Genomic DNA, 101,356 nt, shown 5'->3' with positions numbered 1-101,356 from the left:
CGGGCGTCGCTGCCGGCCCGGCTGTCGGCGCGCCAAGCGTCGCGCGCGGCGCCTGGCGCGCGGCGGTGGCGACCGCCCCCGGCCGCGCCGTTGCGTCGTCGATCCGGAACACCGAAACCGTCTGACGTAGACGCGCGGCCTGTGCGTCGAGCGATTGCGCCGCCGCAGCAGCCTCCTCGACGAGCGCCGCGTTCTGCTGCGTCACCTCGTCCATCTGCGCGACCGCACGCGCGACCTGGTCGATGCCGCCGCTCTGCTCGTCCGACGCCGCCGCGATCTCGCCCATGATGTCCGTCACACGCTGCACTGCACCGATCACGTCGCTCATCGTGCGCCCCGCTTCGTCGACCAGTGTCGAACCGGTACGGATGCGCTCCACCGATGCATCGATCAGCGCCTTGATCTCCTTGGCCGCGCTCGACGAGCGCTGCGCGAGGCTGCGCACCTCGCCGGCGACCACCGCGAAGCCGCGCCCTTCCTCGCCGGCGCGTGCGGCTTCGACGGCCGCGTTCAACGCAAGAATGTTGGTCTGGAATGCGATCCCCTCGATGATCGCGATGATGTCCGCGATCTTCGCCGAACTGTCGTTGATGTCGCCCATCGTGCCGACCACCTGACCCACGACCGTATTACCCTTGTTTGCAATTTCGGATGCGTTGGCGGCCAGCAAGCTTGCCCGCCGTGCATTGTCCGCGTTCTGCTTCACGGTGCCGGTCAGCTGCTCCATGCTCGACGCGGTTTCCTGCAGCGCCGCCGCCTGCTCTTCCGTGCGCGACGACAGGTCGATGTTGCCGGCGGCGATCTGCCGCGCCGCGGTCGCGATCGACTCGCTGCCGCCACGCACGGCGTGCACCGTGTCGACCAACCCGCGCTGCATCCGCGCAAGACCTTCGAGGAGCTGGCCCATCTCGTCGCGCCGGTTCACGACGACCGCGCGGCGCAGGTCGCCTGCGGCAATCGCGTCGAAATGGGCGAGCGCGTCGCCCAGCGGACGGCCGATCGCGCGGCTCAGCGTCAGCCACGACACCAGCGCGGCGACCAGGCCGGCCGCCAGCACGACGATCGCCAGCAGCCGCAACGTGCCGTACACGGATTCCGCGCGGTCGAAGCTCGCCTGCGCGTCGGCGAACTGGGAGTGGCGGAGCGCTTCGTTCGCGGTCGCGAGGTCGTTGTACAGCACCTGGAGCTGCTTCGCGCCCGCGCCGATCCGGTCGTGGTCGCCCGCGGCGACCGCGCTTCCGAACGCGTCACAACTGCGCTGCAGCGCCAGACGCTTCGCGGCGACGTCCTGCGCGTGCCGGTCTTCGTCCGGCCCGCGCGGCAGCGCAAGGTATTTTTGCCACCACGCGTCGGATTGCGCGCGCATCGAGCGGCTGCGCTCCACCGCGGCGGCGGAGTCCGGCGTGCCGGCCAGCAGCGCGGCGCGATCGAGCGCCAGGCGCTCGCGCGCCGCGTACATTTCCGCGACGGACACGTCGACCGCGCCCGGCATCTGGTTCATGAAAACCTCGCGCGTCGAGTCGTTCGAGCGCGCCATGCCGTATACGCCCAGCACGCCGACAACGCCAAGCAGCACGGCGAGAAACGCCATCGTCAAACCGATGCGCGCACGAATCGTCAGGTTTGTGAACACCATCATCCTTCCTGTTTTGCGTCGTCATGAACGGGCCGGGCCCGTTTTCGAAACGGTGTTTCGCCCGATGCATTTACGGCCGCGCGCAGCCTGACTTGACGGTATCGACTACTCTTTTTTCATCAATCGATCCGTTCATTACAGATGAATGAATAATAGGGGCGATTCACTACCGGTGCGCAGAGCAAGAACGCGATGTCGACGCCGCTTGCGCGACGCCCAAAAAGGAAACGGCCGGCCGCCTGCTGCTGCAGGCGCCGGCCGCGGTCGGGCGGCAATCGGGTGCTATTCGCCCAGTTCGGCGAGGGTGGGAATCGACGGCTGCGCGCCCGCGCGCGTCACCGACAGCGCCGCCGCGCGCTGCGCGAAGCGAATCGCGGTGTCGATGTCGTTGCCGGCCGCGAGCTGCGCGGCCAAACCGCCGATGAAGGTATCGCCGGCTGCCGTCGTGTCGACGGCCTGCACGACCGGCGCCGGATAGTGCCGCGCGGTGCCGTCGGCCGTCAGCGCGAGCACGCCGCGCGCGCCGAGCGTGATCAGCACGTTGCGCGCGCCGCCGGCCTGGAGCGCACGCGCCGCGGCCTGCGCGTCGTCCGGATCGCGCACCGGCAGGCCGGTCAACGCGGCGGCCTCGACTTCGTTCGGGATCAGGTAATCGACGAGCGGCAGCCAGCCGCCTGGCAGCGGCGCGACGGCCGGGGCCGGGTTGAGCACCACCGTGCGGCCGAGCCGCCGCCCGGCCGACAGCGCCGCGAATACGGCGTCCGGCGGTGTTTCGAGCTGGCAGATCAGCACGTCGGTCGCGGCCAATGCAGCTTCGTGCCGCGCGACCGTAGCAGGCGTGACTTCGCCGTTGCCGCCCGCGACGATCACGATCGTATTCTGGCTCGCATCGTCGACGACGATCAGCGCGACGCCGGTCGATGCCGCCGCGCTCGTCGCAAGCCCGGTACAGGCGATGCCCTCTGCCTCGAGGCCCGCCCGCAACGCCGTGCCGTGCGCATCCGCGCCGACGCAGCCGATCATCGCGACCTGCGCACCGAGCCGCGCGGCCGCGACGGCCTGGTTGCCGCCCTTGCCGCCCGCCGCCTGCGCATACGCATGGCCGGCGAGCGTTTCACCCGGCAGCGGCAGCCGCGGCGAGCGCACGACGAGATCCATGTTCAGGCTGCCGACCACCGTCACGCGGCCGGCCGCCGCTGCGCGCGCCGTCATGCGTGCGTGCCGGGGGCGGCCGGCTCACGGTAAACCGACGTGGATTCGCGCAGCACGAGGCGCGGCGACACGACGCGACGGCGGCTCGGCGCGGCCGTCGAGCCGCCGCCGATCCGCTCGATCAGCGTCTGCGCGGCCATTTCGCCGAGCGCGCGCACCGACTGGCCGACCGTCGACAGCGCCGGATACGTGTAGCGGGAGAACTCGATGTCGTCGAAGCCGATGATCGAGCAGTCGTCCGGCACGCGAATGCCGCGCTCGGCCGCCGCGCGCAGCGCGCCGACGCCCATCAGGTCGTTGCCCGCGAAAATCGCGCTCGGATGCACCGACTCGAACAGCCGCGACGCCGCGTGATAGCCGCCGAGGCACGAGAAATCGCTTTCCGCGATCGCGCCCGGCACGATGTCGATCCCGCGCTCGGCCATCGCGCGGATGAAGCCGTGCACGCGCATCGCGCTGACGGCCGTGTCCGTCGGCCCCGTGATGCAGCCGATCTTCGCGTGCCCGAGTTCGAGCAGGTGCCGCGTCGCCAGGTAGGCGCCGCGTTCGTGGTCGATCTGCACGAGATCGGCGGCGAGACCCTCGATGTTGCGATCGACCACGACGAGCGGCGCATGCGCGTCCGCGAGCGTCTGCGCCAGCACTGCGTCCTCGCCCGCCGACGCGACGATCAGCCCGTCGATGCGCTTTTCCTGCAGCACGCGCAGGTAGTTACGCTGCTTGACGGGATCGTCGTCCGAATTGCAGAAGAACACGCAATAGCCGTTGGCCGCGCACTGATCCTCGATGCCGCGCGCAAGCTCCGCGAAATACGGATTCGTGCTGTTCGGCACGACGAGGCCGATGGTCGCCGTCGAACGCGCCTTCAGCGAGCGCGCCACGGCCGACGGCACGTAGTTCAGTTCGCGGATTGCGCCCTCGACCTTTGCGCGCACATCCGCGGACACCGGCCGCGAATTGTTCACCACGTGCGAGACGGTCGTAAACGACACGCCCGCCATGGCCGCCACATCCTTGATCGTCGCCATTTCCCGTTTCTCTCTGGTCTGCCTTCTGTGTAGTTCTACCGCGCGCGCGCGCGTCGGCTGCGATACGTGTCGAGCACCACCGCCACCACGATCACCGCCCCGGTGATGATTCGTTTGGTCGGCTCGTTCGCGCCGATCTGCGCAAGCCCGGCGGCCAGCACGGAGATGATCAACACGCCGAAGAACGTGCTGATCACCGAGCCGCGCCCGCCCATCAGGCTCGTGCCGCCAATCACGACGGCCGCGATCACCTGCAGCTCGAGGCCGACGCCCGCATTCGGGTCGGCGGCCTCGAGCCGCGAAATCTGGAACAGCGACGCGAGGCCCGCGAGCGCGCCCATCAATGCGAACACGAGGATTTTATACGGCCGCGGGTTAACCCCGGCAAGTCTTACCGCTTCCTCGTTCGTGCCGATCCCGACCAGGTACCGCCCGAACACCGTACGCGTCAGCACGAACTGTGCCGCGATCATCACCGCGACCGCGATCAGGAACGCCGGCGAGATGCCGAGCGCGATCGGGTTCGACAGGAAGTCGAACGCGTCGCCGATGTACGCGGTGCGCGAATTCGTCAACTGGTACGCGACGCCGCGCGCGGCCTCCAGCACGCCGAGCGACACGATGAACGACGGAATCCGCCAGCCGACCGTGATCGCACCCGTCAGCGAGCCGGTGACGGTCGCGACCGCGATCCCGATCAACGCCGCCGGCAGCGGCCCCCACTGCCATTTCAATGCGGCCACGCTGACCATCGACGCGGCCAGCGCGAGCACCGAGCCGACCGACAGGTCGATCCCGGCGATGATCAGCACGAAGGTCATCCCGACCGACATCACGACGAGATCGGGAATCTGGTTCGCGATCGTACTGAACGTATCGTAGGTCAGGAAATGCGAGCTCAGCGCCGAGAACAGCGCGATCATCGCGACGAGCGCGCCGGCGAGCCCGAGATAGTTCGACAAACCGAGGCGTGTGCCGGACAGTGCGCGGGCACGACGGCCCGTCACGGTCTGCTGGGCGCCTGCATCGGTCGGGGATACGGGAGGCTGGGTCATTGCTGTCGTCCTGTCGTCGAAGTGCCGCTCGGTGTGTCGGCAGCCGCGCGCGGCGCGGCCTGCGCATCCGGCGGCCGCGCGCCGTCCGGCAGCGCTTCGCGGCCGAAGCCGGCGAACGCCGCGGCCAGCAGCGCATCCTGGGTCCAGTTGCCGCGCTCGAACACGGCGGTCATGCGGCCGGCCGACATCACGCCGATCCGGTCGCAGATCAGCATCAGTTCGCGCAGGTCGCTCGACACGACCACCAGCGCGCGGCCCTCGCGCGCGAGCGCGCCCATCAGCGTATAGATCTCGAATTTGGCGCCGACGTCGATGCCGCGCGTCGGTTCGTCGAACAGCAGCACGCCCATGTCGCGCGCGAGCCAGCGCCCGATCACGACTTTCTGCTGGTTGCCGCCCGACAGCTCGCCGACCATCTGCGCGGCGCCGTGCGTGCGAATCCGCAGCGCGTCGATCTGCTGCTCGGCGAGCGCCGTCTCGCGCGCGGTATCGACGATGCCGCCGCGCGCGAGCCGGTCGAGCTGCCCCAGCGACACGTTCGACGTCACCGACTGCGACAGCAGCAGCCCTTCGCCCTTGCGATCCTCGGTGATCAGCGCGATGCCGTGCCTTACCGCGTCGACCGGCGAGCCGATGCGCGCCGGCTTCAGCGGATCGCCGACCGCGATCATCCCGGCGTCCGGCGTATCCGCGCCGTAGATCAGCCGCAGCAATTCGGTGCGCCCCGCGCCGATCAGCCCGGAGATCCCGAAGATTTCACCGGAGCGCACCTCCAGCGACACGTCCTGCACGGCCGTGCCGCGCGTCATGCCCGACACGACGAGTCGCGGCGCGCCGATACGGCGTGCGCCGAGATCGATGTGTTCGCCGACCTCGCGCCCGACCATCAGCGTGACGAGGCCGTCGGACGTCGTCGCGGCCATGTCGCCGACGTGCACGAGCCGACCATCGCGCAACACCGCGACACGCTCGGCCACGCGCGCAAGCTCCTCGAGACGATGCGAGATGTAGACGATCGCCACGCCGCGCGCCTTGAGCCGGTCGATCTGCTCGAACAGCAGTTCGACCTCGCGCGCGGTCAGCATCGCGGTCGGCTCGTCGAGGATCAGCACGCGGCAGTCGCCGATCAGGTTGCGCGCGATCTCGACCATCTGCTGGTGACCGATGCCGAGCGCGCCGACCGGCGTATCGGGGTCGATCGCGTCGAGGCCGACCTGCGCCATCGCGGCGCGCGCGTCGTCGCGCAGCCGCGCGCGATCGATGATGCCGAAGCGGCGCGGCAGACGATTCAGGAACAGGTTTTCGGCGACGGTCAGCGTCGGCAGCAGGTTCAGCTCCTGCATCACCATGCGCACGCCGAGCGCCTCGGCCTGCGTGCGGCTCGCCGGCGCATAGGGCTGGCCGCCCAGCTGCATCGTGCCGGCGGTCGGATCGACGAGCCCGCCGATGATCTTCGACAGCGTGCTCTTGCCGGCGCCGTTCTCGCCCGTCAGCGCAAGCGCTTCGCCCGGCGCGAGCGTCAGCGTGACGTCGGCGAGCACGGGTTCGGCGTAGGTTTTGCCCACACCGGAGACGGACAGCACGGGAACGGCTGAACGGGAAGGTTGGAAGGTCGGTTCCATCGCGATCCTGGTTGCGGCCGCGCGCACGCGGCGCGCGGGTATGACGCTCACAAGTGCATGTGCATGCAGTGGCCGTGATCGCGCTCACTCCGGATAACGGCCGCGTGCCCGGATTCTTGAGGGCGGCGGCCGCGACCGGCAGCGGCGTTACTTCGTCACGAGATCCACCGGCGTCTCGACCACGCCGGACAGGTCGGCCTGCTTGCGATGCTCGGCGATCGCCTTGAGCGCCGTATCGATGCCGAACACCGCCTGCTTCGCCGCGTACTGGTCGGCGGTCGCGAGCACGCGGCCGTCCTTCAGCATCGGCTTGATCGCGTTGATGTTGTCGTAGCCGACCACGAACACCTTGCCCTGCTTGCCCGCCGCGCGCACGGCCGACACGGCGCCGATCGCCATGTTGTCGTTGCCGCACAGCAGCGCACGCAGGTTCGGATATTCGTTGAGCATCGCGGCGGCGACCGCATTGCCCTTGTCGATTTCCCATTCGCCCGACTGCACCGACACGACCTTCATCCCGCCCGCCTTCATCGCGTCCTCGAAGCCGGCGGTGCGCTGCTGCGCGTTGGTCGTCGTCGACACGCCTTCGATGATGCCGACCTGGTCGCCCGCCTTCAGCCGCTTCGCGAGGTAGTCGCCGATCTTGCGCGCGCCCTTGCGGTTGTCCGGGCCGACGAACGGCACGTTCAGGTTCTTCGACTTCAGCACGTCCGGGTCGAGCCGGTTGTCGATGTTCACGACCACGATGCCCGCGTCGACCGCCTTCTTCACGACCGGCACGAGCGCCTTCGAATCGGCCGGCGCCAGCACGATCGCATCGACCTTCGACACGATCATCTGCTCGACGATGCGGATCTGGTTCGCGGTGTCGGTCTCGTCCTTGATGCCGTTCGTGATCAGGTCGAACTGGCCGGCGTTGTGCTTCTGGTATTCCTTCGCGCCGTTTTCCATCGTGAGGAAGAACTCGTTGGCGAGCGACTTCATCACGAGCGCGACCTTCGGCTTGGCCGCCGATTGCGCGTGAACGGCCGGCGCGGCAGCGACCGCGACGGCGGCAAGCGCGGCGGTCAGGAAGCGACGGCGAAAGAGGACATTCATACTCATCTCCTGGCGACTGGCCCGATGGCGGGCCGGATTGTTGTTTGACTGTTGTTTTAATGTGAGCAAACGTTTGCGCCACACTTCCCGAGCATAGGCCATCGATGCTGCTTGTCGGTACCACGGAATGGAAGCAAGGCAGACGGCCGACTGCCTGACGCGTGCTGTCGTTGACGCGCCACCGACGGCGGGACGCCGGCGGAGTGACGGCTATGCTGTACCGTTTCGGTTCGGCGCGCAACCCGTCTGATCAATATTTAGGGTTTATTCGGAGCGCGCCCCGGGGGTGGGTCGCATGTCGCCGGTACGGCGTCCGCCAGTTGGCGTGCGTCGCGCCGTGCCTGGCGGCGCCGCTTCGTCGCGCGCGTCCGACGCCGGCTCGCCGAAGCGGTTCGCGTGCGGCGTGCCGGCGATGCAACCGTTCATCGCGAACGGCGCGATCCCGCCGATGAGCGGCGCGGGCGGCGCAGGCCGCGCCGCCGAAGCATCATCCGCGCGATCAGACCGCTTCGCGCAGCAGGCCCGCGATTTCCGCTTCGTTCAGATGCGGCGCGAACATCTCGATCAGCCGGTACGCATACGCGCGCAGGAACGCGCCCTTGCGCAGCCCGACGCGCGTCGTGCTCGCCTCGAACAGATGCTGCGTGTCGAGCGCGACGAGGCCCGTGTCGCGCTGCGGATCGAAGGCCATTGCCGCGACGACGCCGATCCCCATCCCGAGCTCGACGTAGGTCTTGATCACGTCCGCGTCGATCGCGGTCAGCACCACATCCGGCACCGCGCCGGCCTGCGTGAACGCCTGGTCGATGTGCGAGCGGCCCGTGAAGTCCTGGTCGTACGTGATGATCGGGTATTCGGCGATTTCCTCGAGCGTCAGGTTCTCGCGGCCGACGAGCGGATGCCCCTTCGGCACGACGACCGTGTGGTGCCACGAATAGCACGGGAACGTGACGATGTCCGGATAGCGGTCGAGCGCCTCGGTCGAGATGCCGAGATCGGCCTCGCCGTTCAGGATCATCTGCGCGATCTGCTGCGGGCTGCCCTGGCGCAGCGCGAGATGCACTTTCGGGAACACGTCGGTGAACTGCCGGATCACCTTCGGCAATGCGTAGCGTGCCTGCGTGTGCGTCGTCGCGACGACGAGGTGGCCGCTGTCCTGGTCGGCGAACTGACGCGCGACGCGGCGCAGGTTCTCGGCGTCGAGCAGCATCCGCTCGATCAGCTGGTGCACGGCCTTGCCCGGTTCCGTGAGCCCGGTGAGGCGCTTGCCGCGCCGAATGAAGATGTCGACGCCCAGTTCGTCCTCGAGATCCTTGATCTGCTTCGACACGCCCGACTGCGACGTGTACAGCACGTTCGCGACTTCCGTCAGGTTCATGTTCTGCCGCACGGCTTCGCGCACGAAACGCAATTGCTGAAAATTCATGGGTATGCCTCTTAGGCTGTCGTTGTTCGAATGTCGTTTCGGAGCGGTGTCCGCTCTCTTCTCTTTACCGGATTCGGGCGTCAGTGCGCGGGAAATACGCGCACCGCGCGCGGCACCGCCGTTGCGCCGTCGCCGACCTGCAACGCGAGCGCACGCCACGCATCGCGGTCGAGCTCGGCTTCGAGCGCGCCGCCTGCGCGCGCCTTGAGTTCGACCCGGACCGAGCCGCCGAGCGGGATCACGCGGCGCACGTCCACCGCGATGCCGTCGCGATGCCCTTCACCCGCCGGCCACAGCTGCAGGTCGTGCGGCCGCACGTATGCGTGCGCGGGGCCCGCGAAATCCGCGTCGACCGCGATCGGCGCAGCCGCCCCTTCGGCGACGAAGCCGCGCCCGGCGACCGTGCCCGGCAGCCGGTTCGCCGCGCCGAGAAACTCGTAGACGAACGCGCTTTGCGGATGATCATAGACGTCCTGCGGGCTGCCGACCTGCTCGACGTGACCGCGGTTCAGCACGACGATCCGGTCGGCCACTTCCAGTGCCTCTTCCTGGTCGTGCGTGACGAAGATCGTCGAGATATGCAGGTCGTCGTGCAGGCGGCGCAGCCAGCCGCGCAGTTCCTTGCGCACCTTCGCGTCGAGCGCGCCGAACGGCTCGTCGAGCAGCAGCACCTTCGGTTCGACCGCGAGCGCACGGGCCAGCGCGATCCGCTGGCGCTGGCCGCCCGACAGCTCGGACGGATAGCGCTGCGCGAGCCAGTCGAGCTGCACGAGCTTCAGCAGCTCGTGCACCTTGTCGCGGATCACGGCTTCCGACGGCCGCTCGCGGCGCGGCTTCACGCGCAGCCCGAACGCGACGTTCTCGAACACCGTCATGTGGCGGAACAGCGCGTAGTGCTGGAACACGAAGCCGACCTGGCGCTCGCGTGCGCCGACCGACGCGACGTCGAGCCCCTGCAGCACGACCTGGCCGGCGTCCGCGTGCTCGAGGCCCGCGATCACGCGCAGCAGCGTGGTCTTGCCGCAGCCGGACGGCCCGAGCAGTGCGACGAGCTCGCCCGGCGGGAAGTCGAGCGACACGTTGTCGAGCGCGGTGAAATCGCCGAAGCGCTTTTGAAGGTTACGGACGGTGATACCCATTCTGGTTGCCTCTTTACGATTTCGACGAAATGGCGGCGGCGGGGCCGGCATGAGCGGGAACGTCATCGCGTGCGCCGGCCAGTTCGGCGGCGAGGTGACGTTCGGCGAGCAGCTTCAGCGCGAGCGTGACGAGTGCGAGCAGCGCCAGCACCGACGCCACCGCGAACGCCGCCGCGAAGTTGTATTCGTTGTACAGAATCTCGACGTGCAGCGGCATCGTGTCGGTCACGCCGCGGATATGGCCCGACACGACCGACACCGCACCGAACTCGCCCATCGCGCGCGCATTGCACAGGATCACGCCGTACAACAGGCCCCACTTCACGTTCGGCAGCGTCACGCGGCGGAAGATCTGCCAGCCCGACGCGCCGAGCACGCGTGCGGCCTCTTCCTCGTCGGTGCCCTGCGCCTGCATCAGCGGAATCAGCTCGCGCGCGACGAACGGGAACGTGACGAAGATCGTCGCGAGCACGATGCCCGGCACCGCGAAGATGATCTGCACGTCGTGATTCTGCAGCCAGGGCCCAAGCCAGCCCTGCGCACCGAACAGCAGCACGTACACGAGGCCCGAGATCACCGGCGACACCGAGAACGGCAGGTCGATCAGCGTGGTGAGCAGCGCCTTGCCGCGGAATTCGAATTTCGCGATCGCCCACGACGCGCACACGCCGAACACGAGGTTCAGCGGCACCGCGATCACGGCGACGGTCAGCGTCAGCTTGATCGCCGACCACGCATCCGGATCGGCGAGCGATTCGAAATAGAAGCCGACGCCCTTGCGCAGCGCCTCGAAGAACACCGCGGCGAGCGGCACGACGAGGAAGAACGCGAGGAATGCCAGCGCGACGCCGATCAGCAGCCAGCGCACGGCGCGCGACTCGCTGACGGGGTCGAGCCGTTTCACGGCGCGCGCACGCGCGGCGGACGGATCGTTCAGCACGGCGGTGGACTTGTGGCTCATTGCTGGCCTCCTGCTGCGGCAACGGTGACGGTCGCCGGCGCGGGGCCGCTCGCGCCCTTGCTCGTGCGTCGCTGCAGATACCACTGCAGCGTGTTGATCAGCAACAGCATCAGGAACGACACGACCAGCATCACGACCGCCAGCGCGGTCGCGCCCGCATAGTCGTACTGCTCGAGCTTCGTGATGATCAGCAGCGACGTGATTTCGGATTTCATCGGCACGTTGCCGGCGATGAAGATCACCGATCCGTATTCGCCGAGCGCACGCGCGAACGCGAGCGCGAAACCGGTGAGCAGCGCCGGCAGCACCGCCGGCAGCACCACGCGGCGGAACGTCAGCCAGCGCGACGCGCCGAGGCACGCGGCGGCTTCTTCCTGCTCGCGCTCGAAATCCTCGAGCACCGGCTGCACGGTGCGCACGACGAACGGCAGCCCGATGAAGGTCAGCGCGACCAGCACGCCGGCCGGCGTGAACGCGATCTTGATGCCGAGCGGCGCGAGATACTGGCCGACCCAGCCGTTGCTCGCGTAGACGGCCGCGAGCGAGATGCCGGCCACCGATGTCGGCAGCGCGAACGGCAGGTCGACGATCGCATCGACGAGGCGCTTGAACGGGAACGTGTAGCGCACCAGCACCCACGCGACGAGGAAGCCGAACACGGCGTTGATCACGGCGCCGCCGAGGGCGGACGCGAACGTCAGCCGGTACGACGCGAGCACGCGCGGCGACGTGACGGCGGTGACGAACTGGTCCCACGACAGCGTCGCGGTCTTCAGGAACGTGGCGGCGAGCGGGATCAGCACCACGAGGCTCAAATAGGCCACCGTGATGCCGAGTGTCACGCCGAAACCGGGCAGCGCGCTCGGCTTGCGAAAGGTGTACGTCGTCATCGGATGCTCTTGCTGGGTCGATGCTGCTCACGGGCCCGACGCAAACGCCGGCGCAGTGAATCGCGCCGGCGGCCCGTCGGGGATGCGGCGCGCTATCGTGGCGCGCCGCTGTCGTTATGGTTTGCTGCGTGGCGTTACTGCGGCTTGTAGATCGAATCGAATACGCCGCCATCCGCGAAATGCGTCTTCTGCGCATTCGTCCAGCCGCCGAACGTGTCGTCGACCGTGTACAGCTTCAGCTTCGGGAACTGCTTGGTCAGCTCGGCCGGCACATTCTTCGAGCGCGGACGGTAGTAGTTGCGTGCCGCGATCTCCTGGCCCTGCGGGCTGTACAGGAAGTTCAGGTACGCGTCGGCCAGCTTGCGCGTGCCCTTCTTGTCGACCACCTTGTCCACCACCGCGACGGGCGGCTCGGCCAGGATGCTCACCGACGGCACGACGATCTCGAACTTGTCGGTGCCGAATTCCTTCACCGACAGGAACGCCTCGTTCTCCCACGCGATCAGCACGTCGCCGATCCCGCGCTGCACGAAGCTCGTCGTCGCGCCGCGCGCGCCCGAATCGAGCACGCCGGCGTTCTTGTAGAGCTTCGTCACGAATTCCTTCGCCGTCTGCTCGTTGCCGCCCGGCTTGTGCACGGCATACGCCCATGCGGCCAGGTAGTTCCAGCGGGCGCCGCCCGACGTCTTCGGGTTCGGCGTGACGATCGAGATGCCCGGCTTGGTCAGGTCGTCCCAGTCCTTGATCCCCTTCGGGTTGCCCTTGCGTACCAGGAACACGATCGTCGACGTGTACGGCGATGCGTTGTCGGGCAGGCGCTTCTGCCAGTCCTTGTTGATGAGCCCCTTGTTCGCGATCGCGTCGATGTCGTACGCGAGCGCCAGCGTGACGACGTCGGCCTGCAGGCCGTCGAGCACCGAGCGCGCCTGCGCGCCCGAGCCGCCGTGCGACTGCTTGAAGTTGACCGTCTCGCCCGTCTTCGCCTTCCATTCCTTGCCGAACGCCTGGTTGAAGTCCTGATACAGCTCGCGCGTCGGGTCGTACGACACGTTCAGGAACGTCGTATCGGCCTGCGCATGCGTCGCGACGCCCAGCGCCGCCGCCGCGCCCAGCGCGAGTGTTGCGATCAGGCGGCCTGCTCCGCCCACCAGCCCCGTATTGCGCTTCGCCATCCTTGGTTCTCCAGTGTTGTCGGTATTGCGATGTCGGGCCAGTCTAGCGAACGGGTTACATGATTAAAAATAATCGTTCCTCATTTTTTAATACTCAAAAGTGCTAACGCATACTGGACGGACGGTTGCGGCAGACGAACCGGCGTCCGGACGTCGCAACACGACGTCGGAATCGGCGTGATCGCGTCGAACCTCAAGTAACACTTGAAATTCGCGAAGTACTGTATAAAAATACAGCTCACTGTCTATCCATACAGTTCAGCCATGACCAAACTCACTGCCCGTCAGCAGCAAGTGTTCGACTTGATCCGCCGCGCGATCGAGCGCTCCGGATTCCCGCCCACGCGCGCCGAGATCGCGGCCGAACTGGGTTTCAGCTCGCCGAATGCGGCCGAGGAACACCTGCGTGCGCTGGCGCGCAAGGGCGTGATCGAGCTGGCCGCCGGCGCATCGCGCGGCATCCGCCTGCTCGGCCTCGACGACGCCCCGCACCAGTTCACGCTGCCGCATGCCGGCCTGATGCAACTGTCGCTGCCGCTCGTCGGCCGCGTCGCGGCCGGCAGCCCGATCCTCGCGCAGGAACATATCTCGCAGCATTACGCGTGCGATCCCGCGCTGTTCACCAGCAAGCCGGACTACCTGCTGAAGGTGCGCGGCCTGTCGATGCGCGACGCCGGCATTCTCGATGGCGATTTGCTCGCGGTGCAGAAGCGCACCGAAGCGAAGGACGGCCAGATCATCGTTGCGCGTCTGGGCGACGACGTCACGGTCAAGCGCCTGATGCGCCGGCCCGGCGGCCTCGAGCTGATCGCGGAGAACCCGGATTACGAAAACATCTTCGTCAAGGCCGGCAGCGCGGAGTTTGCGCTGGAAGGCATCGCCGTCGGGCTGATCCGCTCGGGCGAACTCTGACAATCGGTCTCGCTGAGGAGAACATCATGGAACGCCTTGCCCGTCTGCTGCCTTTCCGTCAATTCGGTCGCCTGCGTCACCTGCGCGGCCGCACGCCCTGTGCGCCGCTGTCCGCTGCAGCGCCCGTGGTGAGCCAAGAAGTCGCAGTCGAACGGCAGGCGTCGCTGCTGCCGTCAGCGCTGCCCGCGTTCGCGCGGGTCTCGCTGAACGCCGGCCTGAATCACGCCGAGCCGGCGCGCCGCGCACCCGTGCGCGTGTATCACGGCCGGTCGCGCCTGATCATGGTCGGCACGATCGACGCCGTGTGCCGGATGATCGATCGCTGCATCGCGGAGGAACGATCGGCCCAGCAAGGCGGTCTCTGATTGCGGAACTGTCCGCACCGGAGGCATCGTGACTGAATCACCGGGCCGCACGTCGCGGCTCAAACCCCTGCTGATCGTTGCGCTGGCCGTCGTCGTGATTGCGGCGATCGGCTACGCGTACGCATCGCCATACGTCGCGCTCGGTCGCCTGAAGTCGGCAATCGATGCGCGCGATGCGCAGGCGGTCAGCGGATATGTCGATTTCCCGTCGCTGCGCATCAGCCTGAAGCAGCAGGTCACGGAGGAGTTGATGCGCCGGATCGACTCGGTCAAGAAGAACAATCCGTTCGCGGTGATCGGCGCATTGATCGGGTCCGCATTGACCGGCCCACTGGTCGATGCGTATGCGACACCCGAGGGCGTGGCCGCGTTGATGAGCGGCATACCGCCGCGCGGCAATCCGGGCGAACGCCCGCCTGACTGGTCTGGCACGCAGCCCGGCACGACTGCCGGCAATGAACCGGCCGCGCCGGCGCGCGCTCCCGCACCCGGCAGCAACGCCGCTCCGCCGGATGCGTCGGCCGCAGCGCCGTCGCCCGCACCGGCCAGCGCGAGCGCTGCGGGCCATCCGCAGCAAACGAGCGCCGGCTACCGGAATATCGATGAATTCGTCGTGACCTACCAGCGCAGCGGCGACGGCACGCGCTATGCGGCGATCTTTCACCGCTTCGGTCTGTTCTCGTGGAAGCTGTCCGCGATCGACCTGCACGCGTAATCGACCGCAATCGATGTGCATGCCGCCGATACGGCACGGCGCGCGACCGACGCGAATCGCAGGTCGAGTCAGCCGGTCACGCCGTCACTGCGTCACGTGCCGTTCGTAGTCGCCGCTTCGCGCTCGCGCGCGATTTCGGCCTTTTGCTCTTCGGCAGACGAACACGCAACCAGAATGCTGCAGTTCACGCGATCGAGCAGTTGCGTATTGCCCGACCCCATCCACCATCTCGACAACCCGCTGCGGCACCGATGGCCGACAACGACGAGATCCGCCTGCAATTCCGTCGCGAGATTCGCGATTTCGTCGATCGGATACCCGAACGCGAAATGGCCTTCGGCCTGAACGCCGCGCTCGCGCAGCCAGTTCACGCCTTCCTGCAGGATCTCGCGTGCCGTTTCCTCGAAACGCCCGCATGCGACGTCGGTCAGCAGCCCCGCGCTCTGCGCGATGCTCGAGCGCATGTCGACGACCGACAGCAAATGCGTTTCCGCCTTCAGGTCCAGTGCCAGATTGGCGCCGCACCGCAATGCCTTGCGCCCTTCGAGCGAACCGTCGTAGCACAGCAGAATCTTGTTGTAGCTAGCCATGAAGCCTCCCTATCGCGAATACGTACCGATGCATTCATCATGGTGCGCCGCAATTCCGGACGCAAGGGATGGAAAACGCTGATTCGTGCCCGCGTGGCGGGTCGCCGATGATGCAGTGCACGATCGGTGCATGCAATCGCGGTGCCGTGCGCGCATGCCCTGAAGCAACGCAGCCGATGCACTAGAATGGCCCCTTCATGCCGCCGGCGCGCGCTCGCTTCGGTCATGCTCCTGTGACACGCATTCGCGCGATCCGTTCGCATGTCGGCACGCGCGCCGGCCGCAGCGACATGCACCGCGCCCGCTTACAACGACACATTGCCCATGTCCGTTGCACCGATCGATTTCCGGAACGTCGAAAAACGCTATGGCGACAAGCTCGTCGTCGACGGTCTGTCCTTTCACGTCGAGGCTGGCGAATGCTATGGCCTGCTCGGGCCGAACGGCGCCGGCAAGACCACGACGCTGAAGATGCTGCTCGGCCTCGCCTATCCCGATGCCGGCGCCATTTCGCTGTGCGGCGAACCGGTTCCGTCGCGTGCGCGGCATGCACGCCACCGCGTTGGTGTGGTTCCGCAGTTCGACAATCTCGACCCCGACTTCACGGTTCGCGAAAACCTGCTCGTGTTCAGCCGCTATTTCGGGATGTCCGCGCAGGCCGCGCGCGCACTCGTTCCGCCGCTGCTCGAATTCGCGAAGCTGGAAAACAAGGCCGATGCGAAAGTCGGCGAACTGTCGGGCGGGATGAAACGCCGCCTGACGCTCGCCCGCGCGCTCGTCAACGACCCCGACGTGCTCGTGCTCGACGAGCCGACCACCGGCCTCGATCCGCAGGCGCGGCACCTGATGTGGGAGCGGTTGCGCTCGCTGCTTGCGCGCGGCAAGACGATCCTGATCACCACGCACTTCATGGAGGAGGCCGAACGCCTGTGCGACCGGCTGTGCGTGATCGAGGAAGGCCGCAAGATCGCCGAAGGCGCGCCGCACGCGCTGATCGAGTCGGAAATCGGCTGCGACGTGATCGAGATCTACGGGCCGGATCCGGTCGCGCTACGCGACGAGCTGGCGTCGTTCGCGAAGCGCACCGAGATCAGCGGCGAAACGCTGTTCTGCTACGTGACCGACCCGGAACCGCTCAGTGCGCGGCTCAAGGGTCGCCCGGGGTTGCGCTATCTGCATCGTCCCGCCAATCTGGAAGACGTGTTCCTGCGGCTCACGGGCCGCGAAATGCAGGACTGATCGATCATGGACGTACGCAACTATTCCACCGCCGCGCCGTCCGCACCGCCGCGCGAGTCGCGCTTCGCGATCGCGCTGCCCGCGAACGCGACCAACTGGATCGCCGTGTGGCGGCGCAACTATCTCGTGTGGCGCAAGCTCGCGCTCGCATCGATGTTCGGCAATCTTGCCGATCCGATGATCTACCTGTTCGGGCTGGGGTTCGGGCTCGGCCTGATGCTCGGCCACGTCGACGGCGTGTCGTATATCGCGTTCCTCGCGGCCGGCACGGTCGGGTCGAGCGTGATGATGTCGGCGAGCTTCGAGTCGATGTATTCGGGCTTCTCGCGGATGCACGTGCAGCGCACGTGGGAAGCGATCATGCACACGCCGCTTGCGCTGGGCGACATCGTGCTCGGTGAAATCGTCTGGGGCGCGAGCAAGGCGATGTTGTCGGGCGTCGCGATCATGATCGTCGCGGGGCTGCTCGGCTATGCGCAGTTTCCGTCGATGCTCGCGGCGCTGCCCGTGATCGCGCTCGCCGGCCTCGCTTTCGCGAGCACCGCGATGATCGTCACGGCGCTCGCGCCGTCCTACGATTTCTTCATGTTCTATCAGACGCTCGTGCTGACGCCGATGCTGCTGCTGTCGGGTGTGTTCTTCCCGATCACGCAGTTGCCGCCGGTCGCGCAGTTCGCAGCGCATGCATTGCCGCTCGCGAACGCGGTCGAATTGATCCGGCCCGCGATGCTCGGCCGGCCGGCGACCGACATCGCCCTGCACGGCGCCGTGCTCGCCGCTTACGCGGTCGGCGGATTCGTGGTCTGCGCGTGGCTGTTCCGGCGGCGGATGATGCGCTGACGGCCGGCGCGCATGGCGCCGGCGCGATACGGCGTCGCGACGACCTTACTCGTCGTCGTCGCTCCACGGAATTTCGACGTCGGTCAGGAATGCGACGGTCGCGAGCGGGCCGCCTTCGTGGCGCCCGAGCTTGCCGTCGGCCCGATGCCATTCGACGCGAAACTGCGTGCCCGGATCGTCGGCAACCAGATAAACCGCGCGCAGTTCTTCCGCGTCGGCTTCGGCGACCGGGCCGTCGAACGACACCAGCATCTTCTGCGGCCACAGGCCGTTGACCGGGTCATAAATGCGATCGCCCTGCGGAATGTCGATGCTCGCCTCGACGCCGATCGTCGCAGAGGCTTCGATGATCATCATGCCGAGCGCGTTCAGCACGGCAGTCGCCCGCGCGGAATTGGCCTGGCGGATCGCGAGATCGCCGCGCGTCAGCGCCTTTTCGAGTCGAGGATGAATCTTCGGTTGGGTCATGCGTTTTCCTGTTTGCTTCTTGTAAAGGGCGCCGCACGCATGAAGCGGCGACGCCGGATGAATACGACTCGCGCGTGGCAGGAGCGGCCTGCGCGTACGGCGGTGCGCCATCGCGCACACTGTTCGACACCGTCAGCCGGCATCTCGCCCCCCGCTTGCCGACCGCCCGCGCGACGCAGGCTCGCCGGGCTACCGCCGCGCCCGCGCGCCCGTCAGAACCCGAACGCGATCGCGAGCAGCCCGCTCGCGATCCCGAACACGATGACGAGGCCCGTGACGATCGCCAGCATGTAGGGCTTGAACGAACGCGCGAGCATCGCGAGCGACGGCACGCTGATCGGCGGCAGCGTCATCAGCAGCGCGGCGGCCGGGCCGACGCCCATGCCGAGCGACAGCATCGCCTGGATGATCGGCACCTCGCCGGCCGTCGGGATCACGAACAACGTGCCCGCCACCGCGAACGCGATGATCCAGCCGAGATGGTTGCCGATGTCCGGGCCGATATGCGGGAACAGCCACGCGCGCGCCGCGCCGAGCAGCAGCACGAGCACGATGTATTCGGGGATGAGCCGCACGGCCATGCGCGTGAGCAGCTTCACCCAGCGCACGAACGGATTGCCCGCCGCAGCCTGCTCGGCCGCCAGCGCGGCCAACTGCGCGTCGTCGATGCTGCGGTCTTCCGGATGCGCGAGCCGGTTCAGCAGATAGCCGATCCCGAACACCATCGCGACGCCGAGCACGAGCCGCAGCGCGCTCCAGTGCCAGCCGAGCACGAAGCCCATGAACACCAGCGCGGCCGGGTTCAGCACCGTGTTGCCGAGCCAGAACGCGACCGCGCCGCCCGGCGACGCGTGCCGCGCGCGCAGGCCCGCGACGACGGGCGCCGCGCAGCACGTGCACATCATGCCGGGCAGCGATAGCAGGCCACCCGCCGCGACGCTGCCGAAGCCGGTGCGGCCGAGCACGCGCGCGACCCAGTGCGCGGGCAGCAGCGCCTGCACGGCCGAGCCGAGCAGCAGGCCGAGCACCATCGCCTGCCAGATCGCCTTGCCGTACGCCCATGCGTAGTCGAGCGCCGCCTTCAGCGACGGCTCGGGCGCCGTCGCCGACGTGCCCATCAGGATCGACTGGCCGATCGAATGATGCTCGGCGGCGACGAATGCCTTGTTGTAGTACGGAAACCATTTCACGTAGAACAGCCCTGCGACCGCGATCAGCAGGAAGGTCATCGCGCCGAGCGCCGGACTGGGTTGGGTGCGTGTGGTCGTCATCGTGTGGTGGTCGATTGGTCTTGATCGGTTGAGGATTGCCCGCCTGCCGTCAGCGCGGCCGACGCAGGCAGCCCCGCTTGCGCGAGCCGGGCCAGCAGCGTGCGCGCCTGATCGCGCACGTCGACCGCGTTCGGATGGAACGTGAACGTCAGCGCCCGGTTCGGCTTGTCGTAGGTTGCCCGGTAGGTGCGCGCATAGGCGGGATCGTAATGCTTGTCGATCAGTTCGGTGAACAGCTCGGCCCGCGCGTCGGCATCGATCAGCGCATCCCAGTGCGCCACCTGCGTGCGGCTGTGCAGGCCGATCAGCCGCTGGAGCTGCGCCTTGAACACGGCGGGCGCGTCGAACAGATGCGCGTAGTCTTCAAGGAGGAACGCGATGCGCTCGTCGTGCGGCGCGTCGACCTGCACCCACGGCCCGGCGTGAAATGCGTCGATCAGTGCGATCGGCAGATGCACGAGCCCGATCCTGCGGCTTTCCGATTCGACGAACACCGGCCATTCGGGGTCGAACCGCGCGAGTGCGTCGACGAGCCGGGAATCGAACCCCTTCTGCGACGGCTGCGGTTTGCCTGGCAGCGCGCCGAGCAGGGAGCCGCGGTGGCACGCGAGCGCCTCGAGATCGAGCGTCTGCGCGCCCTCGTCGCCTAGCGCGTTCAGCAGCCGCGTCTTGCCGCAGCCGGTATGACCGACGAGCGCGATGTAGCGGAATCGCGTAGGCAGCGTGTCGAGCGTCGCGCACACCGACTGGCGGTACGCCTTGTAGCCGCCGTCGAGCTGACGCGCCTGCCAGCCGATCAGGTTGAACCAGTTCGTCATCGAGCCCGAGCGCTTGCCGCCGCGCCAGCAGTAGATCAGCGGCCGCCAGTTGCGCGGACGGTCGGCGAACGTGGTGTCGAGATGGCGCGCGATGTTGCGCGCGACCATCGCCGCGCCCACGCGCGTCGCTTCGTACGGCGATACCTGCCGGTACATCGTACCGACGATCACGCGCTCCTCGTTGCTGAGGACGGGCGCGTTCAACGCGCCGGGAATATGGTCCTCGGCGAACTCGAGCGGCGTACGCACGTCGATGATCTCGTCGAACTCGCCGGCGCGATCGAGGGTGACAATCAGGTTCTTCAATTTGGCGTCAGACAGGGGCGATGCGGCTCGGCGAGCCGCACGGGCACGGAAGGCGGATTCGCGATTATCTCACGCCCGGGCGTCCCGGGCCGCGCTCCGCGACGGGCGGCGCGGATGCGGCGCTCATCACGTCGACCAGGTGATCGCGAAACGCGCGCACGGATGCGGGCAGATCGCGCCCCGCCATGGTCTGCACCTGGATGCTGCGCTCGCGCAATTGCGGGTTCGTCACGGGCACGATCACGAAGCCGTCCGCGTCGAAACGGTCCCGCACCGACAGCAGGCCCGTGAACATCACGGCCCCGGTGCGCTGCACATAGCGATACATCACCGCGGTGTTGTTGCTGGTCAGCTCGGGCGCGAGCATCAGCCCGTCGAGCACGCACGCGATGTCGATCAGCTGGCGCACCGTCGTGCCGGCCTCGGGCAGCACATGCGGGTGCTGCGCGACATCGGCGAGCGACACCGATTCGCGCGTCGCGAGCGGATGATCGTGCCGCACGAGCGCGAAGATCGGCGCGCGCTCAGTATGTTCGACCCGCACGCCCTGCTCCGGCGCGAGACTGAACGTCAACCCGATATCGGCATCGCCGTCGCGCACGCGCCGCGTTGCGTCGGCCGGCGACCCGACCCATACCGAGAAATCCACACCCGGATGGCGCGCCTTGAAGCTCGCGAGCGCGCCCGGCAGGAAATCGATCGCGAACCCTTCCGAGCACGCGATCTTCAGCAGGCTGCCGTGCAGCGCGTCGAGGCCGCCGATTTCCTTCATCACGTGCTCGGCCTCGAGCATGCTGCGTTGCGCGAAGCCCAGCAGCCGTTCGCCGGCTTCGGACAGCACCATCCCGCGCGGCCGGCGCTCGAACAGCGGCGCGCCGAGTTCGCTCTCGAGCTTCGCGATCTGGCGGCTGATCGCCGACACGGCCACGTGCAGCCGCGCGGACGCATCGCTGATCGACCCGGTGCGCGCCACTTCGACGAAGTACCGCAGCGCAAGACCATGCAGGAAAGCCGCCATCGTTCTGTACCCCAGGCCGCTCCGGGTCGTCGAGCTTTGCCTTTTCGGCAAAGAAATGTTCGAAATTTGATCATTGTGACAAAAAAAGCGGCTTTCTAGAATCGATCGCACGCCCGGTTGCGCGCGCCGCGCACGCCGGAAACATGACAGAGGAGACACGTCTTGAGCCGTACCGCCGCCATCCAGCACGCGCTGAACCAGTTCGAATCGGGCGCGTTCTTCGCGACCCTCGGCCGCCGCGTCGGCCTGCGCACCGAAAGCCAGGAAAGCGGGACGGACGCCGCGCTGCGCGCGTACCTGACCGACGAGATCGCGCCCGAGGCCGCCCGCCTCGGCTTCACGTCGCGGATCGTCGACAACGCCGTCGACGGCGGCGGCCCGTTCCTGCTCGCATCGCGCCACGAGGACGACACCCTGCCGACCGTGCTGATCTACGGCCACGGCGACGTCGTGCGCGGCTACGACGCGCAATGGCGTGCGCCGCTGTCGCCATGGACGCTGACCGCCGAAGGCGATCGCTGGTACGGCCGCGGCAGCGCCGACAACAAGGGCCAGCACACGATCAATCTCGCCGCGCTGGCGAGCGTGCTCGACGCGCGCGGCGGCCGGCTCGGCTTCAACGCGAAGTTGCTGATCGAGATGGGCGAGGAAACGGGCTCGCCGGGCCTCGACGCACTGTGCCGCCACGCGCGCGACGCGCTCGCGGCCGACGTACTGATCGCGTCCGACGGGCCGCGCATCGCCGCCGAACGGCCGACCGTGTTCCTCGGCTCGCGCGGCGCGGTCAATTTCAAACTGAGCCTGCGCGCGCGCGACGGCGGCCATCATTCCGGCAACTGGGGCGGGCTGCTGCGCAATCCGGCGACCGTGCTCGCCAACGCGCTCGCGAGCCTCGTCGACGCGCGCGGCGCGATCCGCGTCGCGGGGCTGCGCCCGCCGCCGATTCCGGCGGCCGTTCGCACGGCGCTCGCCGACCTGTCGGTGGGCGGCGGCCCGGGCGATCCCGCGCTCGATGCCGACTGGGGCGAGCCCGGCCTGTCCGCCGCCGAGCGCGTGTTCGGCTGGAACACGTTCGAGATCCTCGCGTTCAAGGCCGGCAACCCCGAACATCCGGTCAATGCGATTCCGCCCGTCGCGTATGCGCACTGCCAGCTGCGTTTCGTGGTCGGCACCGACTGGGAAGCGCTGCACACGCATCTGCGCACGCATCTCGATGCGCATGGCTTCGCCGACATCGAGATCGACGTCGAGCGCGGTGCACCCGCGACGCGCCTGTCGCCGGACGATCCGTGGGTGCGCTGGGCCGTCGCGTCGCTCGCACGCACGACCGGCAAGAAGCCCGCGATCCTGCCCAATCTCGGCGGCACGCTGCCGAACGAAGTGTTCGCCGACACGCTCGGGCTGCCGACGCTGTGGGTGCCGCATTCGTATCCGGCGTGTTCGCAGCATGCGCCCGACGAGCATCTGCTCGCGAGCGTCGTGCGCGAGGGGCTGCAGATGATGGCCGGCCTCTTCTGGGATCTCGGCGATGCCGCGCCGCCCGTTCGCCGCGCGGCACCCGTCGCAGCCGGCGCCGCCCTGTAACGCGTTTCGCCCTTTCTCGGGACATGCTCACACGATGAATACGACCACCCTGACCTCGCAGGACGCCGCCAGCCCCAGCGCCGCGAAGATCCGGCGCATCATCTTCGCCGCGTCGATCGGCAACGCACTCGAATGGTTCGACCTGATCGTCTACGGCTTTTTCGCGGTGACGATCGCCAAGCTGTTCTTCCCCGCAACGAGCGAGGCGACGTCGCTGCTGCTCACGCTCGGCACGTTCGGGCTGTCGTACCTGATTCGGCCGATCGGCGGTTTCGTGCTCGGCGCCTATGCGGACCGCGCGGGCCGCAAGGCGTCGCTGCTGCTGTCGATCGGGATGATGATGGTCGGCACGCTGCTGATCGCGCTGATGCCAACCTACGCATCGATCGGCATCCTCGCGCCGCTCGGGATCATGCTGTCGCGGCTGATGCAGGGCTTTTCCGCCGGCGGCGAATTCGCGAGCTCGACCGCGTTCCTCGTCGAACACGCGCCGCAGCGGCGCGGCTTCATGTCGAGCTGGCAGTTCGCGAGCCAGGGGCTCGCGACGCTGCTCGCGTCGGGCTTCGGTGCGCTGCTGACGTCGACGCTGAGTACCGCGCAACTCGAAAGCTGGGGTTGGCGCATCCCGTTCCTCTTCGGCCTCGCAATCGGTCCGGTCGGGCTCTACATTCGCCGCTACGTCGACGAAGGCGTCGAGTTCAAGACCCAGGCGCGCTCCGAAGCGCCGGTGCGCGAACTGTTCGCTGGCCAGAAGATGCGCGTGCTGCTGTCGATCGGCGTGCTCGTGATCTCGACCGCGATCAACTACATGGTGCTGTACATGCCGACGTATGCGATCAAGCAGCTCGGGCTGCCGGCGTCGACCGGCTTCGCGGCGACGCTCGCGACCGGCTTCGTGCTGACGCTCGTTACGCCGCTCGTCGGTCACCTGTCCGATCGCACCGGGCGCATTCGCGTGATGGCGGCCGCCGCCGTGCTGATGCTCGTCACCGTGTGGCCGACCTTCGTATGGCTCACGCATCATGCGTCGTTCGCGACGATGCTTGCCGCGCTGATCTGGATCGGCCTGCTGAAGGCGACGTATTGCGGCGCGCTGCCGGCGCTGATGGCCGAGCTGTTCCCGTCGCAGACCCGTGCGACCGGTCTCGCGGTCAGCTACAACACGGGCGTCACGCTGTTCGGCGGCTTCGCGCCGTTCATGATCACGTGGCTGATCAGCGCGACCGGCAACCGGTTGTCGCCGGCGCTGTATCTGATGGGTTGCGCAGTGTTGAGTCTCGTCGCGCTGCTGGTCGCGCGCACCCGGCTCGGGATGCGCTGACGACGCTCACGACACCGCCACGCGCGTCGAACGGGGCCCGTCGCGGCATCGGTGCCGCGCCGGGTCGCGCGCCGTTTACGGCGCCGGGTTCGGTTGGCGTTCGTGCAGCGCGTCGATCTCGGCAAGGATCTCGTCGGACAACGTGACGTCGATGCTGCCGATGTTTTCCTTCAGCTGCTCGAGCGACGTCGCGCCGACCAGGTTGCTGCGCACGAACGGCCGGCTGTTGACGAACGCCAGCGCGAGCTGCGCGGGCGACAGCCCGTGGCGTTTCGCGAGCTCGACGTAGCGCGACGTCGCCTCGACCGCCTGCGGCTTGCTGTAGCGCTGGAAGCGCTCGAACAGCGTGATGCGTGCACCGGCCGGGCGTGCGCCGTTCTCGTACTTGCCGGACAGCCAGCCGAACGCGAGCGGCGAATAGGCGAGCAGGCCGACCCCGTCGCGATGCGTGAATTCCGACAGGCCGTTTTCGAACGTGCGGTTCAGCAGGCTGTACGGGTTCTGGATGCTCGCGATGCGCGGCAGCCCGAGCTTGTCGGCCGCACGCAGGAATTGCGCGACGCCCCACGGCGTTTCGTTCGACACGCCGATCGCGCGGACCTTGCCGGCCTTCACGAATTCCGCGAGCACGCCCAGCGTTTCCTCGATCGGCACCGTGTACGCGTCGTCGACCCACGGATACGCGGGACGGCCGAAGGTCGTCGTGCTGCGATCGGGCCAGTGCAACTGGTAGAGGTCGACATAGTCGGTCTGCAGGCGCTTGAGGCTGCCGTCCAGCGCTTCGGTCAGGTTCTTGCGGTCGAACTGGTTGCCTTCACCGCGAATATGACGCGGATTGTGCGGCTGCCGCGCCGGGCCCGCGATCTTCGTCGCGAGCACGATCCGGTCGCGCTGCGCGCGATGCTGCGCGAGCCAGGTGCCGATGAATTGCTCCGTGCGGCCCTGGGTATCGGGCTTCGGCGGCACCGGGTACATTTCAGCGGCGTCGATCAGCGTGACGCCCTGCGCGAGCGCGTAATCGATCTGCTCGTGTGCGTCGCGCTCCGAATTCTGCTCGCCCCACGTCATCGTGCCGAGACCGATCAGACTGACTTCGATGCCTGAATCGCCGAGTGTGCGGTATTCCATGCTGTTCCTGTCGCGTCGGTGGAAAGCAGGAACGCTACCACATCGAAGCAAACGCTTCAGATGGCCGATGCGCACGCTTACAGGCTCCCTTCCGTACGCCGCACATGCAGCGTCGCAGCGACGGCCTGCGCGCGCCGCGTTCGCGTTGCGCTGGCCCCCGGAGCCGGGCCGCGGCCGCCTGCCTCGTCATTGCGGCCGCTGGATGAAGCACGTCGCCGACGCGTGCGCAACGATCTTGTCGTCCGGCGTCTTCAGCGTGCCTTCCGCGACGCCGAGCGAACGCGACAGGTGAATCACGCGCCCTTCCGCGATCAGCTCGACGTCGCGCGGCACCGGCCGCAGCATCTTCACGTGCAGATCGACCGTGCCGTAGCCGACGCCCGCGTCGAGCATCGAATGCACCGCGCAGCCGGTGACCGAATCGAGGACCGTCGCGGCGAACCCGCCGTGCACCCCGCCGAGCGGATTCAGGTGCCGGCCGTCCGCGCGCGCGGACATCTTCACGTAGCCGAGTTCGACGCCCAGCGGCCGCATCGGGATCGTCTCCGAGATCGATGCGAGCGGCACGTCGCCCGACACTGCCGCGCGCAGCAGTTCGATACCGGACAGGGAAAGCGGATTCATCGGGTGGTCTCCTGATTGCAAGCGCGTCGCCGCGCCAGTAAGTTCTAAATTGGAACTCATTATTGACAAGCGCGTCGGGCTTGTCAACGCAACGGGCGCCCGTCGCAACCGAAGACGGGTTCTATAATCGGTCCCGCTCCTTTGCTGAACCGCCGCACGAGACTCGATCATGAAATGGGATGACATCGGTACGCTGAACTGTTCGGTCGCGCGCACGCTCGCCGTGCTCGGCGACCGCTGGACCATGCTGATCCTGCGCAACGCGTTTCTCGGCTGCCGCCGCTTCGACGCATTCCAGACGCAGTTGGGCGTCACGCGCCACGTGCTGGCCGAACGGCTCGCACGCCTCGTCGACGAAGGCGTGCTGGACAAGCGCGCGTATCAGGAACGCCCGCCGCGGTTCGAATACCGGTTGACGGAAAAGGGTCTCGACCTCTACCCGGCCCTGCTCGCGCTGATGACGTGGGGCGACCGCTGGAAGGACGACGGCCAGGGGCCGCCGGTGCAGTTGCGCCATCGAAACTGTGGCCAGCTGATGCATGCGGTCGCGGTGTGTTCGGCGTGCGGCGAACCGCTCGATGTGCACGACGTGCAACCGGAACCCGGGCCCGGGTGGATCGCGCGCAAAGACGCGGGGCCGCTCGATGCGTGACGTCGCGCGCACGGCGCCTGCTGCGCGCGCATCGCAACGGATCCGTCGCGTATAGCGCATACGTCGGCAGCGTCGCGTCTCGCATGACGGGCATTCGCGTTGCTGCGCCCTTCTGTTCCATTCACACACCGCGCCGAATCTGCCGATTGCATTCGCGCATGTCCACATTTCGTCACGCCGGGATCGTGCGCGATCCTCGTGCGTACGCACGCGTTCTTCACCGCCATCAATCGATCGGCGCGATCATCGACTCCGTATAGGGATCGCTCGACGTCACGAACATCGTTGCGTCGGCGCGCGGCGCGCGGCACGCGGCACGCCACGACGCGGCGCAACGCAACGCGACGCGGCTATTCGCGTTCGGGCGTGACCGCGCCGCCACGTCTGCGTTACACTCACGGCCCGCTGTCTCGAAATTATTCGCTGTCCAAGATGTTGTCGCGCAATCGCCTCGCCGCCGCCTGCCTCGCTGCCTCCCTGCTCGCCACACCGTTCGCCGCGTTCGGCAAGACGCACAGCGAATCGCTGTTGCAGCAGGCGTTCGACTACATCGCGCAACTGCTGCCGGCCCCGACACATGAAGCGCCGGCCACGCAAGCCGTCGAATCGGCGTTCTCCCCCGATGACGGTGCGGAAGCGCTCGTGCTGAAGGCAATCGGTGCCGCGCGCAGCTCGATTCGCGTGGCCGCCTACTCGTTCACGTCGCCGCCCGTCACGCGCGCGCTGCTCGCCGCCAAGAAACGCGGCGTGAATGTCGCGGTCGTCGTGGACGACAAGGGCAATCGTGCGAAGAGCAGCAAGCAGGCGCTGAACCTGCTCGTCAACGCGGGCATTCCGACGCGCACGATCGATGCCTACGCGATTCACCACGACAAGTACCTCGTGATCGACGCCGAACACGTCGAGACCGGTTCGTTCAACTACAGCGCTTCGGCGGCAAGCCGAAACTCCGAGAACGTCATCGTCGTGTGGAACAATCCGCAGCTCGCATCGCGCTACCTCACGCACTGGCAAAGCCGCTTCGACCAGGGCACGCCGTACCGCTCCTCCTACTGACGCATCGCACGCACACGAATCGCAAGCGCCGTTCGCGTGCGGCGCGGCGACTGCCGGCGTCATGCGGAATCCGCTCGCGATGACGTCAATGATCGGCGTGCGTCGCGTGCCGATCAACCTGGCCGAATGGCCGGCACACCGGAGCTCGAGTCGTGGCGATCCGCGAAGTCAATGGATGTCGGGCGATCGCGCCGCAGGTCGTGCATCGGCGGCGCACCGGCTGACCTGAGTCGACGCATCGCTCGCCGTACGTGGCGACATGTCGCGTTCGCCGCCCGGCAGTGCGCTCAGCACGCACTCCATGCTGAGGTTCAACGTGTTGTGGATCATCGGGTAAAGCAAGCACAGCGCACATGCGAGATACCCCGCGTACAGAATTCGAGTCATGGTGCGATAGATGAATCATTGATCTCGCTCTGTTTTACGGCATCGCACCGCATAGCTTGAGGCGCCGACCACCGGTCACACAGTCCGACGCAGCGTCGCGACGCATCCAGACCGCTGGTGTTCGTCGATCAACGATCGCTTCGGCCACGCCGAAGGCGACCGCGCGCTCGAGGCGTTCGCCGAAACGCTGACGCGCGCGCTGCGCGACAGCGACGTGATCGCCCGGCTCGGCGGCGACGAGTTCGTCGTGTTGCTGAGCGCCACCGATCCGGCCGACGTCGGCGAGCCGATCGAGCGCGTCACGCAGGCGCTCGCGCTGCGCAACGCGGCCGATGCCCGCGGCTATGCGATCCGCTTCAGCGTCGGCCACGTCACATCCGATCCCGCGCGGCATCGCACGGTGGGCGACCTGCTCGAGTCGGCCGATCGCCGGATGTACGAGAACAAGCAGCGCCGCAAGGCCGCCGGCGACTGAACACCAACGAACCGCCCGCCGGCTTGTACCGCCGCGCCGGCTTTCCATTCAGCGCGATTTGTCCGGTTCGATCAGCCCCCGCACGGCGGCGCACTCGCCATCGCGTCCGCGATCTGTTCGGGCGTCAGATCGCGCTGGTGCGTGGCGATCGACCAGCGATGGCCGAACGGATCCTCGACCTGCCCATAGCGATCGCCCCAGAACATGTCGGCGGCCGGCATCTTGACCGTCGCGCCGGCCGCAACAGCCTGTGCGATCGCCGCGTCGACGTCCGGCACGAACAGGTGCAGGCACACCGGCGTGCCTTTCAGCGTCTTCGGCCCCAGCGCGCCGTGCTCGGGCATTTCATCCACCAGCATCAGTGTCGAATCGCCGATGGCGAGGCATGCGTGCGCGAGGCGGCCGTCGGGCGCCGGCAGGCGGAACCGCTCGGTCGCGTTGAACGCACGTTTGTAGAAGTCGATTGCTGCTGCGGCGCCGGCGCAGATCAGATGCGGCGTCAGCGTACGCATCCCTTCGGGGATCGGGTTGACGGACGTGGCCATGGGTGTCGCTCCTTCAGTCGGTTTGCGGACGCACGCACGATGCGCACGCCTCCGAACCTACGACGGCCGAGCCCGACGGAAATCGACATGCGTGACGACATTTTTTTGCCCCACCCGCCGAAGGGGCGACCGGATCGTCTACGCCCCGGAATCAGTCCACTTGACGGGCGTAATCTTCCGGCCTCCCGAACTGCCGACGGCACGCCTCCAGCAACGCGGCAACCGCGTCGAGCGGAAAATCGGCAAACCGGTTGATCGGCAGCATCACGCCGCCCGGCACCCTGGCGCGCGGCGAATGCGCGAGTGTTCGCGTGCGTCGGCACCGCATGCGCCGGCAATTGCAACGATCCGCCGTTTCGCCGTTCAGATTTGCGGAAGATCCCGCAGCGTACGCGACTCGTTCGTCACATCGACGTCGAGCTCGATACCTTCAGACGCGTCTCGATACAGCACGCGCTTCAGTTTCGGTCCCACCGCCGTTCCGTCGACTTCGTCGAACACTGCGTGAACGTCGTTGCCGGACGCGAGCGCGTGCGCCACCTCCGCCACCGCTGCTTCGCTCGGCGTCGCGGCCCATGACCGGTCGGCCGGATTGACGGCCGCCCAGCGCACGTGCGTCACCCGCGCGCTGCGCGGATCGATTCGGACACCATTCACCGCAAACATCGACATCGCAGTCTCCTTCGAAATTGTTGCGGCCCGCCGCGCACCGCGCGTCGAGTTGCGTGCGTCGGACTCGCATGTATTGCCTGCCCGATCAGCCACGAGAAATCGTCACCGCACCGTCTCGTAGTCCGGTCGTTCTGGATACTGGCGCGATGCGATCAGGCCGCTCGGCCGTCTTGCGCAACGTGCGCGAGCGCCGAACCATGAAACGCGATGGCCATGCGCGACCGCTCGGACTCGATTGGGTCGGGATCCCGGGGCTCACGATCATGCGCGCATCGTCGGCCAACGCGATTTTCGATGATACATTGGGACGCTTTGCAACCGTCAACAGACAATCGTGCACGGGAGAAACACATGACCGACGCCTGGGGAACCTTCCCTGCCAGAATGGGCGACCATCAGGCCTTCATCAGCTTCAATCACAGCTACGCGGAAATCGCCGAAAGCGATCCGCGCACGGCGCTGCTCAGCGTGCGCGTCACGCTCGCGCATCCGACGCCCGACGGCCTGCCGAGCGGCGACGAGTTCGCCGATCTCACCAGGATCGAGGACCTGCTCGATGCCGCCGTGCTTGCGAGAGACGGGGTACAGGTTGGCCGCATCACCGTCGACGGCAATCAGGATTTCATGTTCTACGTACCGTTCGACGAGGCAGCCGCGACCGAGATCGTCGACTCGCTGGCCGACCAGACGACCTACGCGCTTCAGTACGCGTACCAGGACGATCCGGACAAGGAGACGTACTGGCGCACGCTCTACCCGACCGATGACGACTGGCAGTTGATGCGCGACATGCGCGTGCTCGAAGCGCTGCGGCAGCAAGGCGACGTGAGCGACGTGAGCCGGCGCGTGGTGCACTGGGCATACTTCCCGGAGCCGAGCGACGCGCATCAGTTCGCCGACTGGGCCGAGGCGAAAGGCTATCTGGTCGAATCGGTCGCACCGACGGAGGACGGCAAATCGGCCGTGCGGTTTGCACACGAAGGCGCGACGACGCTGGCCGACATCACGCACCATACGCTCGCGATCAATCGCGAAGTGCGCTCGCTCGGCGGCGAATACGACGGGTGGGAAACCAGCGTCGAGCAGGCTGGCTGAGCCGGCGGCAATACGCGTTGCACGTAGTTGGATCCAGACAGGCTCGGGACAAAAAGCATCCCGGCAGCGCCGTGATGCGCCGCCGGGATCAAGGCATCACCGGCCCAGACCGGTGATGGGCCCAAGCGGCCGCTTGGACACGAGGAAAGCGATTCATGTGGAGCAGGCGAACGGATGCCGGGGCGCGAAACGCGGCCTGCCGAACGCCTGTCCGGTTCCGCCGACGCGGCGTGCATGCGTCGGGCGGCCAAAAAGCCCCGCTCCTGCGCGAGCGAGCGGGGAAACGGTTGACCGGGCCGGGGTAGATCGGTCAACCGGTCAGATTGTGAATCGCCGTCCGTGCAATCGTCTGTGCGGCAACTCACCCTTTCAACCGGAAAGGCCGTGTGCTGCCCGAATTGCGTTACGGGCGCAAATGCAACAGCGGCGGCCGGTGCGAACGCGGCGCCGAGATGCGTGGGCGAGTAGAAGATGTCGTGATATTTCTCGCGTCCCAGCTGACGCGCGGCCCATCGCTTGTCCGCTTTCACGCGCTGCGTGAATCTTGTGTGACTTTCGTAGCGCGCTCCATTCCAATCGGCAGTATCGCGATATTCTCGCAAGCTGCCGATGTCGACTGAATACGCATGATCGGACCGTTCAAGCAGTTGCTTCGTGACCGGTTCGTTGTGCCGTTCGGTCACACACGATTCGCCGCTCGTATTCCGGGTATCCGTCTGCTACGCGGCCGTGGTCGTGATTGCGCTGCTACACTCGAACCGTAAAAAACGGCATGCGCCATCAGAGGAAATAATGACAGTCGCTCGGGCACAACAGGACGGCGTGGAGGTCTGGATCATCCAGCTTCCCGGGCACGCCGCCTATGCCTATACGCATCTGAAGCGGGTGTTCGCATCCGACGATTCGCGACATCGTGTCGTGACGGTCGACCTGCGGAAACTGCTGGCCTGCGCCGACCGCGACACGACCGACTATGTGCTGCCGTCGGTGCAGTACTGGGCGCCCGGCAAGGCTGCCGGCATCCGCGAATTCCTCGACCCGGACGAGGCGAGGATTCCGGACATGCCGTTCATCACGTTTCGCGAGATAAGAACGCGAACGCTGCTCGGCATCCCGGGCCTGTCGAAAATCGGCGTCGCGTCGTTCCGCAACGGTCAGCATCGTGCGCGCTATCTCGCGTACGCCGGGGCGACGAGCTTGCCCGTCGAAGTGCATGAAACCGAGGCCGATTTGCTCGTGCGTTATTGCGGCGAGTAACCGAAGGCGGGCGGCGGCTTTTCCGGGAAGGACATATAGCGTGCAGCGGTTCGATGCCCGGTCGCGCTGTCGGGCAGTCTCCCGCTTTACGCCTCGATCACATAGACCCGGTCGGTAACCTCGGTCCGGCCGATGTGGCTCGTTTCGACAGTGAGCAATTGCCAGCCGTTGTGTTCGTAGAAACCAATCGCGCGGACATTGTCGTCGAGCACGGACAGATGAACCCTGCTCGAGCCGATATTTCGGGCCCACGCGCGAACGGCTTCGATCATGCGTTTTCCCGTACCGCTCCCGTGATGGTCCGGATGGACGTGAAGGCAATCGAGCAGAACGCCGCGCGCCGAATCGACCGGCCTTTCAGCACTTACGAAACCCACCAGGACGCCATCCGATTCCGCGACCAGCACAAGGCCCCACTCCGCTTCGTCGCGATCGAAATAATGTCGCCAGCGGGTCGCGTGTTCGGTCGGCGCGTCGTCGGACAGATAGGCCGCCGGAAGAATATGGCTATACGCGCGCTGCCAGCTCAGCGTGTGCAAGCGTGCAATGGGTTCAGCATCGTGTGGTGTCGCGCTGCGCAGGCTGACGGTTCGGTTTTCCGGCATGCGGGGTGATTCCCGTTGAGTGATCGTGGTCGGGAAAGTGTAGCAATCGCGATATTTCAACGCCGGGTTGAATCACGAATCGCGCGATACGGCGCAGCAAAAAAATGTCCCGACGCCTTCCGGGTGGTCGGGACTGAACGGCCCTGCAAAGCTGCGGGCACGAGGAAGTCGATAGATTACACGAATGTAAGCTTGTAAAGCGTTGGCGGTTTGCGCCACATCGCGGTTCTATTCCGCCAATTTGCGTGTCGATGATCGTTTTATGGCCACCGCTTTGCATTGCGGATCACGAACGAATGCAGGTTCGACGAATCGCGAATACTTCTGGGCTATGCATCCCCACCCGTCATAATGCAGTCCGTACAGCAAGCTGATGCACGCCATGAAACCAGCGACCGACAAGACGTTGTGTTGTTGAATCGGCATGTTTATCAGACCAATACCCGATGCTCGTCTCCCGATTGATCGACCGTGGCTCGTCCGTATTGATAGTCGTCAATGAAGCCCGCGACGATGGAAGCCTTCTCGGCTGAAGGCCCTCGCATCAAAAACTCGACGTCACGGGGAATACCAAAATCGTCACCGTTGGCATCCAGTGTTCGCAGCAACTCAACATCGACGATGGCGGTGTTCATCAGATTGGCGATAGTCGACACGAGCGTTCCCTTTTTGTATCGAACGGGATCGATCGTATCACTCCGGTCAACACGCCGGCCGCCTCCTTCACCTTCACGACGAAACTGCGCCAGTCAGATTGATGGCGTGGCTTTCCTACGGAAATGGTGAGGCGCGCCGCCTTTGCTCTATACCCGGGCGCGGTACGGGGAACCACGAAAAAAGGCGTGGCGCAGCAATCGCGACCCGGAGGTGCGGCGCCTGATCCGCGAGATTGTCACGCTCAGGATGTCGCTGGAGAAAATCATGGGCTGGAAGACTCCGGCCGACGCCGGTACTGATCGCGGCGTCTTTGGGGGCGCACTCGGTCATTTCCACAGGTTTTATCACCTGTTGCATGAAGAGATGCGCCGCGCTGGGAACTTGTGCACCCAGACGGCATCTAGTGGCTTTCCCTACCCGAATTGAGCGCAGTTCGCTTTTCCCCTATAACCCAATGATCAACGGGGAATCACTACCATTCGGGCGGGGACCGCATGAAAAAAACAATTGCGAGTCTTGAGGGACTGCGCGGGTGTGCGGCGCTCCTCGTCGTAATCTTCCATATCCAGTTTGCTTTCCCCGGCGCGCATTGGTTTGAAGGCGGCTATCTGGCGGTCGATCTGTTTTTCGTGCTTTCCGGCTTCGTAATTGCGACAGCATATGGCGACCGCATCTCGGATGGTGCTTCGTGGCGCACCTTCATGATTCGTCGCTTCGGGCGTCTCTATCCTGCGCAGCTTGTTGCCAGTGTTGCGATGTATGCCGTCCTGAACGGTTGCATACGGTCATTTGGATACCTCGTCACCGCGAATCCTCCGTCCGCTACTCCAGCCGATATCTTCGCTGTGGTAACAATGACTCAGGGTATGCCGATTTACTATCGCGTAGTAGGACTGCCCGTCACATGGTCGACTAGCTGTGAGTTTTTCGTCTATATGCTGTTCGCCGCATTATGCGTAACAGTGCATGGCCGTATTCGCGTCGCTATATTTAGCGCATTGGCTATTGTCGGATATGTCGCCGCGATAGTCGCCTCAATCGTTAAGACATCGTGCATCTCTGATGGCGGCTGCTTTGACCTGTTCGTTGGCTACGGATGGGCTCGATGCTTCGCTGGCTTCTTTCTCGGATCGATAATGGCATATTATCGGGACAAACCGTTCCTATCCTCGTTGGAACGCCCTTTAACGCAATGGCTCGCGCTTGCCATTGCAGTCGCCATAATGTTGCTATGCGCCAGAGCATATAGGGGCGTGAGTCTTTCGGTCGCTGCGTTTGGCGCTCCGTGCGCCTTTGCCATCCTCGTTGCCTCACTATCCCATGACAGTGGCCCTGTAGCACGATTATTTTCACTGCGTCCATTTCAGTGGCTTGGCGAGGTATCGTATTCGGTGTATTTAACGCATGGCATCTTTCGCGTGCCGCTCAATTATCTAGCGCTCCATACGACTCACCCCGCTCTTCTTGGCAGCACATTCATTCTCGTATCCTACTTCGCGGCTCAGGCGATGCATATGCTCATCGAGAAGCCATGCCGGGAACGGATCTATTCGTGGTCGAATTCGATTCGAGACAAGTCGCCAGCCACTACGTTCGATTGAATGCGCGCTCGGTCCTTGAGCGCTGACGTGGTGAAGCAACACCCGTCGTTGTAGAGACGCTTAGCGTCGCGACAGCGATGTGGCGATCAAACGAGCTGGCGTAGCTGGTCGGCACGCGCACGATGATCGCGCCACTGACCGTGTCGAGCGAGACCAGCGAATCCTCATAGGCGAGCATGATGTCGATCATCCGAGGTGCCAGCGCACCGATTCCGTATGTGCCCGACGAAAGTAGCACGTCGTCGCACTCGAGATAGATCCCGATGCGCGGAAGGCCATCGACCGTCAGGTCGCTGACTGGGATGTTGTCACACATCCCGCCGTCGACCATAAGGACACACACAGAATCACGCTCCCTGCGAGCGGCCTCGATTCGGGTGCTGGTGCCGCATGCGAATCCGGCGACGACTGCGCGCGCGTACGATCGCACGAGAATCGTAAAGCACGCGGCATGTAATTCCCGATTCGGGAATCCCAAAACAAAAACGGCACTGTCTTTTCGAACAGTGCCGTTTCTAACTACTTGATACCGCTTGGAATTCTTTGGGGTGGCTGATGGGACTCGAACCCACGACGACAGGAATCACAATCCTGGACTCTACCAACTGAGCTACAGCCACCACTGATACTGCTTTGTTTCTTCGCTGTTTCGTTTCGTGTTCAGCAGCGAAGAACAAGATTATACGAAGACTTTTCCGTCTTGCAAAGCATTTTTTTTAAAATTTTCGAGGGCGTCGTTCAGATGCGTGCGCGCCTCGTCGAAGACGGCCAGATCGCCACGCGCGAGCTTCTTGTTGTCGGACAGCACACGACGCCAGCCGCGTGCCCCGGCGACGCCACGGTACAACCCCAGCGCATGCCGGACGATCGCGCCGAGATACGTGCCGCGCTTCAGCTCCGCCGCGCAGTATTCGATCAGTTGCGCTTCGGCCTCTTCACGCGTCGGTACCGCCGCGGTCGACCCGTAGAAGCGCGCATCGACTTCCGCGAGCACATACGGGTTGTGATACGCCTCACGCCCGAGCATCACGCCGTCGACGTGCGCGAGATGCAGCGCGACTTCGTCGAGCGTCTTGATCCCGCCGTTGATCACGATTTCCAGCGACGGGAAATCGCGCTTCAGTTGATACGCATAGTCGTACTTGAGCGGCGGGATCTCGCGGTTCTCCTTCGGCGACAGCCCCTTGAGGATCGCATTGCGCGCGTGTACGACGAACGTCTCGCAGCCCGCTTGCGCAACCGTGCCCACGAAGTCACGCACGAACGCATAGTCTTCTACCGCGTCGACGCCGATCCGGTGCTTGACCGTCACCGGCACCGACACCGCATCGCGCATCGCCTTCACGCAGTCGGCCACCAGTTGCGGCTCGTTCATCAGGCACGCGCCGAACGCACCACGCTGCACACGCTCGGACGGGCATCCGCAATTCAGGTTGATCTCGTCATAACCCCACTGCTCGCCGAGCTTCGCCGCGCGCGCGAGATCGTCCCGCTCGCTGCCGCCGAGCTGCAGCGCGACCGGCGATTCGTTCGGCGTGAACGCGAGATGCCGCTGGGCGTCACCGAACAGCAGCGCGCCCGTCGTGATCATTTCCGTATACAGCCACGTGTCGCGCGTCAGCGTGCGATGGAACGAGCGGCAATGACGGTCGGTCCAGTCGAGCATGGGCGCCACGGAAACGCGGCGGGGAGGAAGCGAGGACGGTGCGGACATGGAATTCGGGGCAGCAAGCGGCGCGGGAAACAACCCGGCATTTTACCGCAACGCGACCGAGCCGGCCCGACTAAGCCTGACCGCCCTCGCCCAGCTCCGCATCGACGGCCCGCCGCGCCTCTTCGAGCACGCGTTCGATCACGCGCCGTTCGGTCAGCAGCACACCGTCGACCTTCACGAGCCGCCAGTCGATCCGCACGGCACTGCCTTGCAGCACGCGGTAGTGCGCATGCTCGCCGTCCCAGACCTGCTCGGTCTTCACCTCGATCTCGAAGCCGCGGTACGGCTCGCTGAAATCGCCGAGATCGCTGCCTCTCGGTTCCATCGCTCGCTCCGTGGCGACGCAGCGCCGGGCCGCCCTGCGGCCCGCGCCGTGCGCTCAATCGTATTCGTTGGACAAAACGGATTTGCCGTCGGCGGTGAGGTCGACGCGGTCGGCAGCCGCCTGATAGATCAGCCCTTCGTTCAGCAACGCATAAACGACGTCGTCGAACGCCGCGGGAACCGGCCGGCTGTCGCCGAACTGGTCGATCCACTTCAGCGCCTCGATGGCTTCAGGAGAAAGGATGGGGGTCATGCGTTGGCCTCCGGCATCGGTGTCGTCTCATCGTAGCACTTCATATCGACATCGAATACCGCGGCAAACGCGCGATGGAACGGCCAGGTGCCGCGGCCACGCGGGCGGACGAACGGTCGGCCCGTCCGCGCCGCACGGCGGCGGCACGCAGTCAGAGGCGCGCGATCGAGACTTCGGTCGACTTCACGAGCGCGACGACTTCCGCGCCGACCTTCAGTTCGAGTTCGTCGACCGAACGGGTGGTGATCACCGACGTGACGATGCCGAACGGCGTCTCGACGTCGACCTCGGACACCACGGGCCCGCGAATGATCTCCTTCACCTTGCCTTTGAACTGGTTACGCACGTTGATTGCAGTGATGCTCATCGGGTTGATCGCTCCGAATAAAAAGTCTGAGAACGAGCGGCGGGTGCCGCCCGGATTTAAACGGCCCAGCGGATCTGCCCGACCGGTCGTACGTTATCGACGTCGAGCGCCGCATGTTGATCGGCCGCCCCGGGCCCGCCGGCGAGCACGCGTTGCAGCACATGATCTTCCAGCGCCGCAAACGCGGCCGACGCGCGCGCGCGCGGCCGCTCGAGCGGCACGGGCTGATCGAGCGCGACACGGCCCTGCTCGATGAGCAGGATCCGGTCGCCGAGCGCGACGGCTTCCTGCACGTCGTGCGTGACGAGCAGCGCGGTAAACCGATGCTCGCGCCACAACCGCTCGATCAGCGCATGCATCTCGATGCGGGTCAGCGCGTCGAGCGCGCCGAGCGGCTCGTCGAGCAGCAGCAACTGCGGCCGGTGCACGAGCGCACGCGCCAGCGCAACCCGCTGCCGCTGGCCGCCCGACAACTGAGCCGGCCAGTCGTTCGCGCGCTCGAGCAGGCCGACTTCGTCGAGCACCGCGCGCGCCTGATCGCGCGCGCCGCGCCCGAGGCCCAGCATCACGTTCTGCAGCACGGTCTTCCACGGCAAGAGCCGCGCGTCCTGGTACATGATCCGCGTGTCGAGCGCGCCGCCGCCCTCGCCGCGCGTCACGAGCGCTCCGCTGCTCGGTTGCTCCAGCCCCGCGACGAGACGCAGCAGCGTGGACTTGCCGCAGCCGCTGCGCCCGACGATCGCGACGAAACTGCCGCGCGCGATGCCGAGTTCGACGTCGTGGAGCACCGTGCGCTCGCCGAAGCGCTTGCTGACGCCGGACAGCGTCACCGCATCGTCCGGTGCGGGGCTGCCGGTGCGCCGCCGCGCGAGCGGCACGACGGATGCGCTGCCGTCCCGGTCGACGATCGCCGCGTCTCGCGCGTCGCCATCGGTCACGCGCGCCTGCGCCAGTTCGGCCTCGAGGTCTGCGCCGGCGAGCGGGCCATAGACGGCCGCGGAAGTCGTCGCATTCATGCCTTTGCTCCTGATTGATAAGCGGGGTGCCAGCGCAGCGTCACGCGCTCGATCCACTTCGCCAGCACGTCGGCCAGCTTGCCGAGCACCGCGTACAGCAGGATGCCGACCACCACCACGTCGGTTTGCAGGAATTCACGTGCGTTCATCGTCATGTAGCCGATGCCCGACTGCGCGGAAATCGTTTCCGCGACGATCAGCATCACCCACATCAACCCGAGCGCGAAACGCACGCCGACGAGAATCGACGGCAACGCACCGGGCAGGATCACGTCGCGGTACAGCGCGAAGCCGCGCACGCCGTAGCTCTTCGCCATCTCGATCAGGTTCGCGTCGACCGAGCGGATCCCGTGATACGTGTTGATGTACACCGGGAAGAACACGCCGAGCGCGACGAGGAACAGCTTCGCCTTCTCGTCGATGCCGAACCACAGGATCACGAGCGGAATCATCGCGAGCGCCGGAATGTTGCGGATCATCTGGATCGTCGAATCGAGCGCGACCTCCGCCGCTTTCGACAGACCGGTCGCGAGCCCCAGCGCGAGGCCGACGCCGCCACCGATCGCAAAGCCGAACAGCGCTCGCCACGTGCTGACCTTCACGTTCGCCCACATTTCGCCGGACGTCACGAGCGACCATGCGGCACGCACGACCGCGACGGGCTCGGGCAACACGCGGGTCGACAGCCAGCCGGTGCGCGCACCGACTTCCCACACCACCAGCAACGCGAGCGGCACGAGCCACGGCGCGACGCCGCGCCATGCGCGGGCGGCCACGGCGGCGCCCGTCGTCGACGTCTTCGTTGTCATCGCAGGCCTCCGTCGCTCAGCTCTGGGCCGTCTTCGGCAGATAGTTGTTGCCGACGATCTCGCCGAACGGCCCCGACAGCGGGCCGGCCGCCTTCTCGACGCCCTTGCCCTTGATCAGCGGGAACACGAGTTCGGCAAACCGGTACGACTCCTCGAGGTGCGGATAGCCGGACAGGATGAACGTCTCGATGCCGAGATCCGCGTATTCGCGCATGCGTTCCGCGACCTGCTCGGGATTGCCGACGAGCGCGGTGCCCGCACCGCCGCGCACGAGACCGACGCCGGCCCACAGGTTCGGATACACCTCGAGCGCATCGCGGCCGCCGCGCTTGCCGCCGTGCAGCGCAGCCATGCGGCGCTGGCCTTCGGAATCCATGTTCGCGAACGCCTTCTGCGCACGCGCGATCGTTTCGTCGTCGAGACGGCTGATCAGGCGCTCGGCATCGCGCCATGCTTCGTCCTCGGTTTCGCGCACGATCACGTGCATGCGAATGCCGAACTTGATCTGGCGGCCGCGCGCTTGCGCACGTGCGCGGATGTCCGCGATCTTCTTCGCGACGGCCTCGGGCGGCTCGCCCCAGGTCAGATAGGTGTCGATGTGATCCGCGGCGATCGTGTGCGCAGCCGGCGACGACCCGCCGAACCACAGCGGCGGATGCGGACGCTGCACGGGCGGATAAAGCGCCTTGCCGCCTTTCGACTGAAGGTGCTTGCCGATGTAGTCGAAGCCGCCGTTCTCGTGCGACGCGGACAGCAGCCCGCGCCAGATGTGCAGGAAATCGTCGGTGATCTCATAGCGCGTGTCGTGATCGGCGAACAGGCCGTCGCCTTCGAGTTCGGCCGCATCGCCGCCCGTGACGACGTTGATCAGCAGGCGGCCGCCCGACAGCCGGTCGAACGTCGCGGCCATCCGCGCCGCCAGCCCGGGCGATGCGATACCGGGACGCACGGCGACCAGGAACTTCAGGCGCTGGGTCGCCGGAATCAGGCTCGACGCGACGACCCACGCATCCTCGCAGGAACGGCCGGTCGGCAGCAGCACGCCGTCATAGCCGAGCGTATCGGCCGCGACGGCGACTTGCTTGAAATAGTCGTAATCCGCGGCGCGCGCGCCTTCGGCGGTGCCGAGGTAACGGCTGTCGCCGTGCGTGGGGATAAACCAGAAAACATTCATCTGCTGCTCCTGCTTGACTGTCCTTGCCGGAATTTGGATAAAACGAGGTCCTGCTCGCGTCGCGGATGAGCGACGCATGCATGGTGTGCGTTCGAGTCGGGATGGCTCGCCGGTCAGGCCGTGCAGCGGGCGAGTACGCGATTGCACGGCTGTTTCTGGGAAATCAGTCTAGGGATCGGTGCAGGGCTTTGGAACGATTTTTTTGAGCTTAGGTTTTCCGCTTTCGTGATTAGCACGACGCTCCAGCGAATATCGCGGCAGCCGGGCCCTATAATGGCGCACCAATCCGAATAACTCCGCGCGGACGGCTCCGGCCAGCCGCGCCTGCAATGCACTCATCGATGCAGAAAGTCATCCTGCCGTTCCTGTCCGGCTTCCTGGCCGCCCTCTTCTTTCGCGAAGCCACCCTCGCGCTGCTGCACACGGCCGATCTGATCGCCGCGGCCGGCTTCTCCACGCAACCGTTCGCGCCGCTCGGCATTCCTGAATTTGTCGCGAACGCGTTGATCAGCGCGTGTTGCGCGGTTCCGATGGCGTGGCTGCTGCGCGTGTCGCCGGAACGCGAAGCGCCGTGGATCGGCGCGCTGGTGTTCGGCGGCATCGTGCTGACGGCCGCGCGCGTGTTCGCGATCGATCCGCTGCGCGGGATCTGGCCGTCGGGCAACATGATGCCGGTGCTCGCGGCCGGTTTCGCGACGAACGCGGTCTGGGGCTTCGGTGCGCTCGTGTTCATGCGTGCCTTCATGTCGGACGACGCCGGCGACGAGTAAGACGCACGGCTTCGGCTCGGCTCCTTCCCGCCGCCGCCGAATCGAATCAGCATCCGCAAGTGAAAAGGCCGCCTGCATCTGCAGCCGGCCTTTTCACTTCGTGGCCGGATCCCGCGCCGCGTCAGTCCTTCAGGTTGCGCAGCGGATGCGTGTCGGGCGTCCACGGGCTGTCGAACATCGCGAGCATGTCGGCCCGGTCGACGTCGGCCGTCGTCTTGAAACGCCAGGCCGGCTGGTGATCCTTATCGACGATCAGCGCGCGCACGCCTTCGATCACGTCGCCCTGCGCGAACGTCGAACGCGTGAGGTCGAGATCGCGCCGCAGGCAATCGGCCATCGTCGCACCACGGGCCCGCTCGACGACTTCGAGCGACACGGCCATCGACAGCGGCGACAACTGGCTGCGCATCGCGTGCGTCGCCTTCTCGACCCATCCGTCCACCGCCGCGCAATCCTGCTCGGCGTCGAGCGACGCGAGGATCGCACCGATCTCCGGTTGCGCGAAATGCCGATCGATCCCCGCGTGCGGATCGGCCAGCGCCGACGTGCCGGGCGTCGGCACGACCTTGTGCGCGGCGGCCGCATCGGCCACGCACGCGACGGCCTGCGCACCGCTGTCGATGCGCGCGCTGCGCAGCGTGTCGAGCAGCGCCGGCAGCACGGCGTCCGGGAGATAAACGTCGGCGAGCTGCGCATACAGTGCGCCGGCCGCGTCGAGCGTCGCGCCGGTCACCGCGAGATAGCGGCCGAGCGCGCCCGGCGTGCGCGCGAGGAACCAGCTCATCCCGACGTCCGGGAACAGGCCGATGCGCGTTTCGGGCATCGCCATCTTCGTCGAATCGGTGACGACACGCAGGCCGCCGGTATGCCGCGCCGCCTGCGAAATGCCCATGCCGCCGCCCATCACGACGCCGTGCATCAGTGCGATGTACGGCTTCGGATACGCGAAGATCGTATGGTTGAGCGTGTATTCGTCGATGAAGAACGTGTCGACCGCATCGCGATCGCCGCGTTGCCACGCGTCGTGGAAGAAACGCACGTCGCCGCCCGCGCAGAACGCGCGCGGGTGCGGGCTGTGCACGACGACTGCGACCACCTCGGGATCGTCGCGCCATGCGTCGAGCGCCTGCTGCATCAGGCGGATCATCCCGACCGACAGCGCATTCAACGCTTTCGGCCGGTTCAGTTCGAGAAACCCGATACGGTTCGCGACATACGTGCGCACGTCGGGCTGGGCGGATTCAGCGGAAGAGGAATCGGTCATGTGAGCCATCCGGCGTATCGCGGGCGCACGCTCAGTGCGCCTGCATCTTCGAGAACAGGTTCAGCACCACGACGCCCGCAATGATCAGCCCGAGGCCGATTACCGCCGGCACGTCCGGCACCTGGCGATAGAGCAGCATCGCGACGAGCGTGATCAGCACGATCCCGGCGCCCGACCACACTGCATAGATGATGCCGACCGGCATCGTGCGCAGCGTGAGCGACAGACAGTAGAACGCGATGCCGTAACCGGCCACGACGAGCGCCGAAGGCCAGAAGCGCGTGAAGCCGTCGGCCGCGCGCAGCGCCGACGTGCCGATCACTTCCGCGACGATCGCGATCGCGAGCCAAGCGTAACCCGGCAGTTGCATCGTTCAGCTCCTTGCGAGCGCCAGCACGGCGTAGTCCTGCCCGAGCTCGGCGCAGAGCGCTTCGACGACGAACTCGTGATCCGCGCGCTGCGGCAGCCCCGATGCGGTGATCGAGCCGATCACGCCCGCGCCCGCCACGGTCAGCGGAAACGAGCCGCCGTGCGGCGAGTATTCGGAGAGCGGCAGCCCGTGCTTGTCGGCGAGCGTGGCGCCGGCCTGCTGCATGCGCAGGCCGATCGCATACGAGCTGCGGCGGAAATGCGCGACGACATTGCGCTTGCGGCGCACCCAGTCGGCGTTGTCGGGCGTCGCACCCGCGAGCGCCGCATAGAACAGCGGCTGCCCGAACGTGACGATGTCGATCGCGATCGCGTGGCCGCGCGACGTCGCGAGCGCATGCATGCGGTTGCCGAGCGCCCACGCACGTGCCGGGTCGAAATGGGGAAACACGAGCGCCTGTTCCTGCGCGCCGATCGATTGCAGATCGTAAGCGATGTCCATGAATCCGTCGATGCAGTAGTGAGGTCGCAACGGGCCCGACGCAATCGCGCGCGGCGCCGCTGCGGGAATGACGACACAAGCAAACCGCTCGATTCTAGCGCACGCGCGTGCCGTACCGGCCCCACAAGCGAAGTACAAGGGATTGCAACGCGATTGTCAGAAAGTGCTTGCACGCACCAGGGTAAGCCCATATAATTCAATTCTTCGACGGACGCGGGGTGGAGCAGTCTGGCAGCTCGTCGGGCTCATAACCCGAAGGTCGTAGGTTCAAATCCTACCCCCGCAACCAACGTCCCGATTCGATCAAAAAGCCCGGCTCAATGCCGGGCTTTTTGTTTTCCGCGCACGATCCCGTACACTGCCCGTTGCGCTTCGCCCAGCATGCGGCACGCATGCGCGGCCGTTCGAGAATGCCCCGCCCCGGTGATACACTCGCATCACCTTGTCCCTTCCACTCGACATGAAATTCTGCTCCGTCTGCGGTCACGAAGTCATCGCGCGCATTCCTCCAGGCGACAACCGCGAGCGCTTCGTTTGCGATCACTGCGGCACGATCCATTACCAGAATCCGCGTAACGTGGTCGGCACGGTGCCGGTCTGGGGCGATCAGGTGCTGCTGTGCCGCCGCGCGATCGAACCGCGCTACGGATTCTGGACGCTGCCGGCAGGCTTCATGGAAATGGGCGAGACGACGGCCGAAGCCGCCGCGCGCGAAACGCTCGAGGAAGCCGGTGCGCGCGTCGAGGTGCAGAACCTCTTCACGCTGCTCAACGTACCGCACGTGCACCAGGTCCACCTGTTCTACCTGGCACGGCTCGTCGATCCGGCCTACGAGGCCGGCGAGGAAAGCCTCGAAGTCAAGCTGTTCGACGAAGCCGACATTCCGTGGGACGAGATCGCGTTCCCGACCGTCAGCCAGACCCTGCGCTTCTTCTTCGCCGATCGCGCCGCCGGCGACTACGGCGTGCATACCGGCGATATCTTCCGCTCGCTGCGCAACGGCTGAGCCCGCGACCCATGGTCCCCTGGCTCGGTCCGGACGATCCGTTCCCGCCCATCGAGCGCGCGCTCGGCCCCGACACCGGCGCGCCGGGGCTGCTCGCCGCGAGCGCCGACCTGCTGCCTTCACGCCTCATCGACGCGTACCTGCGCGGCATTTTCCCGTGGTATTCGGACGGCCAGCCCGTGCTGTGGTGGAGCCCCGACCCGCGGATGATCCTTGCGCCGGCCGAATTCAAGGTGTCGCCGTCGCTGCGCAAGACGCTCAGGCGCGTGCTGCGCGAGCCGGCGTGGGAAGTGCGCGTCGATCACGATTTTCCGGGCGTGATGCGCGCGTGCGCGCAGGCGCCGAGGCGCGGACAGCGCGGCACATGGATCACGGCCGAAATCATCGACGCGTATACGTCGCTCTATCGCTCCGGCAATGCGCACAGCATCGAGGCATGGCACGACGGACGCCGCGTCGGCGGCCTGTACGGCGTCGCGTTCGGGCGGATGTTTTTCGGCGAGTCGATGTATGCGGATGCCACCGACGCGTCGAAGATCGCGCTGGCCGCGCTCGTCGCCCACCTTCGCGACCACGGGCTGGAGATGATAGACTGCCAGCAGAATACGTCGCATCTAGCGTCGCTCGGTGGCCGCGAGATCGCACGCAAGGCCTTTGTCGCTCACGTGCGTCGCGCGGTAACCGAACCGCCGATTCCGTGGCAGTTCGACAAGCGCGTGCTCGCCGCGCTGACGGGCCCCGACGAACCGGCGGCGCCCTCCGGGATCGAGCGCTAGCGCGGCACTCCTTCCCCGCATCGAGAGCTGCCCATGACTCACCCGACTGAGCTGCCGCTTTCACCGCTTTCGGCGTTGCAATTCTATGCAACGGCGCCCTATCCGTGCAGCTATCTGGACGGCCGCATCGCACGCTCGCAAGTCGCGACGCCGAGCCATCTGATCAACTCCGACATCTATACCGAGCTCGTGAAGGCCGGCTTCCGCCGCTCGGGTGTCGCCTGATCCGACACCGTTATTGTCACCAATATTGTAGCCACTTCAAACGAAAATGGCCGCGACAAGCGCGGCCATTAATACAGCACAATTGGGGTGGGATTTACCCTAAGTCACCAGCTTCCCTCGCGGGGATCGACCAATTCCTCGTATTCCACCGTCTCCCAACATTCCTCGTTCTCGTCTTGGTTGTCTGGGTTGCCCGGATGCGTGCAGAACGAGCACGGCGGCGAAAGAAAGCAAGTGCAGCCCTGAAAACCATAATGGGATTGAAAGGATGCTTTCTCTGCCCGGTCTTCGTCGCGCTGTTCGCTGCGACAGAGACAAGTTTAGAGAGCAGGTATTGGCGCGAATCCTGCGCGGTAGGCTGCGTTTTGCTGATTGACAATGCGCGCACGCGCGACAGCGCCGGAGGAATGGCGCGATCTACTCTTCACCGCGTCGTGCCTCGTCCTGCAGCAGGCATCGGAGCTTGTGGAGAGCAACTAGATGCGATCCGTTCGATACCTCGTTCCAGCAATCCTGCACGATTCGCCGCAGATCCTCCATTTCGCGTATCGCGCGTCGCGTTCGGATGAGCTCCACGATCAGGCGCTCGACGTCCTTGTTTCCGCGATAGCGATTCCAGAATTCCCGGAGCTCGCGATGGATCACCGCGTCCATGACGGCAAGTTGCTTGTTCTGGCGAGCCTTGTTCGCCCTGTCGATCGCATCCCGGTCGCGCCGCGTTTCATCGAGTCGGCGAAAGCCATTGCGCATGTAGCCAGGCCAGTCGACGACCTCTTTCTCGGTCAGCAAGTGACTGGTCTGGACAGGCCGTCCACCGTCGTCGATGCACTCGCCCCAAACTCTTATAGGTAATTCGCGCCAGAAAGCGCGCCGCGATTCTATCGCGCCGACGGCGCCCGCGACAACCTCTAGCCAATCTCGCCGAGCAACGGCAGCAGGTCCATCGATATGAGCCGCACTTCGACGTTGTGCGCGACCGTCAGGTGTTCCTCGTTGTCGACGGAGAATGGCTCATCCTTGATGCTGACGACGATAGTCCCGAGCCGCTTCTTTCCATCAGCACCGGTAACCGGAATAAGCTCCTGCGCCTCAGGGACTTGCTGAACCGTCAACTCGACTGGCAGATACAGCATCCAACCAACACCAGGACGATCGTCGAACGCCTGCTTCTCTTCGTAGCCTTTCGGTGCCGCTGAAATTACGGCAGGGGCAAATTCGAGCGCCACTCGGGCAACGACAGCCGCTACCCGATCTTTGCTCTCATCAATAAACGCGCCTCGAGCGTTGATCGTGACTGTGTCCGAGAACTCCCCTCCGCAGGCAAGAACTTCAACGGACGCGCCAAATTCCTTGCGGACCTCGCCACCCCAGATCCCGAACGATGCAACATCATCGCCGCCAAGCTCGTTTCGAAGTTCCTCGATCGCGGACGGGCTCGGAGTGCCATCGACTTGGTAGACGACGCTGCTTTGTGCCTCTTCAAGCGAATCACCTTGCATGCGCCAGGCTGATCGCGAAAGCGCCGGTTCGCCCGCGGCGATGACATCGATAACCGCTCCGATCTTCTGCAACGTTTGGTTGAAGTCAGCCGGCGGAATGCCGCCGCCTTTGATAGTGCACTCGATTTTCATGGCAAATGCTTACGGAAGATATTCGGACTCGACTTTGAGCTTCTTCAGTCCGGGCGCCATCTTCTGATAGGTCAAGCGCCCTTGAAAATAATACCGCAGCCTCGTAGGCGGATTCGCCTTCACACGAACCGCGCGCGTCACAACGGTCTTCATCATCTTCGGGAAGCCCTTGAAGAATTCGTCGGCTCCGGGAATTGAACCATCCAGGAACTGATCGTCGTTCCCCTTCGCCTCCTGCAGCAAACACTCCTCTGGCTTGAAGCCATCAAAGTCGATGCCAAGCCACTCCCACTCTTCGCTCCAGTGGCACCCTTCGGTGTCGTAGGCGAAGCCGGTCACTCTAGCCTGATACTGATACGCCGGCCAGTTGACCCCGTGGTCGTTTCGAACCTTCCTGCCGGTATTTTCGGGCGGGCACTTCTTGCATGGCTTCGTCGAATCGGAGATTGTTCTGGACTCGGTCTTCGCGTCTTCCTTCGTCTGCGCAGTGCTGCCCGATATACTAGCTACGCCCGCTACTGCCGCCCCTCCCAACAATGCGGCGCCAATAGCCGACAATGCCGGCCCCACCTCCGCTGCTGCTGCTGTCACTACGGGGAATAACGCTGCTGCCATTCGGTGCTCCTTTGAGACTATCCGGATGCTGTGATCGCCAAGTTATCTCTTGGACGTAGACGTGGAAACGCTCGTCTGCGCTTCGACCGGGTTTCGTCAGCCATGCTCGCGTCGCTGGCTTCGTATAGAACCCCGGCGAATATGCCTCGACCTTCAGGAATTGGACGAAGTGTTCGCTCTCTTTGATGCCGATCCCGCGAGCGGCCTGATATGCCTCCCACAGTCGGTTGTGGAGATCGATGTCTTGCGCCAATGCTGGATCCGCTTTGATCAGATCGCGCCGCACGCCGTCGACGAAGTTGCGTGCTTCGCCCTCCGCGAGCGCAGAAAGATGAGTCGGAGTCAGGTTAAGTGGCATACGGGTGTGCCCTGAAAAGCTGTCCGTCAATCTCGATCAGCCAATCGAACATTGGCGAGAAGAACATCGGAAGTTCGGTTGAGCTGAGCGCCGGAGCGAAGTGCCGCATGACTCGCGCATCGTAGTAGCGAAGCATCGCCGATCGACCGTCGGGCAACGTCGCGTCCAGTCGATCACGGAGCTCGCTCGCGAGTTGGATTGGCTGATAGGCGCTGACGATCCAGTTCACCCCGTATTCGCTCTGTGCCAATTTTGTAAGTGTGCTTCCTGCGTCTGTGCCGGCTCTCTCAACATCGAACAGCCAGGGGCCAGCGTCGGCGAGCGAAGCATCGGGCGTCGCGTCGAGCAGTGCCATTGCTGATCCATCGACTCGCTTCGGCGCAGTTCCAGCTACCTCGGAATACAGCAAGCCGTCGATGAGCGCGAACAGGCGCACGGGGAGACTGGCTCGCTGTTGCCACGCGGAGAATATGACCTGAATGCTCACGGCGCGTCACCCACGAACAACCATCGCCGCCGCATTCTTCGCCGCAGCGAGCATGCAAGAGAGACAGAATCCCGCCGATGGCTGCGGAGTTCCAGTATCGAGCGCGCGCTGAACGCCGGCCGCGGTAAATCCCATGTCGTGGAGTACGTCCGACTCGAACGACTGAAACATATCCGACTGCGAGGCGATCATCGTGGGTCGCGGACTGCACCCGCAAACTACCTTGTCGCCTTCTAGTGCGGCTTGGTGCCCCATGAGGTCGCCAGGCCAGCGTGGACCCTCGGCAACGATGACGCCAATCTGCTTGCACGCGGGACAGGTGACCTTGGCACCGACGAAGGTCAGTCCGACTCCTTCGCAACTCATCGTCGGGATCGCATCCACGACTGTGCCGCCGGTAGACGAATGATCGCCCACCCGGAGATAGTTCCGTTTCAATTGGTGGCCCTCTCAATTTCTAATTGTCTGACTGTTTACCCGGGGAACTGCCGTCTGTCGAGATAGCAGAACGCGACTTAACTTTAAGTGACATTCGCAAACAGGCATCTCAAATTCGTGCATGGCCGGACACACCGTTACGCCGCCGCATCCTCCGTCCGTGCGACCTCCTCTGCGACCCTGCGCCCCCATGCCTCAAGCGCGGCTTCGCTCGGAGAGATAGTCGGCATGGTTGTAGATCGCCAGAACCCCCTTCATACGGTGATTGAGGATCTTCTCAATGATGTGCGCGTGAATGCTCATATCGCCCATGCGCGACGCCGCGGTTCGTCGAAGATCGTGCGGGGTGAACTTGCGAATGCCCTTGAACTCCCCGGCAGCGAACATGTCCAGCAGCGCCTTCGATAGTGTCTGCGTGCCGGTAGGGCGATCAACTTTTCTCTTTCCCTTATTGCCGGGCATCACATACCGTTCGCCTGCACTGACGCTCCACGCTTCATTGAGAATCGCAATTACCGGATCCGACAAGTGGACGATATGGTCACGGTCCGACTTAACGACCTCCGCCGGCAACACCCACAAGCGTTTCTGGAGGTCAATGTGATCCCACTGCATCGCAGCCACCTCACCTGGCCGCTGCGCAGTGAGGATGATGAGTTGCAGAGCACGCTTCGTGCGCCAGTTCATCATCCCAGCATGATTGTCCAGAGCCAGCCAGGCTGTCCGGATCTCATCTACCGTGAGTTGGCGGTTCTTGCCCTTCTCCCGGCCGCCGGCGCTCCGCCGAGTCATCAGCACGGGCATTTCAGCAATGTAACCACGCTCTTTGGCCCAGCCGAATATCGTTTTCATGAGCGACAGCACGCGGTTCGCCTTCACGCGAGCCCCGCGAGCAACGACCTTGGTGATGACCGCGGCAGTGTCGGTCGGCGTGATCCAACTCACCGGCCGATCACCGATGACGGGCAGGATGTCCTTCTCGACCATTTGAAGCTGCGTGCGCTGTCGCTTATAGGTCGGCTTGGCATATTGCTCTGTCCGATCCGCTGCCATCGTTCGAACCGTGACGACTGCCTGCTCAGGCGCCCGCTCGAGAGTTAGATGCCCCGTCAGCCCCTCCATCGGATCGACGCCATCGAAAAGCTTCTGCCGCGCCGCTGCGGCCAATTCTCGTGCCGCGGGCAACAGCATCAGTGGGTATGGCCCGAGGGTCATGAGGCGGCGCTTCTCGCCCCAGGAATAGCGAAAGCAGAACGTCTTCGTGCCCGTCCGAGACACCCGCAACACCAGTCCATCACCGTCTGAGAGGAACGTGTCCCCCTTATTCTTGGTTGGCCGGGCTCGTTCGATGAGCCTATTGTTGAGTCTAGACATGATGTATTTAGCCCCGTTTTCATGTTACTTTTGTTGTAGCCAGTTTCGTAACCAGTCAGCCAGGAAATCTGACAAAACTGATTGATTAAGCTACTGATTTTTAACGGTTTTTTGATGGCAGACGATGATAGACTGCCAGCAGAATACGTCGCATCTAGCGTCGCTCGGTGGCCGCGAGATCGCACGCAAGGCCTTTGTCGCTCACGTGCGTCGCGCGGTAACCGAACCGCCGATTCCGTGGCAGTTCGACAAGCGCGTGCTCGCCGCGCTGACGGGCCCCGCCGAACCGGCGGCGCCCTCCGGGATCGAGCGCTAGCGCGGCACTCCTTCCCCGCATCGAGAGCTGCCCATGACTCACCCGACTGAGCTGCCGCTTTCACCGCTTTCGGCGTTGCAATTCTATGCAACGGCGCCCTATCCGTGCAGCTATCTGGACGGCCGCATCGCACGCTCGCAGGTCGCGACGCCGAGCCATCTGATCAACTCCGACATCTATACCGAGCTCGTGAAGGCCGGCTTCCGCCGCTCGGGCGTGTTCACCTATCGCCCGTACTGCGACGGCTGCCGCGCATGCGTCCCCGTGCGCGTGCCCGTCGGCGCGTTCACGCCATCGCGCACGCAGCGCCGGATGTGGAAGCGGCACCGCTCGCTCGTCGCGACGGTCTCGCCGCTGCACTACGACGAGGAACACTACGCGCTGTACATGCGCTACCAGTCGGCGCGTCATGCCGGCGGCGGCATGGATCGCGACAGCCGCGACCAGTACGAGCAGTTCCTGCTGCAAAGCCGGATCAATTCGCGCCTCGTGGAATTCCGCGACCTCGACGCACCGGGCGGCGAGCCCGGCAAGCTGCGCATGGTCAGCATGATCGACATCCTCGGCGACGGGCTGTCGTCGGTCTACACGTTCTTCGAACCCGACGACGAGCACACGAGCTACGGCACCTACAACATCCTGTGGCAGATCGAGCAGGCGAAGAGCCTCGGCCTGCCGTACGTGTATCTCGGCTACTGGATCCGCGAGAGCCCGAAGATGGCGTACAAGGCGAACTTCCATCCGCTCGAAGGGTTGCTCGACGGCCGCTGGAAGATACTCGATCCGGATCGCGTCGACCTGCCGCCGGTGGACGCCGCGCTCGCCCGCGCGCCGCTGCCCGGCGGGCATTCCGGATCGAGCTGACGCGCGTGCGGGCGACGCGGCACAGCTCCCGCAACGGGCATCGTCCGTGCTCGATGAAAGGGCTGTCGCACCGCGCACGACGCATGCCACGGGCGCCCGCGAACCGAACCCCGCCCTTGCCGCGCAACTCCCGGTAAAATAGCGGGTTGTCATTCATTCCGGCCGTCCGCCCAATTCCCGTGTTCAGTTCCCTCTATCCGCTGGCCCGCGCATCCCTGTTCAAGATGGATGCGGAAGACGCTCACCACCTCACGCTGCGCGCGCTCGGCGCGGCCGGCCGCACGGGCCTCGCCTGCGCGCTGTCGGCCCGCGTGCCCGACGCCCCGCGCACCGTGATGGGGCTCACGTTCCGCAACCCGGTCGGCCTCGCGGCCGGCCTCGACAAGGACGGCGCGGCCATCGACGGCCTTGCGTCGCTCGGTTTCGGCTTCATCGAAGTCGGCACGGTCACGCCGCGCCCGCAACCGGGCAACCCGCGCCCGCGGATGTTCCGCCTGCCGCAGGCCGACGCGCTGATCAACCGGATGGGCTTCAACAACCATGGCGTCGACCAGTTCGTGAAGAACGTCCAGGCGGCCCGCTATCGCGGCATCCTCGGGTTGAACATCGGCAAGAACGCCGACACGCCGATCGAGCGCGCGGCGGAGGATTACCTCTACTGCCTCGAACGCGTGTACCCGTTCGCGAGCTACGTGACGATCAACATCTCGTCGCCGAACACGAAGAACCTGCGCCAGCTGCAAGGCGCGGGCGAACTCGACGCGCTGCTCGCCGCGCTGAAGGACAAGCAGCAGCGCCTCGCCGACCTGCACGGCAAGCTCGTGCCGCTCGCGCTGAAGATCGCCCCCGATCTCGACGACGAACAGGTCAAGGAAATCGGCGACACGCTGCTGCGCCACAAGATCGAAGCGGTCATCGCCACCAACACCACGCTGTCGCGCGCAGCCGTGCAGGGTCTGCCGCACGCGGACGAAGCCGGCGGCCTGTCGGGCCGCCCGGTGTTCGACGCGTCGAACGAAGTGATCCGCAAGCTGCATGCGCAAGTCGGCAGCGCCGTGCCGATCATCGGCGTCGGCGGCATTTTCTCCGGCGACGACGCACGCGCGAAACTCGCGGCCGGCGCATCGCTTGTCCAGCTGTACACGGGCTTCATCTATCGCGGCCCGGCACTGGTCGCCGAGTGCGTGAAGGCCATCGCGCGCGAACGCGCCGCGTAATATAGCCATAAACAAACGATATTTAATGATCGATTGCATTTTTACTATCATCGATCGCACAGTCAGGATCATGAGCCCCGCTGGGGCAAGGAAGCTCACACGATGAAAGTTTCGCTGCTGAAGAAGTTGCTGGTTGCCGGCCTGGTCGGCACGTCGTTCGCCGCGGCCACCGCGCATGCGGCCGACCTCCTCGACCAGGTGAAGCAGCGCGGCACGCTGCGGGTCGGCCTCGAAGGCACGTTCCCGCCGTTCAACTCGAAGAACCCGCAAGGCGAGCTCGTCGGCTTCGACGTCGACATCGCGAAGGCGGTGGCCGCGAAGCTCGGCGTGAAGGCCGAGTTCGTGACGACCGAATGGAGCGGCATCATCGCGGGCCTGCAGGCCGGCAAGTTCGACGTGATCGCCAACCAGGTCGGCATCACCGACAAGCGCAAGGAGACGCTCGACTTCTCGCCGGCGTACACGTACTCGTCCGCGCAGTTGATCCAGCGCAAGGACGACACGCGCGCGTTCAAGTCGCTGGAAGACCTGAAGGGCAAGAAGCTCGGCGTCGCGCTTGGCACGAACTACATGGACATGGCGAAATCGGTGCCCGGCATCGACGTGAAGACGTATCCGGGCGCGCCCGAATACCTGCGCGACCTCGCGGCCGGCCGTCTCGACGCGGCGCTCAACGATCGCCTGATGCTCGCGTACCTGACGAAGAACTCGCAACTCCCGCTGCGCCCGGGCGCGAACGTCGGTTCGGCGAATCCGTCGGGCATCCCGTTCAAGAAGGGCAACCCGAAGTTCCAGAAGGCGATCGACGACGCGATGGCGCAGCTCGAAGCCGACGGCACGTTCACGAAGATCTCGGACAAGTGGTTCGGCATCGACGTGACGAAACCGATCAAGTAAGCACGCCTCTGTTTCCCGCCTGACGGCGGGCCGGAAAGGGCGGCATCCGCAACGATGCCGCCCTTTGTTCTATTGGTCCGGTTTATGATTGCGCTTTCGCGCACGCATCCGCTTCGTACTCCATGTCGACAACGTCCCTGCTCGTCCAATCGCTGCCCGTGCTCGCACAAGGTGCCGTCCTGACCGTCAAGTTCGCCGTGCTGTCGATGGTGTTCGGCCTGTTCGGCGCCGTCGTGCTCGCGATGATGGGCATCCGGCAAAGCGAACCGCTCGAGGGCTTCGAGCGCATCTGGGTGAACGCGCTCGCGTGGCTCGCGCGCGGCTATGTGAGCCTGATGCGCGGCACGCCGCTGCTCGTGCAGATCTTCGTGATCTATTACGGGCTGCCGAGTCTCGGCATCTCCCTCGACCCGACGCCGGCCGGCGTCATCGCGCTGTCCGCGAACGTCGCCGCTTACATGTCCGAAAGCATGCGCGGTGCGATCAACGGCATCGCGCGCGGCCAATGGCTCGCCGCGTACAGCCTCGGGCTGTCGTGGAGTCAGACGCTGCGTTACGTGATCGGCCCGCAGGCGCTGCGCATCGCGGTGCCGAGCCTGTCGAACAGCCTGATCAGCCTGATCAAGGACACGTCCCTCGTGTCGGTGATCACCGTGACCGAACTGCTGCGCAGCGCGCAGGAAGTGATCGCCGCGACCTATCAGCCGCTGCCGCTGTACCTGGCCGCCGCGGCCGTGTACTGGGTGCTGTGCCAGATCCTCGAATGGGTCCAGCGCTGGTACGAAAAGCGCCTGTCGCTGCCCGCGCGGCACTGAACGCACGTCACGTCGGGGCGCGCCTGCGCGCCCCGGCATCCGCTTTTCCCACCCTTCTTCCCGCCCGCTGCTCTTCCCGCTTACTCGCCCGAATAACGCACGCCGAGCGCCGCACGTGCCGCGTCGGTCATCGCGATCATCTGCCGCGAATGGTCGTGCGTCATGATCGGGCTCTCGAGTTTGCCGGCGCGCAGCAAGTCGCAGAAATGTTCGGTCTCGTAGTTGAGGCCGCCGCCGTCGACCGGCGCATCGAGCTCGACGGTGCGCCCATCGGCATAACGGATCGTCGCGCGTGCGGGGTTCCACCACTTGTCGTGAATCGTCACGTGCCCGCCCGCGGCGGCGATCAGCGCATCGCCGCGCCCCATCACGTCGAGCCCGCAAAAGAGCTGCGAGATTCCGCCGTTCGCGTGCACGCTGTTCAGGCTCGCGAACATATCGACACCCGTCGCGCCGAGACGGCCGAGCGTCTGCACGTCGCGCGCAGCACCGAGCCAGTCGACCGCGAGAAACGCTTCGTAGATGCCGATGTCGAGCAGCGCGCCGCCGGCGCGATCGAGGCGATAGACGGAATGATCGTCCGGCACCGACGACGACGCGCAACCGGCCCGCACGAGCCGCACCTCGCCGATCGGGTCGGCTTGCAGGTGCGCGCGTAACTGCCGGTACAGCGGAAAAAACGGCGGCTTCATCGCTTCCATGAAGAGACGTCCGGCGTCGCGCGCCGCATCGAGCACGGTGCCGAGCTGCGCGGCGTTCAACGTCGCGGGCTTTTCGCACAGCACGGCCTTGCCGGCCGCGAGCGCGGCCAGCGCGTACTGCGCATGACTGTCGTGGAGCGTGGCGATGTAGATTGCATCGACGTCGCTCGCGAGGAGCGCATCGACGCTCGTGGCAGGCGTTGCGCCGCTAGCGTCGCAAAACGCGCTGGCGGCGTCCGGCCGGCGTGCCCACACGCCGGCGAGCACGGCACCCGGCACGTGAGCGAGGCTTTGTGCGAAACGGCGTGCGATGCTGCCCGCGCCGATGATGCCGAAGCGCACCGGGCGCTTGTCGAGGTCGTTCATCCGGATCTTCCGTGTCGGTCGTATAACGGCGGTCGGCAGGTTGCCGGCCGGCCGTCATGATAAACGGCTCGACTCACGGATGAAGCATACGGATGACGCTGCGCGCCGATTCAAGCGCGCACGGGCACGTCGACGGAGAAATCGCGCGAGATCTCGTCGGCGCTGAAATCGATCAATGCGAGCGACGCCGCTTCCGCTTCGCGCGGATCGCGCCGTTCGATCGCGTCGACGACGCGCGCATGCGCCTTCACCGCGATGTCGTGCGCACCGTCCTTCTGCGCGACGCGCGGATTCACGAGTCGCACCGCACCGCGCACGATCGCCGCCATCTGCTGGAAAAACTGGTTGCCGCTCGCCTGGACGATCCGCGTGTGCAGCAGTTCGTCCGCCGTGTCGTAGCCAGGATCGCCCGGCTGCAACACCTTGAACGCTTCGAACGCTTCGCGAATGGCCGCGATGTCGAGCGCCGTCGCACGCACCGCGGCCTGCGCAGTCGCACGTGGTTCGATCAGCATCCTGAATTCGATGACGTCGCGCATGAACTGCGGATCGGGTTTCGCGCGAAACCGCCAGCTCACCACATCCTCGTCGATCATGCGCCAGTCACGCATCGGCCGCACGCGCGTACCGACTTTCGGACGCACGTCCAGCATGTCGCGCGCAAGCAACATCGACAATGCTTCGCGCATCACCGTACGGCTTACATCGAACTCTTTCGATAGCACGTCCTGCGGCGGCAGAATGCCGCCGTACTTGTCTTCGACAATACCCGCGACAAGCCCATCCATCACTTTCGCGACCAGTGACCGGTCTTTGCCCTGCTCCATGACACCTCCCCGTGCGTCGATTTGCGAACACCTGCTCCGCAGTTCCGCCGGCCCTGGTTACCACTGTTCTTATGATCTATAAGTTGGCGAGTTCGGGGATATTTCGCTATCTGGTAAACACCTGACAGGGTTATCCCTCTTTAATAAGGGGTACTTTATACGGTCACCAAAAAGGCCCGGGAAGCGCTCTGCGCTTGCCGGGCCGCGATTTTCGACACGATTGAAATATGCAATCCGGTACGGGTTATGACGTCCCGCTGAAGAGCGTTTTTCAACCTGCCAATTTCATTTCAATTCTTTCAATTAGCCGAATAAACGATCGTTTCAACGCCGGCTTCCGTGCCGAGCAGGCAAAGATTCGCGCCGCGCTCGGCGAACAGGCCGACGGTCACCACGCCCGGCCATGCGTTCACCTGCGCTTCGAAACCGCGCGGGTCGGCAATCTGCAGACCTTTCACGTCGATGATTTCGTTGCCGTTGTCGGTGATGTACGGCGCGCCGTCCTTCGTCACGCGCAGGACCGGCACACCGCCGAGCGCGGTCACGCGTCGGCCGATCGCCGTGCGCGCCATCGGCACGACCTCGATCGGCAACGGGAATGCGCCGAGCACCGGCACGCGCTTGCTGGCATCCGCGATGCACACGAACGTGTCGGCCACCGACGCGACGATCTTCTCGCGCGTCAGCGCGCCGCCGCCGCCCTTGATCATCGCGCCGCTCGCGTCGATTTCGTCCGCGCCGTCGACGTACACCTGCAGCGACTCGATCTCGTTCAGGTCGAACACCTTGATGCCGTGCGACTTCAGGCGCTCGGTGGTCGCGATGGAGCTCGACACCGCGCCGCGATAGCGCGACTTGACGACGGCGAGCGCGTCGATGAAGCAGTTGGCGGTCGAGCCGGTGCCGACGCCGATCACCGCGCCTTCCGGCACGTTGTTGATCACATAATCGGCGGCCGCCTGGCCGACCAGGCGTTTGAGTTCGTCTTGAGTCATGGGGAGGAAATGCTGCGGGATTGCGAAAAACCGCCAGTTTACCGGACTCGGCCGACAGCCCGTGCTTTTTCGGCGGCCGCGGCCGGGTCGCCGCGTTGCGCGCCGATCGTCACGGTGCGCCCGTCGCGGATGCGTCGTCGGCCGGCGCCTCGCCGGGGAAATACTTGTCGAGCAATGCCTGCGCGATCGCGTCGGTTTCGGCATCCGGATTGCCCGCATAGTCGGACGGCCGGAAATGCATCTGGAATGCCGCGAATACGCGCCGCGTGCGCGCATCGAGCACCCCGTCGGTCGGCACGTCATAGCCGTAGCGCGCGAGCTTGAGCTGCAACGCGCGCACGTCGACGAGCGCATGCGGGTCGCGACCCGCGAGCCGCGCCGCGATGGTCGCGTCGTCCGGCCACGCGCCGACGCCGGCTTGCGCGAGCGCATGCCACGGGAACAGCGGGCCCGGATCGATCTTGCGTTGCGGCGCGATGTCGCTATGCCCGACCACGCGCGTCGGCGGAATCGCGTAGCGCGTGACGATGTCCTTCGACAGCCGGATCAGCGCGTCGACCTGGGCGGCCGGATACGGCTGCCACGTACGATTTTGCGGATCGAGCGGGCCGCGGTTCACGTTTTCGATGCCGATCGACGCCGCGTTCAGTTCGGTCGTGCCCTGCCATTCACTGACGCCGGCATGCCACGCGCGCTCCGCTTCCGGCACGAGCTGGTAGACCACCGGCATCCCGTGTTCGACACGCGGCTGCGGCGCGATGACGTAATGCACGCTGACCGAATCGCCGGTCAGCGTGCGCAGCGATTTCGCTTCGTCGCTTTCGGTGTAGTGCATCACGAGAAAGCGGATCCGCGAATCGGCGCCGCGCGCGTGCAGGCTCGTGTCGGCGTAGTAGGTGCCGTGCTCGACGAGCGACGGCGACGTGCAGGCGGCCAGCAGACCGAGAACGGCGCACGATGCGCCGAGACGGAACAGGGTCATGGTTCGCGCGTTCCGGAGAGGCATGTGCCGCGCGCGATCGCGTCACACGTCGGTCGGATCATGGCGGCCCGCGCATTGCGCAGGGCCGCGTGCATCAGCCCTTCACGCGTCGCTGCCGCACCGCTTCGTACAGGCACACGCCGCTTGCAACCGACACGTTCAGGCTTTCCACGCTGCCGGCCATCGGAATGCTCATCACTTCGTCGCAGGTGTCGCGCGTGAGCCGGCGCATGCCTTCGCCTTCCGCGCCCATCACGAGCGCGACCGGGCCGTCGAGCTTGGTTTCGTACAGCGTCGACGACGCTTCGTCCGACGTGCCGATGATCCACACGCCCGCTTCCTTCAGCTCGCGCAGCGCGCGGGCGAGGTTCGTCACCGTGATGTACGGCACCGTGTCCGCCGCGCCGCTCGCGACCTTCGCCGCCGTCGCGTTCAGGCCGACCGCGCGATCGCGCGGCGCGATCACCGCGTGCGCACCGGCCGAATCGGCGACACGCAGGCATGCGCCCAAGTTGTGCGGATCGGTGACGCCGTCGAGCACCAGCAGCAACGCCGGACCCTGGATGCCGTCGAGCAGCTCGGACAGGTTCTGCGCGAGCGGCACGTCCTCGACGCGCGCGACGACGCCCTGATGGCGCTCGGTATGCGCGAGACCCCACAGGCGCGTTTCGTCGGCTGCGATCAGCCGCACGCCCGCTTCCTTCGCGGCGTGCAGGAAGTCCTGCATGCGGCGGTCGCGGCGCGTCTGGTCGTACAGCACCTCCGCAACCGTCGATGCATCGTGCCGCAAACGTGCGGTCACCGCATGAAAACCGTAAAGAACCTTCAGACGTGACATGACTGGAACAACCTTCGATCAAACGTGCGGCCGCGCAACGCGCGCAGCCGCGATCCATGGAAAAGGAAAGCGCCGCGTTGCCGGCGGTGACCGGTAGAACGCGGCGTCTCTCGATACTGCAAGGGCGTGCGCGCCGCCCCTGAACGCTCAATACTTCTTGCGCGCGTGCGGCTTCTTCGCGGCCGTCTTCGCCGCCGTGCCGCCCTTCTTCTTCGCGGCACGCGCAGCGCGCGCTTCGTTCACCGCGACGGTCGGCGCGCTTGCCGCCTTCTTGCGACGCGGCACCGCATCTTCCGCCGGCGGCAACGAGCGCACGCGCGGACCGCCACGATCGTTGCCGACGACAGCCGGCGCCGGTGCCGGGCGCGGCGCCTTCACCGGCGTATCGCGCACGAGGCGGAAGTCGATCTTGCGCGCGTCGAGATCGACGCGGCTCACCTGCACGCGCACGCGATCCGACAGGCGATAACGGATGCCCGTGCGCTCGCCGCGCAGCTCGTTCTTGATCTCGTCGTACTGGAAGTAGTCCGAGCCGAGCTCCGTGACGTGCACGAGGCCTTCGATGAACAGCGTGTCGAGCTGCACGAAGATGCCGAACGACGTGACGCCGTTCACCATCCCGCCGTACTCCTCGCCGAGCTTGTCACGCATGAAGTAGCACTTGAGCCACGCTTCGACGTCGCGCGACGCTTCATCGGCACGCCGCTCGTTCGCCGAGCAATGCAGGCCGAGTTCTTCCCAGATCGCGGTGTTCGGACTCGAGCGGCCGCGCGCTTCGTCGTCGGCCTGCTGCATCGCGCGGGCGCGCGGCGACAGCGCGGTGTTCAGCTCGAAGCCTTCCGGCGCCTTCGGCGTGTACTTCTTGCCCGACAGGATCGCGTAGATCGCGCGGTGCGTGAGCAGGTCGGGGTAGCGGCGGATCGGGCTCGTGAAGTGCGCGTACGCCTCGTACGCGAGACCGAAGTGGCCGATGTTGTCCGGGCTGTAGACGGCCTGCTGCATCGAGCGCAGCAGCATCGGCTGCAGCATCTGCGCATCGGGCCGGTCGCGGATCTGCGCCATCAGCGCCGCGTAGTCGCTCGCATGCGGCTTGTCGCCGCCGCCGAGCGACAGGCCCATGCCGCGCAGGAACGCGCGCAGGTTCTCGAGCTTCTCCGGCGTCGGCCCCGCATGCACGCGGTACAGGCCCGGGTGCTTGTGGCGCTTCAGGAAATCGGCCGCGCAGACGTTCGCGGCCAGCATGCATTCCTCGATCAGCTTGTGCGCGTCGTTGCGCTGACGCGGCACGATCTGCTCGATCTTGCCCTGCGAGTTGCAGACGATATAGGTCTCGGTCGTGTCGAAGTCGATCGCGCCGCGCTTTTGACGGGCGGCAAACAGCGACTTGTAGACGCCGTACAGATCCTGCAGGTGCGGCAGCAGATCGGCGCGGCGCGCGGCCTCCGGCCCCTTCGTGTTCGACAGCACGGCCGCGACTTCGGTGTACGTCAGGCGCGCGGCCGAGTGGATCACCGCCGGATAGAACTGGTACGCCTTGATCTCGCCGCGCGCGGTGATCACCATGTCGCACACGAGCACGCAGCGGTCGACCTGCGGATTCAGCGAACAAAGGCCGTTCGACAGTTTCTCCGGCAGCATCGGGATCACGCGCCGCGGGAAGTAGACCGACGTGCTGCGCTCGAGCGCGTCGGCGTCGAGGCCGTTGCCCGGTTGCACGTAGTGCGAAACGTCGGCAATCGCGACGATCAGGCGGAAACCGTCGCCGCGGCCGACCTTGACGGGCTCGCAGTAGACGGCGTCGTCGAAGTCGCGCGCGTCCTCGCCGTCGATCGTCACGAGCGGCACGTCGCGCAGGTCGACGCGGAAGCGCAGATCGGCCGGGCGCACCTTGTCCGGCAGCGCGGCGGCTTCGTCGAGCGCCGGCTGGCTGAATTCGTGCGGCACGCCATATTTGCGCACCGCGATCTCGATTTCCATGCCCGGGTCGTCGATGTCGCCGAGCACCTCGACGACGCGGCCGAGCGGCTGCGAGTGGCGGCTCGGGAAATCGGTCAATTCGACGACGACGACCTGCCCGACCTTCGCCTTCTTCACGTTCTGCGTGATCAGGATGTCGTGGCCGATGCGCTTGTCTTCGGGCGCGACGATCAGCGCGCCGTTCTCATTGAGCAGGCGGCCGATCACGCGCTTGTTCGCACGCTCGGTGACTTCGACGACGTGCCCTTCGGGCCGGCCGCGGCGATCGTAGCCGACGATCCGCGCGAGCACGCGATCGCCGTGCATGACCTTCTGCATTTCGCCGTTCGGCAAGAACAGATCGTCCTGGCCGTCGTCGCGGATCACGAACCCGTAGCCGTCGCGATGCCCCTGGACGCGACCGGCAACGAAGTTCGACGGATGGGTGAGCTGGTAGTGACCGCGCTTGTCGAGGCGAATCTGGCCGTCGCGTTCCATCGCGGCGACCCGCCGGAAGAACCCCTCGCGCTCCTGACGCTTGATCGACAGCGCTTCGGCGATATCGTTGGCGGCCAGCGGCGCGTCGCTCGTACGCAGCACGCCAAGAATTTCTTCACGGCTCGGAATGGGGTACGGATATTTGCTCAAGGGTTTGTCGATGATTGTTCTCGTTGCGTTGACTGATGGTGCCCGGCATCAACATAGAGGTGTCCGTCAGACAGTTCTATATTGACGGCGGCGGGTCATTCTATCACCCGCGTTGTGTCGTCAAATGACGGGAATGCCGCGGGCGGGCGCCTCGGCGGCCCGTTTGCGGCCCATCGCAAAAAAGTGTTGACACGAGTAATTGGGGCGCTATAATTTCGCTTCTTTGCAGCAAGCAGCTACTGCAAAACGTGCCCAGGTGGCGGAATTGGTAGACGCACTAGGTTCAGGTCCTAGCGGTGGCAACATCGTGGAGGTTCGAGTCCTCTCCTGGGCACCATAAGGCTGTATAGGGTAGTACAGAGAAGTCCAGAAGACCCCGTAAATCATTGAATTTGCGGGGTTTTTTGTTTATTGCCGTCTAAGCCGGAACACGGCAAGCCACGTGCAGACGAGTACGTTTTTGAGTACATTGAAAGTTCGAGATTACGCAATGTACTCACCATGCCTCTCACCGTTCGCGAAGTCGAAGCAGCCCGCCCCCGGCCAAAGCCCTACGGTGTCGCCGATGGCGACGGGCTGGTTCTCTGGGTAACCCCGGAGGGCAACAAGTTCTGGCATTTCCGCTATCGCCTGCATGGCAAGCAGCCGCGTATCTCGTTGGGACGCTACCCCGACGTCACGCTTCAGAAAGCGAGACAGCAGGCAGCAGCATACCGGACGCTCGTCGCCGACGGCGCCGATCCGCGCGCGAAACGGCGGATAGCGCGGCAGCGGGCGGATACCAGTGACGACGGCACGTTCAGAGCAGCCGCTGAACTCTGGTACAAGAACAAACAAGATGCAGGTCGGTCCGCCTCAACGCTGAGCAAAATTCGGACGTACCTCGACAAGGACATCCTGCCCGAGCTCGGTTCGATCAAGCTGGTAAACATCACGCGCGCAGACTGCGCCCGTGTCCAGGAACGATTCGAAAAGCGCGACGCCCTCAACGTCTCGAAAAAGGCTCGCGGCTGGCTGCGCGAAATCTTCAGTCAGGCCATCGCACGCGGCAAATGCGAATTCAATCCGGCTTCGGAGCTCAAGGTCATTTCGAAAGCCGCGCCGAAGGCAAAACCGTATCCTCACCTTCTCGAATCGGAACTTCCTGACTTCCTGCGCGCGCTCGAGAAATCGACGAGCCGCCTCATTGCCTACGTCGCTGCCTGGATGACCATCTGGACGGCGAGCCGACCGGGTATGGTCCGCTATGCCGAATGGACCGAGGTCGATCTCGACGAAGCACTCTGGACGATCTCTGCCGAGAAGATGAAGATGCGACGCGGCCACGTCACGCCGCTCCCGTCGCAACTGGTCAAGGCGCTCAGGGAACTCAAAAAGCTGACGGGGCGTCACAAGTACGTTTTTCCCGGCATCGGCACGAAGCACGAGATCATAAGCGAAAACACCATCAACCTCGTGTTTTCGAAGATTGGCTACAAGGGTCGTATGGTCGGGCACGGCACACGTCATACCGCGAGCACCCTCCTTCGAGAGCACGGCTGGATAAAGGATCACGTCGAAACGCAGCTAGCGCATCTTGAGGAAGGCACTGCTGGCGACTACAACCACGCTAGATATCTCAGACAACGGCGAGCAATGATGCAGTGGTATGCGGACTACCTCGATGCGCTGAAGACGGGCATGCAGCCCGCTCAGCAGCAGTCCTTCGCTCAGGGAGTTAATGTCATGCCATTGCAATCGACTCCTACCCCGTCACGTCAACCGGACGACGGCGAAATGGCCGCGTGATCAAAGCACAGCGTGCTGGTCCAACAACAAAGTGGCGTCGTTCCGCTTATGCAACAAACAATTCATCGCGATGAACCGCACCAGGACGTGACGTCAACGACTCAGTGCGGTTTGAATGCACCAGCCATTGCGAAGCACTTTGCCCTGCGTTCAGCGTCTCGCCAGATTTTACTTTTTACCGTCAAAGAAAAGCGGCGACTTCAACAGCTGAAGCGATTCTTCTGTAGGCGCCTCGAAAATCTTCCCCAAGCGGGGCACTCTGCAGGACGGGCGCAATTTCCACATATTTCCGGTGCACAGCGCGACGGGCGGGACGCCCGGGCAGGTATCGGCGCAAAACGACCTTGTCCGCGTTATCGAATCCTTGCCGCACACACGCACTGAGCAAACCAAGCGCGAGCGGCATATCGCCACTCCCTCCGCGCTCAATGGAAACAGCTTGATATATCTGAGCTGGTAACCCAAAGATATATGAAAGTTCAGGCAACATACGCAAAACGAACTCGCGTGCCGATTCGCACTTACCCAGACGGTTCTCCTTCGTGCCGAACGTTCGCTCAATGCCCACCAGAGTATCGCCGGCTATCCAGCGATCGAGGAGCGAAAATAGCCGACTGGCAGCGTAAGTACCCCTGTCGCGGTCGTCATCGAGCTTCTTGTACGCGGTTCCGAACAATCCCTCGAGGTTTTCCGGTCGGATGAGCACGGGTATGAGCTGAGGTCGATGCACCAGCCAATGCACGAGCCACGCATACCAGTCGGCCACCGTTGCCTCAGGGTTGATCTCCTCCGAAAACGGCTCTCCGAGCTCACGGATGATCGCGACGGGGACTCCGGCCGATGCAGCCAGCCGATCAGCCCAGGTCAGCACGCGCGGTGTGTCGGGGTCTTCACGTCTCAGCGCCACGGCAGAATCGATGCGTGACTGGACCCAGTGGGCGTCCCCCCTTTGTCTGGCCCGGAACGCGGCGAATGAACGGCCTAGCAGTCCTCTCGCGGGCGCATCATGCGCGTCCTGATCTGCGGATGACGAGACCGGTAAGCGCCGCAACAAGTACATGGCCATATCCGATTTTGGCGAGACGGCATCATGGATCTGGTCCAATAATGCCGTCAATGGATCGTCAATCGTCAGGCATTGGTCGCTCTGCGCAAAAATGGAGCGCAAATCTGCCCAATGGCTGTGAATCCTGTTGGCTTTGTCGTCGAAGTTTACAACCTTGCTTGGCACGACGAGTACGACCCCGTATGATGCGTCCCCGGCCCGGCCTGCACGGCCGGCAGCGTTCAGTAGTTCATGAGCCTCGAGCCTTTGCATTCGGTCTGCGTTGGAGTCGAAACGACTGTCGCCACCAATGATGACCACCTCACTGGGAAGGTTCATGCCCTGTGCAAGAGTCGACGTCGCAACAAGTACGTTGATTCCATCCTTCCGCCTGAATAGCGACTCGTGCAGATTTCGCTCGGCCGGCAACAACAGACCATGGTGACAAGCGCTGGACGAGATGAGCCTGTTTTTCTTCTCAATCTCAATGTACAGATGCTCAGCTCCCCCCGCTTCGTCAACTGCGGTGACATAGAGGTCGCGTTCTTCATCTGTCAGCTCGCACCCGGGTACATCGAGCTCCTTCGATAGCGTCTTGGCAGCACTATTGGCGAGCGTAACGGTCTGCGTAAATACGAGGGTCTTCAATCCCTGCTTGGCCGTTGCTGCCGCTATCGCTGCAGCGACCTGATTCCCGTTGGGAGTAAGATACCAGTCTCCCCTCTTCGTCGTTCCGGTCGACAGCGTTACCTCGTCATCAAGAAGCGGCAAAAGCGCATAGTCCTTGCGCGCCTGTGACTGCCAAGTCTGGTGCAGGCAAAAGAAACCATACGGGTAGACGGTCAACTCCCGCTTGAGTGCGGCCGGAGCATCTTTGTTTTTGACCGAGGCGCGTGTCTCGCGTAGACGTTGGTTCAGTGCCCTGATCTCTTCATCGCCAAAGACTACGCAGCCCCGCACTTGCCGTGTCGGCTTCCAGGTCAGCGTAAGCGGCAAGCACTGACGGCCAGTGAGATCTGCCATCCAGTCTGCCATCTCCTGCGTGTTCATCATCATCGCAGAGAGAAAGAGCAAATCCGCGTCCGGTGCAACGGTAATGAAGTTAAGGACCGACAGCATGGCGTCGATTGAGCGACGACTTGCGTTAGTCTGCCGAGGATGCAACAAGTGGCACTCGTCAAAAACAAGAAGTCCAACACCAGTGAATGCTTCACGGTCAAAGCTCAACGTCGCAAGACAGCGCTCGGGTGTCATCACCGAAATCGCCGGCAGACCATTGTCGTCTGCTTCGAGGATGAGGTCATCGGTCCTTTCGCGAAGCACCTCCGAATCGGGAAAGGTTACTCGCAGCGCGTTCGCCGTCTGGTCTACCAACGCCAAGGTCGGCGCCAGAAACACCACTTTCTGCCCGCGCAAGAGCGCTGCCGCAATCTTGAGTTCAGCAAGCGTGGACTTCCCTGCGCCGGTAGGAAAGCTGATCGCGACGGAAACGCCCGGTCTGAGATATCCAGCCGAAATTGCCTGTCGGTGATTTCGCCACAAATAGGGCCGACGAGTGGCAATTCGTTTCATCAAGGTGAGCCATTGACCGCCGTCGAGGCCGGGCGGCGGAGGCGTATTAACAAGTGCAGATGCTGCCAGATCCTTCGATGCTGACGATAACAGGGATGCGAGGTGCCATGGCCCGGGGTAGACGCTATATGGCGGCGCGCTCTCATCTGCAAAACCATCCAGCGGCTCTATGCACAGTGCTTTCACTTGCTCGAAAAGGCCTACAGCATCGCCCTGCTCCCCGACCGCATCCGTAGCGTCGAGCCCCAACATACCGCTGGCGAGCAATCGCACCCCTCGCAGCAGCATAAAATATAGGGCTCTGACGGCACGGCCGTACGGGTCGCCAGCGAGCACCCTCTCGACGTTCGGCAGCGGTGTTCCCACGATATCCTGCAGTTGCCCATTCGCGAGATGAACGACTGCGGAAAGGAGCGCTGCCTCAATGACGTCGTCGGTTTCGATTACGATTGACTTCGCCATTTCCGCAGCATCTGCGCTGGATTCAGCAATCAGAAACAGAATCGTTGCCGAGACTTCTGGCGAAATACATTCAAGCGAAAGGCTACTGGCTCGAGGCGATGTTGCGCCGATCTTGTCCGCGAGCAGCACGACATGGTGCGCAGCGCCAGCAACAAACGCCGCCGCCGCGCGATTTTCGCGATCGCCGATTGCAGAGACGAGTGCCTCCTGCGAAAAGGCAAGGCGATTCATTTCGCGGGCAACTGTAGTGACCTCCTCCGGCAGTTGACGCGTATCAGCCAACTCACGTAGGCGGATTCGCGCAGAAACAAGCGTCGCGTATGCGTCAGTCAGTCGCCGCGGAAGATCCTTCAGGTCAAGTCCCGGTAACTGCGGGGCGCTCGAGATCAATGTCACTGTATCGGCATCAAACATGTGCTTTCACCTCCGCCCGCACGATAGCGATCGCCTTTCCGGCCAACCTTTGCATCCATGCTCGCAAATCATCGACGTAAAGCGTCTCGGCGCGGCGTCTTTTCATGTCGCCAGCTGCGATCGCGTCATAGCCCTTGAAAAGCCGGCGGCGTCCTGCCTCATCGGAGTGATTGCCCCCAACCGTAATGCTGATGCGGTAACGACGAACGTTACCCCAGATGATGTTCTCGATAGCGGCGTCCGGATCAATATCCAGCTTCGTAGAGAGGAGAGCGACTACTTCGGCGGTCAGCATATTTTCGCGTTCGCCGGACTCGAGCGCAGCGAACTCGGGCCAGACTGCATCGCGAACCGTGTCGCGTGGATTATCCGTTGCCTTGTCTTCGAAGATGATTGCGCCCTTGACTTTACCGGTCTTCTTGTTGACCTCAAGTTCGAGTCCGTCAAAGCCTTTGTCTGCCAATCTTATGTGAGGCGTACTGATTATGCCGTCAGGCGCTGCGCGGTAGGCTGCAATCCACGACAAAACCTGAAACATCCATCCGTCGCGGTGCCATGGGTCCTCGCCAGTTGCGACTGTCAGGAGCTTGATTGCGTCTCTAGCGGCATTCTTTGTCGTTGCAGGCGCGACAACCGATGCTCCGGCAAGGATTTTCTGGATATGCCGCGCCTGGCCCAATGCGACGCGAGCGATTCGCTGGGCGAGCACGGATTCGTCTTCAACGGTCCACGTATGTCCGTAGCAGAGCGGCTCGTGTTTGAACGGCGTCAGGTTGATTGTCATATTTGCAAGCGCGAAAGGCGCACTCAATCACGATCGTTACGATGCAGCACCATTACACATGCGTTGATGCCGTGCGCCGGCGCAGCAAGATGGAATGCCGCTCGCGCCGTAGCAAGCTGTGTCTCGTCTTTGACCGCTAGCGCGAATTGCTGCGCGCTCGGCATAGGTAAGGATCTCGCTCATTTTTTCGCTTATAACTGGATGGCCTCAACCGGCACTTCGATTCCGTGGTAGCGCAGGACCGCCTCGCGGAAAACATGCCATTCAGCCATACTGGCCACCTCATGTGTGCAATGCGGCACTGATCAGCGCCTGCAAGCTGCTCGGTCTCAGTCCGATGTACGTCGATCCCGAAGCGCTTGCTGAATCGCCCTACGCACGAGCCATCGTGACCCATCACCCACACGGTCTCGCCAGTCGCCGATACGTCGATGCTGTAAAGCTCCACAATTTTTTCCTCGTTTTCCCCGTTAATCAGGGATTTCGTAGTCCCTGTCGCTTTCGCAGTGGCGATGCCATGCCTCCTGCGCCGCACGCTGCAGGCTCGCCATCTCGCTCCGAAATTCTGCTGCTTCGCGAGAGGTTGGGACATACCCGTGCGAGATCTGTTCATGCCACTTGTTAGCCAAGGCCAACGTCTCCTCGACAACTGCCCTGTATGGGGCCAAGGAGCTTGGGATACCGTTTCCCATGTTCGCTTTCCTACCGACTTGCCTTGTAACGATCGATCGCGGCCAAGATCTTCTGGGCACAAAGCTCAGCGCGCTCCGGCGTGTCACATTCCGATGCCTTTACGCGCTCCACGTATACACCTTCGTGAGCGAGCATGGCGGACCGCGAATGTGCGTCGGCCGGCGATTCAGTATGGACAGTGTCGCCGTCTACCTCGACTTGAACAACGATCCCCTGCTTCACGACGACAAAATCCGGTTCAATGCGCCGATACTGCTTTCCACCCCGCAGGAAGACGGGCAACGGTGCAAAGGGAATACCTAACGCCTTCAGTGCTCCGTACAGCAGCATCTCGGGCTTGGACCTGAACAGCAAACCATCAAGTCGATGCGGAGCAATGTTGTCCGAGCGGACTCGCCCCTGATTCGTCACGCCATCGCCCGCCAACCACGCCCGCGCTTTGTCGCGCCATCGGTCGTCGCCGACAACTTCCGGGGCAATCACCACGCCGTTGAGGACCTGATTACTCGAACCGCGCAGAAACTCATCGATCTTCAAAGCGATCGCTTTTTCCAATTGAGTGAGCGATGGCTTCACCTGCGCGTACACGTGAGCAGGCACCTCTAATGTCAGGGTGTAGCCGTATGTTCCGCCGTTCCAGTTGTCATAGGACGTTTCCTCAATTTTTGGGGTCGCTGCCACGATTACTGCAACCTCGTTCGCTGCCCCATCAAAAGCAAACTGGCGACTTGCGGAAGCGAGTAGCGGCTCGAGATTGTCCAGGTAGTCCGAAAGAGAACCCATATTATTTCCCTGCTAGGATCATTAGTTGGCTGATGGTCGCTATCTCAAACATTGTTCTCCTGAATGCATTTTCCGCCTATTAGGTTGCTGCACTACCTCTGGTATTGGCGGCTGAAATTTACGTCAGTAGATGGGGTCGGTCGAAGGAGGTCCAACTTGCTGGAGAAAGTGAGTCAGGTGCCCGAGCGCCTGCTCCCAGTCCTTACTCGCAGCGTCCACGCTCGAGACCCAGTGCGTGTTCACGGTGACGCCGCAGGAGAACCCCGTCGCATTCTTTCGTTCGATGAAAGTGCACGGTTGCAACTCCCAGTGATAGGTTACTGCGCGCAGGTCCGCAATCGTGGCGAGCATGCGGTCGAAGTGGAAAAACATAGGGAAGTAGTTTTGGGCGTCGGCGATCGCGCTTCGCGAGTTAAAGGCAAATTCGAAGTAACCTGTATATCGATGCCTTCCTCCTTCGCTCACCGAAGAACTTAAGCAGCCGACCGACAGAAGATTTGTAGTCTGGCTGTTGGTAGCAATAGCGAGTTGCCGCAGTGCTGCGTCACGGACAAGCTCGGGTACAACATCGACCAATTCCAGAGCGCCTTTGAGACAAACGAACCCATAGTTTGCTTCCCCGTCTTCGCGCAACACCCCGTCCCCCCCGTACGGGATGGGCTTGTGCTTTTGGTTGATGCAGAGGAAATTCTGGTAGTTCATTGTTTTCCCTTTGTGCCGACCGGTTCAAATAGAGCCCAGATGCTCAACAAGTTCGCAGACGATCTCTGCGGGAGTAAACCAGCCTTCCGTCAAAACAAAGGACTTGACACGTTCGGCGGCCGTCGAATACGCAACCAGCGCAAGGCTTTCCTTTGCACGGCTTGCCGTCACATAGAACAGGCGCTTGGTTGCTTCTACCGTTCTATCCCCTGAAGGCTTCCCGCCGAACAGATCGTCGTACTTGAACATGAAGCCTCGCGCTTCAGAGTCGTCCATGATGACCATAACGCGATCGAATTCCAGACCCTTCACGCCTTGATGGGTATCGAAGTGAGCCCTACCCGAAAGATATTCGGTCATCGGTTCGATTTGAGAAAATGGGGCCCTCAAAAACGATTGGATTGCGATGTCCCGTTCCGTTTGATGGTCCTCTCGTTCATCCTCGTCTGATGAGTCAGCCGCAGCCCGTTCAATCGCCCCAGACGCATGCGCCCGAAGAGCATCAGGGATCTCAAACAGATTGGTCTTCGCGACGTGCTGCAAGACGGCGAGCAATGATGGTTCCTCAGTGCCACTCCAGAGTTTCAGCAGACCATCGACTGCCTTGCTGACGCCTTGAAGCAGAGCCTTATTGTCTTTCGACTGCCGCAGGGACGCGGGGCTCAGGAGCGGCGAGTCGGCTTTGACAATGCGGGCGATGGTGAACTGGTCATCTGCGCGCTTGGCACGGATGAGGGGAAGGACTTGTTCCGAGAAGAACCGGAAGACCGGCAGCGTGCCATCAAGAAAGCTGGTCCGCCAGCTTTCGTAGTCGTAGAGCGCGGAAAACGCGTCGAGGAACCCGAGACGCGATGCGGCCATACGATGCTCAAGGGTGAGAGTCTTCACAGCCGTCGGCTGATTCCATTGTTCGTCACCGGTGATGGCGGCCATGTGCTTGGCAATGGCGCGTTCTGCTGCGGGCTTGTCTTCCGTGCTACTGGGAAGAACAAAAAGCCTGACATGGCCGGCGGGCGTAGATGGCGGTGTGACCTGTTGCTGCCCGTCGCTGCGGACCTTGTTAATCAAGGTCACGACGCGCTTGGGGCACCGGTAGTTCAAGGCTTTCGCCGGCTCTGACCAGTCGTCAGGCAGGCCCTGCCCGAGTCCCTCCTTCCCGTCCGAATAGATGCGTTGCATCATGTCGCCGATCAGGCCGAGCAGGAATCGCTCTTTCAGCTTGGATTGAACCGCAAAGAGCGCATCGATGAGAAGGCGATTGGTGTCCTGGCTTTCGTCGATAAGCAGGATCGGATAGCGGCCAGCAAGGATGCTCTGCATGGCCGGTTTCGTGCTCAGGAAATGGGCCGTTAGCTTCAGCACCTCTGCGTGATTGAGCGCGTCGCGCCCGCGGTTGTCTCCTGTCGGGCTATATACAAACGACTTGATGTGGGGCAGGTTCTGCAGCCGCCGCGTCTTCGATTCAATCCTACTGAGGCGGCTTGCGGAAGCTTTGGTCCCCTTACGCCCCTTGGCTTCATCAGCTTTAAGCTGCGCGATGTCCTCTGCGAGATCGACCTGCAACCACTTGCGGATATCGTGGTTCAATCCCTCGATGAGAGACCAGGCGAAACTATGAATCGTTCGGACGTCAATCAAGGGGTCAAACAGGAGTCGCCTCTTGATCTCGTCGCTTGCGGCATTGGTGAAGGTTATGACGGCGACCCGCTGACCCTTGACTCGGAGCCTGTCTGCCATCGTCTTCTGAACGTGCTGAAGCGCCGTGACAAGCGACCGGGTTTTGCCGGACCCTGCACCAGCAAACAGGAAAAAACTCTTCGGTGTATCGAGGTCGAGGCAGGCCGCAATCTCAACGTCGACATGCGCATCGTTTGGCTCTGCAGTTTGGGCCGCGGTGGTCATGCCGCCACCGCGTCGGTTACCGGTCCTTTAGGCGTGGGCTCTACGGGCGTCAAGACGGCAGATGACCCCTTGCCGAGGACGTCATCTTCCTTTCGCTTTAACTGCGTGGCGAGCCATAGCAGTCCTTTGCTGATATATGCAGGAACGGTCATGGTGTCGATCTCTTTGCTGTAGAGAAGCTCCATCGCGAATTCAGCTTTGCCGCCTTTTCCGAGGTCAACTGCGACTTTGCCGGCGAGGTCGGCTGCATCGACCGCATCATCGATCGACTTCCGCAGGCGCCCCATCAACCCAGTGCCATTCATCGTCTTGAATGTCTCGAGGTTTTCGTAGACCAGCGCGTCCTCAAAGGTGTTTGCGAGCAACTCCACCGGATCCGGTGTCTTGAACTTAGCCCTTATGGGCTGCTGATAGGCGACGCGGACGCCGTAGCCACCGCTGTCTGAAAGAGCCAGATCCGCCTCTTTGGTGTCGAGCAAGGTATCCAGCGACTCGCTCTTTGGGACCCAGCTTTTCAGCGTCTCGTTGCGCGCTTTAAGACTGGCGCCACGGGCAGGCGGAACCGAACTGCCCGCCGGATTCTTGGCGTCAATGTCGGTGATAATCAGCGTGTTCAGGCCGAGATGCTCTATCAGAGACTTCAACCGATGGGCATGGCTGCCGCCGATCTCCAGCCATGTCACGTAACAGCGGCGCAGGAATTCATAGTCGTTCCGGGAACGAACGAAGTGCGGAACGAGAATGCGCTCGGCCGGTCCCTCGACCAGGACCGCACCGTCGGCGAAAAAGAGGTCGCAGTGCGTCGCCTTCAGGTATCGCTGGACGAATCGGGCAGTCTCATCTCCGGTGCCGAACGTCTCGGACAGGTTCACAACGCACGAGACCGGCACGGAGCCGTCCTCGGCTTTCACCGGGAGCCGTCTGAAGTACCGTAGCGACGCGAACTCGGCCTCGTGGGCAAGATGGCTGGAATGCGTGCTGACTACCAGTTGAGTAGACAGATCCTTTGATGCCTTGAGCTTGTCGTGTTTGCGCAGGACCTCATAGGCTTGCCTGATGAAGACCTGCTGAACCTGCGCGTGCAGATGCGCCTCCGGTTCTTCGATGAGGACGAGATGAAGCGGCGGGATCAACTCATCACCATCCCCGGTCACTTTCGCGGCTTTGCCGACACGCATCCATTTGTCACGAAAACTCATCAGCGCGAAGATGATCGAGACGAGGTTCTGGTAGCCGAGGCCGTTCGAATCCTCCGGAAGCTGATGAAGCTGACCGGGACCCGCACTTTGACGCATGGGCACGACGTACTGAACCGCCGATGCGTGATTTAAACCGTCGACGGGCTTGATGTTAGTGGTGATCGTGAGCTTCGGGTCAGTCACGCCTGGATAGCCGATCTCCTCCAGTTCCTGGAGTGCATCGGCAAAGCACACTGCCAGGCGCTTGCCAAAGGCCGCCTGCGCTCCGTGAAGAGCTTGCAAGGCCTCCAGATCCTTCGGCTCGGGTTGATCGAAAGGGTCCAGGTGCTGGGTATAGTAGTGACGAAGTTGACTGGATAGCTTCTTGCCGCCGCGTGCACCGCCTTCCTCGTGTTCGTCCTCACCCCGTGTCGTTGCCGGCGCAAATCCAAACCCGCGCTGCGCGCTAATCTCATCGATACGGATAATCTTCTTGAGAGGGTCCCCTGCCACAGGCTCGCTATCGGCGGGAAGAGCCTGCGGCGCAGCGATGCCATCTTTCGGGACAACAAGCTTGGCCGGGTCAAGCAGGTACGCCCGCACTTCGAACAATGAACGAAGCTTGACGGACAGGAAGTCCATCAGCGACCGGGGCCAGAGAGCGAAGCCATCCGCTCCTTGAGAAGCTGCTGCCGACGGCGCTGCCTCCGCCGCGTCGGCGCTCATTACCGCCGCCGCGGCGAGTTTCGCTGTCAGATATGCGGTCTTGAAGGCCTGTTCATCCTTGGGTTCGTAGCGCAGACGAACGCCGATGAGCGCGCCGTCCCAGTCTAGCGTCGGGAGGATCTTTTGAACGTAGTGAAGCTCCCCCTCCGGGACATCGAGCCAAACGTCAAGGTGCGGGAGTACCGCATTCCAGTCGAATGGCTGTTCCGCCTCTTCGACATTCAGAGCCTCCCATTGTTGCCCGAGTACGTCGAGCGTGGCCCAATTTGACAGCGTGAAATCGTTGATCGAGAAATCTATGCGTCCCACGAGGAAATGGCGAAGCGCGACCATCGCGGATGTCTTGCCGCTATTGTTGGCGCCGACGAAGACGGTTGTCTTCTCCGCGAGGTCGACCCTGACCTTCTGCAGCTTGCGGAAGTTGCCGATCTCGACGAGCTTGATGTGCATGCTGTTCCCCGTAGTCCCCGTCAAGCAGAGGACTGATCCTTAATCGACTTCGAAGTCGCCGGACCGCATTGAAAACACTTAGCCTAGCGCTTGGGCGCTATGTGTTTTCCGTGTCGATGCAGCTTCCTGTTCTCCGATTCAACGGCTCCACGCTTCGTTAAGTACCGTTGGTAAAGTGTTGGCCCCACCACGGTTGGCCGAGGACTGCGACTTCAAAGTCAGTCAACAGGCGCAGTTCCATGCGCGCTCCGAGGCAGCATTATTGTAACCAAGAGTAACGGTGATAGTCACTTCCGTCGAAGCTTCGACAGCGAATCCACACGCTGCCTCACGGCACCTCACTATCTGCCGGACGTCAGTCTATTGAAGGCTGGAACGACGAGGGGATAATCAAAGCCGATCAAGAAGCAGGAGGATATGCGGAATGGATCAGGTAATGCGCATGAAGGATGTCGTGAAAAAGATCGGCCTCTGTCGAGCCACGATCTATGCAATGATCAGCCGCGGAGAATTTCCGCGCCCCATCCGCATCGGGGAACGTGCAACCGGCTGGCGCGAATCGGAACTGGAAGGCTGGCTCGCGAATCGCGCTGCGGCGCGAGAGCGGTCGTCGCCAGCGCTACGCTCCGGCCGCTGACTCTCCGTCTGCCACATCACGACGCGGCCGCAGCCAGCATCGTGCCACGGCATCCGGCCGCGCCACACCGGCAGACATAGCTCAACCTCGCCTCTTCGTCCGTCGGATCGTCGACGGCCAACTGGTAATCCAGAAAGAGTTCCTCACCGGGTGCAATCGCGGCCGACGCGTGAATAAATACACGGTCTTCGATCTCGACCGCCTCGCAATTGGCCATGCATGCATGATTGAGCCAGCGTGCGCTGTTTCCACCACGCCCGCCGTCGATCACGCGTCCGTCGGAGAGGCCGAAGAAATATGTGTGGCCAGCTGTGCCATTACTTCCATGCCGCCTGATGGCCGCCGTCCACGCGATGCGCTCACCCTTGTATTCAAAAACCCGTTCGCCCGCTTCAAGTGCCCGTAAAGCGAACACGCCACGCCCATGCACGGGCGAGCGTCGAACCACTACACGTCGCTGAATGGCCTGTCTGTTCTCTTTTTTCATGGCCGAAGTATAGGGCGACTATTTGCGATCTACGTGTACTTCTTGAAGTACTTCGCCATGTTCCATACCGCGATCACCATCAGCATCGACACCGGCCAGAAAAGCAGCCAGACCGGGAGCTCTACCGGTGCGACCAGCCAGACGATTGCCGTCAACGGGATGACGCCGAACATCAGCAGATGTTTTGCGTGGTGATAGCGGGTCGCGGATTCATGCCCACCCTGCGCGCGCCTCACATCTCGCGCGACCAGCCCGTCAACCAGCGCGACGTCAATTGCGAGGACGAACTGCGGGACCGCCATCGCAAGCATCGCCATGCGAACGCCGAAGAGCTTGACACCGTACATCGCAACCACGAGCGCCTCGCGCGTCGCCCCCGAAAACGCCGGCCGCAGGTATGAGCCGAGACCCTGTGACGGCAGAACGCCTGCCTCCCATGCCCGCGTCGACGCATCGATGCCGGTCCAGCCGAACCAGCTCCAGTAGGCAAAGTCCGCTGCCCGCCCGGCCAAGCCGGGATCGGCCGTCTCGTTCAGGTAGTAGCGCAGGATCTCCTGTATCCCGCCTACCGGATCATCACGCCACAGGAAATGTGCGGCCACCAGATCCGCCAGCACTGCGAGAATGCTAGCAAGCAGCAGCCAGAGTGCAACATGGATCGCCAGATCGACGACCCAGAAAAACGACTTCACGCCATCGGCGTTTCCATCACGCGTCTTCGCCGCCATGTTCGCTCCCGTCGCATCAGAATCCTGCGCCTTTGCCTTCGACGGCCCATGGTTCGGTGGTGGATTGCGGAGCGCCGACCTTCGCGCCCATCGGCATAAAACTGCCAACCGCGCCCCCGATCGCATCGGGCGCCACACCGCCTGACTCATCGAAAGCCGACACCGCCTGAACATAGGACGTATAGCGTGAGCGCATGTCCGCCACCACGTCGTCGAGCCCGGGCAGCATGACCGGATCATGGGCGTCAAGCAGCGGCAGCCGGACCTTCACAAGCTGGCCGCCCTCAACGAGTGCGAACGCCTGGCCCTTGGGCAACTGTGTCAGGTCGGACGCCAGCAGCATCGGCACCTGTCGCACGGCGATCTGGTCATGCGTCTGCGCCGTGAAATGCACGCCCTCACCGCGGCGCACCGCGTCCGTCGCCGACGACGCGAGCGTCAGCGATTTCACGTCGACCATCGGAAGCTGGTCCGTCAGAATCTTCGCGGTCGTCACGTACTTCACGCGCAGCATCACCAGCGTGTTGAAGTTGCCGAAGATCTGCTCGGCCTTCGCGCGCGAGCCGATCTTTGCCTCCAAGTCGGCGCTCGTCTGCGTGTACGCAGTGATCTGATAGCCCGCACCGCCCGCCTTGTTGACCATCGGCACGAACTCGTCGCCGACCAGCTCATTGAACTCGTCCGCGTGAATCGACACGCGCCGACGGCCGCCCGCCGTGCTCTGTCCATAGCCGTGCCCGTACTTGTAAATGCGACCCGCAGTCGACGTCAGATCGGCAAACATCGCGTTGCCGACGACGCCCGCGACCTCGAAGTCCGATAGCGCATCGAGTCCAACGTACACGATGCCGCCACGGTCCATCACCCGGTTCCAGTCGAACACGGGACGCGGATCATGCGGGTCGTCATAGTCGGGCGACAGTAGCTCGGATGTCCTGCCAGTGGTGAGCTTTTCCAGGAGCGGATAGAGCGACGAGACGAGCTTGTCGAAATACGAGCGCTCGTTGCTGATGACCGACAGTAGGCCGTTGGCGATCGGATCGGTCCAGCCCTGCTGCCGAATCAGGTTGGCCACCTGCAGCACTTCCTGGTTACGCTGAAGGCGCATCGCCTGCTTCGCCTCTTCCTTGTCGAGCGGCTCCAGACCCTCCTCCCAGCCGGCGTGATCGCGATCGAGCCAGAAACGGAAATACCGCAACGCGAGTCCGTCGATATTCACGGCGTTCTGGTAGATCATCTCGTAGGTCGGGCGGATGCCGAGCGCACTCATCGCCCGCGCCATCACGTTCACGAAGCGCCAGACGAAGTCGCGGAACGCGGCTGACTGTCCCTCCTTCGGCAGATTGCCGGCGATGCGCGTGGCGACCTCCGTAATCCGCGAGTAGGTGCCGATCGGGCTGTAGCGCGCCGATTTGTCCGGGTAGCCCAGGTGGAAGAACGTGAACTCGCCTTCCCGTCCGCAGCGTTTCGCCTCGGCGTACATGCGCAGCAGCAGGTCAACGTCGCCCTTCGGATCGAACACGATAACGATGTCACCGCGACGGATGTCCTGGGCAACCAGCACCTCGCACAGCCTGGTCTTGCCCACGCGCGTCGTGCCTAGCACTGCCATGTGCCCCACGCGCTCGCTGATGTCGAACCAGATATCGCGCTCATCCGGCTCGACGCCATGCAGCGCAGGATCGCCTCCGACCGGCGGCAACGGCGCGACAGGATTCCACCATGCCTCGCGCCGCGTGATGCGCGCGATCCTGCTCCCTGGATGCTGCCGCTCATGATCCCGCGCCCGGTCGTACAGGTCATTGCGGGCCAGCAGCCGGCGGTTTTCGGGAAAACGGGCCTGATACAGGCGCTGCGTGTGAATGACACCCCAGCGAAAGCCGCGTCCGAGAAACACCTCCTTCGCGGAGCACGGAATGTCAGCCGCGGCAACGACATATTGCGGCAGACGCCGCAGGTTGCGCTGGAAGCGGATCAGCCGCCATGCCTGTCGTCCGCGAGCCCAGGCGAGCGACAGCAGGGCAAGCGTCGTGACACCGCCCGTAGCGGGCGTGATGAGGAAGAGCGCCGGGTGGGACCAGAGGACGCCGGTCGCGGCGAGCGCCGCAACGGATGAGAGCAACTCGACCGGTTTGCGAAAGAGGTTCTCGACCGGATACGCCATCGCCGCCGTCCGCCTTCGCGGTTCAGTCCTGCACCGGGGCCGCGTCTTCCGCCACGACCGCCTTCTGCTTCGACTGGATCATTGCGTTGGGCGGCGGCACGGGATTGAAGAACCGCTCCGGCTCGGGCACGAGCATCACGGACAATTGACGGCCACCGGCGCCCTTGATGTTGTAGTGGATCAGATACGAGCGCCCGGCGCGGCCAGCATCGGCTGTCACCGGATAGCCGGACTTCTGGAAATCGCGCTGCACCTGCTTCCACGGCTCGGGCGTGCTGCCATCTTCAGCCGGCGTCTGTTCGATCGCGTCGGGATGAGCCTGCGCGAAATCCCGGAAGATTGCGGGCGTCACCAGTAGCATGCCCTCCGGCACGAAATGCACGCGGGCCATCGATTCGTTATACGGCAAGCCGCCATTGGCCACTCCCTCCTGCACCCAGGCCATGAACCGTTCTGCATTGGGCCGTGGCTGACGGGCACCCGCCCGGGCGGCAATGGATCGCGATGGAACCCGCGCCTTCTCGCGCGGACGCACCGGCGCACTCACCTGATCCGCTACGGGCGCATCATCCCTGGGCTTGCCGTGACCGGCGACCACTTCGCCATCCCGCGCCGCGGCGCTCTCGGTATCCGGCAAATATGCAGGCTCCCCCTCGTTGATGAACGGAGCCTCGGCTTCCAGAGCGGCCATTTGTTGCGACTCGACCGAGTCATCATCTGCACGGCGCCGATCGAGCACATCCCGGTCGTCGCGCGATGTTGACGCCACGGAATCTGGCGCGTCAGCGCTTTGCCCGACCGCCGCCGTCACCGCGTCCGAGACTGGCGACGACGCTTGCGGAGCAGACTCTGCAGGAGGGGGCGTTACACCGCCATCAGCGTTGTCGGCTGATTCAGCCGTCGGCTTCGGCTCAAGCCCAGACTCGACAATCTGGATCGCGCCGGCAGCGAGCGCACGTGGATAGCGAGCGGGATCGGCGTAGAGCCGGGCGAGCGGAAAGCGCAGGACGGTGAAGGTCTGCTTCCAGGTACCGATCGCGACCGCGATCGTCCAGATCGCGCCGCCTTCTGGCGTGCTCACCAGCGCGCCGTATTCCTGCCACGTATCGAAGAGCCGGTTGTTGTCCGTCGGGATGCCTGCCGCGCCGGTCTGTTGTTCCTCGTTCGACGCAAGGTGATGGCGCACGGCCTCGGCCAGGGTTTTGGCCACGCACCAGAGCGATTCGCCGTCGCAATAGGCCGTCGCGCCGGCACGGTTCAGTGGCATACCGCTTTCGGCCAGCAGCCGCCGCAGCCCTTCCATCAGACGCTCGATCAGCGGGACTGCACGCGCGGTCGAAAACCGCGTACGCGGGCCCGCCAGCAGGTTTTCCGAGACCGAGCGGCGATCCGCGTCGCCCACGATCTTCGCCAGCGCGCCGTCTTTCGCACCGCCTTTCCCATTGCCGTCGCCGGACAGGTATGCCGCCAGTTCCTGCAGCACCGGCGGATACTGTGCCAGCCAGCTCAGCGAGACTGATGGCACGAGGCGCTGCAGCAGCACGATGGCGAGACGCGAATGCGCGCCGTAATCACGTTCGCCAGGCGCCGGGAAATCCACCCGATACCATTCGCCCCCCTGCTCGTTCATGCTGCCGGCCATCGGCACCCACGGCCGCAACTCGTGGCCCGTCGCCAGTTCGACCTTCAGATCCGCGAGCGGCTTGCCAATATCGTGCAGCAGCGCAGCGACCAGCACCGCGTAACTGCACCGCGCGCCATGCCGCATCTGGTCTTCGGGGCTCGCCCCGAGCGGCAACCGGTATCCTTCGCGCACATGCAGCGCATAGCGCGCCACTTCAAGCAGATGGATCAGCAGGCCACCCGGTTGGGCGTGATGATGCGACTCGGATGCGGGCAAAAGCTGCACGAATTCCGTGAGCCGCTGCAGCAATGGTTCAAGGTCGCGTTGCTCGCTCTCGGGCGACAGACCCAGACTGCTGTCGATCCGCAGGACCATCCCATCAACGCCCGTTCTTTGAATGAGCTCACGATGTCCCAGTACGGGCAGGTACTGCGGGGAAGGCGGCAGTCTGGGTCTGTCAGGCGGCGCAGCCGGCGGCACCGTCGGTATCGGGTGCGCCGTCGACGATCGTGGCAACCTCAACCAGGTGAGCGCATTGGCGAAAGTCATAGGGGAATTCGGGCAGACCGGGAATTCGTCTTGGCAATGACGCAGGCGACTCCAAGGGTCGCCATGGTTCAACCGTACGCATTGCCCTGCTGGCTCCGCCGCAAATAGCTGCACGACGAATTGCTGTGCCGCGCAGTCACGCTGCCGGGCGGAGGTTGCCGTCCGGGCGCAGTCCGTGCTCCTTTCTGGGTCTTCTGCGGCAAGGGCCGCGGCGTTTTTCGTCGTTGCTGCACAGCCCTTTTCTGCCCTTCGGCGTTTGCGCCTTTGAGCGGGTGATGCGACTCATCCCAGCATCACCCGCGGCCTTTGGATTGGGCCCTTCCCTTTACGACGCCCTTTGCTCCCCTTGCGTTTCCGGCCTTCGTCCGACGGCTTTGTCCCGCGCTGGACAGCCCCCGTACTCCGAGTCCTGCTGACCCGCGTGGTCACACCCAGTCACGGATGACCGCACGTGCGCCATCGTTGCCGTGCAGGCATTCCAGCCATCTGCACATCTGCGCTACCTACAGTGAAGCCGTCAGTCCTCCCCCCTGGACTGACGCGCGCTGTTGACCTGCCGGGTTGCTCCCGGCTCCCGGCAGGTTCTTTTTCTGATGGCACCCCCAACCGATTGAGGTCGATGTGAAGCGTGTCTGGAAGATGCCTCTATGTGCATCGCTCGTTGTGGTGACGCACACAGCCCGCGCCGACTGCCTCGACGATGCCGCACGGTTTCATCACGTCAATGTCCGGCTGGTCCGCGCGATTGCCACCGTGGAGTCTGGCCAGCGCGCCGGCGTCGTTCATCTGAATCGTGACGGCACCACCGACATCGGACTGATGCAGATCAACAGCCGTTGGCTCACGGCACTTTCGCGTTTCGGCGTCTCGCGCGCGGGCCTCTACGACCGCTGCACCAATGCCTACGTCGGCGCGTGGATCCTGTCGCAAAACATCCGTCGTCTCGGACTCACGTGGGGCGCCATCGGCGCGTACAACGCAGGCGCCCACGAAAAACGCATCGCCTATGCGCGGCGCGTGTACCGCGAATTGCACGTGTCCCCAACGACCGTGACCGAACAACCAGAAGTCGTGTATGCCCGACCAGCGAGACCGGACTTCATTGCCCGGCTTTTCGAACCCATCGGATGGGGGAACGGGCAATGAGCCGGCTTACCGACGAGTACGCGATCGAGGTGCTCAACGACTACCTCGGCCCGCTGCAATCCATGCTCGCCGATCCCGACGTACAGGAGATCATGGTCAACCGCGCCGACGCGATGTTCGTCGAGCGCAACGGCGTGATCTCGTTCGTCGCTGGATGCCACCTGGACCCGGACGCGCTCGACCGCGCGATCACGATCCTCGCCAATGTCAATGCAAAGGCGCAGACACCGCTGCTCGACGCGCGGCTGCCTGCCCTACGCATCGCGGCCGCCCGCCATCCCGTCGCTGTGCACGGCGACATGCTGTCGATCCGCAGGCACGCGCGTCGCCGCACCGGTCTCACAGACTATGAGCACAACGGCGCCTTTGACGTGCTGCCGGCCACCCGCTCAACTTTCACCCGTCGCCGGGACGCGGCGCTGCTCGCGCGCATCTCTCACGGCGGCGCAGCGCTGCGCGAGTTCTTCCAGTGGGTGATGCGCGAGCGGATCAACGTCGCCTTCTCTGGCGGCACCTCATCCGGCAAGACTACGCTGCTCAACGCGATGATCGATGCCATGCCGTCGGACGAGCGCATCGTCACGATCGAGGATACGGCGGAACTGCAGATCCATGCCCCCAATCACGTGGCGCTCGAAACCAGTCTCGGCATCACGATTCGTGAGCTCGTGCGTTTCTCTCTGCGCATCCGCCCCGACCGGATCATCGTCGGCGAAGTACGCGGCGCCGAAGCCTTCGACCTGATGGAAGCGCTCAACACGGGGCACCCCGGCTCCATCGTTTCGTTTCATGCCGACTCAGCCGACACGGCACCCGCGCGGCTCGAATCTCTCATCCGCATGAGCGATGAAGGACGTTTGATGACGATCACCGATCTGCGCCACCGGATCGCCTCGACCTTCCGTTTCTTCGTACACGCCGAACGGCAAGGTGCAGTGCGCGGCCCCGTCGAGATCCGTGAAGTGCTCGGCGTCGAGAACGACCGCTACGTCACACGGTGCCTGTTTTCCCGGTACGCCACCGCGGACGCCATTGCACAGGAGCTGGCCCATGCCTGAAGTCATCCGTCTCCGCATTGCCGTTGCACGGCGCATCGTCTCCCGTATCTGTCGAAAAATCGGTCGCCATTCAGGGGAAGTCCGCTGCACATGGCGCGCCCTTCTCCGCCAGCATGCACCGACGATGCAAAGCGTCCTCGTAGCGCTCTGGCTCGGCTCGATCCCGATTCTGGCCCACGCGGGTATCTGGAACGGGGGCTTGTGCACCGTCTATCAGGACGTGCTCGACAACGAGCTGCTCGAAGTCGTGTCGCTCTCAGCGCTGGTTGGCTCGATTGTCCTGTGGCTCCTCGACGACGGTCGCAGCAACATCAAGACGCATGTGCTGCGCGGCGTGCTCGGCACACTCGCGATCCTGAACATGCCGCTGCTCTGGGCGCAGGTCTTCAACCACGGCGCAGCCTGCACCGGCACGCTCTGACGCGCACATCCAGGAAAATTCTGTGATGGACGAACGGCATTCCGATCATCGCGATGTCCCCGGCGAACCAGACGATCCACTCGCCGCCCGCATCCGCAAGACGATGCTCGAACAGTTCCTGCTGCTCGGCATCGACCGCCGCTGGTGCATCGCGCAGGCGGCGATCGTCATCACGTTCGCCGCGGGTATGCGCAACGCGTGGGTACTGCTCGCGGTGCTGGTCACGCACCCGGTCCTGTGGCTCGCCGTGCGGCGCGACCCGGACCAGATCCGCTGCTACACGAAATACAGCCGCCAGGGCGACTACTATGAACCGCGCCAGCTGCTGCGCCAGAAGGTCAACGCCCGTCCGAAAGGTTTCGCGCGAGGCCTGCCATGCTGATGCCCGCCTTCGCACGCTCGCCGTTCGACGCCGAGTCGCTCGCGCGCATCACCCAGCGAACCGATGGCGATCGCCGGTCGACCGCGGAACTCGTGCCGTGGCTGTTCCGGTTCAGCAATTCTCTCGTCGTCAACAAGGATTCGGCACTGATGGCGACGTACGAATTTGCTGGACCAGACGCCGACGCACTCTCGGGCAGCCACATCCTGGAATTGATGGACAACCTCGTCACGTCGCTGCGCGACATGGCGCGCCGCCCCATCACGCTATGGTGGACCGTACACCGCCGTCGCAGTGCACAGTATCTCAGCGTCCCGATGCCCGATCCCGTCTCACAGCGCATCGATGATGCACGGCGCGATACGTTCGAGAAGGCAGCCAACTATACGAACCGTCACTACGTGACTTTCACGCTCGCCCCCGACATCGGCATTGACCGGTTCGCGGGCAAGGTCACGCACGGGATGACCCACGACGGGCTTTCCATCGCGCGGTCGCTGCTGCAGGCCGTGCGCGGCACGTCCTCCGATCAGTACCTGTTCGCGTACACCGCGTCGGAACTCGCCGCCATCGTCGAGACGTTCGAGACCACGCTGTTCGGCTTCGTGGCCGGCAATCCACGTCTGAATTGTCGGCGCCTGTCCGGTGACCGGCTGGGCGCGTTCATGCATGCGTGCGCCGCGCCGCCCGCCGATCATCTTGAGGCCATTCCCGTCCCCGACATCCCGGCGCTCGACGCCGCGATGTGCGACACGGAGGTCCGCCCCGGGCACGATTACCTGCACTTCTATGCGGGCGGCCGGCAGCGCTTCGGGATCGCCGCGGGCATTCCGGCGCGCCGGGACTTCTGGCCTGACAGCGTGCTGCCGACCAGTCTCGATGGCCTGCTCAAGGTGCCCGGGGAATTGACGATCAGCCACTGCTTCCGGCTCACCACGCCGTCGGCAGCGATGCGCTTCATCGACGGTGTGCGACGCTATCACGAGGGACGCCGGCTCGATACCCGATCGCTGCTCGCCGCGACCCTGCGCGGCGGAGACCTCTCGGGGGCGCGCCAGAACCAGGCACGCTCGGCCGCGGCCGACGACGCCAACCGTCGTGCGGGCAAGGTCGAGATGGCCGAAGAAGTCTACGGCTACTACAACCTCTCCGTCCTGTCGTACTCACCGGTATTCGGGACCAGTCCGTTCGATGACGCTCGCGTCGCCGAAGCTGCGTGGACCCAGGCGGTGGCAACCCACCAGGCGGTCGAGGAAGCACTGCGCGCGGCCCATTTCACGCCGGTGCGCGAAACACTGCACGCTCTGTCCGCTTTCGCCACGACCATTCCCGGCATGTGGCGCGAATGCGCACGCTGGTCGTTCATTGATACCGAAGCACTGGCGCGGCTGCTGCCGCTTCGCGGTGTTTCGGACGGCCACCGTATCAACGCGCACCTGACGAAGGAAACCGGGAAACGCTGCCCCGCACTCGCGGCCTTCCCGACCGAGTTCGGCACGCCGTACTGGTTCACGGGATTCCTGGGCGACGTGGGTCACATGCTCGTGTGCGGGCGCACAGGCTTCGGCAAAACGATCTTCATGCTGCTGTGCGCAACCCTCTTTCGCAAGTATCCGAACGCGTGGCTGTATGGCTTCGACAAGGACCTGTCGATGCGCATTCCGACCATCCTGCAGGGTGGGCGTTACATGCACTTCGACAACCAGATAACCGAAATTAGCGAGATCAGCGAGGCAAGCGGCGTTCACGCCGACGAGCGTGCGCAGATGAACCCGCTCGTGCTGCTGGCCGATCCTCGGCACCTCGAATTCCTCGTCGAATGGATCATTCTGCTGGTGCAGCAGCGCGGCACGTATCGCGTGAGCGCTGCCGATCGTCGCGAGCTCGAAAAGGCACTCGCCGCCACGCGTAGCCGCAGCAATCGGCGGCTCTGGCGGCTGCGCACAATTCATGCGTCGCTGCCCGCGGGGCCACTCTCCGACGAACTGGCCATGTGGATCGGACCCGCCGTGCAGGCGCACTACTTCGACAACGTCGAAGACAGCTTCGACGACTCACACTGGGTGTCGATGGCGACCGACCGGATTCTCGCGAGCCCCGTGATCGCGCGCCCCTTCCTTTCGTACGTCACCTATCGCATCCAGGATTCGCTCGAGCAGCGGCGCGCGCAGGGAATCATTGGCCCGACGCTCGTGATGCTGCCGGAGATCTGGAGCCTGCTCGACGATGCAAGCTTTGCCCGGCAGATCGGTAACTGGATCGTAACGATGCGCAAGAAGCTCGGCTGCGTGTGGATGGACGCCCAGTCGCCCGAACAGGTATCGTCCTCGCCGATCTGGCCGCAGATTCGCGACAACGTTCTCGTGCGCGTGTTCGTGCCCGTCGAGAACTTCACGCCGTCGGCGAAGGCGGCGTACCAGCGCGACTTTGGACTGTCGGACGGTCAGATCCGCACGATCCAGAAGCTCGTCGCCAAACGCGATTACTTCATCGCCGAACAGGGTGGCGCATCACGCCGGATCTCCATCCCCCTCGATCCGGTCTCGATTGCGATCCTGCGCTCCGAGCTGAGCGCCCAGATCCTGTTCGACCGGCATCTGCATTCGGGCCATCCCGACTGGAAAGAACGCTACATCGACGAAGCCGCCGCGCAGGCGTGCGGCGATGCGATGCGGGATTCTGCACCGGAGGTCGACGATGCGTAACCCCACCGTTGCCCTCGTGGTCCGCATCGGCGCGATGCTCGCGGCCGGTCTACTGCTCGCCAGCGCGGCGTGGGCAGGAGGCGGGATGACGGGCGGCGCGACCGAGATCACGCAATTGATGAACCATGCTGAACTCGCCTCGTCCGTCGCACAGCAGGCGCAGATGGTCGAACAGAATGTCCAGGCGCAGATCACGCGCCTGCAGCAGTACGTGACGATGGTCCAGAACCTGAAACAGGTACCTGCGTCCCTGATCGACCAGACAATTGCGCCGTACCGCACGCAGATCGCCAGCTTCCAGTCGCTGTCGACCGCCATCACGCAGTTGCAACAGGCCTCCACCGCCACGAACGGGCTGTTCGGACGCAGCCTCGCCGAGATGAACACGACCGGCATGTCGCCCGCGCAGTGGCTATCCGCCTATACCTCGCTCGCGTCGACGCGTGGCGGGATCTATCAGCAGCAGTTGACCCAGGACATGCAGAACCTCGACACGCTGGCCGCCCGCGCGCAGAACCTGCAGGAAATCCAGTCGCAGATTCCGAACGTCGGAGGCGCTGTGCAGGGTTTGCAGATGCTCAACCAGCAGTCGAATGTGCTCGCGGGCGAGATGGTCGACCTGCATGCGCTTATGCAGCGTCAGGTCGCGCAGCAAATGCAGGACCGCGCCGCCCAGGCGCAGGCCCAGGGCAATGCGGCGCAACTCGCGGCCGCCCGTGCGGCCGCGATGGGACAGATCAACCAGCAGGAACAGCAGACGACGCTGGGCGCCCCGGATTTCGACCTGCTGCAGGACCCGTGATCCCGGAGGCCGATTGTGCTGCTGCGCTGGCTGATCCGCTCGCTGTGCAGAACGCCCGCCGAACTGCGGGTCGTTCTGATGAACCTTCGTGCTTACCGGTTGCGCCGCCGGCGGCCCGATGACGAACGCGCGGTTCAGTGGAAGTTCGACCGGCGGATTACGCGCAACGTGCGTCTGTCGTTGCTCACAGGCCTGCTGATCGTACAGGTTGACAGCCCGCAGGTCTTTGCGGCCGGCTGGATTGCCCTGCCGCTCGCTGCCCTGCTGGCACTGGTGCGCGTCGCAGGTGGGCTGCGATAAGCGCTTGCGCAATGTGTGGGATCTGAGTCATGAACGACGTCATCTCGGTACTGAACGCGCTGTTCACGGTCATGCAGGCGAAGGGAACGAGCCTGCAGACGCTGTTCGTGTCCGACGGTCTCGATCTGCTTGCGGCCCTCGGACTGATCATCGCGACATGGCACGTGTTTCTGTGGCTGCTTGAAGGCGACTTCCCGGGTTTCTTCGCGAACCAGTTCCGCCACCTGATCAAGTGCGCCGTCATCCTCGTGATGCTCACGGCCTGGAGCGGGACCGTTCACAGCTATTTCGTCGACAACATGCAGACGATGGCCTCACGCGTGTCGGGTGGCGAAGGCAATCCGGGCGACCTGCTACGCGCGCTCGTCAATGCCGCGTCGACCATCATGCAGGGGGCGCGCACCCAAGCGGCACAGGTCTGTCAGGAAGTACCAGACGTCACCCCAGACGGTGTCGTGATCCCCAATAGCGAACATCAGGAGTGTGGTGCGGCTAGCGACAACGGTCCGGACTCCGCCGGCCTGAGTTCGATCTGGACGCTCATCAGGAACCTGCCGCTGGTCCTGCTCTCATTCCTCGCCAAGGCACTCGCGATCGTCGCGATCGTGCTGATGACGCTGATCTTTGTCGTGGTCGTGCAGTTCGGCTCGTTCCTGCTCGACATCGCCTTCTGTCTGGGGCCCGTGCTGATTCCCTGGTATGTGCTGTCCGCTGGCGAATTCCTGTTCGACGGATGGCTCAAGTTCACGGTCTCCGCGGGTCTATATAAGGTCATCGCGTGGCTGATGATGGCGATCGTCGAGAGCGGCGCCCTGCCTGGCATTCAGAGTCTCGTTCAACAGACTGCAACACAAAGCGGCACCAATAGTGATGCGTATTACGCAACGAATTACCTGGCGATGCTGGCGCTCGCGTTCGTCTGCGGCGTCGGTGCGTACATGATGTGGCAGGTACCGGATATCGCAAAAGGACTGGTATCTGGTGGTGGTGCGGGCGGTCTTGGTGGATTTGGCAAGGGGGCAATCGGAAGGCGGATTACCCCGAAGATACTGCAGTAATGGAGGTTACCGACGATGCTGTCGCTGCTCAAACTCGCGAATCGAATTGATCGAACTCCAGTAAGCATCAGCCTGCCTGCGCCCGTCTTCTGCATCGCGGAGCGAGTCGTTCATCTGTTTCGGTGTCGTGCTGACCCACGACCAGATCAGGAATACGACCGCGCCCGCGAGCAGCATCGCGACGCCGAAATGCTGCGCGCCGACCTGGTACAGGACGAACGCCGCGAATATGAGAATCGGCACTACGAAATACAGCAGGATGATTTTGAGTCTGGCCATGGCTGCACCCTTGCAGCAGGTGAACTGGGGTTCAGTGTAGCACCGCAGGCGCGGACCTGTGCAGGAGCGTAAGCGATGCACGAAGAACAACCATCGCTTTCGCCGCGCACTGTGACATCCGGTGCCGATCTCCCGGCCCCGCCGAACACCGGTGAAGGGGTCGCCGCGTGGTTCACGGCGTTCCAGCGCCCTGTCTGGGAAAAGCGACTCGCCATCAAGGCCGCACTGGTCTTTGCTCTTATCGCCGCCGGGGAGTGCACCGCCCTGATCGTCCAAAGCGCGCACAGCGGCCCGCGCCCCTATTTCGTCGAACATGACGAGAAAACCGGGGCGGTGTGGGTGTCCGATCGCTACGCCGAAACGTATTCGGCCTCCGCGGCGAACAGGCGCTATTTCCTCGTCAAATGGGCCTCGCGCGTCTTCACAATCGAGGCCGACAGCCAGGACACGCTCACGCACCAGATCCCCGCTGCGGTCGGGTGGACGTCGGGCGCGGCCACACGGGAGCTCGAAACCTACGTCACAGTAACCGATCCGGTCGCCCAGCGCGTGGTGCAGACACCCGGTCTTACGCGCGAGTTCATCGAAAACTCGACGTCGTTCTCGCCCGACGGCCAACTCGCCTATCTAATCTTCACGCTGATCGAAAGCGTGAACGGCAAGCCGTCGCGACCGAAACAGATGTTGCTCACGATCAGTTTCCTGCTTGCTCCAGAGACGCTAAAGCCCGGCGAAGAGAAGGACAACCCGATCGGGCTGCGCATCACCCACTTCAGCATCACGCCCTACCTCGGCGTCAATCCCGGAGCGAATCCATGAACGTCATTGCATGCGCAACGTGTCTTGCGATGCTCTGTGCTGCGAGCGTTGCAACCGCATACGGGCAATCCGCTGCGTCGTCACCGGTTCTATCGTCACCGCTGCCGGCCAGCGCCCCCTTCGTGGTGCGCAAGCACACTGAAACCGACATCTCGCAACCAGTAACTTCATCCACGCGCAGTCAGCGACGCTCTGCACCGCGCTTGCCGATCAATGGACCGTATCCGTCGCCTGACGCCACGTCGCTCGTTGTCTACGACTACGACCCGGACTATCTGTACCCGATCCTCGTGCGGACCAGTCAGGAAACGCATCTGGTGTTCGCGCCAGACGAGGAAGTGGTCGGCGTTTATCTGTCCGACACCGGCAAGCGCTGGCTCGAACATACGGCACTCACGAAGCGCGACGTCTTTATCGAGGCGCGTCTGCCCGGTCTTGAGAATGCCGCGACGATCATTACATCCCGTCGGCGTTATGAGCTGGACCTGCGCTCGTCCGCTGACGGCAAAGCGTATCAGCGGGTTTCCTGGCATTACCTGGACACCGATGCTCAGGCTTCGGCCGGTCAGACGTCCCCGTTCGGCATCGAATACCCGGGCAACGTACCGCATATAGACGGGCGCAATGGGGAGGACGCCTCGTCGGCGGGCGGATCGTCATCATCACCGTCCTCCCCTGGCAGTCCTCACATTGCGCTCGACCACGCGAATTTCGATTACCGCATCGAAGGCGATGCGCCGTTCGCGCCCGTGATCGTTTTCGACGACGGACGGTTCACGTATCTCCAGTTCCCGCATCAGGCACAGTTGCCCGCAATCCTGTTGATGGACGACAGGGGCGAAGCCGAAATCGCCAGTTTCATTCCGCTGGGCAACGACTTCTACGAGGTGCAGCAGACGGCGACCTATGGGTTGCTGCTCAAGCGAGGCAGGCAGGAAGTACGGATCTTCAACGGTCGGGGCAAAGGCTGCGGACTGTTCGGCTGCGACGCCGCGCATACGAAGAACGTCTACGGGAATCCGTGATCATGGCCGCCCCGCAACATAACGGTCACAGGCCGCCCCCGCTCACCCCCGAGCCACCGCGGCTGACGCGCATTCGCCGCAACCTCGCGAAACTGCTGGTGATCGCCCTCTTCTCCGCGCTGCTCGCAATCGTACTTGTGCGCGCGCTATCCCATCCTCACGAGACCGCTGCGGAGCGGCGCCAGCGCGAACAGCTCGAGGCCGAAGCGCGGCAGCCGAAGGCCTCGGCCGACGCATTGCGCACGCGCCTCGAGGATCAGCACAATCTCGCACTGGCCCGCGCGGCAAGCGCCGCGTCGGCGCCCAGCGCACCACTGGGTGGCACACCGCTCGACGGCATCCCAAAAGGCGCGCCTGGCGACGACGCCGGCCCACTGCCCGGTGGATATCGCACGCCCGGACAGAAGTCATCAGCGAGCGATGCAGACCGGCTCGCGTTGCAACGCCAGATCGAAGCGATGCAAAGCCAGTCGCTTGTCGCGTACGAAGATACGGCGGGTAGTGCCAGCCGGACATCGGACCAGAACGGTAGCGGCCCAGCGCTTGATCGCATGGCCGGTAGCCTCGAAAATCGCGATGCGCTTTCGATAGCCGCTGTGCATCCCGGTAGCGAAGGCGATCCGGCAACAGGGTTGACGATGACGCCGCCGACAAGCGCTGCAACCACCAATACCAGACGCAACGCCGACTGGCTGAAACAGCAGTCGAACGCGGCGGACGACGAAAAGCCGCTCGTTCCTGTACCGATCGACTCGCCCTGGATGGTCATGGGCGGCACGCCCATTCCCACGGTCATCCTGCAGGGCGCGAAAAGCGATATGCCCGGCACATTTCGCGCAATGGTCGACCGCGACATCTATGACAGCATTGACGGCAGCTGCAAGCTCATCCCGAAGGGCACGCGCATTCTCGGCCGAACCAACAACGATGTGGCGATCGGCCAGGACTTGATGCTGATGGCCGCCACTCGGATCATCTTCCGCCACGCGACGATGCGACTCGACGGACTGACGGGCGACGACCCCGATGGCGACGCAGGCGTGAGTGCCGACGTCAACAACCACTTCTTCAGGATCTTCGGTTCGACCTTCCTGATCGCCGGCGTCGCCGCCTGGATCGGCCACAATCGGAGCCAGTCGAACGGTACGACGATCAACGTCAACGGCGGCGTGGCGACGGACCTCTCGTCGGCCGCTGCGCAATCACTGTCGCAGACGACGCAAACCATCCTCCAGCGCAACATGAATATCCAGCCGACGCTCAGGCTGGAGCCGGGTCAACGCATCACATTCATCACGCAGCGAGACATGATGCTGCCACCCGGCGTCACTGACGGGAGCTGCCATCGATGAAACATGCGACCACCCTGCTTTCCGTGCCCGTCCTGCTCGCCAGCTGCCTGCTGCAGTCGGCCTACGCCGAACCGCCGGTCGTGACGGGACCGGCCTACGACTTCGACTGGCGTCTGACCGGTGCCGCCGAAATCGAGCCATACCAGGTGTTCGACGACGGACAGAAGATCTATCTGCAATTCGTCGATCCGAAACACGTCCCCGCCGTTTTCGCCGACACACCGGGTGGGCTCGTGCTCCTGCACTGGCATCCCGACCCTCCCTATACCGTCGTCGACCACATGGAAAACGCACTGGTGTTTCGCGCTGCAGGCTGGCAGGCACGTGCTGTTCGAGCCGAGCCAGGCGGTCCACCTCGGATGGCGCACTTCGGGGCAGCCCGGCCGTCCCAGGAAAATGCCGTCAGCCCGCGCCGAGGCGTCGACCCTGTAAGCGGCGACGTCAATCACGGCTCCCGGGAGAAATAGCGCCCGCACCCGATCCCGCAGTCGCCGGGCAAGACGGACATCGACCTTCTACGTTCCTCGCGGGGATCATCGGATCGCACATCAGTCTTGTCCAAAATATGGTGATGTTCACGTTACGTGGACATAACCATATTTTGGACAACCGTCTCATTCGTCTACAATTTTGTGCCGTCCACGTAACGTGTACAATTCAATTTATTGGACAAACCATGGACGTGCCATGCCCTCTCCCGATCACGATCCGCCCTCCCTCGTGGAAGCTGCCGCAACCGCGTTCGGCAACGCGACCGGTATCGCCGTCCACCCTCGCAAAGCGCTACCCAGGTCCGGGGCGGATGCCGTGCTGGAGTTTCACGTTGGCACACGTCGCTTCAAACGTCCCGCGCTCGTCAAGCAGACCATCGACCGCTATGGCACCCTTGCCGCCATCCGCGCACAGGCTGCCCCCAGCAAGGCCGAAAGGCTACTACTCGTGACGTCGTATCTGTCCCCCAATATGATCAACGCGTGCCGCGAACTGCAGGTCGATGCCCTTGACCTCGCCGGCAACGCCAGCATCCTTCTGGCCGATAACGTCATTCTTGTGTCTGGACGCCCGCGTCCGGATCAAAGCCAACAGACGCAGAGCCGGACCTGGACCAAGTCGACGCTGCGCGTGGCCCTCGCCCTGCTCGCCGTTCCGTCGCTGCTGGAAAACACCTATCGCGACATCGCTCAGGTCGCCGGCGTCAGTCACGGAACCGTTCAGAACGCGATTCACGGAATGCTTGGCCGCCGGGATCTCGTTGAACGTCCCAGCGGGCGCGGTATGCAGTTCACGGACGCAAGTCGGATGATCGACGAATGGACGACGCTGTACCCCACGCTCTTGCGTGGAACGCTTCAGCTCGGACGCTTCCGCACGGACGTGCCCGACTGGTGGCGAAACGTTCCCGAGCTTCCCGACCGTTGTCGGTTTGGCGGTGAGCCTGCAGCGGCGATCCTCACGGAATACCTGAAACCAGCCACATTCACCGTATACTGCGCCGATCAGGTGCCGCGAGAGTGGATCGCAAAGGCGCGACTGCGCCCTGATCGCGATGGAAATGTCGAATTCCTGAAATCGCCGATCGAGTTCGCGGCTGCACCCGAGCTTCCCCAGAACATCGTCCCGCCATTGCTCGCCTACGCAGATCTCGTTGCGAGTGGCGACTCTCGCAACCTCGAAACGGCCCGCCTGCTGCGTGAACAATATCTGTCCTCTTGATCCGTGCCCCCATCGCCCGTTTCCACCGGAAATGGTTGCCCTCCTCCGTGAAGTGACAGCGGCAGCCTCTGCCGAGGGCATCCTGTGGTTCGTCGGTGGGGCAAGCGCTCGCGACATCCTGCTCACACACGTCCATGACATTGAACCGACGCGCGCGACCGCGGACATCGATATCGGCATTTCCATCGAGAGCTGGGCTGGACACGAAGCATTGAGGCTGACGCTGGTCGCGTCCGGACACTTCGAGCAACGAGGTAACGCGGCCCACCGCTTGCACTACCGGGCACCCGATACCGGCGCTCGCACTTGGCTCGACATCGTTCCGTTCGGGCGCATCGCCGACGAAGGCGGCGAAATTGCCTGGCCGCCCGATCAGGCTGTCCGAATGAATGTCGCCGGCTTCGAACAGGCACTGCGTGCGGCTGTTCCCGTTCGCATTGACGCCGATCTCGTGGTCCCCGTCGCCTCATTACCCTCCCAGGCGATGCTCAAGTTAATCGCCTGGCAGGATCGTCACGCGATCGATCGCAAGGATGCGATCGATCTGCTGTTTCTGCTGGCTTGGTACGGCGAGGCGGGGAATCTCGAACGATTGTATGCCGACGACAATTTCGATCTGATCGAACGACACGACCACGATCCCGACATCAGCGGCGCCGCCCTCCTCGGCCGGGACATGGCAGGTATCACCACGCCGGACGTGGGTGACCAGATTCTTGCAGTTCTCGCCCTAGACGAACCATCACCGCTGATACTGACTCACATGACGGCAAGCCGCATGCGGATTCCCGGTGGCGAATCAGCCGAGCGAATCTCCCAGCTCTTTGACGCATTCCGTCAGGAATTTTCTCGCTGCAGTTCAGCGTAACGCCGATGGGTGACGCGCCAGCCGGCGCGTCACGTTCAGACCGCAACGTTCATCCCACCGCAGCCTGCCCTGCGCGCACCTGAAGTCCGGCAAGTTGCGCAAGCGCATCCGTCGCCCGCTCGACCGGCACAAAAATATGATCGTGAAAAGCCGCGGCAACGACGTTACAACTGATGCTGGCCTCCGTCAGCGCTTCTGCCACCGCGGCGGTCAGTCCCACGGCCTGCAGGTCGGAATGGACAGTCAACGTAATCCAGGCCGCCCGGAAAAGCACCGGCAAGCCTTCGCGAAGTGCCGTGTGTTCATCGATGATGACGGTCAACCCCTCGCGCTCACGAAACGTCGCCACAGGCGCAAGTCCCGACACGTCCCGGTCCGCCTGGACCGTGGAAAAGACATACACACCTTCATTCAGCTCAGGCTGCATCGACGCCAGCAGCTGATCAAGATTCGAAACCGGTTGACTCACCGTGCTCCCCGTTGGGCAAGAAGGTCTATCGGGTTGGTCCACCGGCTATCCCGATCCTGACCGGTGTCCACGTCGCTTTCACAGCACCATTGTGACTGACGCAATAATTGTCACTCATAGTGCGTCCTATCATAGAGCGTGGCCTCAAACAGGTCAAATCCGTACGCTTCGATATCCCTCCGCTCGAGATATTGATGCAGTACGACCCGCTTGCCCTGTTTGGAAAACGCCTGATTGCGCTTCGCAAGGCGCGCGGCTGGTCGCAGGAACGCCTGGCGCTCGAAAGTGGCCTCGCCCGGTCGTACATCGGCGGCATCGAGCGGGGTCAGCGCAATATCGCCCTTTACAACATCTGCGTACTGGCCGCCACGCTCGGGGTTTCACCCGCTTCAATGCTCGAATTTGACGAGCTCGCGTGACGGCACACATTTTTTCGGGGCCGTTCACGCAGTCGTCGTGCTAATCGTGGTGACCGTGGTTCGAGTGTAACGGCAACGTGCAGACCGTGAGATAGCGTGATGCGTCGTGACCTCAACATTAATCCCGTTATACCGGTCTCGCACGAAAAAAATGTGGCGCGGTTATCACCTTGATTTTTTGATCTCGCCGGCTATGATTCGCGATTGAAGTTGCCCGCTGGAGCCCATTCAGCATCCTTTGCAGCACCGTCGCTTTGCGACACCTTTTTGCGGTTGTGCTTCGTCCCACTGTCTGGACCACCGCAGGTCGTTTGACCGGAAGCTCCCTTCTTGCCCGTCTGGGGAATTGTCATTCCCCGACACGGGCCTTGGCGATTCCCCTTTTTTCGTTCTGGAGAATCGTCATGAATCAGTCAGTCGAACCCCGCAAGTATTTCGATCTTCATCTGCGTGGCCTCGGGTATCTGTCGCGCGTGCGCGATGTGACCGCCAGGGGCAATGGCCGCAGCAAGGCGAAACCCTTCCTCGCATGCGCCATTTCCGCGTTCCATGGCGATCCGAATGTCGAGAACGGCATCGTCTATCTCCCGCTCGACCTGATCGTCGCCGGCGAAAAGGCCAGGGAAGCGGTCCGCTCCGTGATGGACGACGCGAACGATCCCGATGTGAAAGTCCTCGTTTCGTTCCGCGCGGGTGATCACTACATCCGGACGTTCGAGCGCACCGGCAACCGCGCTGGCGAAACCGGCGCCGTGCTCAAGGGGCGCCTGCTGAAGCTCTTCTGGATCAAGGTCGACGGCCAGGAGGTCTATCGAGATGAAAGCGAAGAACGCGATGACGCGGACGCCGGAAATGATGAGGCGCCGGAGCGTGTCAATGGACAACTGCCGTCGAGAGACGGTCGTGATCAGCACGATACGGATGACATCGATGAAACCGGCAGCAGTAGCAACGCACAGGAACCTCGTAAAGCCTCGGCTTTGACTGAACGCACTGCCTCGCGTACCAATCGCTATCCGCCACTGCGCCGTCACAGTAACGCCAACACCCGCCGTGCCGCCGACACCTCCGAGTGAAGGCAATCCCTCGTCCCCCGCCTCGCGCGGGGGACTTCTCGCATGACCGGTCCGCCTGTTTTCCCGAGCGACGAATAACGAAACGCTCAGGAAAGCTGGCGCTGGCCCCGATCCACACCGGGTTCGCGGTGGCCCCACCATGCCGCGCCGTTTGTGCCGGACCGATTGCTCCGGCCCAGACACACGCCTGGCAGATGCGGTTGCCAGGCGTCATACGTCATTCCCTTCTCATAGACAGGTGCCGCCGATGAAGGCCCATGACGCATGACGGTTTCACTGCTGGCCTGCCAGCTTGCAGGCTCGTTCGTCGCCACGCGAGGCGACACCTTTACAGCCCACTTCCGGTGCCACCGTCTGCACGGCTGTTCCCGCGTCACATGACGCGGGCTCCGGAATCACCTCTTATCACGCCTTCGGGCCTCACTTTGTCCAATCCTCGCGGGGATGCGCTTCCCCGCCCGGGTAGCCGTTCGCCGCACCTTTTCGGAGAACGTCATGACTGAAGCCGGCGAAACACGCGCGATCAAGGCTACCATCGTGCCGGATGAGCGCCGCATAGAAATCTTGCCGCGCTATTTCGGCAAACACATGATCCGCGCCGAAGTGGCGGTCTATACGGCCATGTCGTCACTGTGCGCAACGTACCACGGTGGATTCTGGGATTACGTCGAGCTGTCCAATGGCGCCTTCTATATGGCACCCCGCCTCAGTGATCCGCTGCCCATCACCTGCGACGGCAACGGATATGACGGCGAGATGAGCAGCGATGCGGCAGGCATTGTTGCCACGCTGTTCGCGTTGAACGCCATGGCGTGGTCGACGGAAGAAGCACGCTTCGCGGACCTGTATCACGAGCTGCTCGCCTTTGTGCCGTCTCACCCGGAAGCTCGCGAGATCTTCGCGGCGATCGACTGACGTCCTGCCTATCTCTTACACCCTGCGGAACGCACCCCGCACGGGTGCGTCTCCGCGTTGCTCAAGGAGAAAATCATGTCAAGCTGTAACTGCCTCGTCGCCCGGCCACCCGTCAGAAAGCCCAGCGACATCGAAATGCGTTGCTGGCCGGGCGTGCAAACGGAACACCATGCGCGAATTTCAGAGGCGCTCCCGCGCGCCGCGAACTGGCCCGTCGATGAAGACGGTCCGTCGCAGCAGGTTTTTCAGTGCCGTGACGGGCGCACGTTGCCGCGCTTTATGAGCCAGAGCGTCGGTCTTCCAGACGGACTCTATCTCGGACTCTTCAACGGGCGCGACGATCCACTTGGATCTCCGCTCGTCACCGGGTTTGACGGACCGCTGATCGGCCGGCTGCGTTACTGCCACATCGTCGAGGCCCGCGACCTCGAGCTGGAATTCCTCGATCCGTACGAGGGGCGGCATTTCTTCCCGGACATGGGCGTCGTCATCGGACCGGATGGCGAGGTTCCTGCCGGGAAGATCACGATGCCGATCCAGCTCATGCTCGACTCGGGGGCCATCGTCTTCGATGGCCGGTACTTCGCCGACTGGACCGTGTTCATCATCAGCTCCGTTCGTACCGCCATGGGTCGCGATCTTCGCGCGCAGCGGCGCATGTAACCCCGGCATCACGATCGCCGGTTTCACTTCCTTCCATCACTTGCACCGTATCAACGGTGCTTCCCCGCGGGGCATCGCCCCGCCACGGGAACGATGCCTCGTCTCACCTTGCGAGGTACATCATGGGATGGCTGTTTGGTCATGGACAGACGCGCGCGCAACTCATCGCTCGCCTGACACGCGACGAGGAGCATGACAGCTTCACACGTCGCTGCCTTCGTCACTGCACGAGTGGCAACGTACTCTGGACCGTCTGGGAAATCGGTCGCGCGGGCGTTGCGCCGATGCGTTTCATCGGCTGCGATCTGCTCGCATGGGACAAAACCTGTGCAGGCTGGGGATACAAGGATATGTGCGAGCAGATGGAACCGCTGTATTACTCCTGCCCGCTCGCCTATCTCGACATGGTGCCGCCCGCGGCGCCCGCATGGCGCGAGCAGGTTCGCGCCTGGCATGCGGCCCGCTCACGCTCGCTCGCGCCAGGCGATGTGCTGACGCTCAGCGGTCTGTCGATCAATGAGGCGGTGGTCGTGAGTCGACACCATCGCACGTGGATCGTCGAAAGCGGCGGCCGGCTGTTCAGGTTTCCCCCTCGCCTCTTCCGTCATATCGTCGAGCAGCGCACCGCCGACGAGTGCGGTCCGCAACGCGCGGGCTGATGCATCCATGCCGTCGGGTGACGCATCGCGCTCCCTGGCCGACATGCCGGAAGCCTCCGTTCATGAGCTTCCAGGATTGAGCGATGGCTGTTGCCTCGCCGTATCGGTCGCGCATCGCCCTATCAACAAAACCTGCCAGCAAGACCTGCAATGTTGCGTTCGGCGTGTCGGCTGTGCCCTGTCCTGACCGCGCAGCGACAGTCTATCCGCACGATCTTTCCCAACCCGCGGGACACCATGCCCGCCAGGGAGGGTCCCGCCTCACTGCGTGGAGGCATCATGATTTCGCTTTCTGGCACGCTTGACGTGCGCACCATCAAGGGCAGCAATGGCCCGTTCCGGGTCGGTGAACTCTCGACGTCCGTTGGCGAGTTCAAGGTCAAGGACAAGGTGCTCGAACAGTTCGAGCCCGGCGCGTACACCGGCACTTTTCTGATCGACAAGATCTATCCGCACAGCTACGTGTGGTACGGCAAGGTTACCGTCGAAATCCGCGCGAGGCTCGCCGACGTACAGCTCGACAACGACGAACCGTTCAGCGAAACCGGGCGCGAGCCCGCCTCGACGGAGCCGGACCCCGTCGACGAGGAGCGTACGCCGGGTACCTCAGCCGCCGCGCGTGCCGACGAAAATCCGGCGTCCGCGCAAACCGGCGCCGATTCCGGCGAGCTGTATCTGCCCGATCTGTTCGGCACCGAACTGGCCGATGCGATCGTCGCCGGCGAGCCGGTAAAGCTCGATCCAACCGTCGACCGCGGCGTGTTCCGCCAGCAGCGCGACCAGCTTCGCGCATTTGGCTACGCCTTCCAGGCCTCCAGCCAGACGTGGCTGAAGGCCTGATTCCCATCCATCGACGGTGTGCCAGGCCTCACAGCCGCGGCATACCCGTGCCCCAAAGGAGAGTCGTATGGCCCTGATCTTTCCCCGCCTCGCCAGAAATTTTGTGAAGAACGGGTACTTTCCGACCGACGCCGCCACGCTCGCGCGCATCATGCCGGCGCTCGCGCTGGCCGATCCCGATCGCCCCGTGCGGCTGCTCGATCCCTGTTGCGGCGAAGGTGCCGCGCTGCAGGAACTTAGGGCTGCGCTTGTTGCGCACTCCCCGATGCCCGATGCGGCCCGTGCGTTTGGCGTCGAATACGACCGCGAGCGTGCATGGCACGCGAAGGAAGTACTTGACACCGTGGCACACACCGACGTCCACGACATGTTCATCACGGCCCGCAGCATGGGACTGCTGTTCCTCAATCCACCGTATGGCGATGTTGTATCGGACAAGGCACAGACCGGCGAGCGTCAGCCGGATCGTCTCGAGAAGATCTTCTACCTCAAGACGGTCCCGTGGCTCGCATTCGGCGGCGTGCTGGTCCTGATCGTGCCGCACTACGTGATGGACCGAGAGTTCGCCACCATGATTGCCCGAAACTTCACAAAGGTTGAGGTGTTCCTCGCGCCCGACCAAACGTTCAAACAACTCGTGCTTTTTGGCGTCAAACGCCGGGCAGATGGAGTCGACACCGCACTGGCCGCGCGCCTGGCGCGCATCCATGAAAGCGAAATGCCGCCCGAACTGCCGGTGAGCTGGACCGCTGAGCCGTACCGCATCCCTTCGCTGGTCGGCGAATACGCCTTCATGTCGACACGGATCGATGCGCCGCAGCTCGAACACGAGCTGAAACGCTTGCAACACGCCACGCTGTGGCCACAGTTCGCCACGATGTTCGCGACGAAGGCTGTCACGCCGCGGCGTCCACTACGTGATCTTTCCGACTGGCATCTTGCGCTCGCGCTCGCAGCCGGGCAGATCACGGGCGTCGTGACCGGTGCCGACGGTACGCGCCTGCTGATCCGCGGCGACACCATCAAGCAGAAGGAGCAGGAAGTCCAGATCGAGGAAACCGACAAGGGCGAGATCCGGACCACGATCCTGATGCGGGACCGGTTCGTTCCGACGATCGCGGGCATCGACTTCACTCCCGGCCCGAACCTCGGCCGGATCGTCACGATCCGCTAGCCCGGATCACCTTCATCAACCCCGCGGGGCCACGCCCCGCAGGGACGGGTTACCGCACCTCCAGGACACCTATGTCATGAATGAGATGAGCCTCACCGGGCAGGCACTGCCTACCTTCATGGTCGGCTACAGCTTTGACCATACCCACCGCGTCGTCATCGGCATTCGCGCCGCCAGCGGCGACGCAGCTT

At 64.0% G+C, this 101,356-nt stretch carries 103 protein-coding genes, 3 tRNA genes and 3 pseudogenes (1 of these 109 only partly in view); 49 read left to right on the top strand and 60 right to left on the bottom strand.

Annotated features, from left to right (window positions below; translation table 11 throughout):
- The 11 genes from O1Q03_RS13695 to O1Q03_RS13645 form a co-directional block, all read right to left on the bottom strand.
- On the bottom strand, positions 1-1,636 hold a 1,636-nt coding region (locus O1Q03_RS13695), incomplete at its 3' end, for a methyl-accepting chemotaxis protein (RefSeq protein ID WP_269504073.1).
- Positions 1,637-1,918: 282 nt separating this feature from the next.
- Positions 1,919-2,848, bottom strand: a complete 930-nt coding sequence (gene rbsK / locus O1Q03_RS13690) for a ribokinase (RefSeq protein WP_269504072.1) — start codon at positions 2,846-2,848, stop codon at positions 1,919-1,921.
- On the bottom strand, positions 2,845-3,876 hold the full coding sequence (locus tag O1Q03_RS13685) for a LacI family DNA-binding transcriptional regulator (RefSeq protein WP_269504071.1): 1,032 nt from the start codon (positions 3,874-3,876) through the stop codon (positions 2,845-2,847). The genes rbsK and O1Q03_RS13685 overlap by 4 nt, the downstream gene beginning before the upstream one ends.
- 35 nt (positions 3,877-3,911) lie before the next feature.
- Positions 3,912-4,931, bottom strand: coding sequence for an ABC transporter permease (locus O1Q03_RS13680; protein WP_269504070.1), 1,020 nt, complete (start codon positions 4,929-4,931; stop codon positions 3,912-3,914).
- Positions 4,928-6,553, bottom strand: coding sequence for a sugar ABC transporter ATP-binding protein (locus O1Q03_RS13675; RefSeq protein WP_269504068.1), 1,626 nt, complete (start codon positions 6,551-6,553; stop codon positions 4,928-4,930). Before O1Q03_RS13675 ends, O1Q03_RS13680 begins: the two co-directional genes overlap by 4 nt.
- Before the next feature lie 147 nt (positions 6,554-6,700).
- Positions 6,701-7,651, bottom strand: coding sequence for a sugar ABC transporter substrate-binding protein (locus O1Q03_RS13670; RefSeq protein WP_269504067.1), 951 nt, complete (start codon positions 7,649-7,651; stop codon positions 6,701-6,703).
- A 499-nt stretch (positions 7,652-8,150) separates the two neighbouring features.
- On the bottom strand, positions 8,151-9,077 hold the full coding sequence (locus tag O1Q03_RS13665; RefSeq protein WP_096505416.1) for a CysB family HTH-type transcriptional regulator: 927 nt from the start codon (positions 9,075-9,077) through the stop codon (positions 8,151-8,153).
- An 80-nt stretch (positions 9,078-9,157) separates the two neighbouring features.
- Complete coding sequence (locus O1Q03_RS13660) at positions 9,158-10,216, bottom strand: sulfate/molybdate ABC transporter ATP-binding protein (protein WP_269504064.1); 1,059 nt, start codon at positions 10,214-10,216, stop codon at positions 9,158-9,160.
- 13 nt (positions 10,217-10,229) lie between these two features.
- On the bottom strand, positions 10,230-11,177 hold the full coding sequence (gene cysW, locus O1Q03_RS13655; RefSeq protein WP_269504062.1) for a sulfate ABC transporter permease subunit CysW: 948 nt from the start codon (positions 11,175-11,177) through the stop codon (positions 10,230-10,232).
- Positions 11,174-12,067 carry a sulfate ABC transporter permease subunit CysT gene (gene cysT, locus O1Q03_RS13650; RefSeq protein ID WP_269504061.1) on the bottom strand — a complete coding sequence of 298 codons (894 nt, stop codon included), beginning with the start codon at positions 12,065-12,067 and terminating at the stop codon, positions 11,174-11,176. Before cysT ends, cysW begins: the two co-directional genes overlap by 4 nt.
- 134 nt (positions 12,068-12,201) lie before the next feature.
- The gene (locus O1Q03_RS13645; RefSeq protein WP_269504060.1) at positions 12,202-13,239 is read right to left on the bottom strand and encodes a sulfate ABC transporter substrate-binding protein; all 1,038 of its coding nucleotides are present in this window, start codon (positions 13,237-13,239) and stop codon (positions 12,202-12,204) included.
- A 264-nt stretch (positions 13,240-13,503) separates the two neighbouring features.
- Between O1Q03_RS13645 and lexA the strand changes: the two genes are divergently transcribed.
- The 3 genes from lexA to O1Q03_RS13630 are packed head-to-tail and all read left to right on the top strand — an operon-like array spanning position 13,504 to position 15,231.
- Positions 13,504-14,151: a transcriptional repressor LexA gene (gene lexA / locus O1Q03_RS13640; protein ID WP_124825771.1), complete on the top strand. Its 648-nt coding sequence runs from the start codon at positions 13,504-13,506 to the stop codon at positions 14,149-14,151.
- A gap of 26 nt (positions 14,152-14,177) precedes the next feature.
- The gene (locus tag O1Q03_RS13635; protein WP_098556869.1) at positions 14,178-14,516 is read left to right on the top strand and encodes a hypothetical protein; all 339 of its coding nucleotides are present in this window, start codon (positions 14,178-14,180) and stop codon (positions 14,514-14,516) included.
- Positions 14,517-14,544: 28 nt separating this feature from the next.
- Complete coding sequence (locus O1Q03_RS13630; protein ID WP_269504058.1) at positions 14,545-15,231, top strand: DUF2939 domain-containing protein; 687 nt, start codon at positions 14,545-14,547, stop codon at positions 15,229-15,231.
- A gap of 92 nt (positions 15,232-15,323) precedes the next feature.
- Here the strand turns inward: O1Q03_RS13630 and O1Q03_RS13625 are convergent, their stop codons facing one another.
- A complete protein-coding gene (locus O1Q03_RS13625) occupies positions 15,324-15,821 on the bottom strand; it encodes a universal stress protein (protein WP_269504056.1) in 498 nt (165 codons plus the stop codon).
- 324 nt (positions 15,822-16,145) lie between these two features.
- On the opposite strand from O1Q03_RS13625, the gene nodI reads away from it, so the two are divergent.
- Together nodI and O1Q03_RS13615 are read left to right on the top strand one after the other, a co-directional pair.
- The gene (gene nodI, locus O1Q03_RS13620) at positions 16,146-17,060 is read left to right on the top strand and encodes a nodulation factor ABC transporter ATP-binding protein NodI (RefSeq protein WP_269504055.1); all 915 of its coding nucleotides are present in this window, start codon (positions 16,146-16,148) and stop codon (positions 17,058-17,060) included.
- 6 nt (positions 17,061-17,066) lie between these two features.
- On the top strand, positions 17,067-17,900 hold the full coding sequence (locus O1Q03_RS13615) for an ABC transporter permease (protein ID WP_269504054.1): 834 nt from the start codon (positions 17,067-17,069) through the stop codon (positions 17,898-17,900).
- Positions 17,901-17,945: 45 nt separating this feature from the next.
- Here O1Q03_RS13615 and O1Q03_RS13610 read toward each other — a convergent pair whose 3' ends face one another.
- The 4 genes from O1Q03_RS13610 to O1Q03_RS13595 all read right to left on the bottom strand — a co-directional run bounded on the left by O1Q03_RS13610 (position 17,946) and on the right by O1Q03_RS13595 (position 21,781).
- Positions 17,946-18,368, bottom strand: coding sequence for a hypothetical protein (locus O1Q03_RS13610; protein WP_269504052.1), 423 nt, complete (start codon positions 18,366-18,368; stop codon positions 17,946-17,948).
- Positions 18,369-18,580: 212 nt separating this feature from the next.
- A complete protein-coding gene (locus tag O1Q03_RS13605; RefSeq protein WP_269504051.1) occupies positions 18,581-19,639 on the bottom strand; it encodes a permease in 1,059 nt (352 codons plus the stop codon).
- On the bottom strand, positions 19,636-20,763 hold the full coding sequence (mnmH, locus tag O1Q03_RS13600; protein ID WP_269504050.1) for a tRNA 2-selenouridine(34) synthase MnmH: 1,128 nt from the start codon (positions 20,761-20,763) through the stop codon (positions 19,636-19,638). The genes O1Q03_RS13605 and mnmH overlap by 4 nt, the downstream gene beginning before the upstream one ends.
- Positions 20,764-20,827: 64 nt before the next feature.
- Positions 20,828-21,781 carry a LysR family transcriptional regulator gene (locus O1Q03_RS13595; RefSeq protein WP_269504049.1) on the bottom strand — a complete coding sequence of 318 codons (954 nt, stop codon included), beginning with the start codon at positions 21,779-21,781 and terminating at the stop codon, positions 20,828-20,830.
- A gap of 162 nt (positions 21,782-21,943) precedes the next feature.
- Between O1Q03_RS13595 and O1Q03_RS13590 the strand changes: the two genes are divergently transcribed.
- Together O1Q03_RS13590 and O1Q03_RS13585 are read left to right on the top strand one after the other, a co-directional pair.
- Entirely contained in the window at positions 21,944-23,365 is a 1,422-nt protein-coding gene (locus tag O1Q03_RS13590) for a M20 family metallopeptidase (protein ID WP_269504048.1), read from the top strand.
- Positions 23,366-23,399: 34 nt separating this feature from the next.
- Entirely contained in the window at positions 23,400-24,686 is a 1,287-nt protein-coding gene (locus tag O1Q03_RS13585) for an MFS transporter (protein ID WP_269504047.1), read from the top strand.
- Between the two features lie 75 nt (positions 24,687-24,761).
- Here the strand turns inward: O1Q03_RS13585 and O1Q03_RS13580 are convergent, their stop codons facing one another.
- Together O1Q03_RS13580 and O1Q03_RS13575 are read right to left on the bottom strand one after the other, a co-directional pair.
- Positions 24,762-25,814, bottom strand: a complete 1,053-nt coding sequence (locus O1Q03_RS13580; protein WP_269504046.1) for an NADP(H)-dependent aldo-keto reductase — start codon at positions 25,812-25,814, stop codon at positions 24,762-24,764.
- Between the two features lie 186 nt (positions 25,815-26,000).
- Positions 26,001-26,438 (bottom strand): PaaI family thioesterase, encoded by a 438-nt coding sequence (locus tag O1Q03_RS13575; protein ID WP_269504045.1) that lies wholly within the window; start codon positions 26,436-26,438, stop codon positions 26,001-26,003.
- 169 nt (positions 26,439-26,607) lie between these two features.
- Here O1Q03_RS13575 and O1Q03_RS13570 point away from each other — a divergent pair, with 169 nt between their 5' ends.
- Entirely contained in the window at positions 26,608-27,090 is a 483-nt protein-coding gene (locus tag O1Q03_RS13570; protein ID WP_269504043.1) for a winged helix-turn-helix transcriptional regulator, read from the top strand.
- A 432-nt stretch (positions 27,091-27,522) separates the two neighbouring features.
- The gene (locus O1Q03_RS13565; protein WP_332112530.1) at positions 27,523-28,146 is read left to right on the top strand and encodes a phospholipase D family nuclease; all 624 of its coding nucleotides are present in this window, start codon (positions 27,523-27,525) and stop codon (positions 28,144-28,146) included.
- Positions 28,147-28,314: 168 nt separating this feature from the next.
- Here O1Q03_RS13565 and O1Q03_RS13560 read toward each other — a convergent pair whose 3' ends face one another.
- Positions 28,315-28,533, bottom strand: a complete 219-nt coding sequence (locus O1Q03_RS13560) for a hypothetical protein (protein ID WP_269504040.1) — start codon at positions 28,531-28,533, stop codon at positions 28,315-28,317.
- A gap of 127 nt (positions 28,534-28,660) precedes the next feature.
- On the opposite strand from O1Q03_RS13560, the gene O1Q03_RS13555 reads away from it, so the two are divergent.
- The gene (locus O1Q03_RS13555) at positions 28,661-29,008 is read left to right on the top strand and encodes a GGDEF domain-containing protein (protein ID WP_269504079.1); all 348 of its coding nucleotides are present in this window, start codon (positions 28,661-28,663) and stop codon (positions 29,006-29,008) included.
- Positions 29,009-29,079: 71 nt separating this feature from the next.
- Here the strand turns inward: O1Q03_RS13555 and O1Q03_RS13550 are convergent, their stop codons facing one another.
- The 3 genes and pseudogenes from O1Q03_RS13550 to O1Q03_RS13540 all read right to left on the bottom strand — a co-directional run bounded on the left by O1Q03_RS13550 (position 29,080) and on the right by O1Q03_RS13540 (position 30,225).
- On the bottom strand, positions 29,080-29,553 hold the full coding sequence (locus tag O1Q03_RS13550) for a VOC family protein (protein WP_269504038.1): 474 nt from the start codon (positions 29,551-29,553) through the stop codon (positions 29,080-29,082).
- Positions 29,554-29,704: 151 nt separating this feature from the next.
- A pseudogene (locus tag O1Q03_RS13545) lies at positions 29,705-29,854 on the bottom strand (aspartyl-tRNA synthetase); the annotation flags it as partial.
- A 62-nt stretch (positions 29,855-29,916) separates the two neighbouring features.
- Positions 29,917-30,225: a phosphatidylserine/phosphatidylglycerophosphate/cardiolipin synthase gene (locus O1Q03_RS13540; protein ID WP_269504037.1), complete on the bottom strand. Its 309-nt coding sequence runs from the start codon at positions 30,223-30,225 to the stop codon at positions 29,917-29,919.
- Between the two features lie 351 nt (positions 30,226-30,576).
- Here O1Q03_RS13540 and O1Q03_RS13535 point away from each other — a divergent pair, with 351 nt between their 5' ends.
- Positions 30,577-31,320, top strand: a complete 744-nt coding sequence (locus tag O1Q03_RS13535) for a DUF695 domain-containing protein (protein WP_269504036.1) — start codon at positions 30,577-30,579, stop codon at positions 31,318-31,320.
- Between the two features lie 792 nt (positions 31,321-32,112).
- Entirely contained in the window at positions 32,113-32,577 is a 465-nt protein-coding gene (locus tag O1Q03_RS13530; protein WP_269504078.1) for a plasmid fertility inhibition factor family protein, read from the top strand.
- Positions 32,578-32,663: 86 nt separating this feature from the next.
- Here O1Q03_RS13530 and O1Q03_RS13525 read toward each other — a convergent pair whose 3' ends face one another.
- Complete coding sequence (locus tag O1Q03_RS13525) at positions 32,664-33,182, bottom strand: GNAT family N-acetyltransferase (RefSeq protein WP_269504035.1); 519 nt, start codon at positions 33,180-33,182, stop codon at positions 32,664-32,666.
- A gap of 431 nt (positions 33,183-33,613) precedes the next feature.
- A complete protein-coding gene (locus tag O1Q03_RS13520; RefSeq protein ID WP_269504034.1) occupies positions 33,614-33,838 on the bottom strand; it encodes a hypothetical protein in 225 nt (74 codons plus the stop codon).
- 142 nt (positions 33,839-33,980) lie between these two features.
- Here O1Q03_RS13520 and O1Q03_RS13515 point away from each other — a divergent pair, with 142 nt between their 5' ends.
- Positions 33,981-34,265, top strand: coding sequence for a hypothetical protein (locus O1Q03_RS13515; RefSeq protein WP_269504033.1), 285 nt, complete (start codon positions 33,981-33,983; stop codon positions 34,263-34,265).
- A gap of 68 nt (positions 34,266-34,333) precedes the next feature.
- Positions 34,334-35,440: an acyltransferase family protein gene (locus tag O1Q03_RS13510; RefSeq protein ID WP_269504032.1), complete on the top strand. Its 1,107-nt coding sequence runs from the start codon at positions 34,334-34,336 to the stop codon at positions 35,438-35,440.
- Here the strand turns inward: O1Q03_RS13510 and O1Q03_RS13505 are convergent.
- The 9 genes from O1Q03_RS13505 to ssuD form a co-directional block, all read right to left on the bottom strand.
- On the bottom strand, positions 35,427-35,756 hold the full coding sequence (locus tag O1Q03_RS13505; RefSeq protein ID WP_269504031.1) for a hypothetical protein: 330 nt from the start codon (positions 35,754-35,756) through the stop codon (positions 35,427-35,429). The genes O1Q03_RS13510 and O1Q03_RS13505 overlap by 14 nt on opposite strands.
- 228 nt (positions 35,757-35,984) lie before the next feature.
- A tRNA-His gene (locus O1Q03_RS13500) sits at positions 35,985-36,060 on the bottom strand.
- 59 nt (positions 36,061-36,119) lie between these two features.
- Complete coding sequence (dusA, locus tag O1Q03_RS13495; RefSeq protein WP_269504030.1) at positions 36,120-37,106, bottom strand: tRNA dihydrouridine(20/20a) synthase DusA; 987 nt, start codon at positions 37,104-37,106, stop codon at positions 36,120-36,122.
- Positions 37,107-37,224: 118 nt separating this feature from the next.
- A complete protein-coding gene (locus O1Q03_RS13490) occupies positions 37,225-37,479 on the bottom strand; it encodes a hypothetical protein (RefSeq protein ID WP_175777596.1) in 255 nt (84 codons plus the stop codon).
- Between the two features lie 54 nt (positions 37,480-37,533).
- A complete protein-coding gene (locus O1Q03_RS13485; protein ID WP_151063564.1) occupies positions 37,534-37,731 on the bottom strand; it encodes a hypothetical protein in 198 nt (65 codons plus the stop codon).
- 151 nt (positions 37,732-37,882) lie between these two features.
- Positions 37,883-38,098, bottom strand: a complete 216-nt coding sequence (locus tag O1Q03_RS13480; RefSeq protein ID WP_006400187.1) for a TOBE domain-containing protein — start codon at positions 38,096-38,098, stop codon at positions 37,883-37,885.
- 56 nt (positions 38,099-38,154) lie between these two features.
- Positions 38,155-39,114, bottom strand: coding sequence for an ATP-binding cassette domain-containing protein (locus O1Q03_RS13475; protein WP_269504026.1), 960 nt, complete (start codon positions 39,112-39,114; stop codon positions 38,155-38,157).
- Complete coding sequence (gene ssuC / locus O1Q03_RS13470; protein ID WP_012328410.1) at positions 39,111-39,923, bottom strand: aliphatic sulfonate ABC transporter permease SsuC; 813 nt, start codon at positions 39,921-39,923, stop codon at positions 39,111-39,113. The genes O1Q03_RS13475 and ssuC overlap by 4 nt, the downstream gene beginning before the upstream one ends.
- Positions 39,924-39,939: 16 nt before the next feature.
- The gene (gene ssuD, locus O1Q03_RS13465; RefSeq protein WP_269504025.1) at positions 39,940-41,097 is read right to left on the bottom strand and encodes an FMNH2-dependent alkanesulfonate monooxygenase; all 1,158 of its coding nucleotides are present in this window, start codon (positions 41,095-41,097) and stop codon (positions 39,940-39,942) included.
- A gap of 341 nt (positions 41,098-41,438) precedes the next feature.
- On the opposite strand from ssuD, the gene O1Q03_RS13460 reads away from it, so the two are divergent.
- Positions 41,439-41,867 (top strand): hypothetical protein, encoded by a 429-nt coding sequence (locus O1Q03_RS13460; RefSeq protein ID WP_269504024.1) that lies wholly within the window; start codon positions 41,439-41,441, stop codon positions 41,865-41,867.
- Between the two features lie 121 nt (positions 41,868-41,988).
- Here the strand turns inward: O1Q03_RS13460 and O1Q03_RS13455 are convergent, their stop codons facing one another.
- Genes O1Q03_RS13455 through O1Q03_RS13445 form a run of 3 tightly spaced genes read right to left on the bottom strand, consistent with a single transcriptional unit; the run spans position 41,989 to position 44,002 of the window.
- Complete coding sequence (locus O1Q03_RS13455) at positions 41,989-43,140, bottom strand: enoyl-CoA hydratase/isomerase family protein (RefSeq protein ID WP_442865784.1); 1,152 nt, start codon at positions 43,138-43,140, stop codon at positions 41,989-41,991.
- A 22-nt stretch (positions 43,141-43,162) separates the two neighbouring features.
- The gene (locus O1Q03_RS13450) at positions 43,163-43,495 is read right to left on the bottom strand and encodes a DMT family transporter (protein ID WP_442865785.1); all 333 of its coding nucleotides are present in this window, start codon (positions 43,493-43,495) and stop codon (positions 43,163-43,165) included.
- A gap of 9 nt (positions 43,496-43,504) precedes the next feature.
- Positions 43,505-44,002 (bottom strand): heme-degrading domain-containing protein, encoded by a 498-nt coding sequence (locus O1Q03_RS13445; protein WP_269504021.1) that lies wholly within the window; start codon positions 44,000-44,002, stop codon positions 43,505-43,507.
- A 212-nt stretch (positions 44,003-44,214) separates the two neighbouring features.
- On the opposite strand from O1Q03_RS13445, the gene O1Q03_RS13440 reads away from it, so the two are divergent.
- The 4 genes and pseudogenes from O1Q03_RS13440 to O1Q03_RS13425 all read left to right on the top strand — a co-directional run.
- A tRNA-Met gene (locus tag O1Q03_RS13440) sits at positions 44,215-44,291 on the top strand.
- Positions 44,292-44,462: 171 nt separating this feature from the next.
- Entirely contained in the window at positions 44,463-45,008 is a 546-nt protein-coding gene (locus O1Q03_RS13435) for an NUDIX hydrolase (protein ID WP_098556944.1), read from the top strand.
- 11 nt (positions 45,009-45,019) lie between these two features.
- Positions 45,020-45,784 (top strand): leucyl/phenylalanyl-tRNA--protein transferase, encoded by a 765-nt coding sequence (gene aat, locus O1Q03_RS13430; protein WP_269504019.1) that lies wholly within the window; start codon positions 45,020-45,022, stop codon positions 45,782-45,784.
- A 33-nt stretch (positions 45,785-45,817) separates the two neighbouring features.
- Positions 45,818-46,003 (top strand): annotated as a pseudogene (locus O1Q03_RS13425) (arginyltransferase); the annotation flags it as partial.
- 423 nt (positions 46,004-46,426) lie between these two features.
- Here the strand turns inward: O1Q03_RS13425 and O1Q03_RS13420 are convergent.
- The 6 genes from O1Q03_RS13420 to O1Q03_RS13395 all read right to left on the bottom strand — a co-directional run bounded on the left by O1Q03_RS13420 (position 46,427) and on the right by O1Q03_RS13395 (position 50,912).
- Positions 46,427-46,798, bottom strand: a complete 372-nt coding sequence (locus O1Q03_RS13420) for a hypothetical protein (RefSeq protein ID WP_269504018.1) — start codon at positions 46,796-46,798, stop codon at positions 46,427-46,429.
- Between the two features lie 119 nt (positions 46,799-46,917).
- Positions 46,918-47,640, bottom strand: coding sequence for an Imm52 family immunity protein (locus O1Q03_RS13415; protein WP_269504016.1), 723 nt, complete (start codon positions 47,638-47,640; stop codon positions 46,918-46,920).
- Positions 47,641-47,649: 9 nt separating this feature from the next.
- Positions 47,650-48,255: a restriction endonuclease fold toxin 5 domain-containing protein gene (locus O1Q03_RS13410; protein WP_269504014.1), complete on the bottom strand. Its 606-nt coding sequence runs from the start codon at positions 48,253-48,255 to the stop codon at positions 47,650-47,652.
- 347 nt (positions 48,256-48,602) lie between these two features.
- Positions 48,603-49,049: a DUF4123 domain-containing protein gene (locus O1Q03_RS13405; RefSeq protein ID WP_332112532.1), complete on the bottom strand. Its 447-nt coding sequence runs from the start codon at positions 49,047-49,049 to the stop codon at positions 48,603-48,605.
- Positions 49,050-49,106: 57 nt separating this feature from the next.
- Positions 49,107-49,538 carry a PAAR domain-containing protein gene (locus O1Q03_RS13400; protein ID WP_269504010.1) on the bottom strand — a complete coding sequence of 144 codons (432 nt, stop codon included), beginning with the start codon at positions 49,536-49,538 and terminating at the stop codon, positions 49,107-49,109.
- Positions 49,539-49,733: 195 nt separating this feature from the next.
- Positions 49,734-50,912: a tyrosine-type recombinase/integrase gene (locus O1Q03_RS13395; protein WP_269504009.1), complete on the bottom strand. Its 1,179-nt coding sequence runs from the start codon at positions 50,910-50,912 to the stop codon at positions 49,734-49,736.
- A gap of 124 nt (positions 50,913-51,036) precedes the next feature.
- On the opposite strand from O1Q03_RS13395, the pseudogene O1Q03_RS13390 reads away from it, so the two are divergent.
- The 5 genes and pseudogenes from O1Q03_RS13390 to O1Q03_RS13370 all read left to right on the top strand — a co-directional run.
- Positions 51,037-51,228, top strand: a pseudogene (locus O1Q03_RS13390) (leucyl/phenylalanyl-tRNA--protein transferase); the annotation flags it as partial.
- A 33-nt stretch (positions 51,229-51,261) separates the two neighbouring features.
- Positions 51,262-52,092 carry an arginyltransferase gene (locus O1Q03_RS13385; protein ID WP_269504007.1) on the top strand — a complete coding sequence of 277 codons (831 nt, stop codon included), beginning with the start codon at positions 51,262-51,264 and terminating at the stop codon, positions 52,090-52,092.
- 179 nt (positions 52,093-52,271) lie between these two features.
- Entirely contained in the window at positions 52,272-53,309 is a 1,038-nt protein-coding gene (locus tag O1Q03_RS13380; protein ID WP_269504006.1) for a quinone-dependent dihydroorotate dehydrogenase, read from the top strand.
- Between the two features lie 102 nt (positions 53,310-53,411).
- Complete coding sequence (locus O1Q03_RS13375; protein ID WP_269504004.1) at positions 53,412-54,206, top strand: cystine ABC transporter substrate-binding protein; 795 nt, start codon at positions 53,412-53,414, stop codon at positions 54,204-54,206.
- Between the two features lie 122 nt (positions 54,207-54,328).
- Positions 54,329-55,021 carry an amino acid ABC transporter permease gene (locus O1Q03_RS13370; protein WP_269504003.1) on the top strand — a complete coding sequence of 231 codons (693 nt, stop codon included), beginning with the start codon at positions 54,329-54,331 and terminating at the stop codon, positions 55,019-55,021.
- 80 nt (positions 55,022-55,101) lie between these two features.
- Here the strand turns inward: O1Q03_RS13370 and O1Q03_RS13365 are convergent, their stop codons facing one another.
- From O1Q03_RS13365 to rnr, 6 genes are all read right to left on the bottom strand, one after another.
- The gene (locus O1Q03_RS13365; protein ID WP_269504002.1) at positions 55,102-56,088 is read right to left on the bottom strand and encodes a Gfo/Idh/MocA family protein; all 987 of its coding nucleotides are present in this window, start codon (positions 56,086-56,088) and stop codon (positions 55,102-55,104) included.
- A gap of 110 nt (positions 56,089-56,198) precedes the next feature.
- Positions 56,199-56,915 (bottom strand): FadR/GntR family transcriptional regulator, encoded by a 717-nt coding sequence (locus O1Q03_RS13360; protein ID WP_269504001.1) that lies wholly within the window; start codon positions 56,913-56,915, stop codon positions 56,199-56,201.
- A 299-nt stretch (positions 56,916-57,214) separates the two neighbouring features.
- Positions 57,215-57,910 (bottom strand): ribose-5-phosphate isomerase RpiA, encoded by a 696-nt coding sequence (gene rpiA, locus O1Q03_RS13355; protein WP_226277776.1) that lies wholly within the window; start codon positions 57,908-57,910, stop codon positions 57,215-57,217.
- Between the two features lie 109 nt (positions 57,911-58,019).
- Positions 58,020-58,892: an N-acetylmuramoyl-L-alanine amidase gene (locus O1Q03_RS13350; protein ID WP_269503998.1), complete on the bottom strand. Its 873-nt coding sequence runs from the start codon at positions 58,890-58,892 to the stop codon at positions 58,020-58,022.
- 94 nt (positions 58,893-58,986) lie between these two features.
- Positions 58,987-59,730, bottom strand: a complete 744-nt coding sequence (rlmB, locus tag O1Q03_RS13345) for a 23S rRNA (guanosine(2251)-2'-O)-methyltransferase RlmB (protein WP_014897171.1) — start codon at positions 59,728-59,730, stop codon at positions 58,987-58,989.
- 147 nt (positions 59,731-59,877) lie between these two features.
- On the bottom strand, positions 59,878-62,334 hold the full coding sequence (gene rnr / locus O1Q03_RS13340; protein ID WP_269503993.1) for a ribonuclease R: 2,457 nt from the start codon (positions 62,332-62,334) through the stop codon (positions 59,878-59,880).
- Between the two features lie 250 nt (positions 62,335-62,584).
- On the opposite strand from rnr, the gene O1Q03_RS13335 reads away from it, so the two are divergent.
- Both O1Q03_RS13335 and O1Q03_RS13330 read left to right on the top strand, forming a co-directional pair.
- Positions 62,585-62,671, top strand: a tRNA-Leu gene (locus O1Q03_RS13335).
- Between the two features lie 164 nt (positions 62,672-62,835).
- On the top strand, positions 62,836-64,122 hold the full coding sequence (locus O1Q03_RS13330; protein WP_269503991.1) for a tyrosine-type recombinase/integrase: 1,287 nt from the start codon (positions 62,836-62,838) through the stop codon (positions 64,120-64,122).
- A 181-nt stretch (positions 64,123-64,303) separates the two neighbouring features.
- On the opposite strand, the gene O1Q03_RS13325 is transcribed toward O1Q03_RS13330, so the two are convergent.
- The 6 genes from O1Q03_RS13325 to O1Q03_RS13300 form a co-directional block, all read right to left on the bottom strand.
- Complete coding sequence (locus O1Q03_RS13325) at positions 64,304-67,615, bottom strand: DEAD/DEAH box helicase (protein ID WP_269503990.1); 3,312 nt, start codon at positions 67,613-67,615, stop codon at positions 64,304-64,306.
- Positions 67,608-68,399 carry a hypothetical protein gene (locus tag O1Q03_RS13320; protein WP_269503989.1) on the bottom strand — a complete coding sequence of 264 codons (792 nt, stop codon included), beginning with the start codon at positions 68,397-68,399 and terminating at the stop codon, positions 67,608-67,610. Before O1Q03_RS13320 ends, O1Q03_RS13325 begins: the two co-directional genes overlap by 8 nt.
- Before the next feature lie 702 nt (positions 68,400-69,101).
- Positions 69,102-69,875 carry a hypothetical protein gene (locus O1Q03_RS13315; protein ID WP_269503988.1) on the bottom strand — a complete coding sequence of 258 codons (774 nt, stop codon included), beginning with the start codon at positions 69,873-69,875 and terminating at the stop codon, positions 69,102-69,104.
- 123 nt (positions 69,876-69,998) lie between these two features.
- Positions 69,999-70,577, bottom strand: a complete 579-nt coding sequence (locus O1Q03_RS13310; protein ID WP_269503987.1) for a hypothetical protein — start codon at positions 70,575-70,577, stop codon at positions 69,999-70,001.
- Positions 70,578-70,601: 24 nt separating this feature from the next.
- Positions 70,602-72,479, bottom strand: coding sequence for a UvrD-helicase domain-containing protein (locus tag O1Q03_RS13305; protein WP_269503986.1), 1,878 nt, complete (start codon positions 72,477-72,479; stop codon positions 70,602-70,604).
- The gene (locus O1Q03_RS13300; protein ID WP_269503984.1) at positions 72,476-74,833 is read right to left on the bottom strand and encodes an AAA family ATPase; all 2,358 of its coding nucleotides are present in this window, start codon (positions 74,831-74,833) and stop codon (positions 72,476-72,478) included. Before O1Q03_RS13300 ends, O1Q03_RS13305 begins: the two co-directional genes overlap by 4 nt.
- A 424-nt stretch (positions 74,834-75,257) precedes the next feature.
- Between O1Q03_RS13300 and O1Q03_RS13295 the strand changes: the two genes are divergently transcribed.
- Positions 75,258-75,470 (top strand): helix-turn-helix transcriptional regulator, encoded by a 213-nt coding sequence (locus tag O1Q03_RS13295; protein ID WP_269503983.1) that lies wholly within the window; start codon positions 75,258-75,260, stop codon positions 75,468-75,470.
- Between the two features lie 16 nt (positions 75,471-75,486).
- Here O1Q03_RS13295 and O1Q03_RS13290 read toward each other — a convergent pair whose 3' ends face one another.
- From O1Q03_RS13290 to mobH, 4 genes are read right to left on the bottom strand one after another with little or no spacing between them, the layout of a single operon-like run.
- Positions 75,487-75,957 carry an SET domain-containing protein gene (locus O1Q03_RS13290; RefSeq protein WP_269503981.1) on the bottom strand — a complete coding sequence of 157 codons (471 nt, stop codon included), beginning with the start codon at positions 75,955-75,957 and terminating at the stop codon, positions 75,487-75,489.
- Positions 75,958-75,986: 29 nt separating this feature from the next.
- Complete coding sequence (locus O1Q03_RS13285; RefSeq protein ID WP_269503980.1) at positions 75,987-76,685, bottom strand: DUF4400 domain-containing protein; 699 nt, start codon at positions 76,683-76,685, stop codon at positions 75,987-75,989.
- Positions 76,686-76,701: 16 nt separating this feature from the next.
- Complete coding sequence (traD, locus tag O1Q03_RS13280) at positions 76,702-78,849, bottom strand: type IV conjugative transfer system coupling protein TraD (protein ID WP_269503979.1); 2,148 nt, start codon at positions 78,847-78,849, stop codon at positions 76,702-76,704.
- A gap of 22 nt (positions 78,850-78,871) precedes the next feature.
- Positions 78,872-81,022 carry a MobH family relaxase gene (gene mobH, locus O1Q03_RS13275; protein ID WP_269503978.1) on the bottom strand — a complete coding sequence of 717 codons (2,151 nt, stop codon included), beginning with the start codon at positions 81,020-81,022 and terminating at the stop codon, positions 78,872-78,874.
- Between the two features lie 621 nt (positions 81,023-81,643).
- Here mobH and O1Q03_RS13270 point away from each other — a divergent pair.
- The 8 genes from O1Q03_RS13270 (at position 81,644) to O1Q03_RS13235 (ending at position 88,894) form a co-directional block, all read left to right on the top strand.
- Positions 81,644-82,168 (top strand): lytic transglycosylase domain-containing protein, encoded by a 525-nt coding sequence (locus O1Q03_RS13270; RefSeq protein WP_269503976.1) that lies wholly within the window; start codon positions 81,644-81,646, stop codon positions 82,166-82,168.
- On the top strand, positions 82,165-83,226 hold the full coding sequence (locus tag O1Q03_RS13265) for a CpaF family protein (protein ID WP_269503974.1): 1,062 nt from the start codon (positions 82,165-82,167) through the stop codon (positions 83,224-83,226). Before O1Q03_RS13270 ends, O1Q03_RS13265 begins: the two co-directional genes overlap by 4 nt.
- Positions 83,227-83,350: 124 nt before the next feature.
- Positions 83,351-83,647, top strand: coding sequence for a hypothetical protein (locus tag O1Q03_RS13260; RefSeq protein ID WP_269504076.1), 297 nt, complete (start codon positions 83,351-83,353; stop codon positions 83,645-83,647).
- Between the two features lie 25 nt (positions 83,648-83,672).
- A complete protein-coding gene (locus O1Q03_RS13255) occupies positions 83,673-84,029 on the top strand; it encodes a VirB3 family type IV secretion system protein (RefSeq protein ID WP_269503973.1) in 357 nt (118 codons plus the stop codon).
- Positions 84,023-86,734, top strand: a complete 2,712-nt coding sequence (locus O1Q03_RS13250) for a VirB4 family type IV secretion system protein (protein WP_269503972.1) — start codon at positions 84,023-84,025, stop codon at positions 86,732-86,734. The genes O1Q03_RS13255 and O1Q03_RS13250 overlap by 7 nt, the downstream gene beginning before the upstream one ends.
- Positions 86,727-87,536: a conjugal transfer protein TrbJ gene (locus O1Q03_RS13245; RefSeq protein ID WP_269503971.1), complete on the top strand. Its 810-nt coding sequence runs from the start codon at positions 86,727-86,729 to the stop codon at positions 87,534-87,536. Before O1Q03_RS13250 ends, O1Q03_RS13245 begins: the two co-directional genes overlap by 8 nt.
- Positions 87,537-87,551: 15 nt before the next feature.
- On the top strand, positions 87,552-87,836 hold the full coding sequence (locus tag O1Q03_RS13240) for a hypothetical protein (protein ID WP_203438505.1): 285 nt from the start codon (positions 87,552-87,554) through the stop codon (positions 87,834-87,836).
- A gap of 29 nt (positions 87,837-87,865) precedes the next feature.
- Positions 87,866-88,894: a type IV secretion system protein gene (locus O1Q03_RS13235; protein WP_269503969.1), complete on the top strand. Its 1,029-nt coding sequence runs from the start codon at positions 87,866-87,868 to the stop codon at positions 88,892-88,894.
- A 6-nt stretch (positions 88,895-88,900) separates the two neighbouring features.
- Here the strand turns inward: O1Q03_RS13235 and O1Q03_RS13230 are convergent, their stop codons facing one another.
- Positions 88,901-89,173 (bottom strand): hypothetical protein, encoded by a 273-nt coding sequence (locus tag O1Q03_RS13230; RefSeq protein ID WP_269503968.1) that lies wholly within the window; start codon positions 89,171-89,173, stop codon positions 88,901-88,903.
- A 75-nt stretch (positions 89,174-89,248) separates the two neighbouring features.
- Here O1Q03_RS13230 and O1Q03_RS13225 point away from each other — a divergent pair, with 75 nt between their 5' ends.
- The 6 genes from O1Q03_RS13225 (at position 89,249) to O1Q03_RS13200 (ending at position 94,950) form a co-directional block, all read left to right on the top strand.
- Entirely contained in the window at positions 89,249-89,992 is a 744-nt protein-coding gene (locus tag O1Q03_RS13225; protein WP_269503967.1) for a VirB8/TrbF family protein, read from the top strand.
- Positions 89,989-91,017, top strand: coding sequence for a TrbG/VirB9 family P-type conjugative transfer protein (locus O1Q03_RS13220; protein WP_269503966.1), 1,029 nt, complete (start codon positions 89,989-89,991; stop codon positions 91,015-91,017). Before O1Q03_RS13225 ends, O1Q03_RS13220 begins: the two co-directional genes overlap by 4 nt.
- A 2-nt stretch (positions 91,018-91,019) precedes the next feature.
- Positions 91,020-92,369: a TrbI/VirB10 family protein gene (locus O1Q03_RS13215; protein WP_269503965.1), complete on the top strand. Its 1,350-nt coding sequence runs from the start codon at positions 91,020-91,022 to the stop codon at positions 92,367-92,369.
- Positions 92,366-92,836, top strand: a complete 471-nt coding sequence (locus O1Q03_RS13210; RefSeq protein WP_269503963.1) for a TrbG/VirB9 family P-type conjugative transfer protein — start codon at positions 92,366-92,368, stop codon at positions 92,834-92,836. The genes O1Q03_RS13215 and O1Q03_RS13210 overlap by 4 nt, the downstream gene beginning before the upstream one ends.
- A 220-nt stretch (positions 92,837-93,056) precedes the next feature.
- Positions 93,057-94,082, top strand: a complete 1,026-nt coding sequence (locus O1Q03_RS13205; protein WP_269503962.1) for a type IV toxin-antitoxin system AbiEi family antitoxin — start codon at positions 93,057-93,059, stop codon at positions 94,080-94,082.
- 31 nt (positions 94,083-94,113) lie between these two features.
- Positions 94,114-94,950, top strand: coding sequence for a nucleotidyl transferase AbiEii/AbiGii toxin family protein (locus O1Q03_RS13200; RefSeq protein ID WP_269503961.1), 837 nt, complete (start codon positions 94,114-94,116; stop codon positions 94,948-94,950).
- 49 nt (positions 94,951-94,999) lie between these two features.
- On the opposite strand, the gene O1Q03_RS13195 is transcribed toward O1Q03_RS13200, so the two are convergent.
- On the bottom strand, positions 95,000-95,419 hold the full coding sequence (locus O1Q03_RS13195; RefSeq protein ID WP_269503960.1) for an ACT domain-containing protein: 420 nt from the start codon (positions 95,417-95,419) through the stop codon (positions 95,000-95,002).
- Positions 95,420-95,613: 194 nt separating this feature from the next.
- Here O1Q03_RS13195 and O1Q03_RS13190 point away from each other — a divergent pair, with 194 nt between their 5' ends.
- The 8 genes from O1Q03_RS13190 to O1Q03_RS13155 form a co-directional block, all read left to right on the top strand.
- Positions 95,614-95,838: a helix-turn-helix domain-containing protein gene (locus tag O1Q03_RS13190; RefSeq protein WP_041746185.1), complete on the top strand. Its 225-nt coding sequence runs from the start codon at positions 95,614-95,616 to the stop codon at positions 95,836-95,838.
- Between the two features lie 404 nt (positions 95,839-96,242).
- Complete coding sequence (locus tag O1Q03_RS13185) at positions 96,243-96,914, top strand: DUF3577 domain-containing protein (protein WP_269503958.1); 672 nt, start codon at positions 96,243-96,245, stop codon at positions 96,912-96,914.
- A 495-nt stretch (positions 96,915-97,409) separates the two neighbouring features.
- The gene (locus O1Q03_RS13180; RefSeq protein WP_269503956.1) at positions 97,410-97,829 is read left to right on the top strand and encodes an antirestriction protein; all 420 of its coding nucleotides are present in this window, start codon (positions 97,410-97,412) and stop codon (positions 97,827-97,829) included.
- A gap of 75 nt (positions 97,830-97,904) precedes the next feature.
- Complete coding sequence (locus O1Q03_RS13175; protein WP_269503955.1) at positions 97,905-98,492, top strand: hypothetical protein; 588 nt, start codon at positions 97,905-97,907, stop codon at positions 98,490-98,492.
- 122 nt (positions 98,493-98,614) lie between these two features.
- Positions 98,615-99,151, top strand: coding sequence for a hypothetical protein (locus O1Q03_RS13170; protein ID WP_269503953.1), 537 nt, complete (start codon positions 98,615-98,617; stop codon positions 99,149-99,151).
- A gap of 279 nt (positions 99,152-99,430) precedes the next feature.
- Positions 99,431-99,991, top strand: a complete 561-nt coding sequence (locus tag O1Q03_RS13165; RefSeq protein ID WP_269504074.1) for a DUF3275 family protein — start codon at positions 99,431-99,433, stop codon at positions 99,989-99,991.
- Between the two features lie 16 nt (positions 99,992-100,007).
- Positions 100,008-101,165, top strand: coding sequence for a DUF6094 domain-containing protein (locus O1Q03_RS13160; protein WP_269503952.1), 1,158 nt, complete (start codon positions 100,008-100,010; stop codon positions 101,163-101,165).
- Positions 101,166-101,241: 76 nt separating this feature from the next.
- A protein-coding gene (locus O1Q03_RS13155; protein ID WP_269503951.1) for a hypothetical protein crosses the window boundary here: on the top strand, positions 101,242-101,356 show its start. The gene runs 338 nt beyond the window's last position; the window shows 115 of its 453 coding nt (coding positions 1-115); the start codon lies at positions 101,242-101,244; its stop codon lies beyond the right edge, outside the window.

The sequence above is a fragment of the Burkholderia sp. IMCC1007 genome (assembly GCF_027257875.1).
Classification (GTDB): domain Bacteria; phylum Pseudomonadota; class Gammaproteobacteria; order Burkholderiales; family Burkholderiaceae; genus Burkholderia.
The sequence above is the reverse complement of the archived record's forward strand: the minus strand, read 5'-3'. Positions and strand labels throughout refer to the sequence as shown.

Coding starts and splice junctions, on each gene's coding strand:
- O1Q03_RS13395 (WP_269504009.1), bottom strand. CDS start 50,912: ATGTCTAGACTCAACAATAGGCTCATCGAACGAGCCCGGCCAACCAAG.
- O1Q03_RS13680 (WP_269504070.1), bottom strand. CDS start 4,931: ATGACCCAGCCTCCCGTATCCCCGACCGATGCAGGCGCCCAGCAGACC.
- O1Q03_RS13585 (WP_269504047.1), top strand. CDS start 23,400: ATGAATACGACCACCCTGACCTCGCAGGACGCCGCCAGCCCCAGCGCC.
- O1Q03_RS13505 (WP_269504031.1), bottom strand. CDS start 35,756: ATGTGTGACAACATCCCAGTCAGCGACCTGACGGTCGATGGCCTTCCG.
- O1Q03_RS13330 (WP_269503991.1), top strand. CDS start 62,836: ATGCCTCTCACCGTTCGCGAAGTCGAAGCAGCCCGCCCCCGGCCAAAG.
- O1Q03_RS13200 (WP_269503961.1), top strand. CDS start 94,114: ATGGTTGCCCTCCTCCGTGAAGTGACAGCGGCAGCCTCTGCCGAGGGC.
- traD (WP_269503979.1), bottom strand. CDS start 78,849: ATGGCGTATCCGGTCGAGAACCTCTTTCGCAAACCGGTCGAGTTGCTC.
- O1Q03_RS13530 (WP_269504078.1), top strand. CDS start 32,113: ATGACAGTCGCTCGGGCACAACAGGACGGCGTGGAGGTCTGGATCATC.
- O1Q03_RS13170 (WP_269503953.1), top strand. CDS start 98,615: ATGGGATGGCTGTTTGGTCATGGACAGACGCGCGCGCAACTCATCGCT.
- O1Q03_RS13595 (WP_269504049.1), bottom strand. CDS start 21,781: ATGGCGGCTTTCCTGCATGGTCTTGCGCTGCGGTACTTCGTCGAAGTG.
- O1Q03_RS13175 (WP_269503955.1), top strand. CDS start 97,905: ATGTCAAGCTGTAACTGCCTCGTCGCCCGGCCACCCGTCAGAAAGCCC.
- O1Q03_RS13480 (WP_006400187.1), bottom strand. CDS start 38,098: ATGAGCATCACTGCAATCAACGTGCGTAACCAGTTCAAAGGCAAGGTG.
- O1Q03_RS13310 (WP_269503987.1), bottom strand. CDS start 70,577: ATGAACTACCAGAATTTCCTCTGCATCAACCAAAAGCACAAGCCCATC.
- lexA (WP_124825771.1), top strand. CDS start 13,504: ATGACCAAACTCACTGCCCGTCAGCAGCAAGTGTTCGACTTGATCCGC.
- O1Q03_RS13490 (WP_175777596.1), bottom strand. CDS start 37,479: ATGGAACCGAGAGGCAGCGATCTCGGCGATTTCAGCGAGCCGTACCGC.
- O1Q03_RS13245 (WP_269503971.1), top strand. CDS start 86,727: ATGCGTAACCCCACCGTTGCCCTCGTGGTCCGCATCGGCGCGATGCTC.
- O1Q03_RS13605 (WP_269504051.1), bottom strand. CDS start 19,639: ATGACGACCACACGCACCCAACCCAGTCCGGCGCTCGGCGCGATGACC.
- O1Q03_RS13445 (WP_269504021.1), bottom strand. CDS start 44,002: ATGGACATCGCTTACGATCTGCAATCGATCGGCGCGCAGGAACAGGCG.
- O1Q03_RS13485 (WP_151063564.1), bottom strand. CDS start 37,731: ATGACCCCCATCCTTTCTCCTGAAGCCATCGAGGCGCTGAAGTGGATC.
- O1Q03_RS13670 (WP_269504067.1), bottom strand. CDS start 7,651: ATGAATGTCCTCTTTCGCCGTCGCTTCCTGACCGCCGCGCTTGCCGCC.
- O1Q03_RS13580 (WP_269504046.1), bottom strand. CDS start 25,814: ATGGAATACCGCACACTCGGCGATTCAGGCATCGAAGTCAGTCTGATC.
- O1Q03_RS13320 (WP_269503989.1), bottom strand. CDS start 68,399: ATGACAATCAACCTGACGCCGTTCAAACACGAGCCGCTCTGCTACGGA.
- rlmB (WP_014897171.1), bottom strand. CDS start 59,730: ATGTCACGTCTGAAGGTTCTTTACGGTTTTCATGCGGTGACCGCACGT.
- O1Q03_RS13615 (WP_269504054.1), top strand. CDS start 17,067: ATGGACGTACGCAACTATTCCACCGCCGCGCCGTCCGCACCGCCGCGC.
- O1Q03_RS13685 (WP_269504071.1), bottom strand. CDS start 3,876: ATGGCGACGATCAAGGATGTGGCGGCCATGGCGGGCGTGTCGTTTACG.
- O1Q03_RS13415 (WP_269504016.1), bottom strand. CDS start 47,640: ATGAAAATCGAGTGCACTATCAAAGGCGGCGGCATTCCGCCGGCTGAC.
- O1Q03_RS13565 (WP_332112530.1), top strand. CDS start 27,523: ATGTTGTCGCGCAATCGCCTCGCCGCCGCCTGCCTCGCTGCCTCCCTG.
- O1Q03_RS13575 (WP_269504045.1), bottom strand. CDS start 26,438: ATGAATCCGCTTTCCCTGTCCGGTATCGAACTGCTGCGCGCGGCAGTG.
- cysT (WP_269504061.1), bottom strand. CDS start 12,067: ATGACGACGTACACCTTTCGCAAGCCGAGCGCGCTGCCCGGTTTCGGC.
- O1Q03_RS13315 (WP_269503988.1), bottom strand. CDS start 69,875: ATGGGTTCTCTTTCGGACTACCTGGACAATCTCGAGCCGCTACTCGCT.
- O1Q03_RS13290 (WP_269503981.1), bottom strand. CDS start 75,957: ATGAAAAAAGAGAACAGACAGGCCATTCAGCGACGTGTAGTGGTTCGA.
- O1Q03_RS13535 (WP_269504036.1), top strand. CDS start 30,577: ATGACCGACGCCTGGGGAACCTTCCCTGCCAGAATGGGCGACCATCAG.
- O1Q03_RS13560 (WP_269504040.1), bottom strand. CDS start 28,533: ATGACTCGAATTCTGTACGCGGGGTATCTCGCATGTGCGCTGTGCTTG.
- O1Q03_RS13540 (WP_269504037.1), bottom strand. CDS start 30,225: ATGTCGATGTTTGCGGTGAATGGTGTCCGAATCGATCCGCGCAGCGCG.
- O1Q03_RS13225 (WP_269503967.1), top strand. CDS start 89,249: ATGCACGAAGAACAACCATCGCTTTCGCCGCGCACTGTGACATCCGGT.
- O1Q03_RS13570 (WP_269504043.1), top strand. CDS start 26,608: ATGAAATGGGATGACATCGGTACGCTGAACTGTTCGGTCGCGCGCACG.
- O1Q03_RS13475 (WP_269504026.1), bottom strand. CDS start 39,114: ATGAATGCGACGACTTCCGCGGCCGTCTATGGCCCGCTCGCCGGCGCA.
- O1Q03_RS13295 (WP_269503983.1), top strand. CDS start 75,258: ATGGATCAGGTAATGCGCATGAAGGATGTCGTGAAAAAGATCGGCCTC.
- O1Q03_RS13305 (WP_269503986.1), bottom strand. CDS start 72,479: ATGACCACCGCGGCCCAAACTGCAGAGCCAAACGATGCGCATGTCGAC.
- O1Q03_RS13525 (WP_269504035.1), bottom strand. CDS start 33,182: ATGCCGGAAAACCGAACCGTCAGCCTGCGCAGCGCGACACCACACGAT.
- O1Q03_RS13635 (WP_098556869.1), top strand. CDS start 14,178: ATGGAACGCCTTGCCCGTCTGCTGCCTTTCCGTCAATTCGGTCGCCTG.
- rpiA (WP_226277776.1), bottom strand. CDS start 57,910: ATGACTCAAGACGAACTCAAACGCCTGGTCGGCCAGGCGGCCGCCGAT.
- O1Q03_RS13645 (WP_269504060.1), bottom strand. CDS start 13,239: ATGGCGAAGCGCAATACGGGGCTGGTGGGCGGAGCAGGCCGCCTGATC.
- O1Q03_RS13370 (WP_269504003.1), top strand. CDS start 54,329: ATGTCGACAACGTCCCTGCTCGTCCAATCGCTGCCCGTGCTCGCACAA.
- O1Q03_RS13205 (WP_269503962.1), top strand. CDS start 93,057: ATGCCCTCTCCCGATCACGATCCGCCCTCCCTCGTGGAAGCTGCCGCA.
- dusA (WP_269504030.1), bottom strand. CDS start 37,106: ATGCTCGACTGGACCGACCGTCATTGCCGCTCGTTCCATCGCACGCTG.
- O1Q03_RS13385 (WP_269504007.1), top strand. CDS start 51,262: ATGACTCACCCGACTGAGCTGCCGCTTTCACCGCTTTCGGCGTTGCAA.
- aat (WP_269504019.1), top strand. CDS start 45,020: ATGGTCCCCTGGCTCGGTCCGGACGATCCGTTCCCGCCCATCGAGCGC.
- O1Q03_RS13210 (WP_269503963.1), top strand. CDS start 92,366: ATGAAACATGCGACCACCCTGCTTTCCGTGCCCGTCCTGCTCGCCAGC.
- ssuC (WP_012328410.1), bottom strand. CDS start 39,923: ATGACAACGAAGACGTCGACGACGGGCGCCGCCGTGGCCGCCCGCGCA.
- O1Q03_RS13460 (WP_269504024.1), top strand. CDS start 41,439: ATGCAGAAAGTCATCCTGCCGTTCCTGTCCGGCTTCCTGGCCGCCCTC.
- O1Q03_RS13360 (WP_269504001.1), bottom strand. CDS start 56,915: ATGGAGCAGGGCAAAGACCGGTCACTGGTCGCGAAAGTGATGGATGGG.
- O1Q03_RS13255 (WP_269503973.1), top strand. CDS start 83,673: ATGGACGAACGGCATTCCGATCATCGCGATGTCCCCGGCGAACCAGAC.
- mobH (WP_269503978.1), bottom strand. CDS start 81,022: ATGACTTTCGCCAATGCGCTCACCTGGTTGAGGTTGCCACGATCGTCG.
- O1Q03_RS13675 (WP_269504068.1), bottom strand. CDS start 6,553: ATGGAACCGACCTTCCAACCTTCCCGTTCAGCCGTTCCCGTGCTGTCC.
- nodI (WP_269504055.1), top strand. CDS start 16,146: ATGTCCGTTGCACCGATCGATTTCCGGAACGTCGAAAAACGCTATGGC.
- O1Q03_RS13230 (WP_269503968.1), bottom strand. CDS start 89,173: ATGGCCAGACTCAAAATCATCCTGCTGTATTTCGTAGTGCCGATTCTC.
- ssuD (WP_269504025.1), bottom strand. CDS start 41,097: ATGAATGTTTTCTGGTTTATCCCCACGCACGGCGACAGCCGTTACCTC.
- rbsK (WP_269504072.1), bottom strand. CDS start 2,848: ATGACGGCGCGCGCAGCGGCGGCCGGCCGCGTGACGGTGGTCGGCAGC.
- O1Q03_RS13665 (WP_096505416.1), bottom strand. CDS start 9,077: ATGAATTTTCAGCAATTGCGTTTCGTGCGCGAAGCCGTGCGGCAGAAC.
- O1Q03_RS13265 (WP_269503974.1), top strand. CDS start 82,165: ATGAGCCGGCTTACCGACGAGTACGCGATCGAGGTGCTCAACGACTAC.
- O1Q03_RS13165 (WP_269504074.1), top strand. CDS start 99,431: ATGATTTCGCTTTCTGGCACGCTTGACGTGCGCACCATCAAGGGCAGC.
- cysW (WP_269504062.1), bottom strand. CDS start 11,177: ATGAGCCACAAGTCCACCGCCGTGCTGAACGATCCGTCCGCCGCGCGT.
- O1Q03_RS13365 (WP_269504002.1), bottom strand. CDS start 56,088: ATGAACGACCTCGACAAGCGCCCGGTGCGCTTCGGCATCATCGGCGCG.
- O1Q03_RS13375 (WP_269504004.1), top strand. CDS start 53,412: ATGAAAGTTTCGCTGCTGAAGAAGTTGCTGGTTGCCGGCCTGGTCGGC.
- O1Q03_RS13435 (WP_098556944.1), top strand. CDS start 44,463: ATGAAATTCTGCTCCGTCTGCGGTCACGAAGTCATCGCGCGCATTCCT.
- O1Q03_RS13185 (WP_269503958.1), top strand. CDS start 96,243: ATGAATCAGTCAGTCGAACCCCGCAAGTATTTCGATCTTCATCTGCGT.
- O1Q03_RS13180 (WP_269503956.1), top strand. CDS start 97,410: ATGACTGAAGCCGGCGAAACACGCGCGATCAAGGCTACCATCGTGCCG.
- O1Q03_RS13215 (WP_269503965.1), top strand. CDS start 91,020: ATGGCCGCCCCGCAACATAACGGTCACAGGCCGCCCCCGCTCACCCCC.
- O1Q03_RS13510 (WP_269504032.1), top strand. CDS start 34,334: ATGAAAAAAACAATTGCGAGTCTTGAGGGACTGCGCGGGTGTGCGGCG.
- O1Q03_RS13260 (WP_269504076.1), top strand. CDS start 83,351: ATGCAAAGCGTCCTCGTAGCGCTCTGGCTCGGCTCGATCCCGATTCTG.
- O1Q03_RS13325 (WP_269503990.1), bottom strand. CDS start 67,615: ATGTTTGATGCCGATACAGTGACATTGATCTCGAGCGCCCCGCAGTTA.
- O1Q03_RS13610 (WP_269504052.1), bottom strand. CDS start 18,368: ATGACCCAACCGAAGATTCATCCTCGACTCGAAAAGGCGCTGACGCGC.
- O1Q03_RS13220 (WP_269503966.1), top strand. CDS start 89,989: ATGAACGTCATTGCATGCGCAACGTGTCTTGCGATGCTCTGTGCTGCG.
- O1Q03_RS13410 (WP_269504014.1), bottom strand. CDS start 48,255: ATGGCAGCAGCGTTATTCCCCGTAGTGACAGCAGCAGCAGCGGAGGTG.
- O1Q03_RS13235 (WP_269503969.1), top strand. CDS start 87,866: ATGAACGACGTCATCTCGGTACTGAACGCGCTGTTCACGGTCATGCAG.
- O1Q03_RS13250 (WP_269503972.1), top strand. CDS start 84,023: ATGCTGATGCCCGCCTTCGCACGCTCGCCGTTCGACGCCGAGTCGCTC.
- O1Q03_RS13300 (WP_269503984.1), bottom strand. CDS start 74,833: ATGCACATCAAGCTCGTCGAGATCGGCAACTTCCGCAAGCTGCAGAAG.
- O1Q03_RS13285 (WP_269503980.1), bottom strand. CDS start 76,685: ATGGCGGCGAAGACGCGTGATGGAAACGCCGATGGCGTGAAGTCGTTT.
- O1Q03_RS13660 (WP_269504064.1), bottom strand. CDS start 10,216: ATGGGTATCACCGTCCGTAACCTTCAAAAGCGCTTCGGCGATTTCACC.
- O1Q03_RS13190 (WP_041746185.1), top strand. CDS start 95,614: ATGCAGTACGACCCGCTTGCCCTGTTTGGAAAACGCCTGATTGCGCTT.
- O1Q03_RS13350 (WP_269503998.1), bottom strand. CDS start 58,892: ATGACCCTGTTCCGTCTCGGCGCATCGTGCGCCGTTCTCGGTCTGCTG.
- O1Q03_RS13625 (WP_269504056.1), bottom strand. CDS start 15,821: ATGGCTAGCTACAACAAGATTCTGCTGTGCTACGACGGTTCGCTCGAA.
- O1Q03_RS13550 (WP_269504038.1), bottom strand. CDS start 29,553: ATGGCCACGTCCGTCAACCCGATCCCCGAAGGGATGCGTACGCTGACG.
- O1Q03_RS13455 (WP_442865784.1), bottom strand. CDS start 43,140: ATGGCTCACATGACCGATTCCTCTTCCGCTGAATCCGCCCAGCCCGAC.